The organism is Vibrio sp. TRT 2004, from assembly GCF_050113735.1.
Lineage (GTDB): Bacteria > Pseudomonadota > Gammaproteobacteria > Enterobacterales > Vibrionaceae > Vibrio.
Map to the genome: position 1 here is coordinate 1 of NZ_JBNJOH010000002.1, position 115,343 is coordinate 115,343.

Consider the following 115,343-nt stretch of genomic DNA (forward strand, 5'->3'; position numbering starts at 1 on the left):
AGCGCTGGACTAAACAAAGGCCCCCTTTTAGGGGGCTCACACAAAGCCACCTTCTTTAGAAGGTGGTAATTTACTTTACAGTGATGACAGCAAGTTGCTAAACGTTGCTCTCTGAAGCCTGCAAAGCTTTCTCTTCATAGTCTGACGCCCAGTCTCGAAGCGTCTGCCAAATACGACCCAATGTCTCGTGCCAATAACGTTCGGTTTGCTCGAGGTAGACCGCTTTTGGCGCATATTTGGCCCAGAACTCGGTTACATTCTCATGCGCTAAGTAGTTCGTTGGAGCGGCATAAGGTTTTAAACCTGCTGAGTGGAACTCATTCAGTGCGCGCGTCATATGGCTTGCTGAAGTCACCACAACCAGCTTTTTGTTTGTCACAAAAGCTGCTGCTTGTCGCGCTTCTTCCCACGTATCTTTTGCTGTTTCAAGCAAAATGATGTCGGACTTAGACACACCAAGTGCGAGCGCGACTTTGGCCATCATTCGTGCATTGCTCACTTCTGAACCTGCGGCGTAACCAGATAAGATCAGCTTGGCGCCTGGGTAGATGCGTAAAATTCGAATACCTTCTGTGAGGCGCATCAAACCAGAACGGCTTAACTCAGATGTTGGTGGTATTTTATCGTCGACAACGTGGCCGCTGCCCAAAACCATCACATAATCGATGGGCTCATCGACTGGGAAAAACGCCGAATATTGGCGCTCTAGTGGCATCAATAGACGAGATGAAACGGGTTGGAAGGCGATCAGGAAAATGCCAATAAAAGAGAATAGAACAACAAAGCAACCTGTCTTCTGCTTTCGAGTAAACATGATCAACATTAGCCCGAATAGGCCAATGATGAGCAGGGCCGGCAAGGGCATTAGCAAAGAAGACACAACTTTTTTCAGCTCAAACATACGAAATAGTCCGAAAAAACATCAATTGATTATATTTTAAGAGAAAGCCTCTTTATTCCTGCTTTTCTTGTGACAGAATAGCAGCACGATTAGACATGATAACTCAAGCTGCTGTGACTGAAGACCGCAATTTCGACGATATTGCCCACAAATTTGCAAAAAATATTTACGGTTCTGACAAAGGCGAGATTCGTCAAGTCATTGTTTGGGAAGATCTTCAACAGATACTTCATGCCGTGGATGGGGCGAAACAACCACTGAATGTGCTGGATGCAGGGGGCGGCTTGGCACAAATGTCACAAAAGCTTGCTAAACTCGGACATCACGTCACGTTATGTGATCTATCTTCTGAAATGCTGCAATTAGCAGAGCAGGATATTGCAAATAATGAACTGCTTGCGCAGTATCGCTTCATTCATTCGCCAGTCCAATCGATTGATCAACATCTCGACACTCAAGTAGATATCGTTTTGTTTCATGCAGTCATGGAGTGGTTGGCAGACCCGAAACCGGCATTAGAAAAAGTGCTTGAGCAGGTGAGAGCAGGTGGTATGGCTTCCATCATGTTTTATAACCACCATGGGCTGGTCTACAAGAATGTTGTATGTGGCAATATTCCCCATGTTCTTGACGGGATGCCGCATCGTAAGCGTTTTAAATTACAACCGCAAAAAGGCTTAAAACCCGAAGAGGTATATCAGTGGATAGAAGACGCTGGTTTTTCAATTTGCGGTAAATCTGGTATTCGTTGTTTTAGTGACTACATAGGCAATATGGAGTATATGGGCGACTACCAGTATGAAGATGTGTTGGCACTAGAAAGACAATTGTGCAGACAAGAGCCATACCTCTCGTTAGGCCGATACATACATGTATGGGCGAAAAAGAAAGATAAGCAGGACTAACAATGAGTGAGATGACTCTAAATGCTGCAGAGCAGCCGATCGACGAGTTGGTCGGCTGGGTAAAACAGCACGATTTCTCATTGAATCTGACCACAGAGCGCTTGGCATTTTTGATCGCTATTGCTGTGCTCAGTAACGAAAGGTTCGATGAAGAGTTAGGTGAAGGTGAACTGCATGATGCGTTTACCATAGTGACTCGATTATTCGAAGAAACAGGGGATGCATCTGCGTTCCGTGCAAACAACGCCATTAATGAGATGGTGAAACAGAGACTAATCAGCCGCTTTACCAGTGAAATTAACGACGGAGCAAGTATTTACCGTTTATCGCCTCTCGCGATCGGTATTACCGACTATTACGTTCGCCACAGAGAATTTTCTAAGCTTAAATTATCTATCCAATTATCTATGGTTGCAGATGAAATGGCGAAAGCGATTGAGTCTGCACGTCAGGGTGGAACACCTGAGCATTGGCGCAAGAATGTTTACGGAGTCTTAAAATACTCGGTGGGAGAGATTTTTGACCAAATCGACTTGAACCAACGTGTGATGGATGAGCAGCAACAGTCGGTCAAACTTCAAATTGCGGAGCTACTGAACAAAGATTGGCGAGATGCGATAAACAACTGTGAGTCGCTGCTGTCTGAAACGTCCAACACGCTTAGAGAGTTGCAAGATACGCTCCAAGCGGCGGGTGATGAACTGCAAACTCAGATTCTTGATATTCAAGAGCTGGTGTACGGTGATGATGAACTCGAATTTATTGCCGAAACACTGTTCGCACTGCAAATGAAACTTGACCGCATCACAAGCTGGGGTCAACAAGCGATTGACCTTTGGATTGGCTATGACCGCCACGTCCACAAGTTTATCCGTACCGCGATTGATATGGATAAGAACCGAGCGTTTAGTTCGCGTTTACGTCAATCGATAAAAGATTATTTCGATATGCCTTGGTATCTGACTTATGCAGATGCTGAGCGTCTAACTGACCTTCGTGATGAAGCTCTAGTACTTCGCGATGATGAAGTCACAGGCCAAGTGCCGCTAGAGGTAGAATACGAAGAGTTCCAACAGGTCAATGATGAGTTGGCAGAACGCATTGGCAATATGCTCCGAGTTCATAAAGAACAGGGTACCGCCATTGATCTTGGTATCGTGCTACGCGATTACCTAGCTCAGCATCCGCAGACTCATCATTTTGATTTAGCACGAATTGTTATCGACCAAGCAGTACGCCTTGGCTATTCCGAGTCAGATTATCAGGCAATTCAGCCAGACTGGCAGGCGATAAACGATTTTGGTGCAAAGGTACAAGCAAATGTCATCGACCGATACTAATGAATACATGCCAGATAATCTGGTAAAAGCAATTTCGAACCCTCTGTTCCCAGCGCTTGATAGCATGCTGCGAGCAGGGCGTCACATTTCCAGCGAAGATCTCGATAACCACGCACTGTTGTCAGACTTCGAAGTTGAGCTGAGCTCTTTTTATCAGCGTTACAACACAGAGCTAGTTAAAGCACCTGAAGGCTTTTTCTATCTTCGTCCACGTTCAACCTCTTTGATTGGCCGCAGTGTTCTTTCCGAACTGGATATGCTGGTGGGCAAGGTGTTGTGTTTCTTATATCTAAGCCCTGAGCGCTTAGCTCATGAAGGTATCTTTACCAACCAAGAGTTGTATGAAGAGCTGCTTGCTCTTGCTGATGAATCTAAGCTAATGAAGCTTGTGACCAACCGAGCGACAGGTTCAGACTTAGACAAAGAGAAACTGTTCGAAAAAGTACGTACGTCTCTACGTCGACTACGCCGTTTAGGCATGATCATCAATATTGGTGAAACGGGCAAATTCAGTATCAGTGAATCGGTATTCCGCTTCGGGGCAGATGTACGCATCGGCGACGATATGCGTGAAGCACAACTGCGTCTTATCCGCGATGGTGAAGCGGTTGTCCATACCAAAGAACCAAGTCAGGGTAGCCTCCTTGAGCGAAATAACGATGACAATGATGATCAAGCCGAAGAGCAAATGTTAGAAGAGGGTGAAGCATGATTGAACGCGGTAAATATCAATCGCTAACCATGGTCAACTGGAACGGCTTTTTTGCGCGTACATTTGATATCGATGGTCTAGTAACAACGCTTTCTGGCGGTAACGGTGCAGGTAAGTCTACGACCATGGCGGCCTTCATCACGGCACTGATCCCAGACCAAACCTTACTTCACTTCCGTAATACCACAGAGGCGGGCAGCAATCAGTCATCTCGTGATAAAGGTCTTTACGGTAAGCTGCAAGCGGGTGCCTGTTACGCTGCGCTTGACGTGGTTAACTCACGAAATCAACGCTTACTGTTTGCCGTCAAGCTACAGCAAGTGGCTGGCCGTGATAAGAAAGTCGACATCAAGCCATTTGTTGTTCAGGGTTTACCAAGCCATGTTAAACCTACCGATATTTTAATTGAGAGCGTGTCGGCAACTCAGGCACGTGTTCGTCAGATTAACGAAGTAAAGGAAGCGGTCGGACAATTCGAGGGTGTGCAGTTTAAAGCGTTTCCTTCCATCGTTGACTACCACTCGCAAATGTTCGAGTTTGGCGTTATTCCGAAGAAACTACGTAACTCCAGTGATCGCTCTAAGTTCTACCGCTTAATCGAAGCGTCACTGTACGGCGGTATTTCAAGTGCGATTACTCGCTCACTGCGAGACTACTTGCTACCGCAAAATGGCGGCGTGAAGAAAGCGTTCCAAGATATGGAATCAGCGTTGCGTGAAAACCGTATGACGCTTGAAGCGATCAAAACCACTCAAGCCGACCGTGACCTGTTCAAACACCTTATCACTGAGTCAACCAACTACGTGGCAGCAGACTACATGCGCCATGCAAATGACCGACGCAACAAGCTAGAGCAGACTCTATCTTTACGTAGTGAGTTGTTTGGTTCACGTTCAACGCTAATCGAGCACAACAATCTACTTAACAGAGTGCAAGAAGAGCTTGAGCTGCTGGTTGAGTCTGAATCTGCTTTAGAGCAAGACTACCAAGCGGCGTCCGACCATCTGCAATTAGTGCAAAATGCTTTGCGTCAGCAAGAAAAGATTGAGCGCTACCAAGAAGATCTCGAAGAGCTCAACGAGCGTCTTGAAGAGCAGTTGATGGTGGTTGAAGAAGCGCAAGAGCGTGTCGCGATGGCCGAAGAGCAAGCGTCTGTTTCTGAAGAAGAAGTGGATAGCTTGAAGAGTCAGTTAGCCGACTACCAGCAAGCGCTGGACATTCAGCAAACCCGTGCGCTGCAATATCAGCAAGCGGTTGAGGCGCTAGATAAAGCAAAACAACTATTGGGTAACGAAGGCTTAACTGCTGAATCGGCGCAAGTGCTTGTTTCTGAGTTGAAAGCGCAAGAAGCCCAAAGTACGACAGAGTTGCTCGCAACTAAGCATAAATTGGATATCTCATCAGCTGCTGCTGAACAGTTTGAATCCGCTCTCAAGCTGGTTGCAAGTATTGTCGGACATGTAGAGCGTAAAGAGGCTTCAACGGCCGCGAAAGCCGCGATTGAACAGAGTCGTGAAGCACAGCGCATCGCTCAAAATGAACAGCAATGGCGAGCACAGCATCGTGATGTGGAACGTCGTTTACATAAGCAACGCCAAACTCAGGAACTGGTCACTGAATATCAAAAACAGCATCAAGTAGAACTGACCGATGAAGCGACGTTTGAGATCGAGCGTGAACGTCACGCTCAACAGATCGAATCTCTAGAGATATCTCAAGAAGAGTTGCGTGAGCAACGCAGTGAGCAGCGCCGTCTAGAGCAAGATGCATCCGCTGAAATTAACAGGCATGAAGCCATTGCTCCAACTTGGATTGCTGCAAATGATGCCCTCGAATCACTTCAAGAGCAAAGCGGTGTAGAACTGTATGACAGTCAGGCTGTCATGAGCCATATGCAAGTTGTTCTAGAGCAAGAAAAACAACAGTCTATCGCCAAAGATAAACTGGCTGAACGTCGTAGCAAGCTTGAAGATGAAATTGAACGACTCGCGTCTCCTGGTGGTTCTAACGATCCGCGCCTGAAAGGCTTAGCCGATACCCTAGGTGGGGTTCTGCTGTCCGAGATTTATGACGATATCACCATTGACGATGCGCCGTATTTCAGTGCGATGTACGGCCCAGCTCGCCATGCGATTGTTGTATCAGACTTGTCTGGTATCGAAGAGAAGCTGGTTGAATTAGATGACTGCCCTGAAGACCTCTATATCATTGAAGGTGACATCGATGCATTTGATGACAGCTCATTTGATGCAGAAGAGCTTGAAGGTGCGGTATGCGTGAGAATGAACAATCGTCAGATGCGTTATTCGCGTTTGCCAGAAATTCCTTTGTTCGGTCGTGCCGCTCGTGAGCAACGTTTGGAACTGCTGCGCAATGAGCGCGAAGAGGTCGTAGAACAGCATGCTAAAGCGGCATTTGATTCGCAAAAACTCCAACGTCTGTACCAAGCATTCAACAACTTTGTGGCTAAACACATTCAGGTTGCGTTTGAACCAGACCCAGAGCAAGCATTGATCGTAGTACGTGAAAAACGCGGCCAATTAACACGAGCTTTGGCAGATCTAGATGCCAAAGAGCAGCAGCAACGTAGTCAGTTATTGGCAAGCAAGCAAGCGATATCCGCTCTGGATAAGATTGCGCCCAATATGGCTCTTATTGAGGATCAGGCACTACTTGCTCAGTTTGAAGAACTGGAGCAAAACATTGCCCAACTGACAGACGCCAAAGCGTATATTGCTCGTCATGGTAAGGCGATTGCTGAGTTAGAAAAAATTGCTTCAGCGTTGGAAGCTGACCCTGAGCAGTTTGATGCTTTGGAAGCGGAATACCACGCGGCTGACCAAAAACTTCAACAGCTGAAAACCCAGATTTTTGCTGTGGCAGATTTGGTCGAGCGTCGTCATTACTTCGCTTACTCAGACTCAGTCGATTTGTTGAATCAAAGTAGCGAATTGAGCGAGCAGCTCAAATCGAAACTGGTCGAAGCGGAACGTATGCGCACGCGTTCACGCGAGGAGTTTAAACAGGCTCAAGGCCAGATGAACCAATACAACCAGGTGCTAGCCTCACTCAAAAGTTCGCATCAGGCGAAGCTTGAGACGGTTCAAGAGTTCAAACAAGAGTTACAAGAATACGGTGTCACGGCTGACGAAGGTGCTGCTGAACGCGCTATGCGTCGTCGCGATGAACTGCAAGAGCGTTTGCATACTTCACGTTCTCGTAAGAGTGAATACGAGCGCACTATCACTGCGACAGAACTTGAAATGAAAGCGCTGGCAAAACGTCTCAAGAAAGTACAGAAAGATTACGTTGATCTGCGTACATTTGTCGTTGCAGCGAAAGCAGGTTGGTGTTCAGTACTTCGCCTAGCACGTGAGAATGATGTGGAACGTCGCCTTCACAAGCGTGAACTGGCTTACATGTCCGCAGATGAACTGCGTTCTATGTCGGATAAATCGTTGGGCGCATTGCGTCTTGCGGTCGCTGACAATGATGATCTGCGTGATGCGCTGCGTCTTTCTGAAGACAATGCACGTCCAGAACGCAAAGTCTTGTTTTATATTGCCGTATACCAGCATCTTCGTGAGCGTATTCGTCAGGACATTATTCATACTGATGATCCTGTTGAAGCTATCGAAGAGATGGAAGTGGAACTTGCGCGTCTAACCGAAGAACTGACACAACGTGAAAACCGTTTGGCAATCAGCTCGGATTCTGTTGCGAGCATCATTAAGAAGACGATTCAGCGTGAGCAAAACCGTATTCGTATGCTTAACCAAGGTCTGTCCAACATCTCATTTGGTCAGGTCAAGGGCGTCCGACTCAACGTTAAGATCCGTGAAAGCCATGAAATATTGCTTAACGGCTTGTCTACAGGACAAGAACAGCACAAAGATCTCTTCGAATCCACGCGTTACACGTTCTCTGAAGCGATGGCGAAGTTGTTCCAACGTGTTAATCCACATATCGACATGGGACAGCGTTCTCCTCAGGTTCTGGGTGAAGAGTTACTGGACTACCGTAACTATCTGGAATTAAGTGTGGAAGTTAACCGTGGTGCAGATGGCTGGCTTCAAGCCGAGTCAGGGGCGCTATCGACAGGTGAAGCAATTGGTACCGGTCAATCGATTCTATTGATGGTTGTACAGAGTTGGGAAGAAGAGTCTCGACGTCTACGTAGCAAGGACATTGTACCTTGTCGTCTATTGTTCCTTGATGAAGCAGCACGTCTTGATGCTAAGTCTATCTCAACTCTGTTCGAGTTGTGTGACCGTCTCGATATGCAGTTACTTATCGCTGCACCAGAGAATATCAGCCCAGAGAAAGGGACGACTTACAAACTGGTGCGTAAGGTATTTAAAGACCACGAGCATGTTCATGTCGTTGGCTTACGTGGCTTTGGACAAACCAAGAAAGCCAAGAGTGAAGCCCAGCAACTGGTCGAAGAGTTATAAGAGACAAAAAAGCCCGCGAAAGCGGGCTTTTTTTGTCGTTAAAACAGAGCTATCTAGGAATCTCTTTGGCGAAGATACCGAACTGACGCGCGGCATAAGCGACGCGTTCGGCTGGCTTCGGATACTCAGCGGGTGAACCAAGACTCTCGATATGATGAAGGCGAGGCAATAAGCCAGCGCCGTTAGCGATTTGAATAGCAAGTCCAGGACGAGCATTCAGTTCTAGCACCATTGGACCTTCCTCTTTATCAAGCACCATGTCGGTACCCATATAGCCGAGCCCAGTCATTTCCCATGCACTTGAAGCAAGGATCAGTAGCCGTTCCCAATGAGGTACTTGAAGGGTCGCTAACTCCATGCCGGTGTCTGGATGGTGGGTAACAGGTTGGTCAAACTGTACAGCTCGGACAGCACGGCCTGTCGCGATATCAATGCCCACACCAACGGCACCTTGGTGCAAGTTTGCTTTACCGTCAGAGGCGGCAGTAGAGCAGCGCATCATCGCCATTACCGGATAACCTTTGAAGACGATGATGCGCACATCAGGTACGCCTTCGTAGCTGAAACCTTCGAAACAGTCATCAAACTTAATCAAATTCTCCACAACAGCAACATCGTTTTTGCCGCCTAAGGAGAAGAGCCCCGCCAATGCGTTACTGATATGACGCTCTACATCTTCTTGATTAATGGTGGAACCCGAAGGTTTGGTGTAAACACCATCTTTATGTGACGTGATAACCAAAATACCTTTACCACCACTACCTTGGGCTGGTTTGATCACAAAGCCAGGCCAGTTCTTGACCATTTCATGAATGGTTTTAACTTCAGCCTGATTGCGAATCACACCAATCAGTTTTGGTACCGTAGCGCCGGCCGCTTCAGCAATGATTTTGGTTTTGAGCTTGTCGTCAACCAGCGGATACTTTGAACGGTCATTGTATCGGCCAATGTAGCTGTGGTTGCGCTTGTTCATGCCCATAATGCCTTTGTGGCGGAGCTTGAACGGCGATGTATATTTCGAAAACATCACTTACTCCTCCGCTAGCGGTTTAAAGCGACGGAGTTCAGTTAAGCGGTAACCTGTGTAAGTACCTAGCAGCAAGATAGCCGCTAACACGATCAACTGTAGACCGATAAAGTTAAAGGTCAGGTGCTGAATGAATGGGTTCGTCATCGCGAGATAAACCAGCACAGCAGTGAGCAGTGAGCCACCGCCTTGCAGCACGACTTCCTTCGCGCCTTCTTCTTCCCAGAGAATGGACATACGTTCAATCGTCCAAGAAAGAATAATCATAGGGAAGAAAGTAATCGATAAGCCTTCGGTTAAACCAATCTTAAATGCGACAACGGTAAACACAGAGATGATCATAATTACCGTGATGATCACCGCCGATATCCTCGCGACTAACAGTAAGTTGAGCTTCGATAGATAACTTCGAATGATAAGGCCCGTACCGACGATCAGCAAGAAGCCAACAATACCCGTAACGAGTTGAGTCTGAACAAAGGCGACGGCAATCAACACCGGCATAAATGTACCTGAGGTTTTCAGACCGATAATCACACGCAAGAACACAACGATCAGAGCGCCGATCGGGATCAGCATAATGGTTTTAAACATCGCTTGTTCTTCAAGAGGCAAGCTGTGAATCGAGAAGTTTAATAGACCATCTGCGAGTACTTTATCTTTGGTTGCTTGTGATGGCGTAATATCCTGCGCGATCATAGAGAAGTGAACCTGACTGTTTTGACCGCCCACTAAATCAAGTAGTGACACATTAGACTCATCCCAGACCAGAATGTTGTCAGAAATGGCAGGGTTAGCGTTGTTTGGATTAAACAGTACCCATTGATTTCCGTTCCATACCTGATTCATGTTCTGGATAGTTTGTCGACGACGGCCATCTTCAAGCTCGATAACGCCAACGACTTTACTTGGTACTTTGGCGTAAGCAAGGATTTTTGCCACTGCGTCTACTTTGCTCATGCGGTTCAGCAGTAGTGAAGCATTTTGGCTCTCTGAATCGTTGATTGATTTGATCAACTCGCGAGTGAAGGTAATGTCGTCAGCAGAGCGTTGATTCGCACGTTCAATCAACGCAAGAACGGCAGCCTCTGCGGGGCCATCAAAGGTCGGTTGAGTCATTTCGTTGGTGGGTGGCGTTGATTCGACCTTAGCTTGGGGGTCAACCAAAAACTGAGCTTTATAGTAGATGGTTTGTGGTCCTGTGGCCTGACGTACTGACCACTCGGCGCGGCGTCCTGATTCAGTTTCTACGTATGAAAGACCGTAACCAGGAGAAGAAGATGATTCATCAATTAAGGTGAAGCCTGTCTGAGTATGAGGTGCAGCTAATGAGGCTTTGACAGGCTTGGATTGACCACTAAATTCAATGCGAGCCTCGATGTCCCAGACCTGACGTGCTTCGCCTGGTGTCCAAGGAACACCATAATTCTGGTGGCGGAAGATGCTCAATGCAATACCAGCAACAATTAATAGGGCAACTGATATATAAAAAGGGATTTTTGAAGTCATAAGCTTACGCTACCTTGTTATTTTTCTTGGTTTTCCGTATGGATGTATTTTTTACTTACATCAACGACAGCTATATCACGGATGAATTCGCGTCCTAGTAGTACAGGATGACTCATCTGAGAACGATCCGCCAAGGTAAATTGCGCTTTTTCATGGATTTTTCCGAGTTTAACCCACAATTCAATCACCGCTCGTCTTTCGACTTCTTCATTGGTTGATTGGCGAATTTTTACGAAACGAAGAATAGGCGCTTCGATCCAGTTAGATTCATCAAGCGTTTTCTCTCCATCTGAAAGATGGAAGCGCACCCAATTCTTACCATTGCGCTCGAACTCTTCAATATCGATAGCGTTGAGTGATGATGTCGCAGCTCCGGTATCAACACGCGCGTCAAAAGATTGCTTGATTGAATCAATGGTGACTTTTTCTACTTCGCCGAGCACGATGCCATGAGTCGGTGTTGGTTGGGCAGGAGCTGGGGTAGTGAGGACGACTGGCGCCGCAGTTTTACGGACTTCATTCATCGCTTCAGTTCTGAAATCGGACAACTGCTGTTCAAGTAAGTTGACCTGATCCTCAAGACTCTCGATGTAATCAGACTGGTTGCTCAATTGCAAAGCTAGGTTTTCGTATTGAGTGGTGAGATTTGTTTCTGAAGCCTGAATGGCTGCAAGTGTTTCTTGGTGGAGCTGTTCGCTGTTTGTCAGCGTACAACCAGAGACTAGCATTATGGCCATTAAAGGGGTCAATCTTGTCAACATTGAGAAACCTGAACGTAAATAGAATTATTAATTAAATAAGAAGTTTAGCGTATATATTTTATCGCAAACAAGCAGCAATTGGATTGATGCTCTCAAAATTTGAGGAAGGGATGATCATACGCAAAAAATAAGGATGCTGAGCATCCTTATTATTGTATTGGCTATTGGATACGAGAGAAACGTTTTCAAGTCGAACTTGGGTTAACTCTCTGTCAATATTTATGGTTTTTTAGCCACCAGAATCGCGCGTCTTGGTGCTGGGTGACCTTCGACGGTTTTCGATGGGTCATTCGGGTCTAAGTAATCAGGCAGAGAGTTGTGAGTCATCCACTCCGTGGTACGTTGCTCTCCAACGCTTGTGACATTTTCATCGACAATACGCACATCGACAAAGCCCACTTGTTCCAACCAAACCTTGAGTGCTTTTGCTGACGGGAAGAAATAGACGTTACGCATCTGAGCGTAGCGATCAACAGGAACAAGTACAGAAGTCTCATCACCCTCGATAACCAATGTCTCTAACACCAGTTCTCCACCAGAGACCAGTTGGTCTTTCAATTGGATAAGATGATCCAGTGGAGAGCGGCGATGATAGAGCACACCCATGCTAAACACAGTGTCGAACGCTTCCAGTTTAGGAAGTTGTTCTATACCTAGAGGTAGCAGATGCGCACGCTGATCGTCACCCATCAGTTTACGTATCGCTTCAAACTGAATCAGAAACAGGTGAGAAGGGTCGATACCGACAGTGAGCCGAGCGCCTTCACCCAGCATGCGCCACATGTGGTAACCGTTACCACAACCGACATCAAGCACACTTCTGTTTTTCAGTGGTGAAATGTGTGGCAGTACGCGATCCCATTTCCAGTCACTGCGCCACTCGGTGTCAATATGAATGCCGTGAACATGGTACGGGCCTTTACGCCACGGATGGAATGTGCGCAACAGGCTTTCAAGCTTGTTCAACTCGCCTTGATGAAAAGGCGTGTCATTGGCAAGAGTGACAGAGTTTTTTAGATCGACTTGGTCAGGCGAGCCTTGTGGGATCTTGTTCAATGCTTTGACCCAGCGACCAAAGTCACCATGTTCCGCATTTTGCCAGTCGGTTAGCTGCTGAGGGAGTACGTTTAACCAAGGTTGAAGGCGTGTATCTTGAGCAATCAACTGGTAGAAATTAGCAAAATTAAACATAGTCTTATCACTGATATTAAATTAAAAATTTGACACAAAATGAGTGAGTCGAAAAATTTCTCGCTATTTAATCGCGAACATAGAGCCAAAGTTAAAGCATTGGAACCAGACATCGTAGCTAGTGAAGCCAATCGCTTTAAAACGCGCTTTGTGCTCTTGCTTAGAGTCAGGACGCATTACGTTTTCGATGGCACTTCTCTTTTGGCTGATCTCAAGTTCGCTGTAGCCATTGGCCCGTTTAAAATCATGGTGGAGATCAATCAGAAGCTCATTGGATACTTGGTCTTCAAACACGTACTTCTCAGACAGAATTAAAATCCCACCTGGACGTAAACCAGCGTAGATCTTTTCAAGTAAGGCATATCTGTCTTCAGGAGACAAAAATTGCAGGGTAAAGTTAAGTACCACAACAGAGGCATTTTCAATCTCAATATTGCGGATGTCCGCTTCAACGACTTCCACTGGCGTGTCACTTCGATACGCGTTTACGTGTAGCTTACAGCGTTCTACCATCGCAGATGAGTTATCTACGGCGATGATTTTACAGCCTTCTTGATTGATGTGACGGCGCATCGAGAGCGTTGCAGCACCGAGTGAACAACCTAGGTCGTAGATGGTTGAATGCGGCTTGACGAAGCGTTCCGCCAGCATACCAATCGCTGAGATGATATTGCTGTAACCAGGTACTGAGCGTTGAATCATGTCTGGGAACACTTCGGCGACACGTTCATCAAAGGTGAAATCCCCAATTTTATCGATTGGAGCCGAAAAAATAGTATCTGGATTGCTCTTAGGGTTCATACTCGGTTCTCACTAGATGTCGGCTTGGTCGCCAACATGGTCTACAGCTATTAAAAAGGCGCGTATTTTATGAGAAATAAACGCCTGTGTCATGTTTTGTGGTGATTCTCTTTAGAACATCTGAAGCTGTGATACGCCATCGTCTGCTGGAAATGGTGATAAGTCAGGCAAAAGGGTCTGTTGCTGCAAACTCTTATACAAGGTTGCAGCCAGCTCCGGTGCGATAAGGTTATCCGACGTGTGAATAAACAAATATGGCTGTTTTCCCTGCGCTATCCATTGAGGCAGTTTAGCTAACCATGGCTGAAAAAAGGCGAGATTCTTCTCTTCTTGTGGGTGGCCAATAAAACGCACCATCGGCTGACTTGCCGTGGCGATGGCATGGACAGGCACTTTGGGTTTTTTCTGTTGGGCGTCAAGCAAGGACTCGTAGTGGGGGTGTGTTGGCTCAAGTGGTTCAGAGAACACAGGGCGGCTGTCCATGATAATGCGATCGTAATTGTTTTCGATCAGCCACTGATTCAAGGCAATTTCCGCTTCGCCTTTAGCAAAAAAAGCCGGATGGCGCACTTCAACACCGATAGGAAAGTTGGGTGGAAATAGGGCACAAAATTTCTTCAATATATCGAGATGCTCGGGTGAAAACGCAGCGGGAAGCTGGATCGTCCATTGACCAATCCGATCATGCAGCGGTTGCATGATGTGCATGAACTCTTTCAACTGACTTTGGCTGCCTCGCAGCATTTGTTGATGAGTAATAGCTTGGGGTAGCTTGAAGGTGAAACGAAACTCGTCGTGAGTGGCTGCTTTCCAATTATTGACAGTGCTTAATGTCGGGGTTGCATAGAAGGTGGTATTCCCCTCCACGGTATGAAAGACGCGCGCATATTTTTCTAGCCTTTCAGAGGGTTTAGTCCCTTTTCCATAAAAGCTTTGCTGCCAATTGTTGTGAGACCACATGGTCAGCCCGAGTCTGACGGGTAAACGGTCCATATTTTGTACTTAACACCCATGATTTGATTAGAAGAATAGAGCTTTGCCGAACCACCCATTATGGGGCTATAATCAGCGCCAATTATCTTACATTGATGCTGTTTTACGCCTTTATTGCTTTAAAAAGCATCAATAGATGATAAATCGCAATAAATTGTATGCTGGGTAGTCGATCTCTACCAACTTTCAGCGTATAAATGGAACTTTGCTCTATCGGTAAAGTTAACACCGATAGATAGTAATCAACAAATTTAAAGAGATTGGGAAATTCATTATGCGTACCCATTACTGTGGTCACCTGAACAAGTCCCTTGCAGGACAAACTGTAGAACTTTGCGGCTGGGTTAACCGTCGTCGTGATCTAGGCGGTCTTATTTTCATTGATATGCGAGATCGTGAAGGCGTAGTTCAGGTTGTTGTCGATCCAGATATGGCAGACGCGTATGAAATCGCAAACACTCTACGTAATGAGTTCTGTATCAAACTAACTGGTGAAGTACGAGTACGTCCTGAAAGCCAAGTGAACAAAGACATGGCTACGGGTGAAGTGGAAATTATCGCCAAAGGTCTAGAAATCATTAACCGCAGTGATGTTCTACCACTGGACTTCAATCAGAAGAACTCAGAAGAGCAACGCTTAAAATACCGTTACCTGGATCTTCGCCGTCCAGAAATGAGTGACCGCATCAAACTACGCGCAAAAGCGTCAAGCTTTGTCCGTCGTTTCCTAGATGACAACGGTTTCTTAGATATCGAAACGCCAGTTCTGACGAAAGCGACCCCTGAAGGCGCTCGTGACTACTTGGTACCAAGCCGCGTTCATAAAGGTAGCTTCTACGCATTACCACAGTCTCCACAGCTATTTAAACAGCTGCTAATGATGTCGGGCTTTGACCGTTACTACCAAATCGTTAAGTGTTTCCGTGATGAAGACTTGCGTGCAGACCGTCAGCCTGAATTCACTCAGATCGATATTGAAACGTCATTTATGTCGGCTGATGAAGTTCGCGCGACAACTGAGAAAATGATCCGTGAAATGTGGCAAGAGCTGCTTAACGTTGATCTCGGTGAATTCCCAGTAATGCCGTTTAGCGAAGCTATCCGTCGTTTTGGTTCTGATAAGCCAGATCTACGTAACCCACTAGAGCTTGTAGACATCGCTGACCTAGTGAAAGACGTTGAGTTCAAAGTATTCTCAGCGCCTGCTAACGACGAAAAAGGCCGCGTTGCTGTTATTCGTGTACCAGGTGGCGCGTCACTAACACGTAAGCAAATTGATGCTTACGGCGAGTTCGTTGGTATTTACGGTGCAAAAGGTCTAGCTTGGATGAAGGTTAACGACCGTGCAGCAGGCATTGAGGGTATTCAGTCTCCAGTGGCTAAGTTCCTAAGCGAAGAGGTGATCAACGGCATTCTAGATCGTACGCAAGCTGAAACTGGCGATATCATCCTGTTTGGCGCAGACAAAGCAAACATCGTTGCTGAAGCAATGGGTGCTCTACGTCTGAAACTAGGTAAAGATCTAGAGCTAACCAATGAATCTGCATGGGCGCCGCTATGGGTTGTTGATTTCCCAATGTTTGAAGAAGACGACGAAGGCAACTTGCATGCAATGCACCACCCATTCACATCACCTCTAGGTGTTAACGCGGAAGAGCTAAAAGCGAACCCAGCAGCTGCGAACTCTAACGCATACGACATGGTGCTAAATGGCTATGAAGTGGGCGGTGGTTCAGTACGTATCCACAACGCAGAAATGCAAGCAGCAGTATTTGACATTCTAGGTATCGATGCACAAGAGCAGCAGCTTAAGTTTGGCTTCCTATTAGACGCACTTAAGTTCGGTACGCCTCCACACGCAGGTTTAGCCTTCGGTCTTGACCGTCTAGTTATGCTGCTATGCGGTACTGAGAACATCCGTGATGTTATTGCGTTTCCGAAAACAACAGCGGCTTCATGTCTACTGACCGATGCTCCAAGCCTAGCGAATCCGGCGGCGCTTGAAGAGTTGGCTATCGCTGTAACAGCAGCAAAAGAAAAAGACGCGGAATAATTTTCGAGTCACATCAATCTATTTGCAGCCGCTTGGAAACAAGCGGCTTTTTTACATTCAAAGCATGAATATTACGCGTCTTTGTGTTAAAAATACGTAACACTTTTGGGTAATAGATACAGATATGAACGATCACCTGATTCAATGCGACGCAACCTACCAACTTAGGCGCAAAGTCTTAGTTGGTATGTGTGTTGTTTTAGGCGGGACATCATTGTTATTCGGCTTAGCCAATGTTTTCTATTTTGGAAAAAACGCGACGTTGTTGGGTATTATAGAGCTTGTTTATTTTGTCGTCTCTTTTACCATGCTTCAGCATGTAAGAAAATCGACTCAGCCGAATTGGTTTCTTGGATTCCATTGTGTTGTTCTAACCTTTTTAATCAGTTATGGAACATACGTTAGCCGAACAGAGAGCACGGTTTATTTGTGGGCGGTGGTGTTGCCAACCGTATTCTATCTCGCGTTAGGGATCAGGATTGGATTTATTTGTAGTCTTATTTTTCTCTGCTTAGAGGTCACAGTTCTCTATTATTCGCTCGGTGAGCAGTTGATGACTTATTTTGCGACATATTTGAATCTCGTCATGGCATACATATTTGTCTGGGCGATTTCTCACGTCTATGAAGATAGTCGCGTGCGAGGGGTTGAACAACTTAATTCTTTGGCACATCAAGATGCGCTAACGGGTGCACAAAACCGTTTAGCTTTAGTCACGACGTTCAAACAAAACCCACTATCGCTCAATGGCTGTTATCTGTTTGCATTAGATTTGGATGATTTCAAGGCGATCAATGACAACTATGGTCATGCTGGTGGAGATGAGGTGTTAAAAGAGGTCGTCAGGCGTTTAGATAAAGTCGTCACTCGCCAACAAATTTATCGAATGGGAGGCGAGGAGTTTGTCGTCCTTCTCGAACCCAAACGAGTGGCCGACGTTGGATTGCCTCAATTGATTGAGCAGTTACAAAGCAGTGTCATGGAAAGTCCAATAATTTTCGACTCACGGAACATTCATGTCACTTTCAGCGCGGGAGTTGAGCAATTCACCCTTAATGAAGGTCTAGACAAGACGTTGTCTAAAGCAGACAACGGCCTGTACTTAGCCAAAAAAGCAGGAAAGAAGTGCTCCTTTTTTCAAGGAAAAGCGGTCGCTTAACTCGATTGCTGCTGTGCAATTAGAGCGTTATTTCTTTCCATTCCCCAGGTTGTAAATCACCCAGCGTGATCTCTCCGATAGAGTGACGGATTAATCGTAAAGTTGGAAAACCTATGTTAGCTGTCATGCGACGAACTTGACGATTGCGGCCTTCAACAATGGTGATTGCTAGCCAAGTTGTTGGAATATTTGCGCGGAAGCGAACGGGTGGGGTGCGTGGCCACACGTTCGGTTCAGGCATAATCTCAACGCCAGCAGGCAGTGTCATTCCATCTTTCAGTTCAACCCCTTTACGCAGCTTGTCCAAATCATCTTCGGAAGGTGCGCCATCGACTTGTACCCAATAGGTCTTAGGTGATTTAGAGCTAGGCTGAGTAAGTTTGGCTTGTAGAATGCCATCGTTCGTCAATAGCAGTAAACCTTCGCTGTCTCGATCGAGTCTGCCTGCGGCATAAACACCTTTCACAGGAATAAAGTCTGCCAAAGTCTTTCGTCCGTCACCATCCGTAAACTGGCTTAAAGTGTCAAACGGTTTATTAAACACGATGACCTTTCGATCTTGCAGCGAGATTTTTGGCTTATTTGACGGAGAGGCTTTACGAGCATTGGAAGAAGGTTTGTTGGTTCCACCATTTGAGTTTTTGTGTTTAAAACCAGAGCGTTGCTTTCTCGATGTCGCAGAGGATGAGTCACGGCGAGTGCGTGATGACATGTTAACTACCTTGCAAAAATGTAAATAAAGTGTGTTGTAAAGTTTCTTCAGCGGCTTAGATGAGCTATCATTTGCGCGCCCGAAAACAGGATTGTTGAACAAGATAATAGACTATTATCATGTTTTTGTTTAATTATAACTAACCGCACTCAAGTCACTCGCTGTGAAGCGACCAAAACAAAAAGAGACGGACAAAACGCGACAAGTGAGGGGATGAATAATCAACTTGTTGCCGGCCATTTACACAAAGCTACTCATCCGATGGCTTTGCTAGAACAAATAGGGAAATTTCATGCCTACAGAAAAACCTACAATTATTTACACCATTACTGATGAAGCACCTGCGCTAGCGACATATTCACTTCTTCCAATTATTCAGTCGTTTACTGCTTCTTCAGGTATCAACGTTGATACACGTGATATCTCTCTAGCTGGGCGTATTATTGCTAACTTCCCAGAGCACTTAACTGAAGAACAACGCATTGGTGATGCACTGACTGAACTTGGTGAGTTGGCTAAAACACCAGAAGCAAACATCATTAAACTACCTAATATCTCAGCTTCTATCCCTCAGTTGAAAGCCGCGATTAAAGAGCTTCAAGAAAAAGGTTACAACCTACCTAACTACCCTGAAGAACCAAGTACGTACGAAGAAGAAGCGATCAAAGCAACGTACGACAAAATTAAAGGTAGTGCGGTAAACCCAGTTTTGCGCGAAGGTAACTCTGACCGTCGTGCTCCTCTATCTGTAAAGAACTATGCGAAGAAGAACCCACATTCAATGGGTGCATGGTCTAAAGATTCGAAGTCACACGTTTCTAGCATGGCAGACAACGACTTTTTCGGTAGTGAAAAATCTCATACCGTTTCAGGTGAGACAAAAGTTGCCATTGAGTTTGTTGATGCAGCGGGTTCAGTAAAACAGCTTAAAGCACCTTTTGCTCTGCAAGATAAAGAGATTATCGATTGCTCAGTAATGAACAAGAAAGCCCTAGTGGAGTTCTTTGAAGCGCAAATCGAAGAAGCAAAACAGCAAGACGTATTATTGTCTCTGCACATGAAAGCGACAATGATGAAAGTCTCTGACCCAGTAATTTTTGGTCATGCTGTTAAAGTGTACTACAAAGACGTATTTGCGAAATACGGCGACCTATTCGATAAGCTTAGCGTTGACGTAAACAACGGTCTGGGTGATGTGTACGCTAAGATTCAAGCGCTTCCTGCGGCACAGAAAGAAGAGATTGAAGCGGCTCTACAGGCTGTTTACGAAACTCAACCGCCTTTGGCGATGGTTGACTCAGATCGCGGCATCACAAACCTACATGTTCCAAGTGACATCATTGTTGATGCTTCTATGCCAGCAATGTTGCGTTCGTCGGGTCAAATGTGGGGACCAGACGGCAAGCAGAAAGACACTAAAGCGATGATCCCAGATCGTTGCTATGCAGGCATCTATCAGGCTGTGATTGATTTCTGTAAAGAGAACGGTGCATTCGATCCAACGACAATGGGCAGCGTACCAAACGTTGGTCTAATGGCTCAGAAAGCCGAAGAGTACGGTTCTCATGATAAGACCTTTATCCTAGATGCAGCGGGCACAGTGCGTATCGTTGATGCATCCGGTGCAGTGCTACTGGAGCAATCAGTAGAAGAAGGCGATATCTTCCGTATGTGTCAGGTTAAAGACGCACCAATCCAAGATTGGGTCAAGCTTGCAGTCACTCGTGCACGTGCAACGGGTGCGCCAGCGGTCTTCTGGTTAGACGAAAACCGCGCTCATGACGCTCAGCTGATTGAGAAAGTAAACCAGTACTTGCCTCAACACGATATTGAAGGTCTAGAGATCAAGATCCTTGCTCCATTAGAAGCTTGTCAGTTCTCTTTAGAGCGTATCAAGCAAGGTCTAGATACGATCTCAGTAACGGGCAACGTTCTTCGTGACTACCTAACTGACTTGTTCCCGATTCTTGAGCTTGGTACATCAGCGAAGATGCTATCAATCGTTCCTCTCATGAACGGTGGCGGTCTATTTGAAACGGGTGCGGGTGGTTCTGCTCCTAAGCACGTTCAGCAGGTAGAGAAAGAAAACCACTTACGTTGGGATTCACTAGGCGAGTTCCTCGCTCTTGCCGCTTCTCTTGAGCATCTAAGCACAGTAACAGGCAATGCTAAGGCGCAAGTACTGGCAGACGCTCTGGACAAAGCAACAGGTGACTTCCTAGATAACAACAAGTCTCCTTCGCGTCGAGTAGGTGAGTTGGACAACCGTGGTAGCCATTACTACCTAGCAACATACTGGGCACAGGCACTCGCGTCACAATCTGACGATGCTGAACTTGCTGCTGAATTTGCGCCAATCGCTCAAGCACTAGCGGCGCAAGAAGAGAAGATTGTTGCAGAATTGAATGATGCACAAGGTGTCGCTGGTGACCTAGGTGGCTACTATGCACCTGTGTTTGAAAAAGCGTCAGCTTTGATGCGCCCAAGCGAAACACTTAACGCAATCATCAACGGCTAAGTCAGACATTCGATACAACAAAACCCGCTGAAAAGCGGGTTTTTTCATGTTTAAAACGATTAAGTTGGCAGCGATTTTATTTTGCTGGTTGAGCTTCAACCGGAACTACACAGCTTGCGTGATAGCCTTTAGGTCCTTCTTCCACTTCAAAATTCACTTGTTGGCCAGCTTTCAGAGTACGATAACCATCCATTTTAATGGTTGAATAATGTGCAAACACATCTCCATCCTCTCCCTCTGGACAGATAAAACCAAATCCTTTGGCGTTGTTAAACCATTTTACTGTACCTGTAGCCATGCTATACATCCCTCATGCATTTTGTTACTGATGTTGTTTGAATATTTACATTGATTCCTTGTAAACAGAAAGTGAATTTCCATTCAGCCGCTGCCAAATTTTCAGTCACTATTTGACCAATGTAGCCAATGATTGAGCACAGTCAATAGGAAAAAGGTATTACAGTCTACATATTTACAAACAAATCACTTTTGAGATTTACATTTTTGCAACGATTTGGCTTGATAAATATCGATAATCTATAAGTTGCTGTTATTGTTTTTGGTTTCTTTTTAATCAATTAGATACATCTCTTACGCCGATAGAAATCTTTTATTTGCAGCGACGCAATTGCTGCATTAGTCTCTAAGTAAGAACAAAATTTAATTGCAGCGTTTTGTTCGGAATAGTAAGAACTAAATTCAAAACTTCTGCTCTGTGAAGTGGTAAAATTAAAAGAGTCAAACATCAACGTCTAATAGTCATGAGCAAACATTTTGAATGGGTTACTCCAGATTCAGATCTGCTGGAGTTAGAGAAAACAAAAGTTAAGCCACCGTCCATGTATAACGTTGTCCTAAACAACGATGACTACACACCAATGGACTTTGTGATTGAGATCCTAGAGCGCTTTTTCTCTATGGATATCGACAAAGCAACGCAGGTGATGCTCCAGGTGCATTATGAGGGAAAAGCAATTTGTGGCACGTATACTGCAGAAGTTGCTGAGACCAAAGTAGCGCAAGTTACAATGTATTCTAAGGAAAACGAGCACCCTTTGCTTTGTACAATGGAACAAGCCTAGCGCTTGTTCGAGCAACCTAAGTTGTTCTTATAGGAGGTACTTATGCTGAATAAAGAATTAGAGTCGAGTCTAAACGGCGCATTTGCTCGCGCTAGAGACAAACGACATGAGTTTATGACTGTCGAGCACCTCCTGTTAGCATTGTTGGAAAACGATGCAGCGAGAGAGGCTTTGCAGGCATGTCAGGCAGATGTAGATTCGCTTCGTAGTGAACTGGATGTTTTCATTGATCAAACTACCCCTCTCATTCCAGAAAACGACGAAACTCGCGAAACGCAACCCACTTTGAGTTTTCAACGCGTTTTGCAACGCGCAGTATTCCATGTTCAATCTTCTGGCCGCAGTGAAGTAACAGGGGCAAACGTCCTTGTGGCGATTTTTAGTGAACAAGAGTCTCATGCGGCTTATCTACTTAAGAAAAACGACATTAGCCGCCTAGATATTGTTAACTTTATTTCTCACGGTATTACCAAAGCGTCGAGTTCGAGTGATGACTCTCATTCCTCTGACTCTTTCAGCGACAACGTCGAGGATACTGGTTCAGAGGAGCGCCTAGAGAGCTTTGCAACGAATCTTAACCATATTGCAAAACAAGGGCAGATAGACCCACTGATTGGTCGCGAGAAAGAACTAGAACGAACGATTCAGGTATTGTGCCGTCGTCGTAAAAACAACCCATTACTGGTCGGTGAGGCAGGGGTTGGTAAAACGGCGATCGCTGAAGGTCTTGCATGGCGAATTGTGGAAGGCCAAGTGCCTGAGATTATCGCTAACAGTGTGATTTACTCGTTGGATATTGGCTCGCTACTTGCGGGTACTAAGTACCGTGGTGACTTTGAGAAACGTTTTAAAGCGATTCTTAAACAGCTAGAAAAAGAAGACGATGCCATCCTGTTTATCGATGAGATTCACACAATTATCGGTGCAGGTGCCGCCTCTGGTGGTCAAGTCGACGCGGCAAACCTAATCAAGCCATTACTAAGCAGCGGCAAACTGCGTTGTATCGGTTCGACAACTTATCAAGAGTACAGCAACATCTTTGAAAAAGAGCGTGCGCTATCGCGTCGCTTCCAAAAAATCGATGTGGTTGAACCGTCTCTTGATGACACCACTAAGATACTTATGGGCTTGAAACCTAAGTATGAAGCACACCATGAAGTGCGTTACACCAATAAAGCGCTTCGTGCGGCGGTTGAGCTATCGGCTAAATACATTAATGAGCGTCATTTGCCAGATAAAGCGATTGACGTTATTGATGAAGCAGGTGCTCGCAGTCGTTTGGCTCCAGCGAGTCGTCGCAAGAAAACCGTAGGTGTTGCAGACATTGAAGCTATGGTTGCTAAAATGGCACGTATACCTGAAAAATCTGTCTCATCTTCAGATAAAGAGATACTGCAAAAGCTCGATGAGAAGATGAAGATGCTGGTGTTTGGTCAAGATGATGCCATCGATGTACTTAGCGAAGCGATCAAGTTGACTCGCGCGGGTCTTGGTGCAGACCATAAACCAGTGGGTTCATTCTTGTTTGCAGGCCCGACGGGGGTAGGTAAGACTGAAGTCACGGTTCAATTATCGAAATTACTTGGTATCGAGCTACTTCGCTTTGATATGTCTGAATACGGTGAACGTCATTCGGTGAGCCGTTTGATTGGTGCGCCTCCGGGTTACGTCGGATATGATCAGGGTGGTTTGCTGACGGACGCCGTCATCAAACATCCTCACTCAGTCGTTCTGCTCGACGAAATCGAGAAAGCGCATCCAGACATCTTTAACCTGCTACTGCAAGTTATGGATAATGGTACCTTGACGGACAACAATGGCCGTAAAGCTGACTTCCGTAACGTTATTTTGGTGATGACCACCAATGCCGGTGTTCAGGAGACCGTTAAGAAATCTATCGGTTTGATCCAACAAGATCATAGTCATGATGCGATGTCGGAGATCAAGAAGGTCTTTACGCCAGAATTCCGTAACCGTTTGGATAACATCATTTGGTTTAACAGCTTAGATGAACATGTGATCCATCAGGTTGTCGACAAATTCATTGTTGAGCTACAAGCGCAGCTTGATGCTCGTGGTGTATCGCTCGAAGTTTCGGATGATGCTCGCCATTGGCTTGCAGTTAAAGGTTATGACAAAGCCATGGGTGCTCGTCCTATGGGGCGTGTTATCCAAGAGCAACTGAAGAAACCACTGGCGAATGAACTGCTATTTGGTTCTTTAGTGGATGGCGGTACAGTGAAAGTTGATCTCAATGATGATGAGCTAAAGTTCGAGTATCACAGTGAGAAAGAAGCGGCCATTCATCCTTAAGACGCGGAAATGTTAACAAAGCCAGAGCATTGCTCTGGCTTTTTGTTTATCGGCTTAAAGCTGGTCGTTAACCAAAAACAGATTTCACCGCCTGATAAGCACTTTCTACACTCGTTGGAATGGATTGTTCAATTTGGAAACCGAGCTTGGGGTAGTCTTTAATTCGCTCGAAATCTCCCAGCATTGCTGTCACTGTTGTTGTCAGGTCAATGTCCTCGTTAAAGTAATCACAGAAAGTGGTTTTGGATGACGTGACACAAATGTGCTGACAAGGAGCAGGCCATTGCTTAACGAAAGTCGCGTAGGTACGTCGCTCCATGTACGGTTTTTGAACCAAGATAAACGACTTAAAATTTAGCCCTAGATTTTGCAATAACTGGTAGGTGAAACGAACATTTTCACCGGTGTTGGTCGCTTTATCTTCAACAATAATGTCAGCCGCTGGTACACCAAGATCTTTCGCGTAATCGGCAAAAGTCTGGGCTTCACTTGAAGTAAAAACACCTTCAGTTAATCGGCCAGTGCCCCCCGAAAAGATGATTTTAGACGCCCATCCTGCAAGATAGAGATGAGCCGCATACTCCGCAACGCGGATATCGTTACTTCCAAGCACAAAGATGCAATCAGACCGCTGTAAGGTGTCTGACAGCTGCATGTACTGCCATAAATGTTCAATCTGCTGGTAGAGTTTTAATTGACTCATAAGAGGTTGACCTTTCTAGAGTGCATCTAAGGTGTGTTGAAAATGAAAGCGATAACCTAACGAAACAAGTTTATCAGCGATGATGCGTTTGTCTGGGACATGCACGAGAGTGGGTAACTTGTTATCGCTTGCGACACTGTCTAACGCCGCCTGATAGTATTCTGCCTTATTCACCGTGTTCGGGGTGGTGGCGTTGACGGTGGTATCTATGCTGTTCAAGGCCATAAAACTTACGACACCTACAGCATCGTGCAAATGAAGCATGTTAGCAGGAGCTTGGTCGCTAACTTGTTTTAACATCGCCGCAAATCGAGAGGGATGTCGGTTGGGGCCAACCAATCCACTGCAACGAACAATTGCGTAGCTGAGTCTAGAATCAATTAGGTGCTGCTCAGCCTGCAACATGATCTTGGCATTGTCACTAAACTCAGGATTATCGATACTTTTATCGAGAGTCGCATCCTCCTCGATCATCTCTTGAGCTAGGTTAGGGTACACAGTGGTAGAACTAACCATAACAACCCGTTGAACCCCATTGTTTTGCGCAGATGCAATCAGCGTTTGCCAGTTCCCAACGTAGTCTTGACCACTCTGTTTGCGAAACCCCGGAGGAAAACAGCCAATCACGATGTCAGTTGGAGTTGAGCTAAGCTGTTGGTCGAGATCGTTACTGCCATTCGCTAGGTTCGCGACGAAACTATTGATACCGAGTTGTTCAAGTTCCTTAACGCCTTCTGGTGTCGTTTTACTGACATGGACACTGTGTCCAATAGAGGTCAAGTACTGGCCAAGCGGCTTACCTAACCACCCTCCACCTACGATAGTTATCTTTTTCATTATTTCGTCCCTGATAGGAGCGTACGAAGCTCTGTACGAAGAAGCTTGTGTACTGGTTTATTTGCGAACCCTTGGTGCTGAACCACATCGACATTGGCTTGCCATTGCAGCCGCTCAAACTCGTTCGGAATTCGCTTAATCTGATTTTCTTCACAAGCATTGGCGGCGATATGAGTGGGTAAAAATCCCCAGCCAAAGCCTTGAGCGATTAAGCCTAATAATACGTGGTAGCTATCTGCGTACCAAATATCGGGGCTGTATGCCTGTTGAAATCCACTGACTTTGTTATTTCTAGAGCGTAACAACAATTGGCGGTGAAGCAACAGTTGATCGACATTAGCAGATGTTTGCATTGCAAGTGGATGTTTCTGACTCACATACAGGTCAAATTCAACATGGCCAATCGATTCGAAATCAATGCAGGCAGGGGTGTCGACCTCTGAGAAAATTAATCCGGTTGTGGCTCTTTTTTCGGTCACCATATCGAGAATGTCGGTACTTGAAGAGACCAGTATCTCAACCTTTAGATGGGTGTATTGGTTTGTGACCTGCTCAAGCACGCCTGTGAAATTGGTCAAGGGAATCCCTTCGTCAATGGCAATGGTGATGGCTTGCTCTTGCGGCGCGAGCAGGCTAGTGCTGCACTCAATCAAACGCTGATGCTGCCTGAGAGTGGCGTTAGCGTGGGGGAGTAGTTGTTTCCCGGCCTCTGTGAGTACTGGGTACCGACCTTGACGATGGAACAGTTCTGTCCCGCAGTCGATTTCTAAATTCATTACATGCTGACTCACCGCAGACTGCACTTTATTAAGTTTGCGAGCGGCGGCTGAAAATGATCCAGTTTCGACGGTAGCGCAAAAGGCTGAAAGTTGTTCAATGCTAAACATATCACTTTTACTGATGGTAACTAACTTTTTAGTATCTTGATTGTAGATGATTATGTCGCTTCAAGTTGAGATCAAACAGAGATATTAAGATGCAGACTAAAGAACGTATTTTTCACGCGGTATCCTTTGAGGCATTCGCCCTAGCGATCATTATCCCAGTGACCTCCTTGATTACTGGAAAAGAAACCAGTGACTTAGCGCTTGTAGGGATTGGACTGAGTCTTTTTACTGTGGTTTGGAATTACGCCTACAACATAGCGTTTGATCGGCTGTGTGCTGTTCCCCGTCAACAACGAACGTTACGAGTGCGCTTGCTGCATACATGCGGCTTTGAAGGAGGGCTGATTTTTATTACGGTGCCGAGCATTGCGTGGTTTTTAGCCATAGGAGTTCTAGAAGCGATAATGTTGGAAGCAGGATTTCTCGTGTTCTTCTTTTTCTACGCGACTGGGTTTAACTGGTGTTATGACCGAGTGCAACCTTATAGATGGTTAACAGCAAGAGTTTAGCGCAATGCGGAGAGCGTCCTATTATTAAAGAGTGTCTTATCCGTCTTGGTGGATACCTAGATAAGTATGAAGTGGCTGCTCCTAACCTGTCTGTTACTCTATTCCTTGGCGGTTCAACCCGCACCGAGGGTTTATATGACGTCGCTAGACTGGCCGCCATATTCTGGTGAGTCATTGTCTGACAATGGATTCTCAGTGGCCATTGCCCGAGCCGCTTTTTCTACGATGGGGTATGAGCTGGTGGTTGAATTTAAACCTTGGGTACGGAGTGTCGCTTTAGCATCAAAAAAAGATCAGTATATTGGCTATTTTCCTGAGTATTATTTTGAAACCAGTGAGTTTGTCTTTTCTGACCCGATAGGTAGTGGGCCATTAGGGCTGGTGGAGAATGTTAACAGACCTATCTCTTGGAGCCAACTTGAAGAGTTACAGATGTTGCGAATTGGAGTGGTTCAAGGGTACATCAACACAAAACAGTTTGATGGCATGGTCAGTCAAGGTTTAATTCAGGTCGAAGCCTCTGCCAATGACACTATCAATATCCACAAAGTGGCTAAGGGACGATTAGATGCCGCAGTCATTGACGCGAACGTTTTAGATTATTTAATCCGTATCGACCCGCGTAAGAAGATGCTGTCGAAGATGATTAGGATGAACAGTAGGATGTTGGAGAGTAAGTTACTCTATCTTGCATTCAAAAACACGCCAGAAGGGAACAACTGGCGTGCTATTTTCAATCAAGGTCTAGAGAAGATCGATGTTGAGGCAATCATAGAACAACATAACCAGATCCAACTACTTGGGGTCACATTGCCTGCCTCAGAGCAAGGGATGCAAGAAACTAACTAGAAAGTACGCGCAGAGCTTTGTCTGCGTGCTCAGCCATTTCAATACCTTCGTCAGTTAAGTAGCCACCATCAGGAAGTGTGCACAACCCTTTCTCATATAGGCGCTGTACAGCCGCCTGCATCTCTTTAGAAGCGTCATGGTGAACTTTAATACCGGTTGCAGCACTACTGATATCAAACTGAAGCAAGAGATTAAGTTCAGCCATATGGTCAGGCGTAAATTTCATAATTAATTCCTTATCGAACGTACTGGATTCAAGGTAATCAGGATGATGTGAATCGGCAACTCAATGAGTTGAGAAATGTTATCCAAGCCTTACTTTAACAACAGGATAGAACGAAATTGGTTATCTGCTGTGCAATCGAAGAGAGACTAGATCAGAATCAAAGAATTATCTGCTAAGCGGAATATTGGCTTGTCATTATTAGGGGCAATCTCCCGAATGTTAGGGATTTAAGTTATGGCGAAATGGGTCAGTATACTAATGTCTAATAGCCAACAAGCATAATAAAGTTTGTTATTATGAATATTCAAACTAAAACAATAATCAGCGCTCTACTTTAGTAGTAATTGATATTTAAATTATTGATTTTGAATGCTATTTTTAATTGATTTAATGAGCATTTATCTAAATTTATCTTTGTATTAGCCTTAGTTTTCATGAGGTGAAAAAGATTTTGTCTACTTGAATGATTTAACGCTTGAATTTGATCACAATTCACGTAATTATCCGCGCCCACTAACCCATATGTTGCAAAATGTTTCCCGATGATAAATCTCAATCAGTTTGATTCATTATTACCTCCTCAAATGGCTGAGCGTGCGGCAGAAATTGGCGTAGGCAAAGCAACCAAAGACCCTGTTAAATCATTCCTATTGGCGATCTCCGCAGGTATCCATATTGGTATCGCATTTGTGTTCTATACCATAGTAACGACAGGTGCAGGTGACCTGCCTTGGGGCATCACACGCCTGCTGGGTGGCCTTGCCTTCAGCTTAGGTCTGATCCTTGTGGTGGTGACGGGTGGGGAGCTGTTTACCAGTTCTGTTTTGACCTTAGTGGCGCGTGCCAGTGGCAAGATTACGTGGAAAATGCTGTTTAAAAACTGGCTGGTTGTCTACGGTGGAAATCTTATTGGTGCCTTGTTGCTTGTTGTTTGTATGTTGATGACCAAACAGTACATGTTTGACCATGGTCAGGTTGGTCTTAACGCAATGGCGATTTCCCAGCATAAGCTACATCACACGTTTTTATCCGCTGTTGCTTTGGGGGTAATGTGTAACGTACTAGTCTGTGTCGCTGTATGGATGACCTTTAGTGGACGTACACTTACCGACAAGATTGCAGTGATGATTTTACCTGTCGCGATGTTCGTATCTGCCGGATTTGAACACTGTATTGCGAACATGTTCCAAGTGCCAATGGCTATCGGCATCAAGTATTTTGCGCCAGCTGAGTTTTGGCAGATGACGGGGGCGAATATTGCTGATTATGCCGACCTCAACATGATCGATTTTATTACTAACAACCTAATTCCAGTGACACTAGGTAACATTATTGGCGGCGGAGTGTTTGTCGGAATGTGGTACTGGTTGATCTATCTAAGAGACTAACCGCATATCTCTTGATATAAGGCTCACATTTGTGAGCCTTTTTTAGTAGCAAAACCACTTATCGATATTCGACACCCAGCCATTCATCTAACGCCTGAATCTCTCTTGGTTCATCTTTTAGCCAGTCACGAAAATCACTATTCTCGCTATCAGTATTGGTAGCGTCACTGCCATTGAAATACATTACTTTATCCCTCTAGTAAGTCCTGAGTGACAACCTAAGTGGGTCAGATGACAAGATTATTACGTTGCGTGAATTAAATTTTATGCGCATGAATGCAAAGAAATTTTTTTATTGACCTCTCTGTAAGCTCTGGATAGACCAGTTGTAATGGATGTATCACCACGGTTATCCACAGAATCTGTGGATAAGATCCAAAATCCCATTGAGACAACTTACGAGATCATTTGGTAGATGGGATGTGAACCAGTATACGTCCTTCCTTGCTAATACAGTTTCTCACCGTCAGCTTGAGCGCAGAGACGATAGAAATCGTCATCATCACAAAGATCGCAACCATGATCATTAACTGATATTTAATGGCGATAATAGGACTTGCGCCGCCTAAAATTTGCCCAGTCATCATTCCCGGTAGGGTAACCAAACCTGTCGTAGCCATTGTGGCAATGGTCGGAACGAGTGAACGACGAATCGCATCACGCACAAAGGGTTGAGTGGCGTAATATGGGGATGCACCTAAAGACAACGCGGCTTCGTATTCACTGCGACGAGTTTCGAGCCCTGAGAAAAAGGTCTGCATAGAGACGATATTACCACTCATAGAGTTACCCAAAAGCATACCTGCAAGGGGAATTAAATATTGAGCATTAAACAGCGGCATGGGTTTGATGACCAATAACGTGATAATTGAAAGTATCGGCAAAAGCCCCACAACCAAACCTGTTGTGATGGGCAGCATGAGCCTAGAGGCGGGCAATTTGGCTTTGCTAATGATGGCACTGGAACCAATGAGCAACATGAGTATCAGCCAAAGTAAATTTACAATTAAGCTATTGATAGTAAATAAGTATTCTAGATAGATGCCGACCAGTATAAGCTGCAATGTCATACGTGCTACACTGATGAAAATATCCTTTCCTAGATCAAGCTGGTAGTAGCGATCGCAAAGTAGTGGGACAGCTAGCAAGCTGAAGAATATCGCCAAAACCAGCCAATCTATGTCTATAACACTGTCCATAATTTTCCCTCAATTAGTCCGTCGCTAGTTTATCAGACTACAGAACAGCCTCACCTTGTCTTGAATTCGGTAAACATAAGAAAAAGCACTCATTTTAGCTACATCATGGTTACAAATGGGCTAAAATTAGCACGATAGTTGTGTGCCTCTAAAGTGGTATATGTTAATAAATGTTATCCAAATGATGCGCGTAATGGGTGATTTTAACAGTTTATTCACTATTAACAATTCTTCACATTTAGGCGTATATTGACACATCAGAATGCAATTAAACACAACTCTGGATGAGCTCAAAAAAGTGTTGGATAACAAGGGCAGAACGTCCGGAATTGATTGAACCCTACTAAGAGTATGGTCTAACATTTCTCTTTAGAGATTGTAAAAAAACTTTAGCTTATTCGATAGAGCTAACCAATAACACTAGATACAAAATAGGCAAATGTATGAGTGATGTTAATAAAATCGAGAGTGGTGAAAAACGCTCTCTGGAGTGGAAGTCATTCCTCTTCATCGCGGTTGTTCTCTTCCCTGTTTTAAGTGTGGCGTTCGTAGGCGGTTACGGATTCCTAGTGTGGATGCTGCAAGTATTCTTTATGGGTCCTCCAGGTGCTCATGGCATGTAGGCCAATGAGCTCAATTCCACATTTTTAAAAAGATTTTAAGAGAGCAAAACATGAAATCATTGATCATTAAACTGTGGCGTACCATGACACGCCCTGCAGTTCATATCAGCCTAGGTGTGCTGACTATGGGCGGCTTTATTGCGGGTGTTATCTTCTGGGGTGGCTTTAACACTGCTTTGGAAGCCTAACACTGAAGAGTTCTGTGTCAGTTGCCACACCATGCGTGACAACGTATACGTAGAGCTTCAAGAAACCGTTCACTGGAAAAACCACTCTGGTGTTCGCGCGACTTGTCCAGACTGCCACGTACCACATAACTGGACTGACAAAATCGCTCGTAAGATGCAGGCTTCAAAAGAAGTGTTCGCTCAGGTATTTGGTAACTACGATGAACCAGGAGTATTCGAGGAGCGTCGTATTGAGCTTGCTAAGCACGAGTGGGATCGTTTCTCTGCGAACAAATCGCTAGAGTGTAAAAACTGTCACAACTACGAATCGATGGACTTCGAGCAAATGTCTCCGACTGCACGTATCCAGATGAAACAAGCAGCAGAAAAAGATCAAAGTTGTGTTGACTGTCATAAAGGTATTGCCCACAAACTACCAGCAGGTATGGACAGCATTGGCGGTATCGTTGGTGATTTAGAAGCATTGGCATCAAATACCAACTATGGTGTTGGTCAGTCACTAGTGAGTGTTCGTCACTTGCCAGTGTACTTCGATGCTGAAGGTACTCAAGAAGCGGGTCTACTAAACCCTGCATCTACGGTAAAAGTGATTGCAGACAAAGGTGACTTTGCTGAAATCGAAATCGATGGCTGGCGCAAAGCGAAAGGCTTTGGTCGCGTGATTCAAGAAGATTTCGGCAAAAACATTGCGGTGGCTTCACTTCTTAAAGAAGCATCAACTGATAGCAACGTGGTGACAACAGGTGAGAAGCGAGTAGACGAGCTAACGGGTCTTCCTTGGGAGAAAGTGGCTGCGAAAGTATGGATCAAGAAAGAATCTATGCTGAACGATATCACTCCAGTGTGGGAAAAATCGAAGGAAGCGTACAAGACAAACTGTTCAGTCTGTCATACACAGCCAGCTGAAGCGCACTTTGATGCCAACACATGGCCTGGTATGTTCGACGGTATGCTAGCGTTCGTTAACTTGGATACAGATAGCGAAGCACTTATCCTGAAATATCTACAGAAGCACTCTTCAGATTATGCTGAAGGTCACCACTAATAAGCGTCGGATGGAGTAATTTAAATGGCTATTACACGAAGAAGTTTTCTTAAAGGCGTTGCAACGACAAGTGCGGCGTCAGTAATCGGTCCGAGCTTATTAGCGTCTGCTTCTGCAAACGCAGCTGAGACCGTAGGTACTTGGAAAGTAACAGGTTCACACTGGGGCGCGTTCCGCGCCCACATCTACGCGGGTAAAGTTCAAGAGATCAAGCCGCTAGAGTTAGATAAGAACCCAACAGAGATGCTTAACGGTATCAAAGGCATTCTCTACAGCCCATCACGTGTGCGTTACCCAATGGTACGTCTAGATTGGTTGAAGAAACACAAATACAGTGCGGAGACACGCGGTAACAACCGTTTTATCCGAGTGACTTGGGACGAAGCGTTAGACTTGTTCTACCGTGAGCTAGAGCGCGTACAGAAAGACTACGGTCCATGGGCTTTACACGCGGGTCAAACGGGTTGGAACCAAACTGGTTCGTTCAACAACTGTACAGCACACATGCAACGTGCGGTTGGCATGCATGGTAACTTCATCACTAAAGTGGGTGACTACTCTACAGGTGCAGGTCAAACCATTCTGCCATACGTTCTAGGTTCTACCGAGGTATACGCGCAAGGTACATCTTGGTCAGAGATTTTAGATAACTCTGACAACATCATCTTGTGGGCAAATGACCCAGTGAAAAACCTCCAAGTAGGTTGGAACTGTGAGACTCACGAGTCGTACAAGTACCTCGCTCAATTGAAAGAAAAAGTCGCTAAAGGTGAGATCAACGTTCTGTCTGTTGACCCAGTTAAGAACAAGACTCAACGCTACCTAGAAAACGACCACCTGTACATCAACCCGATGACAGACGTTGCATTCATGCTGGCTGTAGCGCACGTGCTTTACAACGAAAACCTTTATGACAAGAAGTTCATTGAGACTTACTGTCTAGGTTTCAACGAGTTTATTCAGTACGTTCAGGGTGAGACAAAAGATAAAGTTGTTAAGACGCCTGAATGGGCAGCGGAAATCTGTGGCGTTAAAGCAGACAAGATTCGCGAATTTGCTCGTATGCTGGTTAATGGTCGTACTCAGATCCTTATGGGTTGGTGTATTCAACGTCAACAACACGGTGAGCAGCCATACTGGGCAGCGGCTGTTGTTGCCGCTATGGTCGGTCAAATCGGTCTACCTGGCGGCGGTATCTCTTACGGTCACCACTACTCAAGTATCGGTGTACCTTCGACTGGTTTTGCTGGCCCTGGTGGTTTCCCACGTAACCTTGACCAAGGTATGAAACCGAAATGGGACAACAACGACTTCAATGGTTACAGCCGTACTATTCCGGTTGCGCGTTGGATCGACTGTCTACTAGAACCAGGTAAAGAGATCAATTACAACGGCGGTAAAGTTAAGCTACCAGACTTCAAGATGATGGTGATTTCGGGTAACAACCCTTGGCACCACCACCAAGATCGCAACCGCATGAAGAAAGCATTCAAAAAGCTTCAAACTGTGGTAACGATTGAGTTTGCTTGGACAGCAACGTGTCGTTTCTCAGATATCGTGCTACCTGCTTGTACGCAGTGGGAACGTAACGACATCGACGTGTACGGTTCATACTCAAGCAAAGGTCTGATTGCCATGCACCGCTTAGTGGATCCTCTGTTCCAATCTAAGCCTGACTTCCAAATCATGAGTGAGCTGACTCAACGTTTTGGTCGCCGTGAGGAGTACACTCGTGGCATGAGCGAAATGGAGTGGATTGAGAGCCTTTACAACGATTGTCGTGATGCCAACAAAGGTAAGTTCGAAATGCCAGAATTTGCAGAGTTCTGGGAGAAGAGCGTACTCGACTTTGGTGAAGGTCAGCCTTGGGTTCGCCACGCAGATTTCCGTAAAGATCCGGAGCTCAACCCTCTAGGTACACCGTCAGGTTTCCTAGAGATTACTTCTCGTAAGATCGGTCGTTACGGTTATGAACACTGTCAAGAGCACCCAATGTGGTTCGAGAAGACAGAGCGTTCTCACGGCGGTCCAGGTTCAGACAAACACCCGTACTGGCTACAATCGTGTCACCCAGATAAGCGTCTTCACTCTCAGATGTGTGAATCGGAAGAGTTCCGTGCGACTTACGCGGTTCAAGGTCGTGAACCTATCTACATCAATCCTGCCGATGCGAAAGCAAAAGGCATTAAAGATGGCGATTTAGTTCGTGTATTCAACGACCGTGGCCAACTGTTAGCGGGTGCGGTTGTTACAGATAGCTACCCTCGTGGTGTTGTTCGTATCGAAGAAGGTGCTTGGTATGGTCCTCTGAACGAGAAAGAGGGCGCAATCTGTACTTACGGCGATCCAAACACATTGACCATGGACATCGGTTCATCTGAGCTTGCTCAGGCAACATCTGCGAACACATGTATCGTAGACTTTGAGAAGTTCACTGGCAAAGTACCGCCAGTCACCTCATTCGGTGGTCCAATCGAAGTGGCTTAATCACGTCGAAGAGATAAAAAATACCAGCCAATATGCTGGTATTTTTTTGCTCGTTTTTTGACATTTAGCGCTTACTGTTTAGTCCGTAGCGCGTTTTTAGGCTCTGCAATTCTTGTGCGGCTTGTTGGTCGAAGAATTTGTTCAGTACCTCGACAATTTGTTCCGCTTGTGGGTGGCTCTTGCGCACAGCAGCGTACAAGGGTGTCGAGTCGAGGTAGACGTCGCTAAAAGCGAGTTGCCCTCTATCAATCCCCATTTCTTTAATCGTCCATTCTCCTACCACTTCATCGGTAACCAAAGCATCGGCTCTTTCTGTGAGGACAAGGCGAATGCTGTTCGGAAGGTCGATCGATATAACTGGCTTCATTTGGTCATACTCAAGTAGGCTTCCCGCATAGGCGTAACCGTTAATCAGAGCAACGCGCTTATCTTTAAAGCTCTCTAAGGACTTGAACTTGAAGTTGCTCTTTCGCAACGAAACAACGGCCATTTGGTTATACATGTAAGGTTGCGTAAACAGAAAGGTCTTTTCTCGCTCTTCCGTTTTCCATATTGCGATAATGACGTCGTTTTTGCCTTTGATGGTCTCTTTAAGAATTCTTGCCCAAGGTTTCTCGGTAAATTGGACTGTGTAACCTGAAGAGGTGAGCGCATTAACGACCATGTCATGGGCGATGCCTTTGCCAATGGGAGAATCCATGATAAATGGAGGCCAAGCTGTTTGGGCTGCATGCAAGGTCTCTGCCGCAGTGGAGCTTGCCCATAGACTCAATGTGATGCAAACGGTGATCTTAAGACGGCTTGTAAACAAAAGGGTTACTCTTTATTGACTGTACTTTGAGTTTAGTCGACGCATGTCAAGCGAAAGAGTTTTTCTTGATTGTCTCATTGGCTGAGAAAATGAATTAATTATTTTGAACTTTATTAACTCATTGGTTTTTAAAATGTTTAGATAAAAACTCACAATTATTGTGATCTTTGTCTAAATTTATCACCATTAATGGCGAAAAGGTGCGCTGTTTTTAGCTTTTGTTAGGTTTTTATCGATTGCGCATTATGATTTCTTAGTTCTTTTTCGATTGTTTTATTTGTTAATTATCAGTAGGGCGAATAGTTTCTGCCATCAGAGCGAGCAGATGGTGTATGACGCTCATAAATAAAAATATATAGGAACAAATAAAAATGAAAAAGACAGTATTAGCAGTAGCACTTTCTCTTGTTGCTGGTTCAGCGATCGCAAACGATGTAAACCAAGATGTATCTGAGCGTGCACGTGAATCAATCATCGACCTTATCCTATCTGGTGACGAGTTCTCTGTAGGTGGTCAAGTAGCCGTTGGTGGTTACTACCAAGAAGGTCGTAAAGATGGTGCTGAAAAAGAAGAATTTTACAACGGTGGCGTAACGGGTTTTGACCTATTCGTAAACTACCAGAAAGGTAACGTTCTTGGTCAGTTCGCGGGTGAATTTGACCTAGCTGATAACTACTCTTCTATGGACGCTAAATTCACTGTAATCGACGCTTGGGTTGGTTACAAAACTGGTTTTGGTGTTGCGACTATCGGTTACGCAAATGATTCTGCGCTAGATGCAGTTGACGGCGCAGCAGACCTAACAATCGAATTCGGCGCTTCAGCTTCTGATGCTTCAGATGTAAACCAAGTGGTTAAGTTTGAAGGTATCAAAGAAGGCTTCAAATACGCGATTTCTTACTACGGTGACCGCGAAGCAGACGCGACTGGTCAAAAAGGCTTTAACGGCTACGTTGGTTACCAAAACGACAAGTTCCAAGTTAACGCTGGTTACGAAAACAACGACGAGAAAAACAGCAAAGACGGCATCGAGCAAATCATGCTAGTTAATGGTGTGGTTAACTTTGGTGATATCGCGATTGGTGCTAACGTTGCTCAACATGAAAAATTCAACGGCGACGACTCAATGCTATACAGCGCATCTGCTGGCTACACTATGGATAAACTGTACCTAGCAATCGGCTACGCACACCAAGAAGGTTACGCAGCGAATGACTTCGATACGCAGTACACTAACTTCGGTGCGTCTTACCAAATCACTAACAAACTTTCTACGCTAGTCGATTTCAAAGTTGACCTAACTGACGAAAACGGCAACGATGATCTAGAAGCGTTCTTCAAAGTTGCTTACGACTTCTAATCAAGTTTAGGCTCTTACTTTTACGGCCTGCATTGCAGGTCGTTTGTTATAAAGCAGGACGCTTTGCGCAATAATCCACTGCCTTTTTGCCCTCCGGAGATGGAGGGCTGTTTCGTTTCCAAAAAAGCACATTAAGCAGTGAATTCACTAAAAAATGCGTGTCTATTTGAAACCTGGACTAAAGCGATAAAAATCTGAAACGTGATGAGAGTACGCTTTTGTACTGTTGATGAAATGGACAATAAAATAGGCGAGTGCTGTAATGGACGGGTTCCAGTTTTGTTCAGAGTATTGATATGGCCCAGCAGTTAGAACTTGCCAATGGTCGCAAAGTCCTAGTCCCAAGTTACCAAATTCAAATCACCCAAGATAAAAACCAGCTTTCATTCTCTTTCCAAGGTCTGAGCAATGACAAGTTTGATCAACGGTTCTTACTGTGTCAGACGGAATTCAATTTTGAGCGCAGCGCTGTATTGCTCGGGGACGGCTTTCAAATGCTGGCGCAAACCACGGGGACGGTCGATGAGCCAATCGACATTGGACGTTGTCCTGATAATAGCCTTAGCTACCGTATCTACCCGAGCAGTGCCAATAAACGTTATTACAACTATTTGGTGATTGAAGATTCTCAGGGCTACAACTTGTTTGGCTTTACGTCATGCCACCGCTTTGCGGGCTATTTTGAGATCGAAGAGTCTGAAAGTGGTCTGATGATCAATGCGTATTTGGATGGAGAAAACACTTATCCATTGGATTGGGCGAGTAATCAGTTAGAGTCTCTTGTCTGCTTACAAGGCGAGTCACTGTCTCGTCTATATAGTGACTTTACCGATTTGATTGCACAGCATCACACTCCAAGGCCTGGCGTGACAAAACCTTCGCCTATCGGCTGGTGTTCTTGGTATGCCTACTATGCGGAAGTGAACCAACAAAATATCTACGACAATCTAGAAAAGATGCAGGGCAAACTTGCTCAACTGGATTACGTTTTGCTTGATGATGGGTATCAGGCTTTTATGGGAGATTGGCTAACCCCTTCTGACAAGTTTCCGTCGGGAATTAAAAACGTTATTGCTCGGATTAAATCGGCTGGGAAAAAACCAGCAATCTGGTTAGCTCCTTTTATTGCTCAGCCTGAGTCAGAGGTTTTCAAAAACCACCCTGATTGGTTTGTACGCCATCAAGATAACAGCCTGCTCAAAGCCGATGATGTAACCTATGCTGGTTGGCGATGTACGCCTTGGTACATTCTCGATACGACTCACCCAGAGGTTCAGGCGCACTTGACCCATGTTGTCAAAGTGATGAGAGAGGAATGGGGAGTAGAACTGTTTAAGCTTGATGCAAACTATTGGGGCACGCTCAAAGGCAAAAGAAGCCAAAGCGGAGTCACTGGTGTAGAAGCTTATCGTCTTGGGATGGAAGCGATTGCAGAAGGCGTGGGTGATGGTTTGATCTTAGGCTGCAACGCGCCGATGTGGCCATCTATTGGTCTGGTGGACGCGATGCGGGTCTCTGATGATGTTGAGAGGAACGAACGTCGCTTTGAACAGATCGCCAAAGAGACTTTCTATCGCAGTTGGCAGCACCGTAAGCTTTGGCAGTGTGATCCAGATTGTGCCACGTTTGTTTCTCTTGCTAATCAAGCCGCAGAAAGACAAAGTTACCAATTCCACCGTGACGTTCTACTCGCCTCTGGGGGCCTATTGCTATCAGGCGATCCATTAACCGAACTGACCCCGTTTGCTCAACGTTCGTTAAGTAAACTGCTGCTAAGGCACAAACACTGTCAGGAAGCGGCGCGCTTTACTGCGTTAAATCTCCATCACGCCTATTTACCTTTGACAGAGAGAAACGAATTACACTGTCTGTTTAATTATCAGCAAGCGGCACGTGACATCACTTTAACTGCGGATCAACCTGTCTATTGGTACGACTACTGGAGCGGAGAGAAGCTGGTGGCAGAGCCAACCCCTGTTATTGAAGTGAGTCTTGAGTCAGGCTTATCAAGCCGAGCGATAATTACCTCGATATAGCACAAAGAGTGCTTTAACATGTGTCACTGAACAAAAAAACATATCGATTAGGTATCAATGTCAGTAATACTTGGTATTGACCCTGGCTCTCGAATCACGGGATACGGGGTCATACGTCAAAATGGTCGTCATCTCCAGTACCTTGGTAGTGGATGTATACGCACCTCAGAAAAAGAGCTCCCTGGGCGATTGAAGCAGATTTACGCCGGAGTTTCAGAAATCATCACTCAGTTTCAACCGGACGTTTTTGCCATAGAACAAGTCTTTATGGCACGAAACGCGGATTCAGCATTAAAGCTTGGTCAAGCTCGTGGTAGCGCTATTGTCGCTGCGGTTAATGCTGAACTGCCCGTTTACGAATACGCGGCAAGATTGATCAAACAAGCGGTGACAGGAACGGGCGGGGCAGACAAAGAGCAGGTTCAGCACATGGTACAACAGATGCTGAAGTTACCTGGTCGTCCGCAAGCTGATGCTGCCGATGCACTGGGCGTGGCAATTTGTCATGCCAATACCAATAAAACCTTGATTGCAATGGCAGGAAAGGCAAGCAGTGCCCGTCGAGGTCGTTATCGATAGACCTACCAATAGTGCCGAGCTCAACATACAGGTCGATGCAGTCCGCACCCTGACCTCTCAACTTGATCAAGTTGTCTCAAAAATCTAGTCAATAATGATAAAGGACTGGATGTCTATCCAGTTCTTTATTATCCTGTCGCAAATTCATTTCTAAGAGTATCCACTGTGATTGGACGTCTGCGCGGCATTCTAATTGAAAAACAACCACCTGAATTATTGATTGAAGTTAACGGCATTGGCTACGAAGTTCAGATGCCGATGAGCTGTTTCTATGAGCTACCAAATGTTGGTGAAGAAGCAATCATCTATACTCACTTCGTGGTACGTGAAGATGCGCAGCTACTCTACGGTTTTAATACAGTCAAAGAACGTGCGTTGTTTAGAGAAGTGATTAAAGCAAATGGCGTTGGTCCTAAACTGGGTCTGGGCATATTATCGGGCATGACGGCGAGCCAGTTTGTTGCCAGCGTCGAAAGAGAAGATATCTCGACACTGGTTAAGCTACCAGGGGTGGGTAAAAAGACGGCAGAGCGACTTGTGGTTGAGATGAAAGATCGTCTCAAAAGTTGGAGTGCTGGTGATCTCTTTACCCCTTACACTGATGCCGCACCAATTGACTCAGTGCCAGAAGCTGCTCAGTCGAGCGCAGAAGAAGAAGCGATCAGTGCACTGCTCGCGTTGGGTTACAAACCCGTCCAAGCCTCAAAAGTGGTTTCTCAGGTAATGAAACCAGAGATGAGTAGCGAGCAATTGATTCGTGAAGCCCTGAAGTCGATGGTTTAAAAGGTATCAGTCATGATTGAAGCGGATCGCTTAATAGCACCAGACAATACGATCTACAAAGAAGAAGATGTTATCGATCGTGCGATACGCCCTAAGAAGTTAGAGGACTACAAAGGGCAAGATCACGTCCGTAACCAGATGGAAATCTTCATTAAAGCGGCTCAGTTGAGAAATGAAGCACTGGATCATCTGCTGATATTTGGTCCTCCGGGTTTAGGTAAGACGACCTTAGCCAACATTGTCGCGAATGAAATGAACGTAAATATCCGTACAACTTCCGGCCCTGTGTTGGAGAAAGCGGGCGATTTAGCCGCCTTATTGACCAACCTTGAAGAGAACGACGTGCTCTTCATCGATGAAATTCACCGCTTGAGCCCAATGGTTGAAGAGGTACTCTACCCAGCGATGGAAGACTATCAGTTAGACATCATGATCGGTGAAGGCCCAGCGGCTCGCTCAATTAAAATCGATTTACCACCGTTCACGTTAATCGGTGCGACGACGCGTGCTGGCTCTCTGACCTCTCCTTTGCGAGATCGTTTTGGTATTACGCAGCGTCTTGAGTATTACAAGATCCCAGATCTACAAAACATTGTTCAACGCAGTGCGGATTGTCTCGGTCTTTCGATGGAAGCTGAAGGTGCTCTAGAGGTTGCGCGTCGCGCACGTGGGACACCGCGTATTGCTAACCGCTTGCTTAGACGTGTACGTGACTACGCGGAAGTGAAGGGGGACGGTCACATTTGTGCTGAAGTGGCAGACAAAGCGCTCAACATGCTTGACGTGGATGCTCAAGGATTCGACTACATGGACAGGAAACTGCTCTTAGCCATTATGGAAAAATTTGGCGGTGGTCCCGTTGGGCTCGATAACATGGCGGCCGCGATTGGCGAAGAAAAAGATACGATTGAAGATGTTCTTGAACCTTATCTTATTCAACAGGGTTATCTGCAACGGACACCAAGAGGGCGAATCGCTACCGATAGAGCGTATCTTCATTTCGGAATTGAAAAATAAGTTTTCACGGCCAGCAAATTCTTGCTGGCTTTTTATTATTAGTGATCTAAATCACATTAAACTAAATTGCCTACCACTAAATAGGTAATGTAAATGAGTGATTTGTTAACCACTTGTTTTGCATAAATAGTAATTTACAGCCGTATGCAACCCTCTCTTAACAAATGAGTTTCAAAATGCTTGATTCAGATCAAGGTGGCGCTTTTTTAATCACAAATGCCGTGCAAAAGTTGATGTAAATCAAAGCGAACTCTGTCCATAAATCTTTTGAAACAACCTGTTTTTAGCAGTAATATTAGTCCTAGCTATATTAGCTGATGCTTAACAATTAACTAACCGTTACGGTACATTTTTGCAACACATTGCCTATAACTGGTAACACGGGTTAAGTTCGTTCAACGATTAATAACAATGCATTAATGGAAAGAGTGTCTTCAGCCGACACATAGGAGTAAACATGATTGACGTAGTTGATCTGTCGCGATTGCAATTTGCACTGACAGCGATGTATCACTTCCTCTTCGTACCACTGACTCTAGGTATGGCCTTCCTATTAGCCATCATGGAATCTCTGTACGTAATGACGGACAAGCAAATCTACAAGGACATGACAAAGTTCTGGGGTAAGCTTTTCGGTATTAACTTCGCTCTAGGCGTGGCTACCGGCCTAACCATGGAGTTCCAGTTTGGTACCAACTGGTCTTACTATTCACATTACGTAGGTGATATTTTCGGTGCACCTTTGGCGATCGAAGCACTAGTAGCCTTTTTCCTAGAATCGACATTTGTTGGTCTGTTCTTTTTTGGCTGGGATCGCTTATCAAAACGTCAACACTTAGCCGTAACTTGGCTTGTAGCCCTTGGGTCTAACTTCTCAGCACTTTGGATTCTCGTGGCAAACGGCTGGATGCAAAACCCAGTTGGCGCAGAATTTAACTTCGAAACCATGCGTATGGAGATGGTGAGCTTTGCTGAGGTTGTTCTAAACCCAGTTGCTCAGGTTAAATTCGTTCATACGGTTGCTTCTGGTTACACGACTGGCGCAATGTTTATTCTAGGCATCAGCTCATACTACCTATTAAAAGGTCGTGACATCGCGTTCGCTCGTCGTTCATTTGCTATCGCTGCCTCTTTCGGTATGGCTGCGATCCTATCCGTTATCGTCCTAGGTGATGAATCTGGTTACGAGCTTGGTGAAGTTCAGAAAGTGAAACTTGCTGCAGTAGAAGCAGAGTGGCACACAGAACCTGCTCCAGCAGCATTCACTCTGTTTGGTCTGCCAAATCAAGAGACAATGCACACCGATTACGCCATTAAGATCCCTTACGTGATGGGTATCATTGCGACTCGTTCATTCGACGAGCAAGTGACTGGTCTACGTGATTTACGTGACCAGCACGTTGAGCGTATCCGAACGGGTATGTACGCATACGAGTTGCTAGAGAAACTGCGTGCTGGCGACAAAACTCCAGAAAACATGGCAGCGTTTGATGAAGTGAAAGGTGACCTTGGTTACGGTCTACTTCTGAAACGTTACACCGACGAAGTTGTTGATGCGACAGAAGAACAAATCCAAGCGGCAGCGGATGATTCTATCCCTAAAGTTTGGCCACTATTCTGGTCATTCCGCATCATGGTCGCGTGTGGCTTCATCATGCTGTTCGTATTCGGCGCGGCGTTTATTCAAACATGTCGTCAGAAGATCGAACAAAAGCCTTGGATTCTTAAAGCGGCACTATTTAGCATCCCACTACCTTGGATTGCTGTAGAAGCAGGGTGGTTCGTTGCCGAGTACGGTCGTCAGCCATGGGCAGTGGGTGAAATCTTACCGACCCACGTAGCCTCTTCTGCGCTCACTGTTGCGGAACTATGGACGTCACTGTTCGCCATTCTGGCGCTCTACACGGTGTTCCTCATCGCTGAAGTTTACCTAATGGTTAAGTTCGCGCGTAAAGGGCCGAGCAGCCTGAAAACAGGCCGCTACCACTTTGAACAAAACGCTAGCTCTGTTGAAGACAAAGTCGGCCGTTCAGTCGAAGTTTAAGTGAGGGATGATTAAATGTTTGATTACGAAATCTTACGCCTTATCTGGTGGATCCTAATTGGTGTCCTAATGGTAGGTTTCGCTGTGACCGATGGTTTTGATATGGGTGTTGCTGCGCTTTCACCTGTTATTGGTAAAAGCGACACTGAGCGTCGTATTATGCTCAACACGATTGCCCCTCACTGGGATGGCAACCAAGTTTGGCTAATCACTGCTGGTGGTGCGCTATTTGCGGCGTGGCCATTAGTGTACGCAACGTCGTTCTCTGGTTTCTACCTAGCAATGTATGTAACTCTGGCTGCGCTTTGGTTACGTCCACTTGCTCTTGATTACCGTTCAAAGATCGAAGAACCAAAATGGCGTAAAGCTTGGGACTACGCACTTTGCTTTAGCGGTACCGTACCACCAATCATCTTTGGTGTGGCATTTGGTAACCTGCTACAGGGTGTACCATTTGAGCTGAACGATCTGCTAATGTCTCAGTACAAAGGGACTTTCTTCGCGCTACTTAACCCATTCGCTCTGCTCTGTGGTGTGTTAAGCCTGATGCTATTTGTCCTGCAAGGTGCAACATGGCTACAGATGAAAACCACTGAAGCGTTACATGAGCGTGCACGTAACGTTGCTCAAATCGCAGGCCTTGTTGCGGTGGCACTATTTGTTGCTGGTGGCTTCTGGGTTCAAAACATCGAAGGTTACGTGTTAACGAGCACAATCGATACGTTTGCAGACTCTAACCCACTAAACAAAGAAGTGGCTCTACAAGCAGGTGCTTGGATGACCAACTTCGAAACTTACCCTGCAATGTGGATTGCGCCAATTCTTGGTGTATTCATGCCATTGCTCGCGGTAGTAGCATCTCGTTTTGAGCGTGGTGGTTTTGCTTTCCTATTCTCAAGCTTGTCTAACGCAGGTGTCATTCTTACTGCTGGTTTTGCAATGTTCCCATTTGTCATGCCTTCAAGTTTGGTACCAAACCACAGCTTAACCATGTGGGATTCAACGGCGAGTGAGCTCACTCTCGGTCTGATGACAGTGGTTGCGGCGGTAATGGTTCCTGTGATTCTTGGCTACACGACTTGGACTTACTACAAAATGTTCGGTCGTCTAGATAAGAAACATATCGAAGACAACGACGTTTCAGCTTACTAAGGAGCATTGACTATGTGGTATTTTGCATGGATTTTAGGTGTACTACTCGCGTGTGCATTCGGAATCATCAACGCTCTTTGGTTAGAGCACTCAGAAATGATGGACAAAGACAGTGAGTAATCTCGCTGCGCAGGTCGCTAAGTTACATGCACCTGTTGATAAGACTCTGTTTAGAGTCTTATCCCTAGTTCTGGGTTTCTATCATGTTGCTATGGTGATGTGGGATCCAGAACTCTATTCCGCCTCAATTGGTGGCTTTAATGCGATTATCTCTCCACTGATGATCTGGGCGATCTGCTCTAGCATGGTGTTTGGGGTAGGATTTAAACCACGCAATTGGTACTGGCAGCTTTTGTTCAGTCCATATTGCTCACTGACGATACTGATTTACTTAACGGTTATTCGGCTGTTGTAGTGAGGTGGGGTTAAACTCCATACATTTTGTATAAAAAAAGCGCGACTCCTTGAAGGGGTTGCGCTTTTTTTTGTTTCAAGCTTTGAAAACACTCAATTACCCTTGCACTGGTAGTGACGACTTGCGTTATAGTATCCCTTTAGCAAAAACCAAGTTGTGGACACAAACGTGCAGGATACCAACACAAAGTTTGAGTGGCCGGTGACGGTTTATTATGAAGATACCGATGCGGGAGGAGTGGTTTACCATTCTAACTATTTAAAGTTTTTCGAACGTGCTCGTACCGAGCTACTTCGCACAATTGGTGTATCGCAACAACTGTTATTGGAACAAAACCTCGGCTTTGTAGTCCGACACATGGACATCGATTTTTTACAAGGTGCTCGTCTTGACGATCACCTGACGGTAACAACTCAAATTGCTGACCTTAAAAAAGCATCCTTAACCTTCTGTCAGGAGATCGTTAATCCTGACGGTAAAACATTGTGTAAGGCAATGGTTAAGGTAGCATGTATCGATAATAAGAAAATGAGGCCAAAAGCTATGCCTCAATCAATAGTTATGGAGTTAACTAATAGTGACCGCTGATATCTCGATGCTTGACCTCTTCTTACAGGCCAGCCTGTTAGTAAAGATGGTTATGCTGATTTTGTTAGGTATGTCGATCGTCTCTTGGGCGATGATCATCAAGCATAGTAAAGTGCTTTCTCAGGCTTCTAAAGAAGCAGAAACGTTTGAAGACAAATTCTGGTCTGGTACTGATCTTTCGATCTTGTACCAGAACGCCAAGAAGCGTAAGGACGAACTGGGGGGGACAGAAGAGATTTTCTATTCTGGCTTTACCGAGTTTGCTCGTCTACGCAAATCCAATGCAGATTCTCCAGACTTTATTATGGAAGGAACAGGACGTGCAATGCGCGTGGCGGTTTCTCGCGAAGTGGATGAACTTGAGACTAATCTGCCGTTCCTTGCGACGGTAGGCTCAATCAGCCCGTATATCGGTCTTTTTGGTACGGTATGGGGTATCATGCATGCCTTTATCGCGCTAGGTGAAGTGAAGCAAGCCACGCTCGCTATGGTTGCTCCGGGTATCGCAGAAGCACTGGTTGCAACGGCAATGGGTCTATTTGCTGCTATTCCAGCAGTGATGGCGTACAACCGTCTAAGTAACAAAGTCGGTAAGTTAGAACATAATTACGCGACCTTCTCAGAAGAGTTCCACAGCATCCTACACCGTCAGGCTATGGCGGGCAGAGAATCGGGTAAGGAATAACTGCGATGGCTGGTTACCAACCCAAAAAGCGCAAAATGACTGCCGAAATTAACGTGGTGCCGTACATCGATGTGATGTTAGTACTGTTGATTATTTTTATGGTGACGTCACCTTTTGTTACCCAAGGCGTTGATGTTGAATTGCCAAAAACAGCAACAGCACAGCCCGCCTCCGAATTAGCGGGCGATAGTGATGCGAGTTTTATCATTGTCGAAATCGACAGAGAGGGTAACTTGGGCTTGAGCGTGAATGATGAAGAAGTCATGCGTGGTATTTCACTGCAAGATCTTATTGTCCGTGTAAAAGCGGAACTGTCGCTCAAACCCGATTCGCCTGTTGCCGTAGGTGGTGACGCTGCAACGCCATATGCTGACGTTGTTTTGGTACTGGATGAATTAAGCCGTGCTGGTATTCCTAAGGTTGGATTGCTAACGGACATAAAGGAATAGCTTTCGTTGTCCATGAAAGAAACTAAATCTAAACAGAACGACTACAAGAAGCCGATAGCGATATCGGCGGCTTTGCACGCACTCTTAATCGTCGCCTTGATCTGGGGGACTGATTTTACCATGTCGAAACCTGAGCCAACGGGCAATATGGTGCAGGCTGTGGTGATTGACCCAAGCCTTGTTAGGCAGCAAGCGCAGCAAATTCGTAGTCAGCGTGAAGAAGCGGCGAAAAAAGAGCAAGACCGTTTGGATAAGCTTCGTCGTGAAAGCGAGCAGTTAGAAAAGAACCGCAAAGCTGAAGAAGAGCGGATCCGTAAGCTAAAAGAGCAGCAAGCGAAAGAAGCGAAAGCCGCTCGTGAGGCTGAAAAACAACGTATTGCTAAAGAGAAAGAGCGCAAAGCGGAAGAGCAACGTGCGCGTGAAGAGAAGCAACGTGTCGCTAAGCTCGAAGAAGAGCGCAAAGCAAAAGAGCAAGCGATCAAAAAAGCGGAACAAGAACGATTAGCCAAAGAAGCGGCGATTGCTAAAGCTGAGCAAGAGCGAATCGAACGTGAAAAAGCGGCCAAAGCGGCTGAAGAGAAAGCACGTCGTGAGCGTGAAGCAGCGGAAAAAGCGGAACAAGATCGCATAGCCAAAGAAAAAGCAGCGAAAGAAGCCGCGGAGAAAGCTCGTCAAGAGAAAGAACGCTTAGAGCGAATTGAACGTGAGCGTAAAGAGCAAGAAGCGGCACTGAACGATATCTTTGCTGGCCTAGAGACGGAGGCTGAAGCCAATACTTCAGCTCGGTCAAGCCACGTTGCAAACGAAGCGCAGCGCTATGGGGCGATCTATACCCAACTTATTCAGCAAAATCTCCTACTGGAGGACAGCTTTAGGGGAAAGTCTTGTCGAGTTAACTTGCGTCTGATCCCTACTGGAGCAGACGCAATATTAGGTAATTTGTCGGTTTTAGGCGGAGACAGCCGTTTGTGCGCAGCTACGAAGCGCGCGGTGGCACAGGTGAACAGTTTCCCGCTGCCTAAAGCCCCTGACATTATCGAAAAAGTTAAGAATATCAATTTAACCGTAGTACCTGAGTAATAAGGAAAAGCTTGTGTTAAAGCGACTAGTATTAGGATGTATGCTCACTGTGATGAGTGCGTTTCAAGTAGCCAATGCGGCACTGGAACTTGTGATTACAGATGGTATCGATTCGGCTCGTCCAATCGCTATTGTGCCGTTTAAATGGGAAGGCAGTACTAAGTTGCCTGAAGATGTCTCTGCGGTGATCGCATCGGATCTTCAACGCAGTGGTAAATTTAGCCCAGTGGCGACCAGCAAAATGCCACAAACACCCTACAGCGATGCCGAAGTAGACTTTAATGCTTGGACTGGTTTAGGCGTGGATGCTTTAGTTACCGGCTCAATCTCGCAAGATGCCAAAGGCGACTATGTGATTAACTACCAACTTGTTGATGTGGTTCGTGGTCAACTAACTCAAGGTCAAAGCAAGGCGCTTAGCGATGATGGTCAGTTGGTACTATCGAAAGATCATGTACTATTTAACAAGCGAGCGACGGTACCGGGTAAACGCATGAGAGAGTACGCTCACCGTATCTCTGATCTGGTTTATGAGGCACTTACTGGTGAGAAGGGCGCATTCCTGACTCGTATCGCCTATGTGGTGGTGAATGATAAAGATCAGTTCCCGTACCAGTTACGTGTTTCTGACTACGATGGTTACAACGAGCGCCTTGTGCTTCGTTCTAAACAACCTTTGATGTCACCAGCATGGTCACCAGATGGTAAAAAACTGGCTTATGTTAGCTTCCAAAATGGCCAAGCTGAAATCTTCATCATGAACATCTACACAGGTGAGCGTGAGAAAGTTACGTCATACCCTCGTCACAATGGTGCGCCAAGATTCTCTCCGGACGGTTCTCAGCTCGCACTCGTGTTGTCGAAAACAGGCAGCTTGCAGGTTTACACGCTAGACCTGAATACTCGTAAATTGACTCAAATTACCAGCGGTCGAGCGAACAATACTGAACCGTTTTGGCATCCAGATGGTAAATCTCTCATCTTTACTTCGGATCGGGGTGGAAAACCTCAGATTTATCAAGTAGATTTGGCAAGCGGATCAACCAAACGTATTACATGGCAAGGGAGCCAGAATCTAGGTGGTCAAATTACCCCTGATGGTCGCTTCCTGGTAATGGTCAATCGTAGCAACACCGGTTTCAACCTAGCTAAGCTAGATCTTGAAACGGGCGCTATGCAGACGTTGACCAAAACGTTGCTAGATGAGTCTCCAAGCATCGCGCCAAATGGCGGTATGGTGATTTACAGCTCTATCTACAACAAAACCAATGTTCTTTCTATGGTGTCTATTGATGGACGCTTTAAAGCAAGGTTACCGGCAACAAATGGTCGAGTTCGTGCTCCAGCATGGTCACCGTTTTTGTAGCAAGTAAGTATCAATAATAAAGGAAACTATAACAATGCAACTAAACAAAGTTCTTAAAGGGCTTCTAATTGCGCTACCAGTTCTAGCGGTTACAGCATGTAGCTCAAGTGACGATGCGGCAAATGCTTCTGGTTCTACTGAGACAAACCAAACTCAAACTGTAGACAACACAGTTGTTTCACCAATCGACCAAAACGGCCTATTGTCTGAGCAAGAGCTAAAAGAGCAAGCACTACGCGAAACTCAAACTATCTACTTTGCTTTCGACAACGCAACTATCGCTAGTGATTATGAAGAAATGCTAGCAGCACACGCAGCATACCTAAGCAAAAACCCAGCTCTAAAAGTCACTATCGAAGGTCATGCGGATGAGCGTGGTACTCCTGAGTACAACATCGCACTAGGTGAGCGTCGTGCTAACGCAGTTGCTAAATACCTAGAAGCTCTTGGTGTTCAAGCTGACCAAATCTCTATCGTAAGCTACGGTGAAGAGAAACCACTTCTTCTAGGTCAATCAGAAGATGTATACGCTAAGAACCGCCGTGCAGTTCTAGTGTACTAATTGAGGAAAACCTCATGTTCAGTAACCTTAAGCGCATTGTTACGCTAACGTTACTGGCAAGTGCAGCGAGTACTGTTCTCGCTGCACCAGCTCCAGTATCCGACCTAAGCGGTAGCAATTCCGCCACTTCTTCGTCTTCAGTTCGTAGCAACGAAACTGATGTTCAGCGCTTAGAGCGCCTATTGGAAAACCGCAATCGTGTTCAGTTGCAAATGCAGCAACAATTAGACGATATGGCTAATGAAATTAGCGATTTGCGTGGCCAGCTTGAAAAAAGTACCTATGACATGCAGCAGATGTTGCAGCGTCAGCGAGAGTTATTTATTGAACTCGATAAAGTACGAGCTCAAGCGGCAGCCCCAGTAGCTAAGACAGAACAGCCAGATTCAGCGGCTAACACTGGTGGTACATTTAGCTCTGATATCGATGAGCAAACAGCGTATCAAAACGCAGTAGACTTGATTCTTAAGAAACGAGACTATACGGGTGCGATTGCTGCTTTTCAGCAGTTCCAGAAAGACTATCCAGATTCGAGTTTCACGCCAAACTCTCACTATTGGCTTGGCCAACTTTACTTTGCTAAGAAGCAAGATAAAGACGCAGTGAAGAGCTTTGCTGCCGTGGTGACTTACAAAGATTCAAACAAGCGTGCGGATGCACTGGTTAAACTTGGTGAAATCGCCGAGCGGAACAACAATGCTGCGCAAGCGAAAAAGTACTTCCAACAAGTGGTTGACGAGTACCCGAACAGTGCTTCGGCTAAGCTAGCGAACACCCGCTTGAATTAATAAAAATTGCCATGAAAAGGAGCGCTCGTCGCTCCTTTTTTCTTTCCTGTCTATCTTATTACTAGGGAAACTGGAATAGACTCGCTTGTTGAGGTTACAATACGCGGATTACCGGAAGTTGCGTAGAGCAAGAGCAATGAGCCACATATTAGATACGATTGAAACAGTTTACCCTTTCCCTCCAAAGCCAGTACCGCTGACATCTGAACAAAAACAAGCGCATGTTGAAAACATCAAAGCGCTGCTTAAAGAAAAAGATGCGGTCCTAATTGCCCACTATTACACTGACCCTGAAATTCAGGCGTTAGCAGAAGAGACGGGTGGTTTTGTTGGCGACTCCCTCGAAATGGCTAAGTTTGGCAACCGCCACCCAGCGAGCACCCTAATCATCGCTGGTGTTCGCTTTATGGGTGAATCTGCCAAGATTCTTACGCCTGAAAAACGTATTTTGATGCCGACCTTAGAAGCCGAGTGTTCACTTGACCTTGGTTGTCCAGCGGATAAGTTTACTGAATTCTGTGATGCACACCCTGACCATACCGTTGTGGTTTACGCCAACACTTCGGCGGCGGTTAAAGCACGTGCTGATTGGGTTGTGACATCAAGTATCGCACTAGAGATTGTTGAGCACTTAGATTCTGAAGACAAGCCAATCATCTGGGGTCCAGACCGCCATTTAGGTTCTTACATCGCGAATAAAACTGGCGCAGACATGTTGCTTTGGCAAGGTGAGTGTGTGGTTCACGACGAGTTTTCCGCCGACGCTTTACGCAAGATGAAAGGTCTTTACCCAGAAGCCGCGATTTTGGTTCACCCTGAGTCTCCGGCAAGCGTTGTTGAACTCGCAGACGCAGTGGGTTCAACCAGTCAGCTAATCAAAGCGGCAAAAGAGTTGCCACAGCAGAAGATGATCGTTGCAACCGACAAAGGTATCTTCTTCAAGATGCAACAGTTGGTTCCTGAGAAAGAACTGATTGAAGCGCCAACAGCAGGGGCGGGCGCGACATGCCGCAGCTGTGCACATTGTCCTTGGATGGCGATGAATGGCCTGAAAGCGATCGAATCGGCGCTACGTGATGGCGGTAAAGAGCATGAAATCTTTGTTGACGAAGAAGTTCGTGTTAAGTCACTGATCCCATTGAACCGTATGCTCGACTTCGCTGAGCAACTGAATATGCAAGTGAAAGGCAACGCGTAAACGTAGAGTGTTGTCACAGATATAAAAACCAGCTTTCGTGGCTGGTTTTTTTATACTTGTGCTTGGGTTTAAATAACCATTCGTGAGTTAGAGGTAAGGAGCACCATGTCTCTTTGGTTAACGTTTAAAAAATGGTTGAATTCCAACCTGTTTAATCTGAGCAATCGCAACCTTGCGCTCTTGGTTGTTGCCTATATTGTTGTTTCTTGGGCGCTACTTAGCCTGAGTGGTGAGCATGCACTCACTTCAGAACCTTCGACCTTTATCTATTTTTTGATGGTGACGGCATCGACGGTGGGTTATGGCGACCATTCACCACAAACCTCGCTCGGTAAGTGGATTGTCGCATTGCTTGTTATTCCGGGTGGATTAACCCTGTTTGCGGCTTTAATTGGACGCTTAGCAGGCGGCGCCGTGGATTACTGGCGTGCAGGTGTATTAGGAAAACGGAGAGTTGGTGTGGAAAATCATATATTGCTTTTAGGATGGAATGGACAACGCACTATTCACCTGATTCGAATGCTGCAACATGAAGAAGAGGGAAAGCGCCCGATTGTGTTGTGTAGTCGTTCGGATATTGAAAACCCACTTCCTGGTGAAATTGGATTCGTCAAAGTGACCAGTTACACCGACACACAAGAGATGGAAAAGGCCGCAATTGATAAGGCTGGCTGTATTGTGGTTGATAATTTGGAAGACGATATTACTCTTTCGGCCGCTCTCTACAGCGCTAATGTCAATCCTAGTGCGCATTTACTCGCCTATTTTAAAGATGAGGCGTTGAGCCGACTGCTAAACCAGCACTGCCCGAATGCTGAGTGTATTCCAGCTGTAGGGGCAGAGATGCTTGCAAAGGCAGCGGTTGACCCAGGTTCGAGTGCGCTTCATCAAGAGCTGTTAGCGTCGACTCGAGGTATGACGCAATATTCCACCGTCTATCCGCAATCTATGTCACCGATTAAGGTCGAACTGGCCTTCGACTATATGAAGCGCCACTTTCACTCAACCTTGATTGCTTTAGATGTAGGAAAAGGAATAGAACTCAATCCGGATCTGGAGCGTGAGATTGTCGCCGGAGCCAAGATTTTTTATATCGCCGACGAGCGAATAGAGAATTTTGAATGGGAAAAACTCAGCTAGTATCAATGGCCGTTCGGCTTTGCGAGCGGCCATTTTCAATAGTGTTACTCTTGTTCAGCCAGCATTGAGCCGCGCATAGCCAGTCCGCACAGCATGGTTGGAATTGCGTTGAAGATCTCTTCAAACTGTTCTAGACCTTCAATCCCTTGCTCAGACAATGTAGCGATTGAGGTCTCTGGATCGTAAAGCATACTTAGCGATAACAGCACGCCGCCAAGTAAGGCGTTGTCTTCGCTGTCTTCTGGCATAATGGTTTCCCAATCATCACGAGAAAGCTGCCAGCCTTGCAATACGCCTTCACAAAAGTCGCGAGTGGCTTCAGTGACGATATCTTCTTCATCTAGTGCGCAGCCTTCTGGCCACTGCCACTGGTTCGACAGTAGAGCAGGGCGGTATGCATTCCATAACGCTATAATCTGCTCAACATAGCTCTCGAGCTGCTCGCCATCACTAAAAGGCGCGACTTCTTCACCACCCCATAGGAAAGGTAGCCATTCATGGGGAGTAAGGATATGAGGTGCGGCTGCCATGGCAGTAATAAAACCATGGGTCTTCGCTTCGTTGATGAGCTTACCTTCAAGCTCTGGTAATGCGAGCAGTTGTTGTAGAGTCAATTTAGACACCCTATTAAAATCAGGACATGTGATATGGCAATGGTAACAGCCCAGACTTGGGAGAAAAAGGTTGCTGTCACGATATATTCGCTATAATTTTTTATAAACAGTCAAAATTCAAAGATTTATGGATATACGTTCATCACTGAAACGGAAGAGCATCGTCGCCCTAGCGGTTTACCTCGCTATGGTGATCACCTTAATTGGTACCATTAGCTATTTGGTGGTAGAGCCTCCTACGCGTGAACAACTAGAAATGAATCTCGATTTGCGAACTCAGCTCATCTCGTCGCAGATTGGGGAGCCAATTAACAGCTCTCTGGGGATCTTGCAGGGAATTGTGAGTTTGGGCAGCAACCCTGATGCTCAAGAACATCAGGCCGCTATGCTATATAACCTCTTCTCTCTGATTGATGGCGTTACCGTTAGCGGCGGTTTGTGGCCAGTGCCGCCCTCCATTGATCAGGATACGGGGCTTAAAAGCCTTTTCTTTAACCGAGCTAATGATGGGCAGGTGGATCGGATTTTGTCGTGGGATAACCCTGAATCCGGTGGATACGATCAGGAATCGTGGTACGTTTCTGTCGTCGAAAAACCGATCGGTACCGTTTCTTGGTCCCCGGTTTATATTGACCCTTTTACCCATGTTCAGATGATTACCGCTTCTTCGCCTTACTACGTCAATGGTGTCTTTACTGGCGTGGCGACGGTAGATATCTCACTAGAAACACTCGTTGAATTTGTTCGCTTACATGCTGAGGAGTATGACTTAGGGGTTATCCTGAGGGACGGCTACGGTGACGTGATCATGGAATATAACTTTCAGTTGGCAGATGGTATCTATATTAGCCAGCATCAGTTCGGGGATTTCAACTGGAGCGTCGATGTGGTCAACGCCAAACGCTTAGTGGACGAACAGGTTTATGATGTAGTGTCTAAGGTTGAAGCCGCGATCGTACCGATCATGCTTGTTTGTGTCATGCTAGGTTACTTCCTTATCAACCGTTTTCTCATTACGCCAATCAGTGTCATCGCCCGCAGTGTTGATATGTCTAAAGAGGGCGGTAGCATCGACATCCGCTACAACAGCAATGATGAGATTAAGTATTTGATCGATTCGTTCAACCAAAAAACGATCTACTTAGAAGCAGAAAAAATCAAGGCTCAAGCCTCTACAAAAGCGAAAAGTGCTTTCCTTGCGACTCTGTCTCATGAGATTCGAACCCCAATGAATGGGGTGCTGGGCACCGCGCAGATCTTACAGAAGACAGAACTCAACCAAGAGCAGCGCAAACACCTAAAAACACTCTATGAGTCAGGGGAGCACATGATGACCTTGCTGAATGAGATCCTCGATTTTTCTAAAGTAGAGCAAGGGCACCTTGAGCTTGAGTACCATCCATTCCCGTTGGAATCGATCATCGGCAGCGTAAACAGCGTTTACTACACCTTGTGTGCAGAGAAGGGGCTGCAATTTAAAGTCTATTCTGAAGTTCCGACAACGCGTTGGTATAAAGGTGACAAAGCTCGTTTGCGGCAGATTTTATTCAACCTGCTCAACAATGCAGTTAAGTTTACCTCACGAGGCTACGTTGAAGTCTATTTCAAAGAAGAACAGCGCAACGCTCGAAATTACCTACTGATCCGAGTGAGAGATACCGGCATAGGCATTAAGAAAGATGCCCAGCAGAAAGTATTTAAGCCGTTTGAACAGGCAGAATCTTCCACCACTAGGCGCTTTGGTGGTACAGGGCTTGGTCTAGCGATCGTAAAACAGCTATGTGAACTTATGGAGGGGGAAGTGCGGCTTACCAGTGAGTTGGGGATTGGTTCGAGCTTTGAAGTTTCACTCTGTATTGAGCAGTGCCAGCCAGTGTTCTCTGAGTTGATTGAGCATCGCAAGCTGGATTACAACGGCTTAAAAGTGCTGATTGTTGAAGATAATCGAACCAATGCAATTATCCTGAATACCTTTATGACCAACAAAGGGTTTACTTGTGAGTGTGTAGAGAATGGTGAACTGGCGGTACATGCTATTGCAACAGGAAGCTATGACTTGGTGCTTATGGATAACCATATGCCTGTCATGGATGGCGTAGAAGCAACTTCGGCAATCAGAAGCCTAGCGGGCTCTCAGAGTGAGATCTTAATCTTTGGATGTACGGCCGATGTGTTTAAAGACACGCGCGAACGAATGTTTGGCGCAGGGGTGAATTACATTGTTTCTAAACCGATAGACGAAACTGAGTTGGATGATGCCCTACTAAGCCACTCAGATAAGTTATATCAGTTCAAGTCAGAGCTATTCCGCTGCTCAAAGGAAAATACTGCACTCAAGCTTGAAGAGCCTTTGATGATGTTTTTCATGGCGATTGAAAATCAAGAACTCGCAGAGGCGCAGGAACGTTTAGGCTCAATAAAACAGCAGCTTGAAGGCATGGCTGTCCCTTTGCTTCAGGAGAATATCGATACCATTTCATCCTGTTTGGCCGCAGGAGAACTCCCCAATCAAGATGACTTAGATGTTCTTGCTGTACAAATGAAAGACTACTGTAATTAAATTACACCAAGTTGAGTGTTTTTTAATCTAGATTTCAATAGGTAGCGAATTTATCTAACTTTATCACCAAAAGTGGTTGTTTATTTACCACTTGAGTTTAACTTCAGCATCCAATTCTGAATAATTAGTGCTCTAATAGCGACATAAACCAGTACGTCTTCTGGTTGTGGTTGAAAGTTTTATTGTGTCGTTGTTTTTGTAGTAATTTATGTTGAGGTAAGGGTAAAAATGAAAGCTCGTGGGCCTTTTTGCATCCGTAACGCGGCTGCAGATACGTTTGCAATGGTAGTGTTCTGTTTTGTATCTGGAATGATCATTGAGATCTTTATTTCAGGAATGACTTTTGAGCAATCGCTGGCATCAAGAACGCTTTCTATTCCTGTAAATATCGCCATTGCGTGGCCATATGGGCTTTTCCGCGACTTTATGCTTCGTCAGGGCCGACGCATTTCAGATTCTGGTGTGGCGAAAAACCTAGCTGACCTCATCGCTTATGTTCTGTTCCAGTCTCCGGTTTATGCTGCCATCCTGTTCACGGTAGGCGCTTCAACGGATCAAATTATTACGGCTGTAACGTCTAACGCTATTGTCTCCTGTGGCATGGGCGTACTGTACGGTTACTTCCTTGATATGTGCCGCAAGTGGTTTCGAGTACCGGGCTACTATCAACAAGCCTAGTTGGTAAGCCGCAACCGCTTCAGTTGGACTAATCATGAACGAATTAGCTAGTAAGTGAGCAAACAAGCCAACAACAGCGCTTTTTTTCGGGATTGGGCTTGACCTAACTTAATAGAATCATTAAATTAGCGCCTCGTTGGTTAACGAAACTAACCTACAATACGGTGAGTTGTCCGAGTGGCTGAAGGAGCACGCCTGGAAAGTGTGTATACGGCAACGTATCGAGAGTTCGAATCTCTCACTCACCGCCACATTCTAAAAGGTCTGATTTATCAGGCCTTTTTTCATATCTGAATGTTCTAAAAGATAGCAAGAGCCCACACTGGAGCTCACACATGCTATCAAACCATCGATTACCCTCACGCAAAGCATTGTATCTTTTTACCAGTAGAACAGCAGCCTGTTCGACCAACTAAAGCCATTACCAAGCCAGAGCTTAAGTCGCTTTTACAGGCTCAGCGTCACCGTGAGCCTTTTATGAGTAAGAACTCTTTCCTACCTAAAACTTTTCACACTGGCTGACATCTAGAACGTAATCTCGAAGTAAATTCTTTTTGTAGCCGATCTTTTTCGGGCAAAGCACATAGTCGTTATCTGGAATGATCTTGTGAAGTAAGATGATGTTAGAGATGAAGGCAAAACCACCGCCTATGATTGTTACTATAAGAAAAAATTTCTTTATATTTTGCAAAGTAAAATAACGCATTGTCATAGGTTGAGGAGTCAACGTTATTTCAGCTTGTTCATACCAAACGTATATGATTAAAGGCAAGGATAGTAAAGTGGTCATGCCAAGAATAGAACCAGACACTCCAAAGATTATTGACATAAAATAAAGTGGATCAGCAACTAATTCCGATGAAGGATTAAAAATTTGTGCGATATAAAATTGCCAATAAACCCACCAAGTAATAACCGACATTGCAAATGCAGTTAAAACAAAAGCGACACAACCTATTTTATTCGCCATCAAATTCATCAACTACAGCCTCCACTAATCTTTTTTCAAAATCGGTCTCTTTATCAATAAGCCATACCCCAAAAGCAGAGAAAGCAAGGATACTTAAATAAACGGGAACAGTTACAGGAAGTGATAGCAATCCAGCTCCAAATGCGACCATTTTACCCAAGAATAGAGCTGTGCTAGCAACGCTTACCGCATGAACCAAAAGCTTAGCTTCATCAACTTTAAAGAACTTTTGAGCCATCCAGCTTGTAGCTTTAGAAACGCCTTTTCTTCCATGAAACAAGACATACTAATCGATAGCCCATGAAGGAAAGTTGGCAACCTCAATACAGCATAACGTCCTTGTATTTGTTCATGTTTCTGTAGTTTTAAAACCGACCAAACCATAACGAATAAGAAGAAAAAGAATAGGTTCGATATTGCCAACCATCCAAAAACGATAAGAAACATTAAGACAATAATATTTTCCAAATTTGTTCCTAACTAGCTACAGTAGTTAATCATTTTGGGATTTTAGCGTTTGGCACAGATCTTCAGTTATGGCATAAGTTCGACTAGAGTATCGACTGGAGAGCTTGCGTTCACTTTTGCATTCCACATAGTTAGTTACGTTCGCGTGGGATTGATTATAAAGTCCTATAGCAAGCAATGGAGCCACAACCAAACCGAGGATCACTAAGACACGATTAGCATCTCCAATAGGTAAACGGAGAGTAAACTCATCTTTAATCACATAAATAATCAGGTATGGGCATATTAATAGCATCCCAAAGCTCGCCCAAATATTTAATAGGCCATCAAGCACAATCTTACCATCGTTTGAGAAAGCACTGGTGATTTGGTCACTGACCTGAATGTAAGCTCCAATAGTTACTAGAAGGCCAATTATTATTCGCACAAAGTTCATTCGAAATACTTTTCAGCCTCTTTTACAAAATCTTCAGAATAACCATACTCATTATCTATATGATCAAGTCCCTTACCGATGTAAAAAGAAGTTACCGTAAAAAATAATCCTGTTGCCAAAACGCCAATTGTTGCAGGGACAAAGGCTGCCGTAAGCAATGCTGCACCTCCCAATGAAATAAAGCCTTTAACCATATCGACAGAAGAGTTACCAACAAACTCTGCCATGGTAGCTTCATCTCGTAATGCATAGTCAAGGGCATTAATACCAATTGAAACAGCAAACTCTAAACCGACATTAAAGCGAACGTATCGAGTTGCTCCTTTTAGATCATTTAGCCCTAAGCTCATCTTAATAATTCTTGAGTTATTTGCTTTCCACTTATGACCACGCTCAAGAGTTTTCAGATGCTTGCGATAGTTTTTGATAATGATCCAGTCTTGACCATTAATTGTTTTTGTATAGGACTGGACTTTTAATCCACCTAAACCTTTAGCAACCATGTATGCATCATACGAACCTTTACCTAAGCCCAAACCATAATTTTTTATATCACCTAACGTACTTTTGCCCCCTAAATCTTCATAGAGATTTTGGGCAAACTCTTCAGCTTCTTCAACAGATAGCCAAGCATAATCTTTAATTGGCTGCTCATAGATCACTTTCAGCTCTTTCTTTCCTTCAGGCGCTAATGGATTATAAGGAGGCCAATAAGCATTTTTAGGGTCTATCTGAGGAGTAGCAGCTTGAGAAGCCGTAGATGCATTTGAGGGGCTTAATTGCTGGCTATTAAGGCTTTGGTTCGAAGGTGCTGACGTCATCGAAACACCTGAACCAAAACTTACATTTTCTCCCACATTAACCGAACTATTTGACTCAAGAATGAAGTTATCTGGGCAATTACACAGAATTTGATATCCACTTAGTGCCGCTTGCTGCCCATTAGGAAGATAGACTTTGTTACCATTGCCGACAGGAACAATAATCCCTTTACCTTTACAGCTTTTACGCCCAGAGGCGCAAGAGCCGTATTGATGAATAGAGGTTGCAGGCTTCCCTTCAACAATCACATCATTATGACCTTCGAGTACAACACCGCCTGTTGTGGTTCCTGTCCCTTTAGTAACAAACTTCATAACAATACTCTTTGGTTAATGTTGAATGGTTTTCCAGCCTAATAATAGGAAACACGATGAAGCGTAGCGCTCTTCTTGAATCGAGGGGGAGTGCTCTGGGCATTGAAAATTGATTTTTTTGAAATGTTGAATTGCGAGATCATTTATCGTTTTATGATTCATCTTATTCACTTCTCTGACAAGAGTCAGATAGTCTCCAACTTCGGTATCAAATAGCTCGCTGATGAGCTTGAAATTCGAACTAGGGAATGTAATCGTTTCTTCCTTCCCTATTTCAATGAGCGTATCTAAAGAAACGTCTAAGTGATACGACACTGGCGCAAATATTCCGTTACGACTAAGGAGCGTTCCATCAGCAGAAGAGGCAAATCCAAAAATGAGGGAGAAACCAAACATGTCATGCCCGTAGTTAAATTTCATATTGATCGACATTTCTAAACGATTGAGATCGGAGAACGAATAAACCTTCCACTTTCCTTTTAAAGCTTCGTCACCATTTGCGTTCATACGTATACATTGAATATAAGCATCCAATTTTGAACAAAACAGAGCAAGCCCACTCCTATACCCCGCTTTGCCAATCCAAGAAGTTTCTAGCCAAGGCTTGTTAGAAATTGTTCGATCTTCTCTCGCTATACACCAAAGTGGCAGCTCAGCTTGATAGTTGTTGCCATTGGGCAGATAAAACGCGACTTTCTGATTCTTCATATGATTAATAGTGACTAAAACAAAAATCCCATCAGACTACAAAACCGGTTTAAAAGTAAGGTTAGCTTATACAAATAATTGAGTATTCCTTAGAGATAAAACGGAAAATGTGATTCCCATTCAAAGAGTTGAGCTAAGACTTAAGGTGTCTGTCCCTGCAACTTTTGCTGCAACTTTCTAGTGAGTCGTTTTTATGGCGCGGGATCAAGCGACCCAACGGAGTGGCGATGAACAAGACAGCCGATTGCTCGTCATTATGGCCTACACATAGGCATGAACCATGCGATGAGTGATGAAGAAAATGCTATTTATTTCAATGTAGGCAGTGGTTTTTGATGAGCCACCGAATCAGACTAACGAAGAGGCTGCATATAAGCAGCCTCTATGGTATTACCTACCGATAACCATCAAATCGATAAATTTGATCTAGGATTTCCCCTTGTCCGGAGCTGACATCGGGCCATGTGATGTCATACCAGAAGGTTTTGAACGATAAGTCGCTACTGCCTGAATTAATTAGCTCGTTAAGTTCATACGACCCAGTGTATTCTGGGTGGGTTACTTCTATCGTTAACCGCCCATCTACTACATACCAAGTAAAACCAAACTCACCATCTTGTGCATCGACAAACGCACCTTCTCCATTGGGTTTAAAGTAGACTTGCTCCTCTTCAACAAAGATCCGTTGACCATTGCTATCTGCGTAATGACCGACGAGCCAGTTGCCGCGAACATTGGGGTTTATACCAGCAAGCAACTCGGCGTTGAGCTTACTGCCATCACCCATCTGTTGATAACAGCTGACCAAGGCTGAATCATAATCTTGCAATGTGCCATATGCAGCTGGTTTGTCTTTGTCTTCATCCCACGGGGAGTTTTGTACAGAGCAACTGTTGGCCATGGACACATTCGGCTCGTAGGTGGTCAGTTCCATACCACTGATCTCACTAAACTCTACACCATCGTCTTGCCACCTAAAGAAGCCAAGTAAACTAAACTTCCCTCCTTGCTGGGCGATGTAGGCGAAATACTCTTGGTCACCACCGTTATTAATCGACACTATACCATTATCATCAATCGCCCAGCTAAAGGTGTCTCGGTAACCATCTGATTCATAATAATCGCCGCTGCCGTTGGCGAGGAACTTATAGCTAAGCCAGAAGGTATCGCTCTCCTGATAGTGCAACGTTCGTCCTTCTAAATAGCTGCTATCAATACCGATGTAACCGCAGATATACGCTGCTGCTAGATAGTCACTATACTCATCAACGTCACCTTGGAGCAGTAAGTTTTGCGATTCACAAAGGCGATAGCTAGGATTTAGGACTTGCTCTAAACGCTGCTCTGCCACCTGCTGATCGGTAAACAATTGACCAAGGTTACTGGTCCAGCTAAAGCGTTGTGGAACCATGTCTAAGTTATACATATCTATGCGTTGGCGATAGTAAGCACTCGGTGTTGGTTGGATATTATTGCCGTCAATCGGAGCGGTTAAGATAAGATCCGGACCGTTGCTGACAACATAGCTGTCGGGCAAAACACCATCGTCGGTTAAGGTAAGAGGAACCACGGTTGGCGTACCATCGGTCAAGCGTGGGTCTTGAGTAACCGCAAACCATTGACGTGGGGAGCCGTCTGCTAAGTATTGGAAAGTCTCGTTGGGCAATGAAGCGGCATAACGATTCAAGCCTGGAATGATTGAACCATCTATGTCGTACATCGATGTTCCACCAGAGCGAGCTGCTTCGATTCTTTCCGCAAGTTGAGAGACATCGGTGCTACCCCATTCATCAAAAGAGAGGGTTGTCCAAATATCATCTTGTTGGCGGCTGTAGATGCGATAAGACTGACCTATGTTGTCACTTGCTGCAGTAAAGTTGTAATCATCTAGCGCCAGATGTGCCCAAGTGACATACTCATTGCGTTCAGTGTCAGAAACATCATCAGAGTCCATTTGCCACCAGTGGAAGCGATAACCCTCTGGCGACTGTTCATCCACTCGTTTGGTGTTGTCATCAGCAAGCACAAATCGTTGGCCGAAATGTTGCTGACTTCCATCAGGGCGGGTAAGTAGCTGATAGTCGTACCAATAGCTAGTTAAGTTGTCCCAATTGTTCGCAGTGTAGTTAAAGTCGGCGTACTCCTCATGAATACCATCTTGTGGATTATCCCAGATCGGACGGGCATAACCATACTCATAGCTACCATCCTGATTGTTGGTGAGACTTAAAACTGTGTTAATGGTACCATCGGCCTCCCAATCTTGCTTATCTTCGACTTCAATATCGATAAGGTCCTGGATCACGGTACGATTATGGCTGATATAATCTTGTGGCTGTGTTTGGCCGTTATTTAAGTCGAATCCTGCTACCACAAACTGCTTCATTGTCGTGGTCACGACTTGCTGGTTGTTATTGGTCGCAATATTTAGATTAAAGTGCTGAATGGTATCGATGCCTGTTAATTCAGTGGGGTGCTGACGTGAGCTGAAATCAAGTCGGTCAAACTCACGTTGACCATCACCATTGACTCCTCCTTCAGGGCTGGCATCGCTTTCGTCGACATAACGCCAAAATGTTTCAGTGTTACCACTAGGGCTGCGGCTGCCAATATCAAGCAGTTGCCCCTCGAACTGTGCGTTGCCATCGAGATTAAAGTCAAAGCTAAATTCGTGGACTCGGGTAAAGTTTCCTGCCAAAGCCCATTCGCGACTCTCGGTTTGACCATAGACTTGGTGGTCATCTGCGGTGTAAAGGTGGTTGAGCGTTGTGCGCAGCGAGCCATCATTTAATTGCTCGACTCGTTTGCTAACAGCAACATTAAGCAACATAGGTTGTCGATGATTGATGTTAAGTACGGCTCGATGTGCGTCGTTGCTTTGATAAGTGTCGGCGACGGATTTGGTGCTGTCATCAGGGTAGGCGTCGCTGTTATCCCCCACGTTATCCTTATCTTGGTCTGCCCATTCGGTTGGATCGTCGTCGAATAGGTCGGCATTATCGCCTACTTGGTCTCCATCGTTGTCGGCCCACTCTTCGCTATCGTTGGGGAATAGATCGATAATACTGTCTACACCGTCACCGTCGTGGTCACCTGCAATATTGGGATTGTTGGCTTCACTGTCTTGTTCGTCTGGATAGCCGTCGTTATCATCATCCAAATCAGCATTGTCACCTACACCATCCAAATCAAAGTCTTTTGTCTCATTGGGGTTAAAAGCGAATGCATCTTGGTTGTTACCCACACCATCACCATCGCTATCCAACCATTCATCTCCGTCATTGGGAAAGGCATCGAGCGAGTTTGGCACCCCGTCTCCATCATCATCCAAGGGGGGATTATCCTGACTAGGAGGCTGGACCGGCGCTGGTGTATTGGCGAGCTGGTCCTCTTCGGTGTTATCTAACACCTGTTTGATTTTGTTGCTCACCGCTTCAACGACCATGAGTGCAGGAACCGTTTGACTCGCGTTGTTTCCCGCACTTTGTACATCCTGAACCAGATTGACCATTTGTTGTGGGGTAGAAGGTAATACCTGCTCGGATTTGACGATGTTTTGTGCCGCAAATGTCGATTTCTCGTTGCGAGTGGCGGGGTCAAGGTAGTCATCAAATAGAGCGTCAGGATCAAGCCCAAGTAAACTGGCTGCTTCATTAGCCGCTTGTTGCTTGAGCTGCTGATATTGCTCGGGGTCAGATAGTGCCGTCGGGTTCTTGTTCATGATTAGGTTGACCATCGACGACAGTGGCGTAATGTTGGCTTCGCCGGCGGGCGCAGAAAGTACCATGCTGCCTTGCATCACTTGACCACCGGGATTTGAGTTATTGATGGTGTCTTCATCGATTGTTTCACCAGCAATAGCGTGCACCACGATTTGATATTTTTGATAGTCTGGGATCGCAGAGACATCGAGCAACGCCACGCCACCTTCACCGGTTATCGCGCTCGGTTCACTTTCTGCGTCGTGCAGGAAGTCTTGGTTAATATCGAGCCATACCTTCGCGTTACGTAAGTAACCATCTATGGCTTTGACTGAGTATTGTGTTGCCGTGGTGGAGCCTGTGGAAGAGGGGTTATCTCCGCCACTGTCACACCCGACTAACAACAGGGCACCAGTTAATCCTAGCGCCAAGGCGACCTTGTTGACTCTCATTTTGCCTCCCTAGCAATTGCGCACTTCATTGGGTCACAATCAGCTTAGAAAGCAGTCAGTTAAAGCTCATCACCCATTTGGGGGATGAATGATTCTTAACTGCGCTCGGCTTGATTTATATCAATTCCGCTAGACGTGAAGGGGGACTTATCCATCGCTCAGTTGGTGCCGGTTTACGCTCAAAAAAATAACGACTCAGCAGTTGATTTTGATGGCGACAGTCGGTCTTGTGTAAGATTTGTTTGATTTGGCTGCGCACTGTCTCTTTCGATACATTACGTATTTTGGCGACCTCGCTGCCATCGTAGCCTTGTGACAGCAAGTAGAGGACTGCCAACTCCGCGCTGGTTAACAGTTCTAATGGCAATCCTGATGAAGTGTGTGTGGTTAATTGAGCAAAGCGGTTCTCCATCTCGCGCTCCGCTAACCAAAAGTTGCCCCAACAACCTAGAAACTGCCAAACGTTTTGCAACTGAGATTGGTCACGCGGGCTTAACCTCGCGTCGCCATGGCTACTTAGCATCAGGTAGTGTCCATGGTTTAGACGTACCAATCCACTATGAGAATGGTGAAGGTCGAGTGTGGGCACCAAGATGTCTTGAAAAATTGGGTCGCGAATGGTTTTAACCGGTAGCATCTGTTGCATGTACGTTAAGTCTCCCATCAATCCAATCTTCATGTAGTGGTGAAAAAAAGCATCATGGTCGATGTGTTGCTGATAGATAGCCATTTGATGCATAGAAAAACCATGAACATATTGGTAGATGGGATTTTGACTGGCATCGATAATCATTAGCACAAAATAATCCAATCCCAATCGATTCAGCTCGGAGGTGAGTAAATACTCTAAATTGCGGCCAGACAGATTGACGTATGTTGACCGTTGCATGCAGTCATTCATTGGCACCACCTTGATTTGCATCCCACCTGAATCGTGGGCATTGACTCGCTACCCTAATGACAAAACTAGCCAAAAATAAGCAATATCAATACAACCTAGATCAAACTATTGAAATACCAAACGTAAAAAGCCCCAATTGATTGACTTGCGTGCACCTTTGTGAACTAGAGTGCAGCGGCTGTTCCGTTACCTACCGAGCACGACTGTTCTGATCCTGATACACCCCACACAATACGAATTATTGAATGAATTGTTAATAGTGACGAGAGTTCTATATACTTCGCACCTTATAACTGGTCAGAGCTATAACGCTCGCTTGATGATTTGAGATCCATAAAATGCAAAAAACTATTAGTGTTGTTGTTTCAATGCTTTGTCTACTCGCGCCCCTTCCTGCATTTGCTATGCAGATTTTTGTTAAAGTGCCTAGTGGAAAAACGATCACCTTGGATGTTGAAGCGTCCGATAGTGTTGAAAATGTAAAAGCCAAAATTGAAGATAAAGAAGGCATAGCGATTGATAGCCAGAGTTTGATGTTTTCTGGTCTTGTGCTTGAAGATGGCAGAACCCTTTCTGACTACAATATACAAAAAGAAACCACTCTTCAGGTCACGTTAATAAGTACTGATCCGGTTGAACCTCCAGCTATCGATCCTGATCGTGATAGCGTTCAGGACACTCCTCGCGCTCATGAGGTTGTTCAGCAACACATCGCAACTAACGCGACGCAACAAGCCAACCTTTTGTTGGCCGTGTTGCCTTCGACTGAACCGATTAAGAGTCAATCCAATCTTTCATCAAGTAGTTTCAATATAGCTAATCGAACGTCTGATAGTGGTGTTCGTATTTGGTCTAGTTTCACGGCGCAACAGACGGTGAAGGAGCGTGTCGGCTCTGTGGCTGGGTATGACGCAGAGACTAAGTACTTAGTCTTTGGCATGGACGCACCCGTCACCTCAACCTCTGTATCAGGGATCGCTTTGGGCGTGTTTGAAACTAAATTGTCGGCTGAAAATACCGCCAAATCGAGTGAAACCGGTTTTTCCGCTTTGCCATATTTTCAAGCCTGGGTTGATGACACTCTGTTTATTGAGTTTGCGGTTGGCAACCAACAAAGTCGCATTGAGCTTGAGTCACTATCCAATTCAGCGAAAGGTAAGACCGACGCGAGTACATGGTTAGCTTCTGCTCAAATACAGCAAGAGATGTTTAATGCTGAGCGTATCCCGTTGGCGTTATTTGTGACCTCAGATTGGCTCTATACACACAAAACACTAGAGGCTTATTCAGATTCAAGTAATGCTTTTTACGATGAAAGCTCGTTTCGTAACAGCTTGCTTCGTATTGGTAGTGATGCAAAATACAGCCTTGAATATCAAGATTTCCTTTTAGACAGCGTTTTCGGGGTGAAATACCAAAAAGGGCTCTTAAGCGGCACACACCAAGACTACGATGCATTGGTAACACTGATGAAAATGAGTCTGGAGTGGCAGTCTTTCATCTCTCATCTTGAATATGAGTACTCACAAAGCAAGACGATACGCACCAAGCAACTTCAATTTGCGCTAGAGTATACCGCTCAGTTTAACCAAGATCTGACCATCAGCACATGGAGTAAAATGTCTTCTGCGCAACAATTTTCTCCTCAATATGCCAGTATTGGCACCAGATTCACTCACCGAGACTCGGGTATTAGTGCAGGATTCTCACTTCCCGTTATGACTACGGGAGAGGTGCTGTTGTCCTTTGACATCCCTTTGTGATGCCACACAGCAAGGCTCCTCACTCAACGCCCGCTTTCAATTAAAAAGACGTCCACGGACGTCTTTTTAATTGCCCAATACACCCACGGCCCATTATCAACAAACGGGGTAATGCATCATCCCCTTCTCGTTGACGGGTTCTAAGGTGTGTGATGAGATGGTCACCTCTATCTCGGCATCGCAATGTGCCATGATTAACTTTTGACAGAATCAAGGATAAAGGTGACCAACATGAAATATAGGCTTATTAGTATCGATTTAGCAAAAAATGTGTTTCAGATTGCTGTATTCGACCGACAAAACAGACCGGTTTCGAATTGCCAAGTACGCCGAAATAGATTGTTGGACACGTTAAGGCAATATGCTCCAACCACTGTTGTGATGGAAGCTTGTTACAGCTCAAATTATTGGGGGCGTGCAATTGAAAAGCTTGGGCATACGGTGAAGCTCGTACCTGTCCTTGCAAGGTTTAATAAATACCTAATTTTTAATCACAACCTAGTTTCGGCCTCGTTCCGGGACAAAAGCGCCTTAGATAAAGGTCATCAAACTCAGATTTCAAGACTGGTTTAATCAAGTTCGAAAAGCAAAGGTTCTTGCTTCCACTCCGCAGGAAAGCCCATTGCAGATATGAAACGATTGGCTATCGGATATTTATCAAATAAGTGGGCTAACGCAGGTCCAAGCTTTTCGTCGAATTTAAGCCCTGAGTATATTCGTTGTAACGCAATTACCGAAGTATATAAGCGGTTCAACTGATCTTCTTCCCGTTTGTTAGGGTTTGGTCGAGTTCTTACTAAAGGAATACCGTTGCTCATAATACGCTTGATACCGTTTGGTGCAGGTAAGTTACGTGAGAATAGGCGCGTGTGATGGCCGCAATGATTGCGAACTTGTTGTAGGGCTACCATCCATGAGCAAAGTGAAGTGAAATTTTCAACATCGAGTTTTTTCTTCGCAAATCGGTCTAGTTTTAAATCGCGAACAGATTCAAGGCTTAAGCTTTGCATCAGATTTACTAGATTGCCGAATGTCATCAGTTCAATAGCTACCCAACCCGGAGGAAGATCTCGGTAGAATGGACAAAACTCGTTGTAATACTTTTTTTGGTAATGTTGTGCAAAAAGTTCCTGTGAGCCTATGAACATATCGCGAACTCGGCTAACGGTTTTGACTTGGTTACCATTATTTACAAACAAGGCTGAATCTAGATACCAGAAAGGGTTGTTTGTTTGATTTGTCATCCATTGATCAAAGGAAGAACGAACTCCAACTTCGACTTTTTCAATTATATTAAAGAGATAACTACGCAGCTCAGCGTCAAATTGATAGAGTTCGTAACCATGAGAAAAAAATGTATCGCCATTATACATCTTTGTTTCGGCATCTTGGAAAGGTGATAGATACGCCTTAAAGCGATAATAACTACAACGACTTAGGATATTGGCAGCGAACTTTTTAGCTTGTTCATCTTCAAATTTTAAACCTTGCTCTGCTAGCTTGGTGCAAAGTTGTTCACTGGTAAGGTAAGGTTTTCTGTATGGCACTAAATCCGTCATGCGCATCTCTGAATTTTAGGCAAAAAAAAGCTCCCACTCTTACGAACCGAAGTTCTGGAGGAAGCCATTGTTAAGCTCATTATAATCAATTTTGGCTGAGATTCAACTTACTTAATGCCTAAATGACACCTCCGCTGTTAGGAAACTATCATCCATTCGGATTTGGACAAAAGCGCCTTAGATGTACTCGGCGCTTTTCAGACTATTTGGTTTAGATACTCTTCAACTTAGCTGCCAAAGCGGTTTCTAATTTATCGATACCTTCTCCATTTTTCAAATAAGTTTGAATTCTGTGTCCGTGAAGATCTGACGGGATATGTTCTAGTGTTTGGCTGATCGGTATTACTATCTTGCCTAAAGTGTGTGCAATTCCAACTTCGTACATCACATTAGGGTTACGTCCAGAAAAATCGGCAATGACAATCTTAGAGCGATAGATTAAGGAGAAGATATCTTGAAGTATCGTCGAGTGCTCCCAAATGTCGTCGGCTCTCTGACAGCGGTAACCCGCCTGATTACATGCTCTAACAATACCTTGGTGAACATCGTCAAAACCTGCAAATGGCATCATTATTGACACGAGGTCACTCTCAACCTCAGTGCCCGGTATTTGAAAAATGTTTGGCGTAAAAATAATGGACTTTGTTGACTCTGTTGGAGCAGTAGAAACTGACACGTTGTTTGTTAACGGGTAATTTCTGTCTAAGAAATTCGTTACATCATCAAGAGAATTTCTATGGTAGGTAAACATACTCTTCAGAACGTCACCTACAGCAGTAGGGTAGTCAGGGTCGCCAAAACTCAGTGCTCGTAGCAAGCGAGGATGGCTCTCGATTATGTGTTGGCAATCAGTTGCATCTCCAATAGTGATCCAATCTGCTTGGTCAAACCCTTCGATTGCAACTATGCGCTTTCTGAGGGCGTAGATTTTTTGCTGATGTTCTTGCATTTAAATTCTCTTTCAAATGGGCTATTTAGATGGGGTTTGAAGTCTAGCTGTTTGTATCAATTATCAACAACCTCAACGGTCATATGCTGAGCGCCATAATAAGTACCTTCATCAATGGTGTAACGTAGTGTCACGCCACAACTCGGGCAGTCAATCTCTTCATTTGGCTCAATGCATTCATCTTCAATCCAATCCCAACCAAAGTGGTTTTCACATTCTGGGGCATGGTGGTTCCTCAAGTCTCACAACTCTCTGAAATCCTAAGCGCATCTTCAATTTCAACACCAAGGTATTCAATCGTGCTTTCGAGCTTAGCATGACCCAGAAGTAACTGAATAGCTCTAAGATTCTTGCTCTTAGCGTAGATCAAAGAAGCCTTGGTTCGGCGCAGTGAATGTGTGCCGTATTGCGTTTTGTCTAAACCGATATCCGTCACCCAGCGGTTCACTAGCGTGGTGTAGTAATGGTATGAAATTGGTTGTTTCTCGCGGCGTGGACTAGGGAAAAGGAAGTCTGTTGGTGCCATGAATGATCCATTGTGAAAGTGTTTGTTGTGTCTTTGGTGTGATCTCAAAGTGAACTTCTTGCTGGATTTTCTGTTGCTTAACGATGGCTCTCGCCATCACACAACCACTATGGCTGACATCTTGCACCTTGAGGTTCCTCAGGTCACAAGACCTCAGCTTGCTATCAATGGCAAGATTAAACAATGCCAACTCAAACAAGACCTCTTCCAATTCAAGTCGAATACGGATGCGCCAAATGTCTTCTAGTTTGAAGGCTTTCTTCTGACCTACACGCTTTCCTTTGTTCCAAGCTTCCATAATGTGCCCCTTACTTCATAAAAATGCTCTTTAAGTAAGGCAGAAATTAAAGACAATGCGGCATCTAATGATATGATTGACGGAATATTTCTATAACAAGAAAACTTCCAATGAATCAAACAGAACAGCAATTTCTCAAAGAGCTTGAAAGCAAGCTTTGGACAGCGGCAGACAAGCTGCGCTCAACGTTAGATGCAGCACAATACAAACACGCTGTACTAGGCTTAATCTTCGTTAAATACGTTTCTGATGCGTTTAAGCTGCGTCAGGAAGAGATCAAAGCAGACCTTGCTAACCCTGATCACGAATACTACCTAGACCCTGCTGACTTCTCCGAAGAAGAGTTAGCTGAAGAAATTGCTATCGAACTTGAGCAACGTGACTTCTACACCGAGAAGAACGTGTTCTGGCTGCCTACAGAATCTCGTTGGCAGTTCTTACAAGATAACGGCCCTCGCGTGATTGGTGGTGCTGATCTTGAGATTGATGGAAAGGTTAAGAAAATCACTTCTGTTGGTCACCTGATTGATAACGCACTTGAGGGCATCGAGCGCGACAACCCGAAACTAAAAGGTGTGCTGAACAAATCATACTCTGCTTTGAAGATTGACCAATCTAAGCTGAACGAGCTTATCAACCTGATTGCGACTATCCCGTTTGTTCATGCTGACCTAAACAGTAAAGACATCCTCGGTCACGTATACGAATACATGCTGGGTCAGTTTGCATTGGCCGAAGGTAAAAAAGGTGGTCAGTTCTACACGCCAGCGTCCATTGTATCGCTGATTGTTGAGATGATTGAACCATTTGAAGGTCGTGTATATGACCCAGCAATGGGTTCTGGTGGCTTCTTTGTGCAATCAGAGAAGTTTATTGAGCGTAGAGCAAACCAAAAAGAAATCGACCCGCTAACACAAAAGCAGAAGATCTCTATCTACGGTCAAGAATACAACCACACCACATGGCAGCTAGCGGCAATGAACATGGCGATTCGTGGTTTGGATTACGACTTCGGTAAAGAACCAGCCAGCACCTACACCAACGTACAGCACCCTGATTTACGTGCCGATTTCATCATGGCGAACCCACCATTCAACATGAAAGAGTGGAATACGGGCGTTGATGATAACGACCCTCGCTTTAAATACGGTAAGCCGCCAGCAGGTAACGCGAACTTTGCGTGGATGCAGCACATGCTTCACCACCTAGCGCCAGATGGCTCTCAAGCACTGCTACTCGCCAACGGTTCAATGAGTTCAACAACCAACAACGAGGGTGAGATCCGTAAAGCGCTTATCGAGAATGATCTTATCGAGTGCATGGTGGCACTACCGGGTCAACTGTTTACCAACACCCAGATCCCTGCGTGTATTTGGTTCTTAACCAAGAACAAAACTGCTCGCACCGATAAAGCGGGTCGCAAACTGCGTGCTCGTAAAGGCGAAGTGCTGTTTATTGATGCTCGTAACCTTGGCTACATGAAAGACCGTGTTCTACGTGATTTCACTCGTGATGATATTCAGAAAGTTGCCGATCTTTACCATGCTTGGAAAACGGGTGCAGAAGTGAATGGCATCGCTTACCAAGATCAAGCTGGCTTCTGTAAATCAGCAACCCTTGAAGAAATCACCAAGCATGACTTTGTACTGACTCCGGGACGTTACGTTGGTGCGACTGAAGAGCTGGACGATGGGATTCCATTTGCTGAAAAGATGGCAGCGCTAACCGCTAAGTTAAGCGAGCAGTTTGCAGAGTCTGCAACGCTAGAAGCTGAGATCAAGAAGAACCTAGCGGGGTTAGGTTATGAGCTTTGATAAGCTACCTGATGGTTGGAATCTAATTCCTCTTGAAGATGCAATGGATGCGATTATTGATTATCGAGGTAAAACGCCTAAGAAAACAGAATCAGGAATACCTCTTATCACTGCAAAAATTGTGAAAGGAGGGTACATTCTTGAACCTTTTGAGTTTATTGCAGAAGATAACTATGACTCATGGATGGTTCGAGGACTCCCTCAGATTGGTGATGTGGTACTAACGACGGAAGCACCTTTAGGGGAAACTGCACAGTTAACGAGCGCAAATGTGGCGTTAGCTCAGCGTATTGTTACCTTAAGAGGAAAGAAAGGCCTTTTAGATAATGATTATTTATTATGCGCCTTACAAAGTGATTTTGTTCAACATCAGTTGGAATCTCGTTCATCAGGATCAACAGTCAAAGGGATAAAACAAAGTGAACTGAGAAAAGTCAGTTTGCCTGTTCCACCACTAGATGAGCAGCAGCAGATTGCCCAAATTTTAAAGTCTTTAAGTAATAAGCTAGTTTGCAATATTCAAACCAACCAAACCCTAGAAGAAATAGCACAAGCCATCTTCAAGTCATGGTTTGTCGATTTCGACCCAGTGAAAGCCAAGATGAATGGTGTACAACCAGAGGGTATGGATGCGGCTACTGCCTCGCTATTCCCAGAAAAGCTCATTGAGTCTGAGCTAGGTTTGATTCCGGAAGGATGGGAATCTAAGCAACTCAAAGATGTACTTGAGTTAGCCTACGGTAAAGCTCTTAAGAAAACAGACCGTGTGGCCGGCGATGTACCTGTATATGGTTCGGGTGGTCTAACTGGGTACCATAATCAGAGCCTTGTCGAAGGCCCCGGAATCATTGTTGGTCGTAAAGGCACTGTTGGTTCGGTGTATTGGGAGCCAAGAGCATTCTATCCAATCGATACAGTCTTCTACGTTAGACCTAGAGCTGGTTATTCATTGAAATATTGCCACTTAGTATTGCAAAACCTTGGGCTGAAAGACATGAACACGGATGCTGCTGTACCGGGATTAAATCGGAACAATGCATATCGTCTCGATGTGATTACTCCTAGTGAAAGTGTACTCAAAAAGTTTGAAGAAATGATGCAGTCTTTCCAGTCAAAGGTCGATGCCAACAATGCACAAAATGCCAGCTTGGAGTCTTTGCGCGACACACTACTTCCTAAATTGCTTTCCGGCGAAATCGAGTTAGATAAGGAGTAGATATGTCTGATTCTGTCGAGAGGAAATACTATCTTAATCTGCCTAGGTGGCCCGAATTTGATATTTTTGACAAGACAGTTGATGGTCTTATCCCTTCTGCTCGTATCGAGTCATGGGAAGACTATGATCGTGTTGTTCGTTTCTACTGCGACAACGATCATGAAGGTAATTTTGTGTTTCGTGGGCAGAAGCATTACAAGTGGCAATTAGAGCCAACATTAGATCGATTGGTGCAAGGTGCCGTAACAGAAGATATTGCCACAAAGCAACTGAGAAATTTTAAGCTCTCGACACGTGGTCGACTACAAGATAAAAGTGTTTTAAACAGCGATACTGAGCTTTGGGCACTTGGTCAGCACCACGGATTGGCAACTCCGCTTTTAGACTGGAGTTTGTCACCGTATGTTGCGTTATTTTTTGCTTTTGAAGGTGCAGATGACCCTACGTGGGTCGATAGCGATACTGGTGAGCTTAACAATTACAGCCGAACCATATTCATTTTAAATAAGGCATTTATTCAAGACCTGAGGGATGATGAAGACGCTCCACAAGCTGGTGAGCAATTACAAATAGTAGAACCTTCAATTGATGACCATGGGCGCTTAGTTAACCAAGCTGGTTTATTTAGTTTTGCGCCCTATGGTGAGATTTTGGAGTCATCACTTGAGAAACATTTAGCTGAATCGGGTGTAGATATCGATGATGTTACGGAAGTGGCAAAATATATTTGCAGAATTCACATTCCAAATGAGCCTGACACAAGGCAGGCTTGTTTGAAAAAACTTCGGAAAATGAATATTCATCATGCCAGTTTGTTTCCCGACTTAATAGGTGCTTCAGGTTATTGTAATGACTTAATTAGAGATGCCATATTGGGAACAGCGAAGCATTCGTTACATTCAGAAGGTTCGCCTTCGCTCATATCTACAGAACCTGAAGATCAACCTGCTGAAAAATTAGAAAGTGATAATAAACATCGCTTGGATAAAGCAAATGTAAGAGGTGCTTTATTGGATGCACTAATCATTGATGAGTCTGTTGTAAAAAGTGTTATTCCAAAGGATTTAATGTATGTCGTTGATGAACTGCTCTCCTTTATCAATGAAAAGGCGGGGGTTGATTGGTATAAGAAAGAATCCATTTTAGCTCGGCTCAGAAATGTAGTGCGTAGGGCTTTGAGAAAACAGCAATTCCCAGATGACTACTTAAATGATGCGGCAGAGAATTTGATCAAAACGGCTGCTGATAAAAGTGAAGAGGTTGATAGGGAAGTAAGCAAGCGTAATGAGGGCGGAGAATGATCACTGAAGACCAACTAGAGCAGCTCTGTCTTGACTGGTTTACAGACCAAGGCTACCTATACAAAAATGGCTACGACATCGCCCCTGATGGCGATTCCCCTGAGCGTGATGATTACCACCAAGTCGTGCTCAAACAGCGCTTGCTTGAGCGTTTAGAGGTATTAAACCCTGAATTGCCACAAGAGAGCTTGGATGTGGTGGTGAATACGGTCAGTACGCCAGACACACCTGTGTTGATTAAAAGCAACCGGGCTTTCCACAAATACCTGATTGAAGGTGTGCCTGTTGAGTACACCGTGTATGAAGACGGGGAAACGAAAACCAAGCACACTCATGTTCGCTTAATGGATTTTACCTATCCAGATAATAACGAGTTTCTGGTGGTGAATCAGTTCACTATTACTGGTACTAAGGGCAATCGCCGACCAGATGTGGTGGTATTTATTAATGGCCTTCCTATTTCAGTTGTTGAGTTGAAGAATCCAGCAGATGAGCATGCGGATATTTGGAATGCTTACAACCAATTGCAAACCTACAAAGATGAAATTCCTGATCTGTTCGTTTTCAACGAATCTTTGGTGGTGAGTGATGGCTGGACGGCGCGTGTTGGCTCTCTCACCGCAAATAAAGAACGCTTTTTACCTTGGAAAACTGTTTCTGGTGAAGACGATAAACCGCTCTGGGATTACCAGCTTGAAACCATGGTTAAGGGTTTCTTTAAGCCTGATTTGCTGCTTGATTATATTCGTTATTTTGTCTTGTTCGAAACTGACAATGATACGGTCATCAAGAAGATTGCAGGTTACCACCAATTCCACGCCGTGCGAGCGGCAGTCGAGGCCACCGTACGTGCGAAACAAGCCGATGGCGAACTGCCTTTAGTTGCTGAAAGCATGGGGCAGTACCAAGTTCAAGCGACAAAAGGCTTAGATAAAATCAAGCCCGGCAGTGGTAAAGCGGGTGTAGTTTGGCATACGCAAGGCAGTGGTAAAAGTATCTCTATGGTTTGCTACGCAAGTAAACTATTGCAACAGCCTGCGATGAACAACCCAACGATTGTGGTGGTGACAGACCGCAATGATCTTGATGGTCAGCTTTTTAATACCTTTGGTATGGCGCATGAAACGCTTAAGCAAGTGCCATCGCAAGCGGGCGGGCGCGATAAACTGCGTGAACTGCTGCTCTCTCGTCAATCTGGCGGCATCATCTTTACCACCATTCAAAAATTTGCCCTACTTGCAGATGAAACAGAGCACCCAGTGTTATCAACGCGTGCCAACATCGTCGTGGTATCGGATGAAGCGCACCGCAGTCAGTACGGCAACAAATCAAAATTGGTAGACGTTAAAGACGCTAACGGCAATGTCATCTCTCAAAAGTTTGTTTATGGTTACTCCAAGTACATGCGTGATGCGCTGCCAAATGCATCGTTCATTGGCTTTACGGGAACACCCATTGCCATGGACGACAAAGACACTCGTGGTGTATTTGGAGAGTACGTTTCTATCTACGATATCCAAGATGCAGTCGATGATGGTGCCACAGTGCCAATCTACTATGAGTCTCGCTTAGCCAAGCTTGATATCAACCAAGCTGAAATCGAGCAGCTAAATGACCAAATCGAAGATGAGATTGGTGAGGACGAAGAGACTGCGAGCCGAGAGAAAATTAAATCTCAATGGGCAACGCTTGAAAAACTCGTCGGCGCAGAGCCTCGAATCCAGCAAGTTGCTCAGGACTTGGTGAATCACTTTACTACGCGTACTGAAACCTTCCCCGGCAAAGCCATGATTGTGGCGATGAGTCGTGAAATCTGTGTTGATCTCTACAATGCGATTGTTGCCATCAAGCCAGAGTGGCACAACGATGACCCAGCGAAAGGCGCAATCAAGATTGTCATGACAGGCAGCGCTTCTGATAAAGCTAAGATGCAGCCGCACATCCATGATAAGAAAACCAAGAAGCTCTTTGAGGCGCGATACAAAGACACTCAAGATGAGCTTCAGTTGGTGATTGTACGTGATATGTGGCTAACAGGCTTTGATGCGCCGTGTTGTCATACCATGTATGTCGATAAGCCGATGAAAGGTCACAACCTGATGCAGGCTATCGCACGCGTAAACCGCGTTTTTAAAGACAAACCGGGCGGTCTGGTCGTTGACTATATCGGCATCGCCAATGAGCTGAAAAACGCACTGAAAACCTACACCAATAGCCAAGGTAAGGGACAACCAACCGTCGATACTGCCGAAGCCTTTTCGGTACTGATGGAAAAGGTTGATATCGTTCGCGGTATGTTTGCGACTCCAGTTGATGGCAAGGCATTTAACTATCGTCCTGATTTCGAAACCGAGGCTTTACGCTTGCTGCCCGGTGCGGTAAACCATCTATCAGGTTTGTCACATACCGATAGCAAAGGCAAAGAAGTACGCGATGGCAAACGTCGATTCCTCGATGTGATGGCTGCGCTAGGTAAAGCGTACTCGTTATGTAATACCATGGATGAAACGCGTGGTTACAAGAATGAAATCGCCTTCTACTCTGCGATTAAAGCTGCGTTCATGAAGCACTCTACCGTTGATAAAAAGCGTACCGATGAAGAGCGTAATACGGCTTTGAAGCAGATCCTCGATAATGCCGTGATTGCGGATGGCGTCGATGATATTTTCTCAATGGTTGGTTTAGATAAACCTAATATTGGCTTGCTCTCTGAAGAGTTCTTAGAAGATGTAAAGAACATGAAAGAGAAGAACCTTGCTGTTGAGTTGCTTGAGAAGCTTCTGCGCGATGAAGTTAAAGCTCGAATGAAAAACGATGTGGTGCAAGAGAAAAAATACTCTGACCGCATTTTGACAACATTGAACAAGTACCACAACCGCAGCATCGAAACCGCTCAGGTCATTGAAGAACTTATCCAGTGGGCGAAAGAGATGCAAGAAGATGCTGAGATGGTAGATAAGCTGAATCTTTCTGTCGATGAAATGGCATTCTACCGTGCTTTGGTTGAAAACGAGTCTTCAGTGCGTGAGCTTGGCGACGATGATTTACGCAACTTAGCGATTGAACTTACTCAGCAACTTCGCAAGTCTGCAACGGTTGACTGGCAGAAGCGCGAAAGCGTTCGCGCTCGCATGCGTAACCTTGTTCGTCGATTGCTTCGTCGTTGGAAATATCCGCCAGATGCGGCAGAAGAGGCAATCAAGCTTGTGCTGGAGCAAGCTGAAGTGCTCGCTGACGGTTGGTATAAGTAAAAAGCTTAAACCCGCAACTTGCTTGCGTTCAATCAGTGTTGTTGAAACAGCTTTGTCTGCATGGCATTGTCAATACCACCAACAGGTTGTGTATCTCTGTCGGGTAGTTTCTACTCGCCGTTAGTGACTTAGTGCTGCTCCGGTGCTGATAAATGTTGCGATATTTTTAGGGTCGTTATCACACTCTATCACTCTTCCGTCATTCTTCATCGCCTTATGCAACCAGTCTGTATATTATCGTAACTTAATGATATTTGATGGTATTGATAGGCGTTAAGTCGTGGATAGTAGAAAAGAAGACTCGATAAATATATTGAAATCCTGGCATTTAGTGGAGTTTTTTCAAGCCTACTCGGTACCAGATAAAGATGACAGTAAAATTGCACCAGTAAACGTATCCGGTTACGAATTGCAGTCCCAAGGTAATCATTTACTTCCTTGGTTAAATCCCGCGGTTCGTGACTCACTCGGACTTACCCCTGGCAAAAAGTGCACTTATACCCTATATCTAGGATTATTCGATAAATCGGCGATAGATAAAAAAGTTGCAGAGTACTTTTCTACCCACAGCCAGGAGGATTGTGTCTCTGAAGAAATAGAGCAAAGAAGAGATAATGAGGGAGCGTCTTGCTTTGCTAAACTGATGTTGGATGAGTTTGGTACCCCTCGGTTGGATACCTTTTCGGTAAGCACGCTACCGTGGGCTTTAGCAGAGTTACTAGGGGGAAGGGCTGGGAGTATATCTCAGGAACGATTTGATAGTCGGTGTGACGATCTTAACGAGTTTTTGGATCGCTGGGAAACCACCTTGCCTAACCACTCTAGCGCAGAGGGAAGGTATACTCTTTGTGTGAAAAGCCTAATGAGCTTGGTTGACGGGCTTTATCAATGGGCTGGCATTTCCAATCAAGATTTGTCACTTTCAGAGAACTCAAAGGTTTACCCGTTTCAGATGGCTTTTTATGAGTATGAAGCGAAGTCAGACAATCTATTGGAGAACAAAAAGGCTCCAATAAAAGTTGAAGACGATAATGAAGATGAATCTAAAGAGGACGAGTCTCAGTTACCTATTCTAAATAGCTTCTATATTCGAGATATAGAGCGGGCTATTAATGCTATTTCCACTGGCAGGGCCAGTCAGCCCCTTCAAACCTATTTAGGACAATCCAGTCATAAGCATGTTGATCTGTATACCAACGGCTCGATGCCGTTGATTCATAATCACTTGAACCCCAAAGAAACACCAGAAGGAAGGTGGCTGACAGAACCTGCTCATAACATGTCTTTAATGCAGCAGTTTGCCATCAATACGGTATTTAAGGAGCTTAAAACAGGTGGAGTGATCTCTGTTAATGGTCCTCCAGGCACAGGTAAAACGACGTTATTACGGGATATCATTGCACAAAATATTGTTGAGAGAGCGAAAGTATTGGCTTCCTTTTCGAAAGCTAGTGATGGGGTAAATTCAGAAGGGTTCCTTGTTGAAGAACTCACTGATTTTGAAATGGTTGTGGCGTCGTCAAACAATGCTGCCGTTGAAAATATCTCCAAAGAGCTTCCTCAAGCAAAGTCGATAGCTGACAGATACGCTAATACCAGTTTTTTTCGTTCTGTAGCAAATCAAGTGAGTGCTGATGAAAAGAAAGGTCGTTTACAACCCCTGAATGACAAAAGACTGAGCTGGGGAAATATCTCTGCTGCTATGGGAGCTTATAAAAAGAGGCAAAGGTTTCTCGATCGCTTTTTCTTTAAATATCACTATGAAAAAGGCAATGAGCCAGCGGTTAGGGAACCGTCTTTAGATTTTCTAAATTTTTGGCAATATCGCTCAACTTATACCGGGCCTTTTTTTAACGCGGCCAAAAAAAGCTTTAACGAGAAGTTATCTCGTTTCCATGAGTTGAATGACAAGTTAGCCTATTTTGATAGCCTGCAAAAGACTTTCGATGAACATCAATTTGATGCTGATTTGCATCAAATGAAGCTAGTTCTAAATCAGCTAGAAAACGATGCCCATGCGCTCTCTGTAGAGCTAGATGTCCTTAGTTCAACAAGAAATGCTGAAGTGAGAAGGGAAGAAGAAATTTCGATTTCCCTTGAGCTATTGAAGGTTAACTCGCCTGGTTGGTTTAGTCGATTATTTAACACTAAGAAAAATAAACAATATAAGGCTTCACTATCTCAAAAACTCGGTGCGTATGAAAATGTAAAAAAATCTATCCGGTTGATTGTTGGTGAGGTTGAAGCCAAAGAAATCGAGATAAAAGGGTGTACAAAGAAAATTTCACAGCAGCAGGTGGATATTCAATCTAAAGAGCTAGAAAAAAGGAAGCTCCAAGAACAGTTAGATGCCTATAAAACTGAGTTTAAGGGGTATCACTTACCGGAAGTGACTGATGATATCGAGGGGCATGATAGGCAGAGGCACGCATGCTGGCAGCATGAGACTATTAATGAATTGCGGTCTGACATCTACTCGGCTGCGTTACAACTGCACGAGGCTTGGTTGATCGAGGCTAGCAATCTGAATAGTTTTCGATCTCAGATACATAAAGTGAGTGATGTTGTATTAGGGAAGAGTCGCGAGAATGCTCTGGCGATTTGGCAGATATTCTTTATGTTTGTTCCCGTGGTTTCGACGACTTTTGCTTCATTGGGAAACATGTTTTCTAAGCTGCCGCCAGAATCTCTAGGTTGGCTCATGATTGATGAGGCAGGGCAAGCAGTACCACAATCTGCGGTAGGTGGTTTGCTTCGTGCTAAGCGAGCTGTGGTGGTTGGAGACCCTCTGCAAATTGAACCTGTGTTTACATCTCCACCAGAGCTGATTGACTACTTAATGCAATCTAAGTTGCAAGAGAAATCAGAGAAGTGGGACCCTTGTATGTGGTCAGTTCAGACGTTAGCTGATCGCGTTAATCCGTATGGCTGCATGATTGATATGGATGGTGAAGAACAATGGATAGGTATACCGTTATGGGTACATCGTAGATGTATTGAGCCCATGTTTAGCATTTCGAATGAAATAGCTTATAACAATCGAATGATACATGGCTCTGACAACAATAAAGATGTTGAGCCAAGAGCTCATAAGGCTTTAGGGCAAAATCGCTGGAATGACTCACAAGGAGACTGTGTACTCAAACAGTATAAACGTGAGTTGGGTGAAGATGTTAAAGCCCTTTTACTCGAATTGGCAGCGCAAAATGGCGACTTAAGCAGCATCTATCTAATAACACCATTTAAAGCGGTAAGAAAAGAGTTGAAAGAAGATCTGAGGCGTAGCAAGTCTGAGCTGCTTAGCAACTCGAGTTGGAATAACAAGGAGTTTAATAACTTTTTGAATAACAACGTAGGGACGGTGCACACCTTCCAAGGCAAGGAGAATGATACCGTTATTTTGGTTCTCGGCTGCGACACTAAAAATAGTGGCGGGGCATCTTGGGCTTCTTCAAAACCAAATTTGTTGAACGTAGCGGTTACCCGAGCCAAAAAACACTTGTTTGTTATCGGTGATATTCGGGTTTGGTCCGACAAGCGATATTTTGACAAAACATACAGAAAGTTGAATCACCTTAGTACGGATGCTTATTCGCAATACGAGAGTCCCACACAATGCAAAGAGACATCACCTACTCCTTAGGTGAGTGTTTGCCTTATGCTCTGTGAGTTACTGGATTATCAACATAGCGTTAAGCTATCGTTCAAGAAATCATCGTATTGATAGTTATGAAATGCTACTAACAACCTAAATAGGACAGACGTGTCTTGGCAAGTTCAAAGGCGAACAACAATGCGAATACTTTGAGAAAATTCAGGCTTCACTATTTGCCGTAGGTGTTAAGTTTGCTTATTCATTTGATACATCGGGTAGTCAGCATGCAAGGCATATCATGACTGATACTGGGTGGAAGATATCCCTCGACCGAGGTCTAGATATTTATCAACTGTACGATGTAAATGACGCTTTCAGCCTTACGAATCGATTACAGAAGCACAGAGCGCGCAAGGCATTTGAAGTTACATATATCAAAATAGCGTAATAGACTCTTTTTTAAGAAGACCCACAACGTCAGAGGGCATAAAGGGATAACAGACTAGTCGCGGTATAACATAGTTTTGTTTCTTTGATTGGAATACTCAAGTGAGCCGATAAAATCGTTGTTACCAAAGATAATGCTTTACCACACGTGACAATGTTTGGAAAGCCACAATGTAAATAATTGGCAGGACTCAATGTTTACCAGCGACTTTTCCGCAATAATACATCAATAGTAATGGTTGTAGCTTCAGAGAACCGCATAAAAGGAGTCATGCATTTTGCTTAATGAGATAAAATATAGAGTTTTTGTATCACGTAATACAGAGCAGCCAAGTACAAGTGAAGTTTATGCTCGTGCGGTTCAAAGCTTAGCTCAAAAAGTTAATATCGACCCTTATGCACTCAACAGAATTGAACTTGAAGCTCTTTCTCAAAGGTTAAAGAAAAATGGGGACTTGTATCAATTTAACTTAGAGACTAACAACAGGGCCCCTAGTGCAGCAATTAAAAAACTAATTGAATTTGTTGAGGAAGAAATGTCGCAAGGAACAACTGGGCACTGTTGGTTTGTAGGGGCATCTTATGGGGAAGCCAGTGAGGATCAGACTGCTCGATTCTTGAAAGAAGGTCTTTGGCAAAATGGCTATCAGGATAGATATCTCGATGTAGTCCGTAGTATGCAGCCGGGCGACAAAATTGCCATTAAATCGTCATATACACGAAAGCGAGAGCTCCCTTTTGATAATAAAGGCCAGACTGTTTCAGTAATGGGGATCAAAGCTATTGGTGTGATTACACGTAATCATGGCGATGGCCGGTCTGTCGATGTTGAATGGCAACCACGAATTGAGCCTGTTAGTGAATGGTATTTCTATACCAATCGCAGCACTATTTGGCGCGTTTCTCCCGATGATTGGATGACAGAGGGCCTTATTGACTTCACTTTAAATAATAAACCCCAGGATATAGATCGTTTTCGCAATGCTCCCTATTGGAAGGAGCGCTTTGGTGATACCCCTGTCGATAAACAGCGTTTTAAATGGACTCAATTTTACGAAGAGTTTGCCGACAAGCTATTAACTTACAAGGATGATCGTGCTTCTTTAATGGCAGCCATCCACGATTTACCGAACAAAATTGAAAGCATTTCTGTCCTTCAAGATCAGCCTAAGGAAGGCACAAAAGAGTTGCTAAGTGATATTTGCCCGTTTACCGTCTTCGGCCTGTTTAACCGGGGCATTACCGATGCTAACCGAATAGCCATCGCAAGCGAGCTTGCTGCTTTTTTGAAAGTTGAAACGCCTGTTCCTCATTCTTTTGAAGGTATCCCTGTTGTTAATAATCAGCGCTCTTGGTTTTTTGGATATAAATACCGACGGGGTGAACATGACATTGATACATTATGGAACCTTTTTGAGGCCGCCATAGAACACGCTAATAACTCAGAAACTGGTACCGCAGAGGCACTTTACGACGCTTATGAAACTGCGACTAAATGCTGGGGAACCGGCTGGAACCTCTCAATGGGGCTGTATTGGATTAGACCATGGAAGTATCTGACACTTGATGGCCAATCACAGACATACATCACTAAAAAGCTGGGTTTAGAAATAGGCAAGAATGGCGAAAAAGGTCGCTGTAGCTCAAGAGATTACTTCGGTCTGATTGATGATCTAGAAACACGATTTCAAGAGGACGCCTACCCCGTACACTGTTTTCCAGAACTGTCGCTCTCGGCCTGGCTATTTAAGGATACCGACACATCTGCGCATCCGAATGCTACTGACCTTGATGACGAGGAGCTATCAGCAGAAGAAGTTACAATTCAGACAGCGCCTATTGAACCTTATACAATTGATGACATCATTGCCGACGGTTGTTTTCTTGAAAGAGAAAGCATCGCAAAAATAATTACTCAGCTTAGGCATAAGAAAAACCTTATCCTCCAAGGCCCTCCGGGCACAGGTAAGACATGGCTCGCAAAGAAACTTGCATATGCGTTAATGGGCCAAAAAGACGAAAACTCTCTGCGTGCTGTTCAGTTCCACCCCAATCTATCATATGAAGATTTTGTGCGTGGTTGGAGGCCATCAGGCGAAGGAAAATTAACTCTCGTTGATGGTCCATTTCTGGAAATGATTAATGAAGCCAAAAAAGATGCGAGCATCAAACACGTAGTCGTGATCGAAGAAATTAACCGAGGAAATCCTGCTCAGATTTTTGGCGAAATGCTCACATTATTAGAGGCTGACAAGCGCACGCCAAGTGAAGCTTTGGAGCTTAGTTATCGTCGAGCTGAAGGCGAAAGAATTCATATTCCCGCTAACCTTTATGTTGTTGGCACTATGAATATTGCCGACCGTTCATTAGCACTTGTTGACCTTGCTCTACGTCGCCGATTCGCATTCTTTGATCTTAAGCCAGCACTCGGTGAGGCATGGCGCAACTGGGTTAATAGTAAGGCTGGTATTGATTACGATTTTTTGCAGTTAATTGAACAGCGCATAGCCTCACTAAATAACGAGATTTCAAAAGATCGTAACCTGGGCCCTCAGTTTAAAATCGGCCACAGTTATGTAACACCACCGTTAAATACAAAAATTGAAGATGCTGCAGCATGGTTTCAAGGTGTCGTAGAAACTGAAATTGGGCCGCTTCTTGAAGAATACTGGTTTGACGATATAGAACGTGCTATCAAATCCAAAGACTCTTTGGTTGAAGGCATCTAATGTCTGCCGTTATTGAAGCGAAAAGCCCAACCACTTCGTCGAGACGATTAGGAAAGATTCCTGTTCGTAACCTGTGGTTGTTGATGCTCTATGCTTCAGACCTTTATCGCCACCTTGGCACCAATAAAGTCGACGTAGAAGACAACCCAGAAAACATAGCAGATTTGGTTGCCGAGATTCTCTGTCATCAAGTTGAAGAACGCATGAGGCGAAATTTAAGCTATGGGTATGAATCGAAAGTTGCTGTAATCAGTCGAGTTCGTGGGCGCATAGATACCCTAACCACCGAGCGACAAAGGCTACTTGAAAAAGGAAAGGTATGCTGTCGCTTTGATGAGTTAACGGTAGATACTCCCCGTAATCGTTATGTTAGATCAGCATTAGAACGTTTATCAAAGCTGAATATTAAAACATCTCTAGCGCATAAATGCCGAGCCTTAATGCTGAGTTTAGAACGTTTAGGCGTAAGCAAGGCAAAGCCAATAAATTACAGCGGAAAGTCGGAAAGATTTGGTCGCCATGATATTAGCGATCAGAAGATGGTTACTGCAGCCGATTTGGCTTTTTCACTCGCTTTACCTACAGAGTTTGACGGTCAATTTCATCTAACAGCTCCTGACACTCAAAAAGAGTGGCTTAGAAAATTGTTTGAAAAAGCTGTAGCGGGTTTCTATGCCGTAGCACTAGATAAAAGAGAATGGCGAGTATTGGCTGGCAAACAGTTTGATTGGCAAATATCAGATAAAAGTTCAGGGATCGACGAAATTCTTCCCAGCATGAAAACAGACATCATTATTGATAATCGTTCATCAGATAAACGTTTGGTAATCGACACTAAATTCAATTCAGTGACCACCAAAGGTTGGCATAGGGAAGAAACTCTTCGCAGTGGTTATATCTACCAAATGTATACTTACCTTAGAAGCCAGGAAGACACTTCGGCCCCCACATCACTGGAAAGCATTGGCATGTTACTTCACCCGACAGTAGATAAAGAAGTCGCTGAGATGGTAACAATTCAAGGCCACCCAATATGGTTTTGCACAGTTAATTTAGGTGAGTCAGCTATATCAGTTAGAGAACGCATGCTTCTTCTTTTGCAGAAAAGTTTCCAGGAGACAAGTTAACTATTTAGCTAATTAAGGTTTCAAGTACTTGCGATTGATTCTGATGTTTTCTCAAAAGTAATACTTTAGGTAATACATTGAGGGTGGTTTGACTTAATAGTTATTAAATATCAATGTATTAGTGGTTTAAGTGTGCCGTCTTACTCCCACATTCTAAAAGGTCTGATTTATCAGGCCTTTTTCATATCTTAAGGTTCTACAAGATAGCAATAGCTCACAATGGAACTAACACATGCTGCCACGCTCGTATCTTTAGTGGCGTTATTCGAGAGCAACATATGCTTGATTTGTGATCCGAGTAGGCGCTTAAACATCACACTAGATTTACGGCGTTCACAGTTCTGCGGATGGCTTTTGTATAAGATTTTCATCACAGAATCTAATTCATTTCTAATACTTTATCGCCTTATGCAACTGAGCCGTATATCATGCAGGCACAGTGATGCTTGGTTTAATATATGTCCGCAACTACTTCTTTTTACAACAACAATGCCTCAAAGCTAGCTCAGCAATACGATTCCCTAGAATTCGAATCTGTTCACCAGTCTTGGACTGAATATTGGCCTCAATCGGGTGATGTTGTTTTGGATGTTGGCGCTGGATCTGGAAGAGATGCAAGGTGGATGAGCGCCCGTGGTTGTGAAGTGTTTGCTGTTGAGCCATCAACTAGATTACTTGAGATCGGCAACTATAACTGTTCGGAGCAAGTCGTCTGGTTACATGACTCATTACCTTATTTAAAACACGTGATAGAGCTAGAAAAGCAGTATGACTTAGTTCTGTTGTCGGCGGTTTGGATGCATCTTCCCGTTCAGCAAAGATCTATCGCTATAAAGGCATTGTGCAGTCTCCTGTCAGACGAGGGTGTCTTGGTTATTACATTACGTCACGGCGAGTTTAAAGATGCTCGCGAGACTTTTGGTGTCTCCGTATTTGAGCTGGATAAATTAGCTAGTGATGTCGGATTGGTTATCTGCCATATCGAAGATGGCAAAGATTCGCTGAAGCGAGAAGAGGTTACTTGGCAAACTGTTGTGATGAAGAAAACCTCTGGTTTGGAGGTGTAAACATGTCATACGACTTTTATCCAGACAAGTTTCGTAACCTGAATATGAACATCTCGGGTGGTAAGAAAAGCCCTCATAAAGTATGCATGCTCCTAGCGGTTATGGATTTAATCCAAGCAGGGCATATCGCTTTAAACAAAATCGAACTCAATCAGCCGCTAAAAGAGAGATTCACAGAACACTTCAACAACTTTTCTCACGGCAAAGACAAAAACACACCAGAGAACCCATTCTTCCATCTGAGAAGCGAGGGATTTTGGCACCTCGCCTATCACGCTGGCTATGACGAAATGACGACCAGTCGCTATTCCTCAAAAGCGATCGCCTATGCGTACCTAGACGATGAGCTATTTAACGATATGAAAAGCTTTATCGTTAGCAATGAGCTGAAAGAAGCGCTGGTTTCAAATTTTACAGACTTTGCATCCCTTTACTATCAGTGGCTGATGGACATTGGTAAGTCTGAGAAAACCGCAAAAAATTATCTTGGAGCAATTCGTGGTTCAATTTCAAACTGGTTAATGGATGCGGGGGAAATCTGTGAGCCATTGACCGAAGTGACTTCCTACCGTCGATTTACTCAATATGAAGAGAAAGTCAGACAGTTAGAGGTTTTTAAACTAACGGATCGCAAGGGTAAAGGAATGTACAGCGCTGCGCTGACCCATTACAACAAGTTTCTAGCCGACTTAGCTCAAATAGATGTGAACGCAGACATTCGGCAGGTCATGGTAGACAAAAAGCTAACCGATACCGAAAAAAGCATCATGGTCAAAACCAGAATGGGTCAAGGTCACTTTAGATCTCAGTTGGTGCAGATGTGGGGAGGCTGTGCCGTTACAGGGTATCGCAATACACAACTTTTGCTCGCTTCCCATATAAAACCTTGGCGTGCTTCAAACAATAAAGAAAGGCTGGATAAGTTCAACGGATTGCTGCTGCTCGCTAACTTAGACAAAGCGTTTGACCTCGGTTTTATCTCTTTTGACGACAACGGCAAGGTTCTTATCTCAGAGTATCTTGAAGCGCCAGAAGTCATCGGCCTAAGAGACGATATGTCGTTTAGGATCGTGCGTGAGCATAAACCATATCTGGCACATCACCGAGGTGAGTTGTTTAAGGGGAGGTAATCTGCGTTCCTGAAAGCGCACTTGCTCATGTTCCCTTCATCCAACCTTAAAGGAGCGCATGGGTGTTTAGCATGATTTGCCACCCGTGCAGATATCTGATTTTCCATACCATTTTAAGGTAATTTCCGCGGAATTAATGAATATTGCTTCAAATCCCGCCAGTTAGCAGTCGTCCATAACGGATCTATTGATATACGATATGTTTACCGTCCCATAAATATAAACGAGTAAATTATGGCTCATACGGCATACTTATCTATCATGGGTAAAAAACAATACTGTATCTCTCAAGGCTGTAACACCAAAGATTCAATCGGCAACAAGGCTCAAGAATCTCATAAAGATGAAATCACGGTTCTGGCTTGTAACTTCACCTTAAACAAGCAGGGAGGCCCAACGGAAGTGGCGATTACCAAACCCGTAGATAAGTCTTCGCCATTACTCGGCAACGCCCTTTCCAAACAAGAGCATTTGCAATGCACTATCAAATTTTATCGAACCAATGAGCATGGTCATAACGAAAACTTCTACACGATTGAATTAGTTGATGCGTTGATTACCTCTCTGTCATTTGATCAACCAAACGTACTTACTTCCGGAGATGAAGATATGTCTGAGATATTCCATCTCACATACCGCGACATAATCTGGAAACATAACATGGCCGGTACAGAAGGTTATCAAATATGGGATAGATACTTAGGATGAGAAACCAAACCGCACCAGACTCATGGGACATTCGTGAAGTCGAAAAAGCCGCTAAAGGGCTCACTATGCAAGCTGTTACGCTTTCACATCGCCACATCTCGAATGGCGGCCTGAAGATGCAGTTTGTTCGTGAAGTCGATCGGTTTGAGCAATGTCTGGTGAACGATTATAAAAGCGGTAAGAAGGACAAAGAGACAGTATTCAAAGAGCTTCAAAAAGAAAAACAAAGTCTGATCGAGCAAGGTAACTTGATCTTTAAAAAAGGAATTGGCTTTGTCGCTGGTGTCATGCAGGTAACAACAGGCGCGGGAATATGTTACGCCTCAGCGGCGGTCTTATGCTTAATTGGTGGTCCAATGATGGCTCATGGCACCAACAATCTGTATGAAAATGGCAAGTACTTTTGGGATGGCGATGAGAATGCAACAGGGCCGGTTCGCAAAGGCTATCAACATGTAGCTGAATCGCTAGGTTACTCAGAATCACACGGTGATATTGCCTACTATGGGGCCGATTTAGCCTTGTCTGCTTATGGGGTGCTAGCCAAAACCAACACAGCTAAAAACGCCTCCGAGGCTTATCAGATTGCATCCAAACCTAACTTAAATCCGATGCCGTGGACAAGAACCCGAAAAGCCAAGCAATTTAAACTATTTAGGTATAGTGCAGAAGATTACTTAAGGGGCTATCAAGCTTCTAGCAGAATAAGTTTAATCACAGGAACAATTAGTGACGGAATGACCGCTGATACGTTATATAGAGAGACTCAAAAATGATAACGGTTGTTTGGTTTTCTATAATGTCACTTGGCTTAATTTATCCACTATGGCGAGTTAACCGTGTGCCATGCCAAGGTGTTGTTTTACTGTGTAAATTCGTTTTGCCTCTTCTGTTGGGAACTCAATTGTTTTCCATATTTCAATATGGAAATGAAACCGCAGGAGTCCCTGTAAGAATCACTTTTTTTGAAGAACTTGTCATAAATTATTTGCACTTACCTAACCCTATTATTCAATGGATCTCATTTTTTTTCTGTATGGTTACGGTGATATTTTGCTTCCCGAAACGAGCCGAATAAATGACTGAACATGTAATCTTTATCATTGTGTCAATTATTTGGGTAATTGCCCTAAGTGCGATAAATTCTACTCGTTCTGGTAAAATAATCTTCGTCTTTAAATACATTCTGATGATAATAACTGTCTATCAGTACTACTCAATATTTATATATGGAGGTACTACTAAAGGTGGCTATCAGGCAGAAGAAATACTGCTTTTTGAAAATGATTAACTTTTCATATTCTGTTACTTCTCTTTTGCTTATCTATCTCCTATGGCGGGTAAACCGTAAGCCAACAAAAGGTATCATCCTGATAGGTCAATTTTTATTGTTCTTGGTCTTAGGAGGGCAGTTTTGGTCAATTTTTCAGTTTGGAACAAAAACGGCGGGGGTTCCATCAAAGATACTGTTGTACGAAGATTTTTTTATCAAATACCTTGATTTACCTAATCTTGGGATGCAATGGCTCTCATGCGGTTTATTTATAATCACACTGATTTTTTGCTTCCCCCAAAGATCATAATAAATGATTGATTTAGTGATGTTTTTAACAATGACCACTGTGATAATCTTTGTTTTCCGTAAGGTGGCTGGCTATGAATTCAAAAGCAACATTCTAAGATTAGCTTATTGCATTTTTGTCTTCTTTCCGATTCTTTTAAATTACTACTCTATTTTTATGAGTGGTTATCCATTTTTTGAAACGCTTGAGCCATTTATTCCTAATTACTCAAACAATGACCTAATTTCTTGGCTTAGCTTTGGTGTATGCATTTACTCAGGGTTCCTTATCCCTAAACATCCGGAAGAATCTGGATGAGAATCTCATACTTATATCGGATTGACTATGATTACATTAATTTTATTTTGGTTCTTTTCCATTATTCTTATTTATGTAGCAAGGAAGCTGTTTCGCTACAGCAAGAACAAGTTTTATGCTTTCTGTAAAATTTTGGTATATATAGCTATTGGTTCCCAATATTATTCTATTTTCAACTATGGTTCCTTAATCTATGGAACTACTCCATCTGTTATAAATCACTTTGAAAAAATGACAGTGGAAGTTCCTAATTTACCAAATGGACAGATACAATGGTCAAGCCTAGTAATAATGCTTGCTTTTTCTATTTTGTGTATCCCAAGATATATTAAACATTAGAAAATCAATGTTGTTCTGAGTTGATTTTTACAACATCGATACCTTTAAAAGACGAGAAAGACTAAAATAAATCTATTTAACTTTATAACGATTTTGTAGCTTCATAATAATGATGTATAGAGAGACTCGAAAATGATAATGGTTGTCTGGTTTTCTATAATGTCACTTGGCTTAATTTATCCACTATGGCGAGTTAACCGTGTGCCATGCCAAAGTGTTGTATCAAAACTTAAAAGGACACACACGTTAAACCCACGCACGTTAAACCCACGGGTATAATCGTTGAGGCGTCTGTCCTTTCAACGCCCTAATGTCCCATTCATCCAACCTTAAAGGAGCGCATGGTGTTTAGCATGATTTGCCACCCGTGCAGATATCTGATTTTCCATACCATTTTAAGGTAATTACCGCGTAATTAATGAATATTGCTTCAAATCCCGCCAGTTAGCAGTCGTCCATAACGGATCTATTGATATACGATATGTTTACCGTCCCATAAATATAAACGAGTAAATTATGGCTCATACGGCATATTAAATCCGATGCCATGGACAAGAACCCGAAAAGCCAAGCAGTTTAAGTTATTTAGGTATAGTGCTGAAGATTATCTAAGAGGGTATCAGGCTGCTAGTAAGATATCTCTTGGTGCTAGTACTTTTAGTGATGGGATGACTGTTGATCAGTTACATAAAGAGCTTTATAAATGATTAATATTGTAATATTTATATTAATATCACTAATGATAATGGTTACTGCTAGGAAAATAAAGAAGTGTAGGTTGACCAAAATTCAGTATTACTTATATGTTCCGTTATATATAGCAATTGGAGCACAGTATTACTCAATATTTAATTATGGAATGAACCATAATGGTTTGAAAGTCGAAGTGATTTTTTTTGAAAGTTTCTTCGCTGATTTATTGCCAAATAATACAATGCAGATATTTAGCTTAGCTATTGATGCTTATCTTCTGTTCTTTTGCTTTCCCAAACACTATGATTCGACAGAATAGTAATGACAATTCAGTATACATTTACGTTTACATTATTTCGGTATAGTGCAGAAGATTATTTAAGAGGTTATCAAGCAATGAGCAAATCTGCATTAGGGGCCGAATTAGGATCAGATTTCTACAATATCGATACAATTAAGGAATTGAATAATTGAAAGATGTTATGTTCTTTTTGACTACGATTGCGATTCTGCTTACTTTAAGGCGGATATCCTACTTTACCTTTAACAGTTCAGTATACATTTACGTTTACATTGTTTTGGTTATTGGTTTTACTGGTGGTAATTACTACTCAATTTTTATGAATGGAACTTTATTAATGAACATGCTTCCAGAAGTATCATTCAAAAATAATGAAGTAATACGTTGGTCTAGCATCTTGGTTTGCTTATATTTAGGGCTATTAATACCAAAAAGGCGTCATAAATAAATCCCATTTTTTGATTTGTTTGATCTCAAGTTATGACGGGGTAAAGCGGGGGGGTTCTTGTATAGAGGGGCTAAAAAATGATCACTATTACATACATACTTACCTCACTTTTGCTTATTTACCTTCTATGGCGAGTAAACCGAAAACCATCTAAAGGTGTCATTCTGATAGGTCAGTTATTGTTGTTTTTAGTTTTAGGAGGGCAGTTTTGGTCGATTTTTCAGTTTGGGACAAAAACGGCGGGGGTTCCATCAAAGATACTGTTGTACGAAGATTTTTTTATCAAGCACCTTGATTTACCTAATCTTGGGATGCAATGGCTCTCATGCGGTTTATTTATAATCACACTGATTTTTTGCTTCCCCCAAAGATCATAATAAATGATTGATGTAGTGATATTTTTAACAATGACTACTGTGATAATCCTTGTTTTCCGGAAGGTGGCTGGCTATGATTCGACGGCTACATCAAAGGCCTGAGTGAACAGGCCTTTATGATTTAAACTAAGGTGCTTAGAAGTATTCTTGCTCAGTTACCCAACCTTGGTTCTAACTCAGTTTGTTGGTTTTCCTTGCGGTTGGCTTTGGCAATAAATAGCAGGCCAATCACAGGCACAAAAATCGCTGCGTATGGGATCATGCTTGCACCCATATGGCTGTCGAGAACCATACCACCTAAGAATCCACCAAATGCATTGGCTAGGTTAAAGGCAGAGATGTTTGCCGTTGCAGCCAGTTCTTGGCCCTCGCCACCGTGATTCATCACTCTAAGTTGCATCGCTGGTACATTAGCAAACGAGGCAATCCCAAATATAAAGGTTGCAGCTACAAACAGGATTTTGCTCTCGACAGTCAAGCCAACAAGTAGCAGGCTTGTAATCATGGCAATTGCCCAAAACATCGAGGCTTTTTGCAAGTTTTTGTCCGATGAGCGACCACCCAGCGTGTTACCAATGATTAGACCAACACCGATAATGACCAGAATCCAAGTCACTGCATTGTCGCCAAACCCCGTAATGTGTGTGGCAATTGGTGCAATGTAGCCATACAAAGTCATAAAGCCCGACCACGCAAATACCGTAATGGCTAAGCTAATCAATAGCATTGGATTTCTGAATGCAGTTAGCTGCGCTTTTACATCTTTGGCTTCGTCATGGCCGCTGGATTGAATCACAGAGGTAATAAACACCAGTGCGATGAAACCAAATGCGGCAACGGTCAAAAATGTCGTATGCCAGCCGAATTGTAAGCCAATCCACGTGCCGCCAGGTACGCCCAACACGTTCGCTAATGTTAAGCCTGCAAACATTTGTCCTACTGCACGCCCAGCCATTTTCTCACTAACCAAATTGGTCGCCACCACAGCGCCGATGCCATAAAAAGGTCCCTGAACTAACCCCGTAATCACTCGGCTAACCATCAGCACAAAGTAGTTAGGTGCAAAAGCAGACATCAAGTTACCAAGAATAAACAACACCATTAGCCCAGCTAACACAGATTTTTTGTTGAAGCGTGCTAGATAGATAGTGAGAAGTGGTCCACCAAAGACGATGGCAAGAGCATAAGCACTGATTAAGTAGCCCGCTTGCCCTTCGGTGATAGCAAGTGAGTGGGCGAGTTGAGGAAGAATACCAGCAATGACAAATTCAGCAGTGCCAATGGCAAAAGCGGCAAGTGTCAAAATCCATACCTGAAGTGGCATTTTTTCATTTTTCATGGTTATTCTCCAATCTGATTTCGATGGAGCCAGTATATTGCTTGGATTGAATTTGATAATTGGCTAGTATTTGAATTGATTATTCGGTTCTCATGAATAATGAGATTAAGGAGCATGCGTGGATAAGTTTACAGATATGACCTTGTTTATCAGCATCGTCAAGAATCAAGGGTTGGCCGCCGCAGGAAGAGAGCTGGGGTTATCTCCAGCCACGGTAACGGCAAGGTTGCAGTCTCTTGAAGATAGGTACGGCGTAAAGTTGATTAATCGTACTACCAGGCACATTTCGTTGACGGACTCCGGCGCACTCTATCACAAAGCTTGTTTAGACATTATCGACAGCGTTAAAGAGACGGAAAATCTACTTCAAACCGGAACAACAGAGGTACGTGGCACGCTCAAAATCTCTGCGCCTCGTGATATTGGTAAGCAATACATATCGCCAATCTTATCGGAGTTTAGTGAGCTCTACCCAGAAGTGATTCCTTACCTCTATCTCAACGATAACTTATCTAACATTGCTGAGTCTGGGCTCGATATTGTTATCCGTTATGGGGCATTGGCAGATAGCTCGCTCATCTCGCGTAAGCTCGCCTCTAGTCGACGAGTTCTATGTGCGTCGCCACAGTATTTGGCCAAGAGGGGGACACCGATCACGCCACAGGAACTGGCTCAACATGATTGTCTCGCCTTGGTACGGAGCAGTGAAGAGCTCAAAACATGGCATTTCCAAGACGACCAGCAGCATAACGTTGTCACCGTGATACCAAAACGATTTTCTGATGATGGGGAGGTGATTCGTCAATGGGCATTGGATGGAGCCGGAATTGCCCTGAAATCGATTCTCGATGTTCAAGAGGATATCAAGCAGCAGCGCTTAGTGACGCTGCTTAATGGATATATGAAGAACTTCAATACCTCGATATCGCAAGCAGGCGCAGACTTAAACGTCATCTATCAGAGTCGTCAGTATCAACCTAAGCGCTTGCGCCTGTTTATCGATTTCTTGATTGAACGATTCCATCGTCAGTTTCCCCAATAGCGGCTTAACCGAGGGCGATTCGTGTTGCTAAAGGCGAATTTGTATTTGTCACTGGCGACGAATCAAACCTTAAAGTATCTCAGTTGGGCGGTAAGGTGCTCTGCGGTATTCGCCATTAACTGGCTATCTTCCGCGAGCGACTGAGAAGCGTGCAATACTTCGTTAGCAGCCAAGTGGATGCCAGTGACGTTTTCATTCATTTCGGTCGCAACAGCGCTTTGCTGTTCTGAGGCTGCGGCAATTTGAGCCACCATATCATTGGCGTTTTGCATTTCATCAACGATTAAATCGAGCTGCTTGCGTGTATTCTCTGAAGCTCGAACACTCTCCTCAACGTTTTCGTTACTGGTTTGCATCGCGGCGAAGGTTTTCTCTGCTTGGCGTGTGAGTTTTTCGATGGTCTGTTGCACTTCGTTGGTTGAGTTTTGCGTGCGACTCGCGAGGTTGCGGACTTCATCAGCCACAACTGCAAATCCACGACCTTGTTCACCCGCTCGTGCGGCTTCGATTGCAGCGTTAAGCGCTAGAAGGTTGGTTTGCTCAGACACCTCTCGAATCACACCGACCACATTGCTGATCTCTTGGACGCCAGATTGCAGGTCGCGCACCAGCTCGTTCGCTACTGAGATATTATCAGACACATGTGCAATTGACTCCGAAGTGCGTTTCATTGTCTCGTCGTTGTTGTGTGCATGGTCGACGACTTTGTTGGTGCTCGCAGCGGTGTTTTCAGCATTGGTCGCAACATCCGAGATGGTGGCGCTCATTTCTGTCATCGCGGTCGAGAGCAACTCTAGTTGAGCGTGTTGTGAATTGACACTGGTAGCGGCTTCTTCACTAGCCTGAGCAATTTGGCATGCCATGGTGCTAGATTGAGCCGCCGATTCATTCGCCGTACGTAATGTTGACTGGAGTTTGTCCATCATTTTATCAATCTGGCTACTCATGTCGCCAAGTTCGTCTTTGCGCTTCATGTTCATACGAACTCGTAAATCACCATCGGCAATCAAATGGGTGTGATCAATCAGTCGATGAAGTGGGATCAAAATGTTGTTGGAAATCATATATCCCATGCCAAACAGTAACGCAGATAAGAGAAGGGCAACAATCGCTTCTTTAATCGCCAAGGCATAAAACGCTTCTTGAATGTCGGCAACCATGATTCCGGAGCCGATAATCCAGTTCCACTCAGGAAACAATTGTACGTAAGAGATTTTATCTTTTAGCTCTCCGTCTGGGCTTTTCCACTGATACTCTAAAAAGCCTTTTTGAGTTGGTGATTTGGATATCGAAACCATCTCACGCCAGTGGAATTTGCCACCGCCATCTTGAAAGTTTTCTGCACTTTTGCCATTAAGTTCTGGCTTGATAGGGTGGAGCACGACCGTGAGGTTTTGATTCAGAATCCAGAAATAGTTGTTGCTGTCATATCTAAGCGCTTCGATTGCAAGTAGAGCTTGTTGCTTCGCAACATCATTTCCTAACAGTTGGCGCTGATCGTAATAGTGCTTTGCTAAACTGACTACTGCTTCTACTTGGGCGCTAAGTTTGCTTTCACGCTCAAGCATGGAAGAGTTGCGTTGTTGAATCAGGTTGTAGGCACAAGCCATGGCAATGAGAATTGCCGATAAAACCACGATGGATGCGAGCTTTGATTTGATAGAGAGATTACTTAGCCTCATTGTTAGCCCCTTAGAGTTATAATTATTGATATTTCTGACGTTGAATTGGAATGAATGTAGCAATTCTTCTTTTATCTGTGGCGATGTAGCTCATAATTTCAGTTGATACATTTTGTTGCACAGCGATTAAGTGCATTTGATCAAACTAACACTAAAGAGTAAGGTCTATGGGGCGGGATATTTGTATTACTCGCGGCGACTGATGCCATACATCAAAAGGCCCCAGCAGAGTGCTAGGGCGCTAGATTTCAGAGGGATATTGATTAGTGTTGAATCAGTTGTGCGGCTTTCTTCATCGCTTCTTTGGTTGAGCATTCAATCACATTGGCGTTAGCGAAGCGTTGCGCGTCTTTAACTTGAATGTCGTGGGCTAAGATAACCAGCTTCGCGTTAGCGACATCTAGGTCGGTGATGCGGTTCTGGATACCATTTTGACCTTGTGTCTCTACTTTAATCTTGATGCCAGCTGCTGCGCCTGCTTTTTCTAGCGCTTTAGCAGCCATAAAGGTATGCGCCACGCCTGATGGACAACATGTGACGGCTACGATGTCGTATTCGCCCTCACCCGCAACAGGAGCTACTTGTGCAGGAGTCGCTTCGACTGTTGTCTCTTCCGTCTCTTCTTCAGCGACCGGTTTCCAGAAGCCCACAATAAGAGCCGTTGTTAGTGAGCCCAGTGCAATACCGACCACATACATTGGAATGTTGCTTGAGACTGGCGCAGTAATCAGACCGCCCCATGGTGCATGCAGTAGTACGTCAGTGAGGAAGCCGAACACACAACCTACGATACCGCCAGCAACGATGGATGGCAAAACGCGCATTGGGTCGTTTGCTGCGAATGGGATAGCACCTTCAGAGATACCAATTGAACCCATGATAGCGGCTGCTTTACCGGCTTCTTGCTCTTGCTTAGTGAACTTCTTCTTGAATAGGAAAGTAGCCAGTGCCATACCGAGTGGAGGCGTACAGATTGCGATACCTACACCGCCCATTAGCCACGGTTGTGTGTCTACTTGAGTTTGAGCGAACAGTGTGGCCACTTTGTTGATTGGGCCACCCATATCGAACGCTGTCATACCACCCAGAATGGTACCTAGCACCACTTTAGAAGCACCAGCCATCGAGGCCAAGAACTCGTTCATTGAAGCCATAAAGATCTTAATTGGCTCACCGATACCCCATAGTACGATGCCTGCAGAAATCAGCGTACCAATCAGAGGGTAAATAAAGTACGCGCCTAGCGCGGTCATGTTGGCTGAAAGAGGGATCTTTTTAAGTTGGAACACCACACCACCGGCGATAAAGCCTGCCACGATACAGCCTAGGAAGCCGCCGCCCATATCCGCCATAATGCCAGATGAGATCATAGCTGGCGCAAGGGCAGGTTTGTCGGCAATGGAGTAGCCGATAAAGCCACCAAGGATGATAGGGAAAAGCACCAAGCCTTTAATGCCGATGTTTGAGATATCTGCCAGTAAGCCGTCAGCAGGCACCGCACCTTTACCTGATGCCATGACCGCCAGTGCCAGCAATACACCACCGGCTACGATAAACGGAAGCATATGAGAGGTACCAAATAAAAGGTGACCTTTCATGGTGCTAAGTAGTTTTTTAAAGTCGCTATTGTTTGTAGCTTGAGCTGTTAGGGTACTCATAGTTACTACGCCTTATGAATTGATTAAAATATCTAGGATTTGTTGTTGGTCTTTTGCGTTGTGAATATCTTGAATAAATTCATCACTGAATTTTCCAAATAATTCTTGTAGAACATAAATATGATGATCCGCACCGTTATCCGGAGAGGCGATCATAAAAAATACGGTCGGTTTGATGCCGTCTTCGTCGCCGTAATCGATACCTTCGCGCTTTACGCCAACAGCGATTGCTGGTTCTGTCACTGCTTGACTTTTAGCGTGTGGATAGGCGATGCCGTCCATTGACGTAATGCTTTGTGACTCGCGATGATGGATATCATTTAAGAACGCTTGCTTGTTATTGATACGCTGGTCGCTTAATAGCATTTGGGCTAACTCTTCAAACACTTGTTGTTTATTATTTGCTTGAAGGTTGGCGTTAATTAGGCTGACGTTAGTTAGTTTTGTGATCATTTATTTAACTCAATCTTTATTGAACTTCTGAGTTAAAAATTAATGGATTGTGGCCAGTGGCGAAATAGTAAAAAAAAGCCTTTCACTGTACATTTGTATCCAGCAAATCTAACTGTGATTAGCGTCATTATTCGTGAATGACATTCTTGTGATGTTAGTCATAAATATTAATAAATTCAGTGCCTTGTGAACGGTTGAAAACAAAAATGCCTCGCAGTCGCGAGGCATTTTACATTGGTGCAAAGTGATTTTTTTACTTAGCTATACGCGCGTGCTACACGCCCATTGCAGTCAACGATGTAACTGTTGGCATAGGCTGGAATAAATACCGACTGGCCTTTGTCAATCACGCAGCTTTCACCGCACTGGTGCGTCAGTGTCATAGCCTCATCCAGCGGCAGCAGAATCTCGGCACCTTCGGTTTTAATCTCGCGCTGGTGGGAGTTGCTGAGGATGGCAAACTTAAAGTCCTCAACTGGGATCGGATATTCCATCACACCATCTTGCTCAAGGGGTTGCAGTAGCAGTCTGTCGATAGGCTTTTCATTGAATTTGGTACAGGAGACTAGCTCCTCTACGTCCATATATTTTGGTGTCAGACCTGCGCGCAATACGTTGTCTGAGTTGGCCATGATCTCAAGCCCAGTCCCCTTGATATAGGCGTGGGGCGTTTCTGCATCCAAGTACATCGCTTGACCGGGTTTTAGCGCAATCACATTGAGGATTAATGGAGCGAAAAGACCAACATCACCAGGGTATTGCTCTTCAAGCTCACTGATCAGGTTAAACAGCGGGGTCGGTGATAATTTGGCTTTCATGATTAGCATCATCAACGCTATTTCTTTCTGCTCACCTTGCAGTGACAACAAACCCGAGAAAAAGCTCGCTAAACCATTCGGTGTTTGATCGCCTGCTAAGTCGTGAACCAATGACGTGAGTTCAGGAATATCAAGGTAGTTAAAATGGGCAAGGATCTCGCTAATCGGTCTAAAACCATTCATTGCCGTGTAGTCAGTCAGCGCATAGACCAGCTCCGGTTTGTGGTTAGGATCTTTGTAATTGCGGTTGCCAGCTGTGAGCGGTACCCCTTGCTGCTCTTCAAACTGATAGCCACGTTCCGCTTGTTGTTTGTTTGGGTGAACCTGAATCGACAAAGCTTTTTCCGCTGCAAGCACTTTAAACAGATAGGGCAACTCACCAAAGCGTTTGGCAATTTTGTCACTGAGAAACAGGCTTAAATTTTGTGAGATTAGGTTGGAGAGTTTTGTCTCTTCACCCTCGGTGTTCACGGTAGAGCAGCCATTGGGATGGGCACCCATCCAGATTTCGGCTTGGGGTTCTCCACTCTGATTGGAAATACCAAACAGCTGAGCAAAAGAACAACGGCTACCCCATGCGTAATTCTGGATAACGTTAGTCATAGGGTAGAAGACTTGTCGAATAAGAGAGTCATTCGAGATAGAAAAATCAGACATAGAAGTCACCATGAAATAAACATGGCTTGAGGATGAAACCACTCAAGCCATAAGGGGGAGAGCGGTTTAAGCGGTTGCAGCGGCTAGCTTCGCCTTACGCAGATTTTTAAGCGCAATACATGTCATTGCAGTAACACATGCGCCAGTCGCCATTGAGAGCAGAGCAAGCATAGGGAAGTTCATCGCTCCAAGCAGTGCGACAACAGGACCACCATGAGCCACGCTGTTGGTGATGCCGAATGAGAACGCCATTACTGCCGCCACCATAGAGCCAAGTACGTTCGCTGGGATAACTGACATCGGATCCTGAGCGGCAAACGGAATAGCACCTTCAGAAATGCCCACAAGTCCCATTGCGCCAGCTGCTTTGCCTGCTTCGATTTCAGAGGATTCAAACAGATCGAACTTACGGCCAACTGCGGTTGCGATCGCCATACCAAGTGGAGCGACTGGGATTGCACACGCCATTGCGCCCATAAATTGAGTTTGACCGCTAGCAATCATGCCGACAGAGAATAGGAATGCGACCTTGTTGAATGGACCACCCATATCGAAGCCAGCCATACCACCAAGTACGATACCGAGTAGAACAACGTTACCTGTGCTCATGCTGGTTAGCATTGCAGTCAGGCCATCCATTAGTCCGGCGATTGGTGCGCCGATGACAAAGATAAACAGACCAGCGATAAACAGTGAACCTGTGATCGGCGCGATCATGATCGGTACAAGCGGCTGGATGAATTTGTGGTAGTTGATTGAAGTAATGAACTTAACGAAGTAACCCACAAGCAGACCAGCTACGATAGCACCGATAAAACCAGTACCCGCTTCAGCGCCGTAGAATGAACCGTTGTTAGCAATCCAGCCGCCAATCAGGCCTGGGGCTAGGGCAGGACGGTCAGCAATCGCATAAGCAATGTAACCCGCTAGGATCGGGATCATCAGCGTGAAAGCGACCACGCCCACTTCAAGGATTTGGTTCCACATGCTACCGGTAGGAATTGCCATACCCGATTCACTCGGCTCACCACCAATGGCTAGGGCAAGAGCGATCAATAGACCACCCGTTACGACAAACGGGATCATGTGTGATACGCCGTTCATCAGGTAACGGTAGAGATCGGAACGAGCTTGTGAGGCTTTGTCTGCGACAGACTGGGTCGCTTGTGTTTGTTCTGCTTGGTAAATTGGTGCAGATAGTGCTTGTTGAATCAGTCCTTCGGCATCGCGTATAGGCGCTTTAACATTGGTTTTAATCACGCGTTTACCAGCAAAGCGAGCCATATCAACTTGTTTGTCGCAGGCAACAACAACCGCTTCCGCTTGTGCAATCTCTTCTTCGCTCGGACTATTTTTGACCCCGATCGAGCCATTCGTTTCAACCTTGATTTCGTATCCTAACTTTGCCGCCCCTTTTTCTAGTGCTTCTGCTGCTAGATAAGTGTGGGCAACACCCGCAGGACAACCGGTCACTCCGATAATCAAGCCTTTGGTTGGTGCTTGGTTCGATGCCGTTTCAGGCTGTTTTGTCAGTAAAAGTTCCAGCGCAGCATGGTTATCTTGGCAATCGAGAAACTGTTCAATAAAACCTGGCTCGATCAGCTTAGAAGAGAGTTCAGCCAGAACCTCAATGTGGTGATTGTCTCCTCCGTCTGGTGAAGCAATCATAAAGAACAGTTTCGAAGCAAGCCCATCTTCAGCGCCGTAGTCGATGCCTGTTTTATGCACACCGATAACCACTGCGGGCTCGATGACAGCAGAACTCTTAGCGTGCGGCAGTGCGACGCCTTGTTCAAAACCTGTATTGCCAAGTTCTTCACGCGCTTTGATATCAGCAAGAAACTGTTCTTTGTCTGAAATACGGCCCTGTGCGTACAGGATCTCGATTAGCTCGTTAAAAACCTCTTCTTTGGACTGCGCATTAAGATTGAGCGCAATCAAATTCTCATTGATGAGTTTGGTGATCATTAGGAACCCCTATCATTTTATTGTTTTACTAGGGGTATTGTGAAAGGCGAGGCGAAAGTCCTGTAGTGAAGAAAAAATGCATTTACTAGACGATTGTAACTGTATTTTCGTGATGTGATTTGGATCGTGGTTGAACGCCGTTGTGTTATGGGATTGTTGATATTAAATGTTTTTAAAACATTAACTTATGGTGTGATTGGTCGTCTTTTTGTTTGTTAATTTATGATTGTCTAACTATAAAATTATTGCTTTTGCTGGATTTTTGTATCATCAATGTGGAAGTGTGACTTTGCTCAGTAGCGCCGTGATTCATCACGGGGTATACCTGTGCGTGTAGTAGAGAGAATGTCCTGTTGAGGGGCCAAAGATGATGTTCCAAGATTTAATTTGTGCGGTACTTAATGAACGTAAACCAATCCACAATATTTGGTTTGCGGGTGACTTTCATACTCCACCAGAGTGCAGTTATCAGGTTAACTTTCCACGTTTGGAACTGGTGCTTGAAGGTGAGTACATCAATGAGATGGAAGATCATCAACGTAAGGTCAGTCAGATCGTTGCTCAGGCGGGCGATGCGATTTTTATTCCGCCAAACTGCTGGAACAAGCCAGATTGGGATACCAACTGTTCTGTGCTAAGCATTCTTTTTGGTCGCCGACAATTAGGGCTTAGCTTAGTGAGTAAGCGAAAAGGTGAAGAGAGTTTCTATGATATTCAGAAGCATAGTTTACAAACCCGTTCGGGCTTTGCTATCGACAATATCCTAGAAGCCCTGAGTTCGCTGGCGAGAGAAAGCATCAAACAACCGATGGATGAGTTATTACTTCAAGCATTGCTCCAATACTGCAATACCATGCTTGATGCGCCGGAAGAGAAATCACATAACCGTGTTCAAGATCTCTATCAGGGGATTTGTATCTATATTCAGGAAAATTTCCATCGACAGATCACTCGAGATAGCATTGCGGAACGCTTTAGCATCTCGTCCAATCACTTATCTAGGTTGTTCCGTCAACAGGGTCATATGACCTTGGCCGATTACATTACTTGGGTACGGATAGATCGAGCGAAATTCATGCTCAAGAAATACAACTTTAAACTGAATGAAGTGTCGGTTCGTTGCGGATTCAAGGATGTAAACTACTTTTGTCGGGTATTTAAAAATCGCACGGGCAGAACCCCTTCCGATTATCGAGGCTCAATTTAACCGCTATCCAATCAGTCTCGACATTGAATACATCAACAAGGCTTGCAGTTCGATGCTGCTTTTGGTCACTAACAAACGTTCAGCCAACTGCCCAGAGAGCAGATTGCGGGTTAGGTTGGTCGCAGTGACAATCTGATCGCGAGTTGGCGAGGAAGGCATCACCAGTGCTATTGCTAGATGAATTTGGCCGACTTGAGAAGCCCAGTCTATTGGTGTTTCACTACTGATAACCGCAATAGAAATATGATTGATGCTTTTGTTTTCGAACATCACGTGGGGCAGGGCAATACCAGCGGTGATACAGGTAGAAGAGCGCTCTTCACGTTTGATGAATGCCAGAATAAGCTCATCAGGATTTATCGGGTGGATAAGTTGCGCGAGGCCTTTGAGGCACTCAAATTTGGTCAACGCGGTATGTGCTTTAGCGTAGTGCCACTCCACGGGGCTCGGTGTATTTAACTGTGGCAGACGCTTAGCAAGTTGGTTAGAGAACTCGTGGTTGATTTGCGCTCCAACCAGATCATAGTGTTCCGCAACAACATCTTTAATCACGAAGCATGCCAGTTCAGCATCAATGCCAAAGGCGGTGATCTGGCACAGATCCCCTTCAACAAGTCCGGCCTGAAGCAGTGCCACTGACTTGGTCAAATCGGCACTTCGATTGCGAGTGATGTTGATGATTCGGATCGAACTTTTAAACTTTTTCGCCAATCTACGCAGTGGCTGAGCGACGTGAGTCGAGGCGCTAGTGTTACTGACAAGAAACGTTATCTGGTATTCAGTCATCGGTGGGGTTATGCGCGGCAGTGAGTGATGAAAACTTTATCCACATTGAGCAGCACTTCTTCTATCGAGAGTCGGATACACGGAATGCTATCAAAACGCGCAGCTTGTTCAATTTCAATGTCAGATACGATTAACACTTTGTCTGCTTGAGCGATGTCGTGCGGCGTCAGAAGATTTTCGATACCCATTGCACCTTGGGTCTCGACTTTAATCTGAACAGAGTATTTCGGCGCAGCTTTATTTAACGCATCTGCTGCCATATAGGTATGTGCAATGCCTGTTGGGCAGGCAGTGACAGCAATAATTTTCATAGTCAATCTCTGTGGGTATTTTTGCGGATATTAGCACAGCGAATTGAGATTTCATTGGCACGGAACAATAAATTCACCGATACACTTCACACTTTAATGTCAGTGTTACAATAATCCAGTTAATGCGGTTTTAGTCCTATATCTCTGACAGATAGGGCTGATTAATCTATATTCGAGCGCGAGTACGGCAGGTAGAGACAATGGACATAACAAACCTAATCCAAGCGGAAACTCTCTGTTTGGAGCTAACAGCGACCACTAAGCAGCAAGTTTTCGAAGAGTTGGTTGGTATGTTAGATAAGGCGGGAAAACTTGCCGATAAAGAGCAATTTCTGGCTGATCTATGGGCGCGTGAAAACATTGGAAATACAGGGTTTGAAGAGGGGATTGCCATTCCCCACGCAAAGAGCTGTGCGGTAGCAAAACCAGCGGTTGCGATTGGCATTAGTCGCTCGGGTATTGACTACGGCGCTGAAGATGGCGAGCTGTCGGCTGTATTTTTTATGTTAGCTTCGCCGGACGGGGATGATCATCATCACATCGAAGTCTTAGCACAGCTATCTGGTAAGTTAATTGAACCAGAGTTTATTGAACAGCTTAAACAGGCACAGAGCGTTGAGCAGGCCCTTGCGCTGATCATTGATGAGCAGATTGATGATCCGTTGTCACACCAACAGCTGTTGCAGGAATCCCATTTCCAGTCACAAAGTCTAGTGGCGCATCAACTTGCTCGGGTTAAAGAGCATCTGCTGTTTGGCACGTCGCACATGATTCCATTTATCGTCGCGGGTGGCGTTCTGTTGTCGCTGTCGGTAATGATCTCAGGGCATGGTGCGGTGCCAGAGAAAGGGATGCTGGCGGATATGGCGCAAATGGGTATTGCCGGTCTGACACTATTTACTGCGGTGCTTGGTGGATATATCGCCTACTCCATCGCTGACAAGCCGGGACTCGCACCGGGTATGATTGGTTCTTGGGTCGCCGTTGACCAGTACCACACGGGTTTTCTCGGCGCGATAGTGGTTGGCTTTTTCGCTGGCTATGTGGTGTGGTTACTGAAGAAAATTAGATTGCCGGAAAGCATGATTTCGCTCGGCAGTATCTTTATCTATCCGTTGGTGGGCACATTTGTCACCTGCGGTGCAGTAATGTGGGTGATTGGCGTTCCTATCTCATCAACCATGAATTCGCTTAACACCCTGCTGACGGATATGGCAGGTTCAGGCAAGATCGTGTTAGGTATGGTGCTGGGTGCCATGACCGCTTTTGATATGGGTGGCCCTATTAATAAAGTTGCTACTCTGTTTGCTCAAACGCAAGTGAATACTCAGCCATGGTTAATGGGAGGGGTTGGCATCGCAATCTGTACTCCACCGCTTGGGTTGGCACTCGCAACGCTACTATCGCCACAGAAGTTTAAGCGTGACGAGCGTGAAGCAGGCAAGGCTGCTGGGATCATGGGCATGATTGGCATCAGTGAAGGGGCAATTCCTTTTGCGGCTGCCGATCCTGCGCGTGTGTTACCTGCAATTGTGCTGGGGGGTATTGTGGGTAACGTGATTGGCTTTATGTTCCACGTACTCAATCATGCGCCATGGGGTGGCTGGATAGTTTTGCCTGTCGTTGATGGCAAACTCGGTTATATCGTTGGTACGCTCGCTGGCTCGTTGACGACCGCTTGTATCGTCATCCTACTGAAGAAAAATGTTAAAGACGAAGATGAATACGGCTCGTTGAAGCGTGTGTATTCTTCGGTTCAGGGAGAGGGTGAGGCGGATGTACTGGCGGTGACATCATGTCCGTCTGGGGTGGCGCATACCTTTTTGGCGGCTAAGTCACTGGAGAAAGCTGCCAACGCCGTTGGGGTGAGAATCAAGGTAGAAACCCAAGGTGCAGATGGGATTAACAATCGCATTACCGAGCGCGATATTGCCCGCGCTAAGTTGGTGATATTTGCTCATGATGTGGCGATTAAAGAGCCAGAAAGGTTTAAGAACATTGCCATTATAGACGTGAGTACCAAAGATGCGATGCACAATGCAACGGCCCTGATTCAGTCAAAGCGTTAAGGAATTTAGTCAAATAGTTCCCCCGAACTATTTATGCTCCTGGCTCCATGTTTCATGGAGCCTTTTTTCATTGGCTCGAAGAGTCAAGGTGCAACTCAGTATAGCCAGTCTGTGGGTCGTATTCTCGGTTGAAATTAAGCTCATGGTATTGGAGAACAATCAGTTCAGCCGTGGTATCAATCAGGCAACCTTCCAGTAGGTGTCCACCAACCACTGAACCATCTGCGCGTGAGACGGAAAGATGAACGTGCTGGTGGTCTGGAGTCAGTGTACCCATAACGGAAACAATCTCTAGCGGCTCATTAAGTTGCAGTGTCTCAGTCGCACCAGCTAAGCGCAGTTTGAGATGCGTAAAGCAGCCGACGCAAGAGGCGATACTTCCAGCACGAATTTGGTGGTGAGTGACCAGTCGTTGAAGGGCAAGTTTTAAGTCGTCACCTTTGGTGAGACGCACAGCAATCGGTGTGATCAACATGAGTCCTTATTCGTTGGTAGAGTAGCGTTTGACCGCTTTGGCCTTAGGTTTATCTTCGCTGGTAGAACCCTCGCTGTGTTCCGCTAAAGGGGACCACTTTAGTGCGCCATTTGTCTCGAAATCGTTAGCTGCCGAACAAATCATGTAATGTTCACCAACCTGAAGGATAGCGCCGTCAGAATAGGCTTGATCTTGATAGTAACAAACGCGTTTGCCAATCTCGCTGGCATTCACTGCGACGATGGGTTTTGCTGTGGTGCTAATCGTATTGGCTTGTGTTGAGAATGGCATTACAACGAGTAGCAGCGGTAGGTACGACTTCATAGACTCTCTCCCAAATCAGGGCCATATTTACGCTCGTAACGAGGTAGCATGCTCTCGTTTCCAAGTAAGCCACCTTGGTGAACATAGATGATGGTTTTTTCTTGATTCTCTTTATACCACGATTGTAGACACTGCCACATCATAGGGTCATAGAGGAGATCGAATTCGATAGAGGTATCTTCGAGAAGCTGTTTCCAAATTAGATAATCTTGTCGATAGAGTTTGCCAAAATGGTGCTTTTGGTCCAGTTCCAGAATGTGTGGAAAGTCGCTCTCACCAAGTTGTTCAAATTGTTTGATTAAATACTCTTTGCCACCGACACAAGGGCAGGTGATAACGGGTATGGAATGTGGCTTAAGGAACTTATGCAAGTATAGTGCTGTTGTCCCAGTCCCCGCTGGCAAAGCAACAACAAACTGATTGTGAGGTTCAAAGCGAGTCCAAGAGAGTATTTCTCGTGCCAGTTGTTCAATACCTGAACGAGCCAGAGTCGAGCGTCCCCCTTCTTCTATCACAAGGCAACTGCTATCCGGTTGCCGCATTTGCTCAATAAAGTCTTTGGGATGAAGGTGGTACTCTGAGGTTGCAATCACCTTAGCCCCGAGCTCTAGAGCACCACGATAGTTACCCATCGGCCTATCGATTAACCACTGCGGTAGATGGTCAACGTAAAACTCTAATGTCCAGCCTTTGATTGATGCTAAAGCGGCTAGAGAGTAGAGCGAGTTAGCTTGTGCGCTACCATAGCTGATCAAGGTTCGAGTTGCAGGGTAATCTTGCTCCAATACGGCCATAAATTTTCGCGCTTTATTCCCACTGAAATGCGTGTGGAGCTGATCATCGCGCTTAAGGAAAAAAGGAATGTCATCAAATTGATGTTGAGTAATTGGCGTATTGGCGAGTTTCATCGATCGAAGTAGTGAACCAAATGGGCGATCATATTAACGGATCACTATTGTGCTGTACCAATCTAGATCAAAATTTTATCGGGCGGGCCATCAAGAGTCTCGGGGTTAGTGATGCCGCGAGTGGTGCTTAAAAAGCGCACTAAATAAAAAAAGCCCAGAGCAAAGGGGCTCTGGGCGGATACAATTAAACATAGGAGTTAATAAGAAAAAGCAGCGTAAATTAGTAGTTTCAGTAAGAAAACAAGTTTGACGGCCTGTAAACTTATCGGGTTGTTAAACCCTCGAACACTCTGCTAACTACACCTATTCAGACCGAGCAAATTCAAAACAGTTCCCAAATTTTTTAATTTTATTTTATTCCCGTCAATTCAGCCTGTTACCACCGTCTTTTGAGTGCTGGTCAGACCAATGCTAAAAAGTGTGATGTTAATAACTTGTTGCTTTTGTGTTTCGGCTGTATATTTCAAACAGTTGTTTAATACGAGTGATTGAAATGCCAGCGAGAAACTCAACCAAAGAGAAAATCCTTGATGTAGCGGAAGCCTTGTTTGCAGAACACGGTTTTAAAGATACCTCTTTACGAACAATCACCAGTAAAGCTGGCGTTAACTTAGCTTCTGTGAATTATCACTTTGGCGATAAGAAAACTTTGGTAAGAGCGGTATTGAATCGTTATTTAGAGGCGTTTATGCCAGCGGTGCAAGATGCTCTCATTAACCTTAACCTTAATGACAGCTATAAAATGGCTGACGTGTTTGAGTCTTTACGCTCTCCATTACGTAACTTAAATGACGTAAGACCGAATGGAACCAGTCGCTTTATGTTGTTAATTGGTCGTGGTTACACCGATGTTCAGGGACACTTGCGTTGGTTTATCACCACTCGTTATCAAGACACATTATCGTTGTTTACCGAATCGGTAATGAAGGCGAATCCAAAACTAACTCAGGAAGAGTTGTTCTGGCGTTTGCACTTTACCTTAGGTACTTGCGTATTCACCATGGCTTCAAGTCAGGCCTTACTGGAAATCGCAGAAAATGATTACGGTAAAGCGATGGATGCAAAATCTGTCGTTGACCAACTGATTCCATATTTAGCAGCAGGCGTCGCTGCGGAATAAACTGATTAGACAAATAACAAAAATATTGGACCACCCTACAGTGAACAAAAGGATCTGATTATGAGCTCTCTAAGACAAAAATGGGTAAGTGACCCAGCTTTCAAAATGTTTAAAAAAGTGCTGCCTCCGTTGTCTAGCACTGAGAAAGAAGCAATGGAAGCGGGTAGCGTATGGTGGGACGGAGAGCTGTTCTCTGGTCGACCAGACTTTAATAAGTTGCATCAGTACCCGAAACCTACGCTGACGTCAGAAGAGCAGTCGTTCATGAACAATGAGCTCGAAACGCTGTTGGCGATGCTCGACGATCATAAAATTGTGAAAGAAGATCGCGACCTACCAGCAGAAGTGTGGGAATACCTACGCAAAGAGCGTTTCTTCTCTCTGATCATTTCTAAAGAGTACGGTGGTCGTCAGTTCTCGTCTTTAGCGAACTCAACTATCGTATCTCGCATCGCGACACGCAGTATCAGTGCTGCCGTATCTGTGATGGTGCCAAACTCGTTAGGTCCGGGTGAACTTCTTTCCCACTACGGTACTCAAGAGCAGAAAGATTACTGGCTACCGCGTCTCGCTAACGGTACAGATATTCCTTGTTTTGCGTTGACTGGTCCAGAAGCGGGTTCAGATGCTGGCGGTATTCCGGATGACGGTATTGTCTGTTACGGCAAACATGAAGGCAAAGAAGTTCTAGGTATTCGTCTGAACTGGAACAAGCGTTACATCACGCTAGCGCCTGTTGCGACAGTACTTGGTCTTGCATTTAAAATGTACGATCCAGACGGTTTAATGGGAGACAAGAAAGAGCTGGGTATTACCTGTGCCCTTATCCCTGCCAACCACAAAGGTGTTGAGATCGGCGAGCGTCATGATCCACTTGGTCTCGCATTTATGAATGGCCCAACGCGCGGCAAAGATGTCTTTATTCCGATGGAGTGGCTAATTGGTGGTCAAGATTATGCGGGTAAAGGCTGGCGTATGTTGGTTGAGTGTTTGTCAGCAGGCCGTGGTATTTCACTGCCAGCGCTAGGCACGGCAATGGGACACTTAACTGCTCGCACCACGGGTGCTTATGCGTACGTTCGTAAGCAGTTTGGTATGTCGATTGGTAAGTTTGAAGGTGTGGCAGAAGCGTTAGGCCGTATCGGTGGTTTAACTTACCTTCTTGAAGCAAGTCGAACACTAACGACAACGTCGCTTGATTTAAAAGAGAAGCCGGGAATCGTCACCGCGATTGCTAAATACCACATGACGGAAATTGCGCGTAAGATCCTAGATGACTCGATGGATATCCATTCAGGTCGCGCGATTCAAGATGGCCCAATGAACTATTTGGCGGCGCCATACCTTGGTATTCCAGTCGCAATTACGGTAGAAGGTGCTAACATTCTGACTCGTAACTTAATGATCTTTGGCCAAGGTGCGACACGTTGTCACCCTTACGTACTCAAAGAGATGGAAGCTGCGGCTAACCCAGATGAGAAGCAAGGCGCAAAAGAGTTCGACGATCTGCTGTTCAAGCATATAGGTCATGCGATGAAGAACACCTTTGGTGCGTTTGGCGCGGCATTGACTGGTTCACGCTTTATTAAAGCCAGCATGAGCGGTCCGACTCAACAGTACTACAAAGAGATGACTCGTTTGAGTCACGCTTTGGCGGTAAGTGCCGATATCGCGATGGCTACACTGGGTGGTGATCTGAAACGTAAAGAGATGATCTCAGCTCGTTTAGGTGATGTGCTTGCTTACCTGTACATGGCATCAGCGGCACTGAAGAAATATGAAGATGAAGGTCGTCAGCAACAAGACCTAGATTATGTTCACTATGCTGTGCAGCACTGTTTGTACCATGCTGCCCAGTCTCTGCAGGAAGCGTTTGCTAACTACCCGCAAAAGGCCGTTGGTCGTTTATTGAAAGGCTTGATCTTCCCACTCGGCAACCACTACCAGAAACCAAGCGACAACCTAACGGTTCGATTGGCTGAAAGTTTAATGACTCCTGGCGCTCATCGTGACCGATTGACTCACCTTTGCTACATAGGCAAAGATGAAAACGACAGTGTTGGTCTGATGGAGAATGCATTCCTCGCGATGTATGGTGTGAAGGGGTTGGAGCGTAAACTGATGCGCGCAGCGAAAGAGGGTAAAGTGGCTCGTAAAGGGTTACTGAAAGATCGTCTGGCACAAGCGCTTGAAGCCGATGTGTTAACAGAGGAAGAAGTTGATCAAATTCTAGCAGCAGACCAATTGCGTTACAAAGCGATTCAAGTTGACCACTTTAGCCATGATTTCAGCGAAGTTCGTACTCATGGTGAGACAAAAAAGTCAAAAGCAAAGCTTGATAGTGCAGCGTGATCTAGACGATTTCGTCTACTCTAGATAAAAACTTGCTCATTTTTAAAGGCACCTCCAGTAGGTGCCTTTATTTTGTGCACAATTTAATAATCCTGACTGAAAGTGCTCCAACCACTTGCATTTTACCGACATTTTTACAGAAATTAGATGCGAACTGCGGGTGAAACTTTTATCCTAGCGGGGTTTTGTTAAGGAAGTTGAATATGATCATCAAACCTAGAATTCGCGGATTTATCTGTACTACTACGCACCCAATGGGCTGTGAAGCTAACGTAAAAGAACAAATTGCTTACACTAAAGCACAAGGCCCAATCAAAGATGCACCTAAACGTGTACTTGTTGTTGGTGCTTCAAGTGGCTACGGCCTATCTTCTCGTATCGCTGCGGCATTTGGTGGCGGTGCTTCTACTATTGGTGTTTTCTTCGAGAAAGAAGGTTCGGAGAAGAAGCCTGGCACAGCGGGTTTTTACAACTCAGTTGCTTTCGAAAAGTTTGCGCGTGAAGAAGGTCTTTATGCAAAAAGCTTAAATGGTGATGCTTTCTCAAATGAAGCTAAGCAGAAAACGATCGATCTGATTAAAGAAGACTTAGGTCAGATTGATATGGTGGTTTACTCACTGGCTTCTCCAGTGCGTAAGATGCCAGAAACGGGTGAAGTGATCCGTTCATCTCTAAAACCTATCGGTGATACGTACACATCTACTGCGGTAGATACAAACAAAGACGTGATCATTGAAGCGAGCGTAGAGCCGGCAACTGAGCAAGAGATCAACGACACTGTTACGGTTATGGGCGGTGAAGATTGGGAATTGTGGATCAATGCTCTTTCTGAAGCGGGTGTTCTAGCAGACGGTTGTAAGACGGTTGCGTACAGCTACATCGGTACTGAGCTGACTTGGCCGATCTACTGGGATGGTGCGCTAGGTAAAGCAAAAATGGACCTAGACCGCGCTGCTGCCGCTCTTAACGAGAAACTTGCAGCTCAAGGTGGCACAGCAAACGTAGCCGTTCTTAAATCTGTCGTTACTCAAGCAAGTTCTGCAATTCCGGTAATGCCTCTTTACATCGCGATGGTATTTAAGAAAATGCGTGAAGAGGGCGTGCATGAAGGTTGTATGGAACAGATCTTCCGCATGTTCAGCCAGCGTCTCTACAAAGAAGATGGTTCAGCACCTGAAGTGGATGACAAGAACCGTCTGCGTCTGGATGACTGGGAACTACGTGATGACATTCAGCAGCACTGCCGTGACCTATGGCCACAAATCACATCAGAGAACCTAAAAGAACTTACTGACTACGTTGAGTACAAAGAAGAGTTCTTGAAACTGTTTGGTTTCGGTGTTGAAGGTGTTGATTACGACGCGGATGTGAATCCAGCGGTAGAAGCAGACTTTATCGAGATTTGATAGAGAACGTATAGCTTCGAGAACGGGCTTCGTCCTGCGAGAGGCTAGAACGCTTCGCTCCGAGATACGACTTAAGGGTTGGTGCTACGCACCAACCCTTTTTGTTTGCGAGAGTTTAGAGCGCTTCACTTTTCTCTATTCAAACGTCGACCAAATCGGCGCGTGATCAGACGGTTTATCAATCCCGCGTAGTTCATAGTCAATGTCTGATTCGATACACTTCTCTGCCAGCTTAGGCGTCGCTAGTACCACATCAATACGTAGGCCGCGGTTATCTGGGAAACCTTTTGAACGGTAATCAAACCACGAGAAGCGATCGTTTACGTCGGGGTGGATCTGACGGAAGGTGTCAACAAAGCCCCAATCAAGTAATGTCTTAAGCCATTGGCGCTCTTCGGGTTGGAATGAGCACTTACCCGTTTGTAGCCAACGTTTACGGTTAGGTTCGCCAATACCAATATCGGCATCAATTGGGCTGATGTTGATATCGCCCATCACAACCAACTGTTCTTCATTGTTATGGTGGTCATTGAGATAAGTCATGAGATCAGCGTAAAACTGGCGCTTGTATGGAAATTTGCTCTCATGGTTAATATTGTCACCCTGAGGGAAATAACCGTTGAGAATGGTAACTGGCTGCCCATTATCGTCTTCAATCGTGACCATGATCATGCGTTTTTGATGATCTTCACTGTCTGTCGGAAAGCCTTTCTGAACGGATAAAGGTTCTTTTTTACATAGCATTGCAACGCCATAGTGCGCCTTTTGACCATGGAAGTAGACTTTGTAACCCATGGCTTCAACATCTTCTAATGGAAATGCTTCATCGTGAACTTTAATCTCTTGGAGACCAATGACGTCCGGCTGATGTTTGTCGATAACTGCTTGGAGTTGATGCAGGCGGGCGCGAAGTCCGTTGATGTTGAAGGAAATGACTTTCATTGAGTTCCCTTTTTGGCTATTTGAATTCTTGTCTGGCCAATACTAGCATCAAATAGACGAACGGTGGAAAGCCGATAAAGTTACTTGGTGTTTATTTAACATATTTTTAAACTTTCGTTTGATAACCGATTCAAATGTGGTGTAATTCGTCTGTGCCTCTGGGCTAATTAACCCTCTTCAAAACACCGAGTTTGCTAAAAGGATGTATTATGCGAACGTTATCAGTGCAGTGGAAAATCACGCTCTTAGCGGGTTTCT

At 44.8% G+C, this 115,343-nt stretch carries 93 protein-coding genes, 1 tRNA gene and 3 pseudogenes (1 of these 97 running past the window's edge); 57 read left to right on the plus strand and 40 right to left on the minus strand.

Annotation, left to right across the window (positions count from 1 at the left end; all coding sequences use genetic code 11):
• Nucleotides 1–97: 97 nt before the first annotated feature.
• Nucleotides 98–901, minus strand: coding sequence for an envelope biogenesis factor ElyC (gene elyC / locus ACQEXR_RS01010; protein ID WP_426951236.1), 804 nt, complete (start codon nucleotides 899–901; stop codon nucleotides 98–100).
• Nucleotides 902–996: 95 nt separating this feature from the next.
• Here elyC and cmoM point away from each other — a divergent pair, with 95 nt between their 5' ends.
• Genes cmoM through mukB form a run of 4 tightly spaced genes read left to right on the plus strand, consistent with a single transcriptional unit; the run spans nucleotide 997 to nucleotide 8,312 of the window.
• On the plus strand, nucleotides 997–1,806 hold the full coding sequence (gene cmoM, locus ACQEXR_RS01015; protein WP_240800917.1) for a tRNA uridine 5-oxyacetic acid(34) methyltransferase CmoM: 810 nt from the start codon (nucleotides 997–999) through the stop codon (nucleotides 1,804–1,806).
• Nucleotides 1,807–1,808: 2 nt separating this feature from the next.
• Nucleotides 1,809–3,146, plus strand: a complete 1,338-nt coding sequence (mukF, locus tag ACQEXR_RS01020) for a chromosome partition protein MukF (protein WP_331416016.1) — start codon at nucleotides 1,809–1,811, stop codon at nucleotides 3,144–3,146.
• Nucleotides 3,127–3,858, plus strand: coding sequence for a chromosome partition protein MukE (mukE, locus tag ACQEXR_RS01025; RefSeq protein ID WP_171052214.1), 732 nt, complete (start codon nucleotides 3,127–3,129; stop codon nucleotides 3,856–3,858). The genes mukF and mukE overlap by 20 nt, the downstream gene beginning before the upstream one ends.
• Nucleotides 3,855–8,312, plus strand: coding sequence for a chromosome partition protein MukB (gene mukB / locus ACQEXR_RS01030; protein ID WP_427019606.1), 4,458 nt, complete (start codon nucleotides 3,855–3,857; stop codon nucleotides 8,310–8,312). The genes mukE and mukB overlap by 4 nt, the downstream gene beginning before the upstream one ends.
• 49 nt (nucleotides 8,313–8,361) lie before the next feature.
• Here the strand turns inward: mukB and ACQEXR_RS01035 are convergent, their stop codons facing one another.
• The 6 genes from ACQEXR_RS01035 to ACQEXR_RS01060 all read right to left on the minus strand — a co-directional run bounded on the left by ACQEXR_RS01035 (nucleotide 8,362) and on the right by ACQEXR_RS01060 (nucleotide 14,594).
• On the minus strand, nucleotides 8,362–9,339 hold the full coding sequence (locus ACQEXR_RS01035) for an alpha-L-glutamate ligase-like protein (protein WP_138972421.1): 978 nt from the start codon (nucleotides 9,337–9,339) through the stop codon (nucleotides 8,362–8,364).
• Between the two features lie 3 nt (nucleotides 9,340–9,342).
• Nucleotides 9,343–10,848, minus strand: a complete 1,506-nt coding sequence (locus tag ACQEXR_RS01040; protein WP_426951233.1) for an inactive transglutaminase family protein — start codon at nucleotides 10,846–10,848, stop codon at nucleotides 9,343–9,345.
• Nucleotides 10,849–10,865: 17 nt separating this feature from the next.
• A complete protein-coding gene (locus ACQEXR_RS01045; RefSeq protein ID WP_331427504.1) occupies nucleotides 10,866–11,609 on the minus strand; it encodes an ATP-dependent zinc protease in 744 nt (247 codons plus the stop codon).
• A gap of 219 nt (nucleotides 11,610–11,828) precedes the next feature.
• Nucleotides 11,829–12,800 carry a tRNA 5-methoxyuridine(34)/uridine 5-oxyacetic acid(34) synthase CmoB gene (gene cmoB, locus ACQEXR_RS01050; protein WP_269377182.1) on the minus strand — a complete coding sequence of 324 codons (972 nt, stop codon included), beginning with the start codon at nucleotides 12,798–12,800 and terminating at the stop codon, nucleotides 11,829–11,831.
• A gap of 63 nt (nucleotides 12,801–12,863) precedes the next feature.
• A complete protein-coding gene (gene cmoA / locus ACQEXR_RS01055; protein WP_138972425.1) occupies nucleotides 12,864–13,601 on the minus strand; it encodes a carboxy-S-adenosyl-L-methionine synthase CmoA in 738 nt (245 codons plus the stop codon).
• A gap of 111 nt (nucleotides 13,602–13,712) precedes the next feature.
• Nucleotides 13,713–14,594 carry a DUF72 domain-containing protein gene (locus ACQEXR_RS01060; protein WP_331427503.1) on the minus strand — a complete coding sequence of 294 codons (882 nt, stop codon included), beginning with the start codon at nucleotides 14,592–14,594 and terminating at the stop codon, nucleotides 13,713–13,715.
• A gap of 274 nt (nucleotides 14,595–14,868) precedes the next feature.
• Between ACQEXR_RS01060 and aspS the strand changes: the two genes are divergently transcribed.
• Together aspS and ACQEXR_RS01070 are read left to right on the plus strand one after the other, a co-directional pair.
• Nucleotides 14,869–16,647, plus strand: a complete 1,779-nt coding sequence (gene aspS / locus ACQEXR_RS01065; RefSeq protein WP_138972427.1) for an aspartate--tRNA ligase — start codon at nucleotides 14,869–14,871, stop codon at nucleotides 16,645–16,647.
• A 124-nt stretch (nucleotides 16,648–16,771) separates the two neighbouring features.
• Nucleotides 16,772–17,806: a GGDEF domain-containing protein gene (locus ACQEXR_RS01070; RefSeq protein ID WP_427019607.1), complete on the plus strand. Its 1,035-nt coding sequence runs from the start codon at nucleotides 16,772–16,774 to the stop codon at nucleotides 17,804–17,806.
• A 19-nt stretch (nucleotides 17,807–17,825) separates the two neighbouring features.
• On the opposite strand, the gene ACQEXR_RS01075 is transcribed toward ACQEXR_RS01070, so the two are convergent.
• A complete protein-coding gene (locus ACQEXR_RS01075; RefSeq protein ID WP_426951227.1) occupies nucleotides 17,826–18,518 on the minus strand; it encodes a pseudouridine synthase in 693 nt (230 codons plus the stop codon).
• 292 nt (nucleotides 18,519–18,810) lie between these two features.
• Here ACQEXR_RS01075 and ACQEXR_RS01080 point away from each other — a divergent pair, with 292 nt between their 5' ends.
• Entirely contained in the window at nucleotides 18,811–21,036 is a 2,226-nt protein-coding gene (locus tag ACQEXR_RS01080; RefSeq protein ID WP_427019608.1) for an NADP-dependent isocitrate dehydrogenase, read from the plus strand.
• 76 nt (nucleotides 21,037–21,112) lie between these two features.
• Here the strand turns inward: ACQEXR_RS01080 and cspD are convergent, their stop codons facing one another.
• Nucleotides 21,113–21,334 (minus strand): cold shock domain-containing protein CspD, encoded by a 222-nt coding sequence (gene cspD / locus ACQEXR_RS01085; RefSeq protein WP_138972431.1) that lies wholly within the window; start codon nucleotides 21,332–21,334, stop codon nucleotides 21,113–21,115.
• 463 nt (nucleotides 21,335–21,797) lie between these two features.
• Between cspD and clpS the strand changes: the two genes are divergently transcribed.
• Nucleotides 21,798–22,118, plus strand: a complete 321-nt coding sequence (gene clpS, locus ACQEXR_RS01090) for an ATP-dependent Clp protease adapter ClpS (RefSeq protein ID WP_006879492.1) — start codon at nucleotides 21,798–21,800, stop codon at nucleotides 22,116–22,118.
• Between the two features lie 42 nt (nucleotides 22,119–22,160).
• Nucleotides 22,161–24,431 carry an ATP-dependent Clp protease ATP-binding subunit ClpA gene (gene clpA / locus ACQEXR_RS01095; RefSeq protein WP_331427442.1) on the plus strand — a complete coding sequence of 757 codons (2,271 nt, stop codon included), beginning with the start codon at nucleotides 22,161–22,163 and terminating at the stop codon, nucleotides 24,429–24,431.
• 67 nt (nucleotides 24,432–24,498) lie between these two features.
• Here the strand turns inward: clpA and ACQEXR_RS01100 are convergent, their stop codons facing one another.
• Genes ACQEXR_RS01100 through ACQEXR_RS01110 form a run of 3 tightly spaced genes read right to left on the minus strand, consistent with a single transcriptional unit; the run spans nucleotide 24,499 to nucleotide 26,858 of the window.
• On the minus strand, nucleotides 24,499–25,134 hold the full coding sequence (locus ACQEXR_RS01100) for a YdcF family protein (protein WP_427019609.1): 636 nt from the start codon (nucleotides 25,132–25,134) through the stop codon (nucleotides 24,499–24,501).
• A 15-nt stretch (nucleotides 25,135–25,149) separates the two neighbouring features.
• Nucleotides 25,150–25,971 (minus strand): NAD(P)H-binding protein, encoded by an 822-nt coding sequence (locus ACQEXR_RS01105; protein ID WP_427019610.1) that lies wholly within the window; start codon nucleotides 25,969–25,971, stop codon nucleotides 25,150–25,152.
• Nucleotides 25,971–26,858, minus strand: coding sequence for a LysR family transcriptional regulator (locus ACQEXR_RS01110; protein ID WP_427019611.1), 888 nt, complete (start codon nucleotides 26,856–26,858; stop codon nucleotides 25,971–25,973). The genes ACQEXR_RS01105 and ACQEXR_RS01110 overlap by 1 nt, the downstream gene beginning before the upstream one ends.
• A gap of 89 nt (nucleotides 26,859–26,947) precedes the next feature.
• Here ACQEXR_RS01110 and ACQEXR_RS01115 point away from each other — a divergent pair, with 89 nt between their 5' ends.
• Both ACQEXR_RS01115 and ACQEXR_RS01120 read left to right on the plus strand, forming a co-directional pair.
• Complete coding sequence (locus ACQEXR_RS01115; protein ID WP_426951218.1) at nucleotides 26,948–27,367, plus strand: PACE efflux transporter; 420 nt, start codon at nucleotides 26,948–26,950, stop codon at nucleotides 27,365–27,367.
• Between the two features lie 66 nt (nucleotides 27,368–27,433).
• Nucleotides 27,434–28,216 (plus strand): substrate-binding periplasmic protein, encoded by a 783-nt coding sequence (locus ACQEXR_RS01120; protein WP_427019612.1) that lies wholly within the window; start codon nucleotides 27,434–27,436, stop codon nucleotides 28,214–28,216.
• On the opposite strand, the gene ACQEXR_RS01125 is transcribed toward ACQEXR_RS01120, so the two are convergent.
• Nucleotides 28,209–28,442, minus strand: coding sequence for a TIGR02647 family protein (locus ACQEXR_RS01125; protein WP_426951215.1), 234 nt, complete (start codon nucleotides 28,440–28,442; stop codon nucleotides 28,209–28,211). The genes ACQEXR_RS01120 and ACQEXR_RS01125 overlap by 8 nt on opposite strands.
• Nucleotides 28,443–28,987: 545 nt before the next feature.
• Here ACQEXR_RS01125 and focA point away from each other — a divergent pair.
• Nucleotides 28,988–29,830 (plus strand): formate transporter FocA, encoded by an 843-nt coding sequence (gene focA / locus ACQEXR_RS01130; protein WP_269377350.1) that lies wholly within the window; start codon nucleotides 28,988–28,990, stop codon nucleotides 29,828–29,830.
• 58 nt (nucleotides 29,831–29,888) lie between these two features.
• Here the strand turns inward: focA and ACQEXR_RS01135 are convergent, their stop codons facing one another.
• Together ACQEXR_RS01135 and ACQEXR_RS01140 are read right to left on the minus strand one after the other, a co-directional pair.
• Entirely contained in the window at nucleotides 29,889–30,014 is a 126-nt protein-coding gene (locus tag ACQEXR_RS01135; RefSeq protein ID WP_426967942.1) for a hypothetical protein, read from the minus strand.
• Between the two features lie 220 nt (nucleotides 30,015–30,234).
• On the minus strand, nucleotides 30,235–31,029 hold the full coding sequence (locus ACQEXR_RS01140; RefSeq protein ID WP_427019613.1) for an ABC transporter permease: 795 nt from the start codon (nucleotides 31,027–31,029) through the stop codon (nucleotides 30,235–30,237).
• 443 nt (nucleotides 31,030–31,472) lie between these two features.
• Here ACQEXR_RS01140 and torE point away from each other — a divergent pair, with 443 nt between their 5' ends.
• The 3 genes and pseudogenes from torE (at nucleotide 31,473) to torA (ending at nucleotide 35,372) form a co-directional block, all read left to right on the plus strand.
• Nucleotides 31,473–31,652: a trimethylamine N-oxide reductase system protein TorE gene (torE, locus tag ACQEXR_RS01145; protein ID WP_138972439.1), complete on the plus strand. Its 180-nt coding sequence runs from the start codon at nucleotides 31,473–31,475 to the stop codon at nucleotides 31,650–31,652.
• Nucleotides 31,653–31,702: 50 nt separating this feature from the next.
• Nucleotides 31,703–32,885: pseudogene (gene torC, locus ACQEXR_RS01150) on the plus strand (pentaheme c-type cytochrome TorC).
• Nucleotides 32,886–32,909: 24 nt separating this feature from the next.
• Nucleotides 32,910–35,372 carry a trimethylamine-N-oxide reductase TorA gene (torA, locus tag ACQEXR_RS01155; protein ID WP_427019614.1) on the plus strand — a complete coding sequence of 821 codons (2,463 nt, stop codon included), beginning with the start codon at nucleotides 32,910–32,912 and terminating at the stop codon, nucleotides 35,370–35,372.
• A gap of 64 nt (nucleotides 35,373–35,436) precedes the next feature.
• Here the strand turns inward: torA and ACQEXR_RS01160 are convergent, their stop codons facing one another.
• Complete coding sequence (locus tag ACQEXR_RS01160; protein ID WP_427019615.1) at nucleotides 35,437–36,183, minus strand: substrate-binding periplasmic protein; 747 nt, start codon at nucleotides 36,181–36,183, stop codon at nucleotides 35,437–35,439.
• A 371-nt stretch (nucleotides 36,184–36,554) separates the two neighbouring features.
• Between ACQEXR_RS01160 and ACQEXR_RS01165 the strand changes: the two genes are divergently transcribed.
• The 18 genes from ACQEXR_RS01165 to ACQEXR_RS01250 all read left to right on the plus strand — a co-directional run bounded on the left by ACQEXR_RS01165 (nucleotide 36,555) and on the right by ACQEXR_RS01250 (nucleotide 53,426).
• On the plus strand, nucleotides 36,555–37,544 hold the full coding sequence (locus ACQEXR_RS01165) for a porin (RefSeq protein ID WP_426951210.1): 990 nt from the start codon (nucleotides 36,555–36,557) through the stop codon (nucleotides 37,542–37,544).
• A 296-nt stretch (nucleotides 37,545–37,840) separates the two neighbouring features.
• The gene (locus ACQEXR_RS01170) at nucleotides 37,841–39,580 is read left to right on the plus strand and encodes a glycoside hydrolase family 36 protein (RefSeq protein WP_427019616.1); all 1,740 of its coding nucleotides are present in this window, start codon (nucleotides 37,841–37,843) and stop codon (nucleotides 39,578–39,580) included.
• Between the two features lie 57 nt (nucleotides 39,581–39,637).
• Nucleotides 39,638–40,159, plus strand: coding sequence for a crossover junction endodeoxyribonuclease RuvC (gene ruvC, locus ACQEXR_RS01175; RefSeq protein ID WP_269377204.1), 522 nt, complete (start codon nucleotides 39,638–39,640; stop codon nucleotides 40,157–40,159).
• A gap of 165 nt (nucleotides 40,160–40,324) precedes the next feature.
• Complete coding sequence (gene ruvA / locus ACQEXR_RS01180; protein ID WP_138972446.1) at nucleotides 40,325–40,942, plus strand: Holliday junction branch migration protein RuvA; 618 nt, start codon at nucleotides 40,325–40,327, stop codon at nucleotides 40,940–40,942.
• Nucleotides 40,943–40,954: 12 nt separating this feature from the next.
• The gene (gene ruvB, locus ACQEXR_RS01185; protein ID WP_138972447.1) at nucleotides 40,955–41,959 is read left to right on the plus strand and encodes a Holliday junction branch migration DNA helicase RuvB; all 1,005 of its coding nucleotides are present in this window, start codon (nucleotides 40,955–40,957) and stop codon (nucleotides 41,957–41,959) included.
• A 457-nt stretch (nucleotides 41,960–42,416) separates the two neighbouring features.
• Nucleotides 42,417–44,003 (plus strand): cytochrome ubiquinol oxidase subunit I, encoded by a 1,587-nt coding sequence (gene cydA, locus ACQEXR_RS01190; protein WP_331415995.1) that lies wholly within the window; start codon nucleotides 42,417–42,419, stop codon nucleotides 44,001–44,003.
• A gap of 15 nt (nucleotides 44,004–44,018) precedes the next feature.
• A complete protein-coding gene (gene cydB, locus ACQEXR_RS01195) occupies nucleotides 44,019–45,155 on the plus strand; it encodes a cytochrome d ubiquinol oxidase subunit II (RefSeq protein ID WP_427019617.1) in 1,137 nt (378 codons plus the stop codon).
• A 12-nt stretch (nucleotides 45,156–45,167) separates the two neighbouring features.
• On the plus strand, nucleotides 45,168–45,275 hold the full coding sequence (cydX, locus tag ACQEXR_RS01200) for a cytochrome bd-I oxidase subunit CydX (RefSeq protein WP_000270284.1): 108 nt from the start codon (nucleotides 45,168–45,170) through the stop codon (nucleotides 45,273–45,275).
• Nucleotides 45,268–45,570 (plus strand): cyd operon protein YbgE, encoded by a 303-nt coding sequence (ybgE, locus tag ACQEXR_RS01205; protein ID WP_331415993.1) that lies wholly within the window; start codon nucleotides 45,268–45,270, stop codon nucleotides 45,568–45,570. The genes cydX and ybgE overlap by 8 nt, the downstream gene beginning before the upstream one ends.
• Before the next feature lie 168 nt (nucleotides 45,571–45,738).
• On the plus strand, nucleotides 45,739–46,158 hold the full coding sequence (ybgC, locus tag ACQEXR_RS01210) for a tol-pal system-associated acyl-CoA thioesterase (protein ID WP_331415992.1): 420 nt from the start codon (nucleotides 45,739–45,741) through the stop codon (nucleotides 46,156–46,158).
• Nucleotides 46,148–46,843: a protein TolQ gene (gene tolQ / locus ACQEXR_RS01215; protein ID WP_427019618.1), complete on the plus strand. Its 696-nt coding sequence runs from the start codon at nucleotides 46,148–46,150 to the stop codon at nucleotides 46,841–46,843. Before ybgC ends, tolQ begins: the two co-directional genes overlap by 11 nt.
• Nucleotides 46,844–46,848: 5 nt before the next feature.
• The gene (locus ACQEXR_RS01220) at nucleotides 46,849–47,292 is read left to right on the plus strand and encodes an ExbD/TolR family protein (protein ID WP_138972452.1); all 444 of its coding nucleotides are present in this window, start codon (nucleotides 46,849–46,851) and stop codon (nucleotides 47,290–47,292) included.
• A 12-nt stretch (nucleotides 47,293–47,304) separates the two neighbouring features.
• Nucleotides 47,305–48,372 (plus strand): cell envelope integrity protein TolA, encoded by a 1,068-nt coding sequence (tolA, locus tag ACQEXR_RS01225; RefSeq protein WP_427019672.1) that lies wholly within the window; start codon nucleotides 47,305–47,307, stop codon nucleotides 48,370–48,372.
• Between the two features lie 52 nt (nucleotides 48,373–48,424).
• The gene (tolB, locus tag ACQEXR_RS01230) at nucleotides 48,425–49,738 is read left to right on the plus strand and encodes a Tol-Pal system beta propeller repeat protein TolB (protein ID WP_426951262.1); all 1,314 of its coding nucleotides are present in this window, start codon (nucleotides 48,425–48,427) and stop codon (nucleotides 49,736–49,738) included.
• Nucleotides 49,739–49,772: 34 nt separating this feature from the next.
• Complete coding sequence (pal, locus tag ACQEXR_RS01235; RefSeq protein ID WP_138972454.1) at nucleotides 49,773–50,300, plus strand: peptidoglycan-associated lipoprotein Pal; 528 nt, start codon at nucleotides 49,773–49,775, stop codon at nucleotides 50,298–50,300.
• A gap of 14 nt (nucleotides 50,301–50,314) precedes the next feature.
• Complete coding sequence (gene ybgF / locus ACQEXR_RS01240) at nucleotides 50,315–51,088, plus strand: tol-pal system protein YbgF (RefSeq protein ID WP_427019619.1); 774 nt, start codon at nucleotides 50,315–50,317, stop codon at nucleotides 51,086–51,088.
• A gap of 136 nt (nucleotides 51,089–51,224) precedes the next feature.
• Nucleotides 51,225–52,286, plus strand: a complete 1,062-nt coding sequence (nadA, locus tag ACQEXR_RS01245) for a quinolinate synthase NadA (protein WP_331415989.1) — start codon at nucleotides 51,225–51,227, stop codon at nucleotides 52,284–52,286.
• Nucleotides 52,287–52,391: 105 nt separating this feature from the next.
• On the plus strand, nucleotides 52,392–53,426 hold the full coding sequence (locus ACQEXR_RS01250) for a potassium channel family protein (RefSeq protein WP_427019620.1): 1,035 nt from the start codon (nucleotides 52,392–52,394) through the stop codon (nucleotides 53,424–53,426).
• A gap of 44 nt (nucleotides 53,427–53,470) precedes the next feature.
• Here ACQEXR_RS01250 and ACQEXR_RS01255 read toward each other — a convergent pair whose 3' ends face one another.
• Nucleotides 53,471–54,040: a UPF0149 family protein gene (locus ACQEXR_RS01255; protein WP_331415987.1), complete on the minus strand. Its 570-nt coding sequence runs from the start codon at nucleotides 54,038–54,040 to the stop codon at nucleotides 53,471–53,473.
• Between the two features lie 127 nt (nucleotides 54,041–54,167).
• Between ACQEXR_RS01255 and ACQEXR_RS01260 the strand changes: the two genes are divergently transcribed.
• The 3 genes from ACQEXR_RS01260 to ACQEXR_RS01270 all read left to right on the plus strand — a co-directional run bounded on the left by ACQEXR_RS01260 (nucleotide 54,168) and on the right by ACQEXR_RS01270 (nucleotide 57,529).
• The gene (locus ACQEXR_RS01260) at nucleotides 54,168–56,600 is read left to right on the plus strand and encodes an ATP-binding protein (RefSeq protein ID WP_427019621.1); all 2,433 of its coding nucleotides are present in this window, start codon (nucleotides 54,168–54,170) and stop codon (nucleotides 56,598–56,600) included.
• 228 nt (nucleotides 56,601–56,828) lie between these two features.
• Nucleotides 56,829–57,278, plus strand: coding sequence for an L-alanine exporter AlaE (locus ACQEXR_RS01265; protein ID WP_138972460.1), 450 nt, complete (start codon nucleotides 56,829–56,831; stop codon nucleotides 57,276–57,278).
• A gap of 163 nt (nucleotides 57,279–57,441) precedes the next feature.
• Nucleotides 57,442–57,529 (plus strand) — tRNA-Ser (locus ACQEXR_RS01270).
• A 248-nt stretch (nucleotides 57,530–57,777) separates the two neighbouring features.
• Here the strand turns inward: ACQEXR_RS01270 and ACQEXR_RS01275 are convergent.
• The 7 genes from ACQEXR_RS01275 to ACQEXR_RS01305 all read right to left on the minus strand — a co-directional run bounded on the left by ACQEXR_RS01275 (nucleotide 57,778) and on the right by ACQEXR_RS01305 (nucleotide 66,038).
• On the minus strand, nucleotides 57,778–58,257 hold the full coding sequence (locus tag ACQEXR_RS01275) for a hypothetical protein (protein ID WP_427019622.1): 480 nt from the start codon (nucleotides 58,255–58,257) through the stop codon (nucleotides 57,778–57,780).
• Complete coding sequence (locus ACQEXR_RS01280) at nucleotides 58,238–58,486, minus strand: hypothetical protein (RefSeq protein ID WP_427019623.1); 249 nt, start codon at nucleotides 58,484–58,486, stop codon at nucleotides 58,238–58,240. The genes ACQEXR_RS01275 and ACQEXR_RS01280 overlap by 20 nt, the downstream gene beginning before the upstream one ends.
• A gap of 255 nt (nucleotides 58,487–58,741) precedes the next feature.
• Nucleotides 58,742–59,152 carry a hypothetical protein gene (locus ACQEXR_RS01285; RefSeq protein ID WP_138972463.1) on the minus strand — a complete coding sequence of 137 codons (411 nt, stop codon included), beginning with the start codon at nucleotides 59,150–59,152 and terminating at the stop codon, nucleotides 58,742–58,744.
• Nucleotides 59,149–60,288, minus strand: a complete 1,140-nt coding sequence (locus ACQEXR_RS01290) for a PAAR domain-containing protein (RefSeq protein ID WP_138972464.1) — start codon at nucleotides 60,286–60,288, stop codon at nucleotides 59,149–59,151. Before ACQEXR_RS01290 ends, ACQEXR_RS01285 begins: the two co-directional genes overlap by 4 nt.
• Nucleotides 60,289–60,303: 15 nt before the next feature.
• Nucleotides 60,304–60,996, minus strand: a complete 693-nt coding sequence (locus ACQEXR_RS01295; protein WP_426951189.1) for a hypothetical protein — start codon at nucleotides 60,994–60,996, stop codon at nucleotides 60,304–60,306.
• A gap of 394 nt (nucleotides 60,997–61,390) precedes the next feature.
• Nucleotides 61,391–65,149, minus strand: coding sequence for a hypothetical protein (locus ACQEXR_RS01300; RefSeq protein WP_427019624.1), 3,759 nt, complete (start codon nucleotides 65,147–65,149; stop codon nucleotides 61,391–61,393).
• A gap of 115 nt (nucleotides 65,150–65,264) precedes the next feature.
• Nucleotides 65,265–66,038, minus strand: a complete 774-nt coding sequence (locus ACQEXR_RS01305; protein WP_427019625.1) for a helix-turn-helix transcriptional regulator — start codon at nucleotides 66,036–66,038, stop codon at nucleotides 65,265–65,267.
• Between the two features lie 350 nt (nucleotides 66,039–66,388).
• Here ACQEXR_RS01305 and ACQEXR_RS01310 point away from each other — a divergent pair, with 350 nt between their 5' ends.
• On the plus strand, nucleotides 66,389–67,813 hold the full coding sequence (locus ACQEXR_RS01310; RefSeq protein ID WP_427019626.1) for a ubiquitin-like protein: 1,425 nt from the start codon (nucleotides 66,389–66,391) through the stop codon (nucleotides 67,811–67,813).
• A 231-nt stretch (nucleotides 67,814–68,044) separates the two neighbouring features.
• Nucleotides 68,045–68,269, plus strand: a pseudogene (locus ACQEXR_RS01315) (IS110 family transposase); the annotation flags it as partial.
• A 113-nt stretch (nucleotides 68,270–68,382) separates the two neighbouring features.
• On the opposite strand, the gene ACQEXR_RS01320 reads toward ACQEXR_RS01315, so the two are convergent.
• From ACQEXR_RS01320 to ACQEXR_RS01335, 4 genes and pseudogenes are all read right to left on the minus strand, one after another.
• Nucleotides 68,383–69,372 carry an Abi family protein gene (locus ACQEXR_RS01320; RefSeq protein WP_395207208.1) on the minus strand — a complete coding sequence of 330 codons (990 nt, stop codon included), beginning with the start codon at nucleotides 69,370–69,372 and terminating at the stop codon, nucleotides 68,383–68,385.
• Nucleotides 69,373–69,583: 211 nt separating this feature from the next.
• Nucleotides 69,584–70,321 (minus strand): hypothetical protein, encoded by a 738-nt coding sequence (locus ACQEXR_RS01325; RefSeq protein ID WP_427019627.1) that lies wholly within the window; start codon nucleotides 70,319–70,321, stop codon nucleotides 69,584–69,586.
• Nucleotides 70,322–70,377: 56 nt separating this feature from the next.
• Nucleotides 70,378–70,560 carry a hypothetical protein gene (locus ACQEXR_RS01330; protein WP_427019628.1) on the minus strand — a complete coding sequence of 61 codons (183 nt, stop codon included), beginning with the start codon at nucleotides 70,558–70,560 and terminating at the stop codon, nucleotides 70,378–70,380.
• Nucleotides 70,557–71,145: pseudogene (locus tag ACQEXR_RS01335) on the minus strand (tyrosine-type recombinase/integrase). The gene ACQEXR_RS01330 and the pseudogene ACQEXR_RS01335 overlap by 4 nt, the downstream one beginning before the upstream one ends.
• A 110-nt stretch (nucleotides 71,146–71,255) precedes the next feature.
• On the opposite strand from ACQEXR_RS01335, the gene ACQEXR_RS01340 reads away from it, so the two are divergent.
• From ACQEXR_RS01340 to ACQEXR_RS01395, 12 genes are all read left to right on the plus strand, one after another.
• Nucleotides 71,256–72,959, plus strand: a complete 1,704-nt coding sequence (locus tag ACQEXR_RS01340) for a type I restriction-modification system subunit M (protein WP_427019629.1) — start codon at nucleotides 71,256–71,258, stop codon at nucleotides 72,957–72,959.
• On the plus strand, nucleotides 72,949–74,175 hold the full coding sequence (locus ACQEXR_RS01345; RefSeq protein ID WP_427019630.1) for a restriction endonuclease subunit S: 1,227 nt from the start codon (nucleotides 72,949–72,951) through the stop codon (nucleotides 74,173–74,175). Before ACQEXR_RS01340 ends, ACQEXR_RS01345 begins: the two co-directional genes overlap by 11 nt.
• 2 nt (nucleotides 74,176–74,177) lie before the next feature.
• Entirely contained in the window at nucleotides 74,178–75,476 is a 1,299-nt protein-coding gene (locus tag ACQEXR_RS01350; RefSeq protein WP_427019631.1) for an FRG domain-containing protein, read from the plus strand.
• A complete protein-coding gene (locus ACQEXR_RS01355; protein ID WP_427019632.1) occupies nucleotides 75,473–78,727 on the plus strand; it encodes a type I restriction endonuclease subunit R in 3,255 nt (1,084 codons plus the stop codon). Before ACQEXR_RS01350 ends, ACQEXR_RS01355 begins: the two co-directional genes overlap by 4 nt.
• A gap of 280 nt (nucleotides 78,728–79,007) precedes the next feature.
• Nucleotides 79,008–82,370, plus strand: a complete 3,363-nt coding sequence (locus ACQEXR_RS01360) for a DEAD/DEAH box helicase (protein WP_427019633.1) — start codon at nucleotides 79,008–79,010, stop codon at nucleotides 82,368–82,370.
• Nucleotides 82,371–82,479: 109 nt separating this feature from the next.
• Entirely contained in the window at nucleotides 82,480–82,770 is a 291-nt protein-coding gene (locus ACQEXR_RS01365; protein ID WP_427019673.1) for an MIT C-terminal domain-containing protein, read from the plus strand.
• A 277-nt stretch (nucleotides 82,771–83,047) separates the two neighbouring features.
• Nucleotides 83,048–85,498, plus strand: coding sequence for an McrB family protein (locus ACQEXR_RS01370; protein ID WP_427019634.1), 2,451 nt, complete (start codon nucleotides 83,048–83,050; stop codon nucleotides 85,496–85,498).
• Nucleotides 85,498–86,625, plus strand: coding sequence for a 5-methylcytosine-specific restriction endonuclease system specificity protein McrC (gene mcrC, locus ACQEXR_RS01375; protein ID WP_427019635.1), 1,128 nt, complete (start codon nucleotides 85,498–85,500; stop codon nucleotides 86,623–86,625). The genes ACQEXR_RS01370 and mcrC overlap by 1 nt, the downstream gene beginning before the upstream one ends.
• Nucleotides 86,626–87,083: 458 nt before the next feature.
• On the plus strand, nucleotides 87,084–87,692 hold the full coding sequence (locus ACQEXR_RS01380) for a class I SAM-dependent methyltransferase (RefSeq protein ID WP_331415948.1): 609 nt from the start codon (nucleotides 87,084–87,086) through the stop codon (nucleotides 87,690–87,692).
• A gap of 2 nt (nucleotides 87,693–87,694) precedes the next feature.
• Nucleotides 87,695–88,822 (plus strand): HNH endonuclease, encoded by a 1,128-nt coding sequence (locus tag ACQEXR_RS01385; RefSeq protein ID WP_427019636.1) that lies wholly within the window; start codon nucleotides 87,695–87,697, stop codon nucleotides 88,820–88,822.
• A 234-nt stretch (nucleotides 88,823–89,056) separates the two neighbouring features.
• The gene (locus ACQEXR_RS01390) at nucleotides 89,057–89,530 is read left to right on the plus strand and encodes an Hcp family type VI secretion system effector (protein ID WP_138970264.1); all 474 of its coding nucleotides are present in this window, start codon (nucleotides 89,057–89,059) and stop codon (nucleotides 89,528–89,530) included.
• On the plus strand, nucleotides 89,527–90,306 hold the full coding sequence (locus tag ACQEXR_RS01395) for a DUF4225 domain-containing protein (protein ID WP_427019637.1): 780 nt from the start codon (nucleotides 89,527–89,529) through the stop codon (nucleotides 90,304–90,306). Before ACQEXR_RS01390 ends, ACQEXR_RS01395 begins: the two co-directional genes overlap by 4 nt.
• A gap of 3,413 nt (nucleotides 90,307–93,719) precedes the next feature.
• Here the strand turns inward: ACQEXR_RS01395 and ACQEXR_RS01400 are convergent.
• Nucleotides 93,720–94,907 carry an MFS transporter gene (locus ACQEXR_RS01400; RefSeq protein ID WP_427019638.1) on the minus strand — a complete coding sequence of 396 codons (1,188 nt, stop codon included), beginning with the start codon at nucleotides 94,905–94,907 and terminating at the stop codon, nucleotides 93,720–93,722.
• Between the two features lie 118 nt (nucleotides 94,908–95,025).
• On the opposite strand from ACQEXR_RS01400, the gene ACQEXR_RS01405 reads away from it, so the two are divergent.
• Complete coding sequence (locus tag ACQEXR_RS01405; RefSeq protein WP_331415943.1) at nucleotides 95,026–95,949, plus strand: LysR family transcriptional regulator; 924 nt, start codon at nucleotides 95,026–95,028, stop codon at nucleotides 95,947–95,949.
• Between the two features lie 62 nt (nucleotides 95,950–96,011).
• On the opposite strand, the gene ACQEXR_RS01410 is transcribed toward ACQEXR_RS01405, so the two are convergent.
• The 5 genes from ACQEXR_RS01410 to ACQEXR_RS01430 form a co-directional block, all read right to left on the minus strand.
• Nucleotides 96,012–97,631 carry a methyl-accepting chemotaxis protein gene (locus tag ACQEXR_RS01410; protein ID WP_426951151.1) on the minus strand — a complete coding sequence of 540 codons (1,620 nt, stop codon included), beginning with the start codon at nucleotides 97,629–97,631 and terminating at the stop codon, nucleotides 96,012–96,014.
• Between the two features lie 263 nt (nucleotides 97,632–97,894).
• Nucleotides 97,895–99,289 carry a fructose-specific PTS transporter subunit EIIC gene (locus ACQEXR_RS01415; RefSeq protein ID WP_427019639.1) on the minus strand — a complete coding sequence of 465 codons (1,395 nt, stop codon included), beginning with the start codon at nucleotides 99,287–99,289 and terminating at the stop codon, nucleotides 97,895–97,897.
• A gap of 12 nt (nucleotides 99,290–99,301) precedes the next feature.
• Nucleotides 99,302–99,742: a fructose PTS transporter subunit IIA gene (locus ACQEXR_RS01420; protein ID WP_331415940.1), complete on the minus strand. Its 441-nt coding sequence runs from the start codon at nucleotides 99,740–99,742 to the stop codon at nucleotides 99,302–99,304.
• A gap of 257 nt (nucleotides 99,743–99,999) precedes the next feature.
• Nucleotides 100,000–101,217 carry a mannose-6-phosphate isomerase, class I gene (manA, locus tag ACQEXR_RS01425; RefSeq protein WP_138970268.1) on the minus strand — a complete coding sequence of 406 codons (1,218 nt, stop codon included), beginning with the start codon at nucleotides 101,215–101,217 and terminating at the stop codon, nucleotides 100,000–100,002.
• 66 nt (nucleotides 101,218–101,283) lie between these two features.
• Nucleotides 101,284–103,185 (minus strand): PTS fructose transporter subunit IIABC, encoded by a 1,902-nt coding sequence (locus ACQEXR_RS01430; RefSeq protein ID WP_426950495.1) that lies wholly within the window; start codon nucleotides 103,183–103,185, stop codon nucleotides 101,284–101,286.
• A 367-nt stretch (nucleotides 103,186–103,552) separates the two neighbouring features.
• Between ACQEXR_RS01430 and ACQEXR_RS01435 the strand changes: the two genes are divergently transcribed.
• The gene (locus ACQEXR_RS01435; protein WP_331415937.1) at nucleotides 103,553–104,392 is read left to right on the plus strand and encodes an AraC family transcriptional regulator; all 840 of its coding nucleotides are present in this window, start codon (nucleotides 103,553–103,555) and stop codon (nucleotides 104,390–104,392) included.
• Nucleotides 104,393–104,395: 3 nt separating this feature from the next.
• Here ACQEXR_RS01435 and ACQEXR_RS01440 read toward each other — a convergent pair whose 3' ends face one another.
• Nucleotides 104,396–105,178 carry a PTS sugar transporter subunit IIA gene (locus ACQEXR_RS01440; protein ID WP_426950497.1) on the minus strand — a complete coding sequence of 261 codons (783 nt, stop codon included), beginning with the start codon at nucleotides 105,176–105,178 and terminating at the stop codon, nucleotides 104,396–104,398.
• 8 nt (nucleotides 105,179–105,186) lie between these two features.
• Nucleotides 105,187–105,489 carry a PTS fructose transporter subunit IIB gene (locus ACQEXR_RS01445; RefSeq protein WP_138970272.1) on the minus strand — a complete coding sequence of 101 codons (303 nt, stop codon included), beginning with the start codon at nucleotides 105,487–105,489 and terminating at the stop codon, nucleotides 105,187–105,189.
• A 200-nt stretch (nucleotides 105,490–105,689) separates the two neighbouring features.
• Between ACQEXR_RS01445 and ACQEXR_RS01450 the strand changes: the two genes are divergently transcribed.
• Entirely contained in the window at nucleotides 105,690–107,558 is a 1,869-nt protein-coding gene (locus ACQEXR_RS01450) for a fructose-specific PTS transporter subunit EIIC (protein ID WP_427019640.1), read from the plus strand.
• Nucleotides 107,559–107,625: 67 nt separating this feature from the next.
• On the opposite strand, the gene ACQEXR_RS01455 is transcribed toward ACQEXR_RS01450, so the two are convergent.
• The 3 genes from ACQEXR_RS01455 to ACQEXR_RS01465 are packed head-to-tail and all read right to left on the minus strand — an operon-like array spanning nucleotide 107,626 to nucleotide 109,265.
• The gene (locus tag ACQEXR_RS01455) at nucleotides 107,626–108,030 is read right to left on the minus strand and encodes a PPC domain-containing DNA-binding protein (RefSeq protein WP_427019674.1); all 405 of its coding nucleotides are present in this window, start codon (nucleotides 108,028–108,030) and stop codon (nucleotides 107,626–107,628) included.
• A gap of 9 nt (nucleotides 108,031–108,039) precedes the next feature.
• Complete coding sequence (locus tag ACQEXR_RS01460) at nucleotides 108,040–108,357, minus strand: DUF1496 domain-containing protein (protein ID WP_427019641.1); 318 nt, start codon at nucleotides 108,355–108,357, stop codon at nucleotides 108,040–108,042.
• On the minus strand, nucleotides 108,354–109,265 hold the full coding sequence (locus ACQEXR_RS01465; protein WP_427019642.1) for a 1-aminocyclopropane-1-carboxylate deaminase/D-cysteine desulfhydrase: 912 nt from the start codon (nucleotides 109,263–109,265) through the stop codon (nucleotides 108,354–108,356). Before ACQEXR_RS01465 ends, ACQEXR_RS01460 begins: the two co-directional genes overlap by 4 nt.
• A gap of 493 nt (nucleotides 109,266–109,758) precedes the next feature.
• On the opposite strand from ACQEXR_RS01465, the gene ACQEXR_RS01470 reads away from it, so the two are divergent.
• The 3 genes from ACQEXR_RS01470 to fabV all read left to right on the plus strand — a co-directional run bounded on the left by ACQEXR_RS01470 (nucleotide 109,759) and on the right by fabV (nucleotide 114,143).
• A complete protein-coding gene (locus ACQEXR_RS01470) occupies nucleotides 109,759–110,385 on the plus strand; it encodes a TetR/AcrR family transcriptional regulator (protein ID WP_331415932.1) in 627 nt (208 codons plus the stop codon).
• A 60-nt stretch (nucleotides 110,386–110,445) separates the two neighbouring features.
• Nucleotides 110,446–112,737: an acyl-CoA dehydrogenase gene (locus ACQEXR_RS01475; protein ID WP_427019643.1), complete on the plus strand. Its 2,292-nt coding sequence runs from the start codon at nucleotides 110,446–110,448 to the stop codon at nucleotides 112,735–112,737.
• 203 nt (nucleotides 112,738–112,940) lie between these two features.
• Complete coding sequence (fabV, locus tag ACQEXR_RS01480; protein ID WP_138970278.1) at nucleotides 112,941–114,143, plus strand: enoyl-ACP reductase FabV; 1,203 nt, start codon at nucleotides 112,941–112,943, stop codon at nucleotides 114,141–114,143.
• A 135-nt stretch (nucleotides 114,144–114,278) separates the two neighbouring features.
• Here the strand turns inward: fabV and xthA are convergent, their stop codons facing one another.
• Nucleotides 114,279–115,085, minus strand: a complete 807-nt coding sequence (gene xthA, locus ACQEXR_RS01485; protein ID WP_138970279.1) for an exodeoxyribonuclease III — start codon at nucleotides 115,083–115,085, stop codon at nucleotides 114,279–114,281.
• Between the two features lie 209 nt (nucleotides 115,086–115,294).
• Here xthA and ACQEXR_RS01490 point away from each other — a divergent pair, with 209 nt between their 5' ends.
• A protein-coding gene (locus ACQEXR_RS01490) for a methyl-accepting chemotaxis protein (RefSeq protein WP_427019644.1) crosses the window boundary here: on the plus strand, nucleotides 115,295–115,343 show its start. Its footprint extends 2,069 nt past the window's final position; the window shows 49 of its 2,118 coding nt (coding positions 1–49); its start codon is at nucleotides 115,295–115,297; its stop codon lies beyond the right edge, outside the window.

Coding starts and splice junctions, on each gene's coding strand:
- elyC (WP_426951236.1), bottom strand. CDS start 901: ATGTTTGAGCTGAAAAAAGTTGTGTCTTCTTTGCTAATGCCCTTGCCG.
- cmoM (WP_240800917.1), top strand. CDS start 997: ATGATAACTCAAGCTGCTGTGACTGAAGACCGCAATTTCGACGATATT.
- mukF (WP_331416016.1), top strand. CDS start 1,809: ATGAGTGAGATGACTCTAAATGCTGCAGAGCAGCCGATCGACGAGTTG.
- mukE (WP_171052214.1), top strand. CDS start 3,127: ATGTCATCGACCGATACTAATGAATACATGCCAGATAATCTGGTAAAA.
- mukB (WP_427019606.1), top strand. CDS start 3,855: ATGATTGAACGCGGTAAATATCAATCGCTAACCATGGTCAACTGGAAC.
- ACQEXR_RS01035 (WP_138972421.1), bottom strand. CDS start 9,339: ATGTTTTCGAAATATACATCGCCGTTCAAGCTCCGCCACAAAGGCATT.
- ACQEXR_RS01040 (WP_426951233.1), bottom strand. CDS start 10,848: ATGACTTCAAAAATCCCTTTTTATATATCAGTTGCCCTATTAATTGTT.
- ACQEXR_RS01045 (WP_331427504.1), bottom strand. CDS start 11,609: ATGTTGACAAGATTGACCCCTTTAATGGCCATAATGCTAGTCTCTGGT.
- cmoB (WP_269377182.1), bottom strand. CDS start 12,800: ATGTTTAATTTTGCTAATTTCTACCAGTTGATTGCTCAAGATACACGC.
- cmoA (WP_138972425.1), bottom strand. CDS start 13,601: ATGAACCCTAAGAGCAATCCAGATACTATTTTTTCGGCTCCAATCGAT.
- ACQEXR_RS01060 (WP_331427503.1), bottom strand. CDS start 14,594: ATGGACCGTTTACCCGTCAGACTCGGGCTGACCATGTGGTCTCACAAC.
- aspS (WP_138972427.1), top strand. CDS start 14,869: ATGCGTACCCATTACTGTGGTCACCTGAACAAGTCCCTTGCAGGACAA.
- ACQEXR_RS01070 (WP_427019607.1), top strand. CDS start 16,772: ATGAACGATCACCTGATTCAATGCGACGCAACCTACCAACTTAGGCGC.
- ACQEXR_RS01075 (WP_426951227.1), bottom strand. CDS start 18,518: ATGTCATCACGCACTCGCCGTGACTCATCCTCTGCGACATCGAGAAAG.
- ACQEXR_RS01080 (WP_427019608.1), top strand. CDS start 18,811: ATGCCTACAGAAAAACCTACAATTATTTACACCATTACTGATGAAGCA.
- cspD (WP_138972431.1), bottom strand. CDS start 21,334: ATGGCTACAGGTACAGTAAAATGGTTTAACAACGCCAAAGGATTTGGT.
- clpS (WP_006879492.1), top strand. CDS start 21,798: ATGAGCAAACATTTTGAATGGGTTACTCCAGATTCAGATCTGCTGGAG.
- clpA (WP_331427442.1), top strand. CDS start 22,161: ATGCTGAATAAAGAATTAGAGTCGAGTCTAAACGGCGCATTTGCTCGC.
- ACQEXR_RS01100 (WP_427019609.1), bottom strand. CDS start 25,134: ATGAGTCAATTAAAACTCTACCAGCAGATTGAACATTTATGGCAGTAC.
- ACQEXR_RS01105 (WP_427019610.1), bottom strand. CDS start 25,971: ATGAAAAAGATAACTATCGTAGGTGGAGGGTGGTTAGGTAAGCCGCTT.
- ACQEXR_RS01110 (WP_427019611.1), bottom strand. CDS start 26,858: ATGTTTAGCATTGAACAACTTTCAGCCTTTTGCGCTACCGTCGAAACT.
- ACQEXR_RS01115 (WP_426951218.1), top strand. CDS start 26,948: ATGCAGACTAAAGAACGTATTTTTCACGCGGTATCCTTTGAGGCATTC.
- ACQEXR_RS01120 (WP_427019612.1), top strand. CDS start 27,434: ATGAAGTGGCTGCTCCTAACCTGTCTGTTACTCTATTCCTTGGCGGTT.
- ACQEXR_RS01125 (WP_426951215.1), bottom strand. CDS start 28,442: ATGAAATTTACGCCTGACCATATGGCTGAACTTAATCTCTTGCTTCAG.
- ACQEXR_RS01135 (WP_426967942.1), bottom strand. CDS start 30,014: ATGTATTTCAATGGCAGTGACGCTACCAATACTGATAGCGAGAATAGT.
- ACQEXR_RS01140 (WP_427019613.1), bottom strand. CDS start 31,029: ATGGACAGTGTTATAGACATAGATTGGCTGGTTTTGGCGATATTCTTC.
- torE (WP_138972439.1), top strand. CDS start 31,473: ATGAGTGATGTTAATAAAATCGAGAGTGGTGAAAAACGCTCTCTGGAG.
- torA (WP_427019614.1), top strand. CDS start 32,910: ATGGCTATTACACGAAGAAGTTTTCTTAAAGGCGTTGCAACGACAAGT.
- ACQEXR_RS01165 (WP_426951210.1), top strand. CDS start 36,555: ATGAAAAAGACAGTATTAGCAGTAGCACTTTCTCTTGTTGCTGGTTCA.
- ACQEXR_RS01170 (WP_427019616.1), top strand. CDS start 37,841: ATGGCCCAGCAGTTAGAACTTGCCAATGGTCGCAAAGTCCTAGTCCCA.
- ruvC (WP_269377204.1), top strand. CDS start 39,638: ATGTCAGTAATACTTGGTATTGACCCTGGCTCTCGAATCACGGGATAC.
- ruvB (WP_138972447.1), top strand. CDS start 40,955: ATGATTGAAGCGGATCGCTTAATAGCACCAGACAATACGATCTACAAA.
- cydA (WP_331415995.1), top strand. CDS start 42,417: ATGATTGACGTAGTTGATCTGTCGCGATTGCAATTTGCACTGACAGCG.
- cydB (WP_427019617.1), top strand. CDS start 44,019: ATGTTTGATTACGAAATCTTACGCCTTATCTGGTGGATCCTAATTGGT.
- cydX (WP_000270284.1), top strand. CDS start 45,168: ATGTGGTATTTTGCATGGATTTTAGGTGTACTACTCGCGTGTGCATTC.
- ACQEXR_RS01220 (WP_138972452.1), top strand. CDS start 46,849: ATGGCTGGTTACCAACCCAAAAAGCGCAAAATGACTGCCGAAATTAAC.
- tolA (WP_427019672.1), top strand. CDS start 47,305: ATGAAAGAAACTAAATCTAAACAGAACGACTACAAGAAGCCGATAGCG.
- tolB (WP_426951262.1), top strand. CDS start 48,425: ATGAGTGCGTTTCAAGTAGCCAATGCGGCACTGGAACTTGTGATTACA.
- pal (WP_138972454.1), top strand. CDS start 49,773: ATGCAACTAAACAAAGTTCTTAAAGGGCTTCTAATTGCGCTACCAGTT.
- ybgF (WP_427019619.1), top strand. CDS start 50,315: ATGTTCAGTAACCTTAAGCGCATTGTTACGCTAACGTTACTGGCAAGT.
- nadA (WP_331415989.1), top strand. CDS start 51,225: ATGAGCCACATATTAGATACGATTGAAACAGTTTACCCTTTCCCTCCA.
- ACQEXR_RS01250 (WP_427019620.1), top strand. CDS start 52,392: ATGTCTCTTTGGTTAACGTTTAAAAAATGGTTGAATTCCAACCTGTTT.
- ACQEXR_RS01260 (WP_427019621.1), top strand. CDS start 54,168: ATGGATATACGTTCATCACTGAAACGGAAGAGCATCGTCGCCCTAGCG.
- ACQEXR_RS01265 (WP_138972460.1), top strand. CDS start 56,829: ATGAAAGCTCGTGGGCCTTTTTGCATCCGTAACGCGGCTGCAGATACG.
- ACQEXR_RS01275 (WP_427019622.1), bottom strand. CDS start 58,257: ATGAATTTGATGGCGAATAAAATAGGTTGTGTCGCTTTTGTTTTAACT.
- ACQEXR_RS01280 (WP_427019623.1), bottom strand. CDS start 58,486: ATGGCTCAAAAGTTCTTTAAAGTTGATGAAGCTAAGCTTTTGGTTCAT.
- ACQEXR_RS01285 (WP_138972463.1), bottom strand. CDS start 59,152: ATGAACTTTGTGCGAATAATAATTGGCCTTCTAGTAACTATTGGAGCT.
- ACQEXR_RS01290 (WP_138972464.1), bottom strand. CDS start 60,288: ATGAAGTTTGTTACTAAAGGGACAGGAACCACAACAGGCGGTGTTGTA.
- ACQEXR_RS01295 (WP_426951189.1), bottom strand. CDS start 60,996: ATGAAGAATCAGAAAGTCGCGTTTTATCTGCCCAATGGCAACAACTAT.
- ACQEXR_RS01300 (WP_427019624.1), bottom strand. CDS start 65,149: ATGAGAGTCAACAAGGTCGCCTTGGCGCTAGGATTAACTGGTGCCCTG.
- ACQEXR_RS01305 (WP_427019625.1), bottom strand. CDS start 66,038: ATGCAACGGTCAACATACGTCAATCTGTCTGGCCGCAATTTAGAGTAT.
- ACQEXR_RS01310 (WP_427019626.1), top strand. CDS start 66,389: ATGCAAAAAACTATTAGTGTTGTTGTTTCAATGCTTTGTCTACTCGCG.
- ACQEXR_RS01320 (WP_395207208.1), bottom strand. CDS start 69,372: ATGACGGATTTAGTGCCATACAGAAAACCTTACCTTACCAGTGAACAA.
- ACQEXR_RS01325 (WP_427019627.1), bottom strand. CDS start 70,321: ATGCAAGAACATCAGCAAAAAATCTACGCCCTCAGAAAGCGCATAGTT.
- ACQEXR_RS01340 (WP_427019629.1), top strand. CDS start 71,256: ATGAATCAAACAGAACAGCAATTTCTCAAAGAGCTTGAAAGCAAGCTT.
- ACQEXR_RS01345 (WP_427019630.1), top strand. CDS start 72,949: ATGAGCTTTGATAAGCTACCTGATGGTTGGAATCTAATTCCTCTTGAA.
- ACQEXR_RS01350 (WP_427019631.1), top strand. CDS start 74,178: ATGTCTGATTCTGTCGAGAGGAAATACTATCTTAATCTGCCTAGGTGG.
- ACQEXR_RS01355 (WP_427019632.1), top strand. CDS start 75,473: ATGATCACTGAAGACCAACTAGAGCAGCTCTGTCTTGACTGGTTTACA.
- mcrC (WP_427019635.1), top strand. CDS start 85,498: ATGTCTGCCGTTATTGAAGCGAAAAGCCCAACCACTTCGTCGAGACGA.
- ACQEXR_RS01380 (WP_331415948.1), top strand. CDS start 87,084: ATGTCCGCAACTACTTCTTTTTACAACAACAATGCCTCAAAGCTAGCT.
- ACQEXR_RS01385 (WP_427019636.1), top strand. CDS start 87,695: ATGTCATACGACTTTTATCCAGACAAGTTTCGTAACCTGAATATGAAC.
- ACQEXR_RS01390 (WP_138970264.1), top strand. CDS start 89,057: ATGGCTCATACGGCATACTTATCTATCATGGGTAAAAAACAATACTGT.
- ACQEXR_RS01395 (WP_427019637.1), top strand. CDS start 89,527: ATGAGAAACCAAACCGCACCAGACTCATGGGACATTCGTGAAGTCGAA.
- ACQEXR_RS01400 (WP_427019638.1), bottom strand. CDS start 94,907: ATGAAAAATGAAAAAATGCCACTTCAGGTATGGATTTTGACACTTGCC.
- ACQEXR_RS01410 (WP_426951151.1), bottom strand. CDS start 97,631: ATGAGGCTAAGTAATCTCTCTATCAAATCAAAGCTCGCATCCATCGTG.
- ACQEXR_RS01415 (WP_427019639.1), bottom strand. CDS start 99,289: ATGAGTACCCTAACAGCTCAAGCTACAAACAATAGCGACTTTAAAAAA.
- ACQEXR_RS01420 (WP_331415940.1), bottom strand. CDS start 99,742: ATGATCACAAAACTAACTAACGTCAGCCTAATTAACGCCAACCTTCAA.
- manA (WP_138970268.1), bottom strand. CDS start 101,217: ATGTCTGATTTTTCTATCTCGAATGACTCTCTTATTCGACAAGTCTTC.
- ACQEXR_RS01430 (WP_426950495.1), bottom strand. CDS start 103,185: ATGATCACCAAACTCATCAATGAGAATTTGATTGCGCTCAATCTTAAT.
- ACQEXR_RS01435 (WP_331415937.1), top strand. CDS start 103,553: ATGATGTTCCAAGATTTAATTTGTGCGGTACTTAATGAACGTAAACCA.
- ACQEXR_RS01440 (WP_426950497.1), bottom strand. CDS start 105,178: ATGACTGAATACCAGATAACGTTTCTTGTCAGTAACACTAGCGCCTCG.
- ACQEXR_RS01445 (WP_138970272.1), bottom strand. CDS start 105,489: ATGAAAATTATTGCTGTCACTGCCTGCCCAACAGGCATTGCACATACC.
- ACQEXR_RS01450 (WP_427019640.1), top strand. CDS start 105,690: ATGGACATAACAAACCTAATCCAAGCGGAAACTCTCTGTTTGGAGCTA.
- ACQEXR_RS01460 (WP_427019641.1), bottom strand. CDS start 108,357: ATGAAGTCGTACCTACCGCTGCTACTCGTTGTAATGCCATTCTCAACA.
- ACQEXR_RS01465 (WP_427019642.1), bottom strand. CDS start 109,265: ATGAAACTCGCCAATACGCCAATTACTCAACATCAATTTGATGACATT.
- ACQEXR_RS01470 (WP_331415932.1), top strand. CDS start 109,759: ATGCCAGCGAGAAACTCAACCAAAGAGAAAATCCTTGATGTAGCGGAA.
- ACQEXR_RS01475 (WP_427019643.1), top strand. CDS start 110,446: ATGAGCTCTCTAAGACAAAAATGGGTAAGTGACCCAGCTTTCAAAATG.
- fabV (WP_138970278.1), top strand. CDS start 112,941: ATGATCATCAAACCTAGAATTCGCGGATTTATCTGTACTACTACGCAC.
- xthA (WP_138970279.1), bottom strand. CDS start 115,085: ATGAAAGTCATTTCCTTCAACATCAACGGACTTCGCGCCCGCCTGCAT.